Here is a 114,360-nt window from a genome sequence, read left to right on the forward strand (position 1 = left end):
AGGTCGGGTGTGTAAGCGCAGCGATGCGTTGAGCTAACCGATACTAATGAACCGTGAGGCTTAACCTTACAACGCCGAAGCTGTTTCGGCGAAGAGACGACACAATCAAATTTCAGCTTTGATACAGATTAACAGAATTTGCCTGGCGGCTTTAGCGCGGTGGTCCCACCTGACCCCATGCCGAACTCAGAAGTGAAACGCCGTAGCGCCGATGGTAGTGTGGGGTCTCCCCATGTGAGAGTAGGGAACTGCCAGGCATCAANCCTGACCCCATGCCGAACTCAGAAGTGAAACGCCGTAGCGCCGATGGTAGTGTGGGGTCTCCCCATGTGAGAGTAGGGAACTGCCAGGCATCAAATTAAGTAGTAAGCCGGTGCATAAATCCGGCGGTTACAGCAGTCTTCGGTGGAGCGGTAGTTCAGTCGGTTAGAATACCTGCCTGTCACGCAGGGGGTCGCGGGTTCGAGTCCCGTCCGTTCCGCCACTTATTAAAAGCCCTGAGCTCACGCTCAGGGCTTTTTTCTTGTCTGACGTTTAATTATTGCGAAATTAGCAAAAATCCTCTGCGTTTTGCGCTCTTTTTCTCTATAACAACGCCAGCGATAATCTTCCTCAGTTTACGAACATAATGATTGAGGAATAGTATGACTCTCCCTGCATTTGGTCTTGGCACTTTCCGCCTGAAAGACGACGTTGTTATCGCATCGGTTAAAACCGCACTCGAACTGGGTTATCGTGCAGTTGATACGGCACAGATCTATGAAAATGAAGCTGCCGTTGGACAAGCTCTCGAAGAGAGTGGTGTGCCGCGTAATGAACTGTATATCACCACGAAAATCTGGATTGAGAATCTCAGCAAAGATAAGCTGATCCCTAGCCTGAAAGAGAGCCTGAAAAAACTGCGTACTGACTACGTAGATCTGACGCTGATCCACTGGCCATCACCGAATGATGCCGTCTCAGTAGAAGAATTCATGCAGGCGCTGCTGGAAGCGAAAAAACAGGGCTTAACCCGCGAAATTGGGATCTCCAACTTCACCATTCCGCTGATGGAAAAAGCCATTGCCGCTGTTGGCGCAGAAAATATTGCGACCAACCAGATTGAGCTGTCTCCATACCTGCAAAACCGCAAAGTCGTGGACTGGGCAAAACAGCACGGGATCCACATCACTTCATACATGACGCTGGCCTACGGTAAAGCGCTGAAAGATGAAGTGATTAGACGTATCGCAGAGAAACATAACGCCACTGCTGCGCAGGTGATTCTGGCATGGGCAATGGGTGAAGGTTATACAGTGATCCCATCATCAACTAAGCGTGAAAACCTGGCCAGCAACCTGTTAGCAGCGAATCTTCATCTGGATGCTGACGATAAAAAAGCGATCGCAGCACTGGAGTGTAACGATCGCCTGGTAAGCCCGGAAGGTTTAGCTCCTGACTGGGATTAAGTTCGACCCACCCTCTGTAACCTGAACCCTCACACAGCTCCTCCTGGAGCTGTTTTTATATGTTCACTCAGGAAGTCAATAAAGGCGCGAATGCGCGTGCTTACCGCTCTGTCACTGTAATACACTGCGCTAAAGGGCATTTCGACCGGCAGACGTTTGTCGGCCATCAGCTCCACCAGTTCACCCCGCGCTATCTCCTTATCAATCATATAGTCTGATAAACAGGCGATCCCGTTCCCTTCCAGGCACAGCTGTTTGAGCGTCTCTCCGCTGTTAGACGATAATCCGCAGGTAATTTCATAAAGTTGACCATCATGGCAGGCAACAGGCCAGGTGTTCAGCGACACCGGCTCCGTAAAGCCCAGGCACAGGTGCTGCTTCAGTTCTTCAACCGTCTCCGGTTTACCATGTTCGGCAATATACTCTGGTGATGCGATAATTTTGCGGTAGCTGGCAAACAAAGGGCGGGCGCGCAAGCTTGAATCTGTCAGTGTTCCCGCCCGGATAGCCACATCCACTTTCCGCTCGATGAGGTTGATAAACGTCTCTGAGGAGACCAGAGAAAGCGTCATCTCCGGATAGCGTTCGCGGAAAGGTTTGATCAGCGGCATCAGAAAGTGAAGCACCACCGGCGTGGCCGCATCAATGCGCAGCAATCCACGCGGCGTGCTGCGGGTCTCCATAATCTCCGTCTCCGCTGCAGCCATCTCCTGCAACACCGACTGCACGCGGCGGAAGTAACGCTCTCCTTCTTCCGTCAGGCTCAGCTGCCGCGTCGTTCGGTTGAGCAGACTCACTCCAAGCTTCATCTCCAGTTTTTTTACCGAACGGCTGATGGCCGAATTAGCCTGTCCCAGCTGTTCGGCCGCGCGGCTAAAGCTGCCGCTTTCAACGACGGCGACAAAGATTGTCAGCTCTTCCGAAGTTGCTTTCATTTTTGCACCACCTGCAAAATTCTATTGAGATTTTGACCATTTTTGTTATTTAAGCACTGGCGCATACTGCCTGTCATCTTAATCCTGATGATACGGAGTATTTTATGCCACTGGCGCTACTTGCCCTGACGATCAGTGCCTTTGCAATTGGCACGACCGAATTTGTTATCGTGGGCCTGGTTCCCACTATTGCTAACCAGCTTGCGATCTCGTTGCCCTCTGCGGGGTTGCTGGTATCAATCTACGCCCTGGGCGTCGCCGTCGGTGCGCCAGTGCTGACGGCCCTGACCGGACGTTTTCCGCGTAAGCAGCTGCTAGTCGCGCTGATGGTGCTGTTCACCGCCGGCAACGTTCTGGCCTGGCAGGCGCCGGACTACACCACGCTGGTGATTGCCCGTCTGTTGACCGGCCTTGCACACGGCGTTTTCTTCTCGATTGGTTCCACCATAGCAACAAGCCTGGTGCCCAAAGAGAAAGCGGCTTCAGCTATTGCGATCATGTTTGGTGGGTTGACCGTCGCACTCGTTACGGGCGTACCTCTGGGAACGTTTATCGGACAACACTTCGGCTGGCGTGAAACGTTTCTGGCCGTCTCCTTGCTGGGCGTCATCGCCCTGGTGGCCAGCCTGCTGCTGGTACCGTCGAATATTCCAGGCCGGGCAAGCGCCAGCCTGCGCGATCAGCTGAAGGTGCTCACGCATCCGCGTTTGCTGATTATCTACGCGGTAACTGCGCTGGGCTATGGTGGCGTATTCACCGCCTTTACCTTCCTGGCGCCGATGATGCAGGACCTGGCGGGCTTCTCACCCAATGCCGTGAGCTGGATTTTGCTGGGATACGGTATTTCCGTTGCCATTGGCAATATCTGGGGCGGCAAGCTTGCGGATAAGCATGGTGCGGTACCGGCACTGAAATTCATCTTCGCCGCCCTGGTTGTTCTGCTGATGATTTTCCAGTTCACGGCTTCGCTACACTACGCCGCGCTGGTCACCGTGCTGGTCATGGGGATCTTTGCCTTTGGTAATGTCCCCGGGCTTCAGGTTTACGTGGTCCAGAAAGCCGAGCTCTATACGCCAAATGCGGTGGATGTGGCATCGGGTCTAAACATTGCCGCATTTAATATTGGCATTGCGCTGGGCTCCATCATTGGCGGACAAACCGTAGCGCATGTTGGGTTAACCCAGACTCCGTGGATTGGCGCGGTGATTGTCCTGGTGGCCTTCCTGCTGATTGGCCTGAGTGGGCGCCTTGATAAACCTGCTCGCGTCGCGCTGGGTTAACATCAGTAAGTGCTTGCTTACAAAACTGGAAAGCGGTTTCTCAGAAATTGCGTTGAAAGTATGACCTAAAGTCCCTATAACATTAGAACCAGTCCGTTTTCCGGGCTGGTTCATGTTACAGAGGCTGTTTCCAAAAGTGCGAAAAAATACCTATGCCATGCGTTATGTTGCCGGAATGCCCGCGGAGAGGATCTTGCCTCCGGGGTCATTTGCGAGCATAAGCCAGGCATTACCCGCCGGCACGCCGTTAAGCAGCGATGAAAAAATCCGTGTACTGGTGTGGAATATCTTTAAGCAGCAGCGTGCCGAATGGTTATCGGTACTCAAGAACTTTGGAAAAGATGCCCATCTGGTTCTGCTTCAGGAGGCACAAACCACCCCTGAACTGGTACGCTTTGCCACCACGAACTATCTTGCCGCCGACCAGGTGCCTGCGTTTGTCCTGCCGCAACACCCCTCAGGTGTGATGACGCTTTCAGCAGCACATCCGGTTTATTGCTGTCCACTGCGCGAACGTGAACCTATCCTGCGTCTGGCAAAATCGGCGCTGGTGACGGTCTATCCGCTGCCGGATACCCGAATGCTGATGGTCGTAAATATCCATGCGGTAAATTTCAGTCTGGGCGTGGATGTCTACAGTAAGCAGCTACTTCCGATCGGCGATCAGATTGCCCATCACAGCGGGCCCATCATTATGGCCGGCGATTTCAATGCCTGGAGCCGTCCGCGCATGAATGCGCTGTATCGCTTTGCGCGCGAAATGTCGCTGCGTGAAGTTCGTTTTAGCGATGACCAGCGCAAAAAAGCCTTTGGTCGCCCTCTCGATTTTGTCTTCTATCGTGGTTTGAGCGTGCACGATGCCTCGGTTCTGGTGACGCGCGCCTCGGATCATAACCCTCTACTAGTCGAATTCAGTCCCGGCAAACCTGATAAATAATGGTGTGTCAGGTCTGCCGTGGGGCAGGCCTGCGCGGGTGCTGCCCTTTATTTTTCACTCACAAAGGACAGTACGATGACAACAACACGCTCCCATCATGACAATGTAGAAAAACAGTTTGGTTCTCAGGCAAGTGCCTATCTGAGCAGCGCCGTGCATGCTTCTGGCCGCGATCTGGTGCGTCTCGGTGAACGTCTGGCGGCGTTCCCACAGGCGCACGTGCTGGATTTAGGCTGCGGGGCAGGGCATGCCAGCTTTACGGCTGCGCAGCAGGTCGCTCACGTGACCGCGTATGACTTATCCAGCCAGATGCTGGACGTTGTTGCCGGTGCGGCGAAAGCGAAGGGACTGGACAACATCGATACGCAACAGGGCTATGCCGAATCCTTACCGTTCGATGATGAGTCGTTTGAGGTGGTTATCAGCCGTTACTCCGCGCACCACTGGCACGATGTCGGCCAGGCATTGCGCGAGGTCAAACGTGTTCTGAAGCCGGGCGGCACCTTCATCATTATGGATGTGATGTCTCCCGGACACCCGGTGCGCAATATCTGGCTGCAGACGGTCGAAGCGCTGCGCGATACCTCGCATGTGCAAAACTACGCCAGCGGAGAGTGGTTGTCGCTTATCACTGAAGCGGGGCTGATCGCGCGCGCGTTGATTACAGACCGCTTACCGCTGGAGTTCAGCTCCTGGATCGCGCGTATGCGCACCCCGGAAGCATTAAGCCTGGCGATCAGGCTCTATCAGGAGAGTGCGTCCGCGGAGGTAAAAGCGTACTTTGAACTGCAGGAAGATGGATCGTTTACCAGCGATACCATCATGGCCGAAGCGCAAAAAGCGGGATAAACAAAAAAGGCACCGAGGGGAATCGGTGCCTTTTTATCTTTCGATCGTGTTATCAGGAGTCTGGCGTAGCGCTGTTCTTCACAAACAGCGTCAACTGGTCGCCTGGTTTCAGATTGTCAGTATCATTGTTCCAGCGCATCACATCCTTGATGTTTACGCCGTGTCGTTTTGCGATACTGGACAGTGAATCGCCCTTGCGCACGCGATAGGTAATGCTATCGCTGTTGCTGGCGAGACGCTGTGCGCTGCTACCTGCACCCACCGTCAGTGTCTGACCCACCTTCAGCCCAGAGCTGCGCAGATTATTCCACTGCTGCAGATCTTTCGCCGTCACGCCAAGACGTGAGGCAATGCCTGAAAGGGTATCCCCTGAACGCACCTTATAGCTGCGGCTGCTAACGGATGAAGCATCGGCGATCAGCGTTGACTGAACGGCGGCAATTTCACCCGATGCTAAAGACTCACGTAACTGCGCCGCATGTTTCTGCGGAACCATCACATACTGCGGGCCGCTTGCCCCCAGCGTCGAGCCTTTAACGCCTGCATTAAAGGTTTTCAATTTACTTACCGACATACCCGTCATATCAGCAACTTGTTGAATATCAACCGGATTGCTGAGGCGAACACGCGCCAGTGCACGACTTTCGTCTGGTGTTGGCAGTTGTACACCGTAACGCTTGCTGTTCTTGAGAATATCGCTCAATGCCAGCATTTTCGGTACGTAAATCTTTGTTTCCTGTGGCAGTGAGAGCGACCAAAAATCGGTGGATTTACCCCGTGCTTTATTCGCTTTCATTGCCTTCAGTACACGACCTTCGCCACTATTATACGCTGCGACCGTTAACAGCCAGTCGCCATCAAACATCTTGTTCAGACGTTGCATCATGTCGAGAGCGGCTGTCGTTGAAGCGACAACATCGCGACGCGCATCATAGTTGCGGGTCTGTTTCAGACCATAGTTTCGCCCGGTGCTCGGAATGATCTGCCAAATGCCTGCGGCATTGGCGCCAGACGTCGCGTGTGGGTCAAAAGCGCTCTCCACTATGGGTAGGAGTACCAGCTCCATAGGCATGTTACGTTTCTTAACTTGCCCGGCTATCCAGTACATATACGGCTCTGCCCGTAACGTTACATCGTGGAGATAGCTCTTATTACTTAAATACTTCTGTTTCTGTTCGCGAATCCGGGGATTTTCCGGAATTCCCATCTTTAGCTCGTCGCCAATAGAGGTCCACAAGTCTTGATCCTGCGCGTAAGATGTTCCATCGTCCATCCAGCGCGCCGAACTTGCAAACTTCCCTGCTTCCCCTTGACCAGCCGCAGAAAGGCTCTGTGCGTGCTGTTGTACGTTGCTGCCGTTTTGCGACTGGCAACCTACAAGCAGGACAGAGGCGAGTAATATCGCTTTTGCCTTCATGTGTGTGTCAATAGTTGCTTAAAAGACGAGCGATGATAACGGCGAAATTTTGAAAAGGCAACCCGCAATTATCTGAAGTTATCTTTCTTTGACCTTAACCATGCAAATCGTTGTTCTGGTTGTTGCAAATTTGTTTCTTGGTTAATTTTATTAATTAAATCAATATCATCTGTTCGTAAAAATAAATTAATTTGGCGCTCGTTTTTCAGAATTACGGGGAGTGTTTTTTGGTTTTTTGCACGTAACCCCTTCACTTTGTGATAATAATCCTGAATCGCTCGATCCTCGGGTAAGAGGCTCACGGCAAACTTCATATTTCCTAATGTATACTCATGGGCGCAACAAACGAACGTCTCATCGGGTAGCGCGTTAATCTTTTGTAAAGACTGATACATTTGAGCTGGCGTACCTTCAAATAGTCTTCCGCAGCCTCCGGAGAACAGCGTATCGCCGCAAAAAAGATAAGGCTTACTGTAGAAACACAGATGTCCCAAAGTGTGACCCGGTGTAGCAAATACGGAAAACTCCCACTCGCGTATGAGGATATTTTCGCCTTCTTCGACTACATGCGTGATTCCCTTATCTTGTGCTTCTGCCGGTCCGTAAACCACAAGATGCGGAAAATGGGCGCGCAGTTCAGGCACGCCGCCAGTGTGATCGTTATGATGATGCGTCAACAAAACGGCTTCTGGCTTCCAGCCGTTCTCTTTTATGGCGTGCAGTACAGGGGCGGATTCTCCGGGATCGACAATGACGCATCGGCGATCGTCGTCAACCAAAACCCAGATGTAATTGTCCTGAAACGCTGGAATACTGATAAGATTCATACATTACCTCTTAGAGCGTGGCGGGTGTTTTGATGAAACCGGCAAGGATACCTCAGACTGTCGCAGCACCGGAACGTTGGGCGGAATTGCCCTGGGGTGAATACTATCGCGAAGCGTTAGAACAGCAGCTGAAGCCCTGGCTCGCGAAAATGTATGGCTTTCACCTGCTTAAGATTGGCAATCTCAGCGCGGAAATCAATACCGAAAGCTGCGCTATCTCGCATCAGGTTAACGTCTCTCTCGGCGGATCGCCGGTTCAGGTGAAGGCAGACCCGCTGCATCTGCCGTTTGCGGAAAAATCCGTCGATGCGTGTTTGCTCGCACATACGCTACCCTGGTGCAGCGATCCGCATCGTCTGCTTCGCGAAGCCGATCGCGTGTTGATTGATGACGGCTGGCTGGTACTTAGCGGATTCAATCCGCTAAGCCTGATGGGCCTGCGTAAGCTAGTACCGGTGCTGCGCCGGACTCCACCTTACAACAGCCGGATGTTCACCATGATGCGCCAGCTCGACTGGCTTTCGCTGCTGAACTTTGAGGTGCTCTGCTACGGAGGTTTTCAGGTGCTGCCCTGGGCGCGGCAGGGGGGCGTGGTACTGAGCACCCATCTCCCCGCATTGGGCTGTTTGCAGTTTATCGTTGCGCGTAAGCGAACTATTCCCCTTACGCTTAACCCTATGAAGCAGAGCAAGTCGAAAACGCCCATTCGCCAGACCGTCGGCGCCACGCGGCAGTACAAAAAAACCGATTAGGCGTCGGGCTGATAGCCCGCATCTTCATGTGCGGGATTGGATGCCGCAGCACGCGCCAGTTCGTCGCAGCGTTCGTTTTCCGGGTGGCCAGCGTGGCCTTTAACCCACTCCCACTTAATCTGGTGCTGGCCCAGCGCAGCATCAAGACGTTTCCAGAGATCGACGTTCTTGACCGGCTTCTTATCGGCGGTTTTCCAGCCGCGTTTTTTCCAGTTATGGATCCACTGGGTGATCCCCTGACGCACGTACTGACTGTCGGTGCTTAACACCACGTCACAATGTTCTTTTAACGCCTCCAGCGCCACGATGGCCGCCATCAACTCCATCCGGTTGTTGGTGGTCAGAAAATAGCCTTCGCTAAAGGTTTTTTCGTGCTGGCGATAGCGCATAATCGCGCCGTAGCCGCCGGGCCCTGGGTTACCGAGACAAGATCCATCGGTGAAAATTTCTACCTGTTTACGCATCTCTGGTAGACTTCCTGTATTCGAAACGTTCAGTTAAACGATAAGTCTGACATAAATGACCGCTATGAGCACTGCAATTACTCGCCAGATTGTCCTCGATACCGAAACCACCGGTATGAACCAGATCGGCGCGCACTACGAAGGGCATAAGATCATCGAGATCGGCGCCGTTGAAGTGGTGAACCGTCGTCTTACGGGGAACAACTTCCACGTCTACCTCAAACCCGATCGGCTGGTGGATCCTGAAGCGTTCGGCGTTCACGGTATTGCCGATGAGTTCTTGCTGGATAAGCCGACTTTTGCGGATGTCGCTGACGAGTTCCTGGAATATATCAAGGGCGCCGAGCTTGTCATCCATAACGCATCGTTCGATATCGGCTTTATGGATTATGAATTCAGCAAGCTTAATCGTGATATTCCGAAGACGAACACCTTCTGTAAGGTGACGGACAGCCTGGCGCTGGCAAGGAAGATGTTCCCTGGCAAGCGTAACAGCCTGGATGCACTCTGCTCGCGCTACGAGATAGACAACACCAAGCGAACGCTCCACGGGGCGTTGCTCGATGCCCAGATCCTGGCCGATGTTTATCTGACGATGACCGGCGGGCAGACGTCAATGAAGTTCAGTATGGAAAATGAATCCCAGCAGACGCAAGGCGAAGCCGGCATCCAGCGTGTTGTTCGTCAGGCCAGTCGCTTGCGGGTTGTTTTAGCCAGTGATGAAGAGCTTCTTAACCACGAATCCCGGCTTGATCTGGTACAGAAGAAGGGCGGCAGCTGTATGTGGCGCGCCTGAAAAAACGCCTGAATGCCTGTAAAATCATCGTTTGGGCGATTTTTGCAGCAAACGATTCAAAACGTGAGAAAAAGCGTTGACGAGATCGGAGGCGCACCGTAATATGCGCCTCGTTCCCCAAACGGGAACAGTGGAGCGGTAGTTCAGTCGGTTAGAATACCTGCCTGTCACGCAGGGGGTCGCGGGTTCGAGTCCCGTCCGTTCCGCCACTATTCAGAAGGCCTGAATCAGAAATGATTCAGGCCTTCGTCGTTTCAGCCTTCTGTAATCTCATCCTCTCACTTATTGTTAACATAAAGTTAATATGAATGGTGCAATTTATTAACAATTGCACAGGTGTAGTGCATTATTTGCACTATGGTTGTGCGTTTCTCCATCGATCCTCTCCTCGCACCTCGTTCAGAATGTTTCTTTCTGTAAAAATAATTCACGCAGAATCATTTGGTTAACTCCTGCTTTCCAAAAATATGCCGAACCAATTAAGTATTGGTTTGGTTATTGCTTAATCATTAGCACGATAAGCTTCATTCCATATCAATAACTTATCGTTAATAAAAATAAAGCAATGATGAAAGCGAGCGAACCAATATGGAAAAACCGTCACGGTTTCTGGCAAATTCCAGCACCGCGCTTGAGCAGCTGCGCGGGCTTATCAACCAGCATGAGTCAACACCAGGCATACCGCTGCCCACGGAACGTGAGCTGTCGGACACTCTCGGCGTAGGACGACGCGAAGTGCGTCGTGCGCTGGACGTGCTGGAAGAAGAGGGGCGCATCTGGCGTAAGCAGGGCAAAGGGACCTTTATTGGCCCGGCGGCACCTGTTGAACCGCTGGCCCTTCAGGGATTGGTTCAGCAGACCAACCTTCTGGAAGTGATGGAAGCTCGTCTACAGCTCGAACCCGGCTTAGCCCGGCTTGCGGCACTGCGTGCCACCAGGGAAAACCTCGCGCTCATGCAGCGCATGCTGGAACGCATCGACAAGGTCAGCCCGGATGACCGCGATCTCAACGAACTCTGGGACAGCGCCTTTCACCGGGCAATTGCCGAGGCGGCGGGCAACCGTCTGATGCTCGGCCTGTTTGATGCCATTGATGCCGTTCGGCGCGAACCGGGCTGGCAGCATCTGCGCGAATTAGCCCGCACGCCCGAACGTGTCGACAGCTATAACGACCACCACCATAAGATCATGTCTGCGATTATCCATCGCCAGCCTAATGAAGCCGCGGCCGCCATGCGCGAACACCTGCTCAGCCTGCAAACCGCCCTGATTCAGGCGATCCACCTTGAGGACGACTTCACGCCATGACGACAATACCCTTTAAGGACGCCACGCCCGTATTGCGGGTGCAAAACCTCAACGTTACGTTTGCTGGCTCGCCGGCTAGCGTGCTTGATGGTATCTCGCTGACCGTCAGGGCGGGCGAAACGCTGGCGCTGGTGGGAGAGTCCGGCTGCGGGAAAAGTATCACCTCACTGGCGCTGATGGGGTTACTGCCCGCCAGCGCGCAGATTGTCAGCGGCGAGATGCAGTTTCGCCGCCACGATCTGCGAAAGCTCTCACCGCGGGAATATGCCGACCTGCGCGGCAGCGAGCTGGCGATGATTTTCCAGGAGCCGATGACCTCGCTCAATCCGGCGTTTACGCTGGGGGATCAGCTTAGCGAAGCGGTTATGCGGCACCAGAACGTCTCGCGCGCAGAGGCGATGAAGGTCGCGCTGCAGATCCTCGAGAAGGTACAGATCCCGGCGGCAGAGATGCGCCTGAAAGCATATCCCCACCAGCTTTCCGGCGGCATGCGCCAGCGGGTGATGATTGCGATGGCGCTGATTAACCATCCCAAACTGCTGATTGCCGACGAGCCCACCACTGCGCTCGACGTCACCATCCAGGCGCAAATCCTCGCCTTGCTCAACGCCTTAAAAGAGGAAACCGGCACGGCGGTGCTGATGATCACCCACGATTTAGGCGTCGTAGCAGAAGTCGCCCAGCAGGTAGCGGTGATGTATGCCGGACAGGTGGTGGAGCAGGGGAGCGTGGAGGCCATCTTTGCCGACCCGCAGCATCCGTACACCATCGGCCTGATGGGCTCGATTCCTTCACTTGGGGCACGCAAGGGCCAGCTCTCCACCATTCCCGGATCGGTCCCGCTCCCGGAATCCATGCCGAAAGGCTGCCGTTTTGCTACCCGCTGTCCGTTTGCGCAGTCGCGCTGCCATGCTGAAAAACCGCAGCTCACCGCGCTCGGCGCGGGCCATCAGGTCGCCTGCTTCCGCGTGCCGCTCGAACAGCACATTGCCCTGGGAGAAATCGCATGACCACGCCCATTCTTGAAGCCCGTGACCTCAGCAAGCTTTTCCCCGGCCCCAAAAAACTCTTTACCCCGGCACGGTTTGTCACCGCGGTCGATCGCGTTTCGCTTGCCGTGATGCCGGGCGAAACGCTGGCGATCGTCGGCGAGTCCGGCTCCGGGAAATCTACCCTCGGTCGTCTGCTGTTGCGCCTGCTGGCCGCCAGCGAAGGGCGCGTGTTTTACCAGGGGGAAGAGATCACCGACGCCTCCGGTGCCCGCCTGAACCAGCTCCGGCGCGAGCTGCAGATTATCTTCCAGGATCCCTTCGCCTCGCTCAACCCGCGCATGACGGTGGAGCAGATCGTCGGGGAGCCGCTGTGGCTGCATCAGAACATGAAAAAAGCGGATCGCCAGTACCGCGTTGCCGAGCTGCTCAAAACCGTTGGCCTGCCTGCCGCCTGGGCCGGGCGCTATCCGCACGAGTTTTCCGGCGGGCAGCGCCAGCGTATCGGCATTGCGCGCGCGCTGGCCTCGGGACCGAAGCTGCTGCTGGGCGATGAGCCGGTGTCCGCGCTGGACGTCTCCGTTCAGGCACAGGTGGTCAACCTGCTGGAAAGCCTGAAGCACCAGCTGGGGCTGACGATGGTGATTGTCGCCCACGGCCTGGCGGTGATCCGCCATATGAGCGACCGCGTGGCGGTCATGTATCTCGGGCAAATCGTCGAGCTTGCCACCGTCGACGAGATTTTTGACGCGCCGCTGCACCCCTATACGCAGGCATTGATCGCCTCGGCACCGCAGATGCAACCGGGCGTTGAACGCGACGCGCCGCTGCTGCAGGGGGATCTGCCCAACCCGGCCAGCCCGCCGTCCGGCTGCCGTTTCCACACCCGCTGCCCGTACGTTACCGATGAATGCCGCCAGGTTGAGCCGATCAATCAGGTGCTCGACGGTGGACGTCAGGTTGCCTGTCATCGCTGGCAGGAGATCAACCGCGATCGCAGCATTATTCAGATCGCACCGCCATCCGCCGCCTTTCTGCGCCGCCGCGCGCTGTTTGAACACGCGGCCACCCACTCGTCCCTTCCTTCAAGGAACTCATGATAATGACAATGCGTAATTCTCTTTTGACCGTACTGGGAAGTGTTATGTTGCTTGGCGCGGCGCTGCCCGCCCATTCTGAAAGCGTGCTGCGGATCGGCCTGGGCGCTGACCCGGACATGCTCGACCCGCATCTGGCGCGCACCTACTATGGCCGCTTCGTCTTTGCCTCCCTGTGCGACAGGCTGGTGGACGTGGATGAAAATCTGAAGGTCGTCCCCGGCCTGGCTAAAGACTGGGCGTGGAGTGACGACGGTAAAACCCTGACGCTCAATCTGCGCGAAGGCGTCACCTTCCACGACGGTGAGAAATTCGATGCCGCCGCCGCAAAATACAACCTCGACCGCGCCCTGACCTTAAAAGGCTCTCTGCGTAAAAGCGAGCTCTCTTCCGTTGAATCGGTCGAGGTCACCGGCCCGATGCAGATTGCGCTGCACCTGAAGACCCCCGATGCCGCGCTGCTGATGCAGCTCACCGACCGCGCGGGCGCGATGATGGCCCCCGAGGCGGCCAAAAAGCCTGATTTTGCCGCCCACCCGGTCTGCTCCGGCCCGTATAAATTCGACAGCCGCGTGTCCCAGGACCGCATCGTGCTGACCCGCTTCGACAACTACTGGAACAAAGGCGCCTACCACTTCGACAAAATCATCTATCTGCCGATCCCGGATGCCTCCGTGCGCCTCGCGAACCTGCGCGCGGGCGATCTTGACCTGACCGAAGGCATCGCCGCAAGCGACGTTAAAACCGTCGAAGCCGACAGCAAGCTGGCGCTGGCGAAGGTGACGGGCCTGGGCTATCAGGGCATCACCTTCAACATCAACAACGGCAAGGTGCCGGCCAACGATCCGTTCAAGGACGCCCGCGTGCGCGAGGCGTTTTCACAGGCCATCGACCGCGATGCGTTGAACCAGGTGGTCTTCGAAGGGCTTTACACCCCGGCAAACCAGGCGTTTTCCCCGGTCAGCCCGTATCACGTCAATCTGCCAGTCCCGCCGCGTGACGTCGACAAGGCTAAAGCGCTGCTGAAAGCGGCAGGCGTCACCGCGCCGCTCACCGTCAACCTGCTGGTGCCGAACAACCCAACCTCACAGCAGGTGGGCCAGGTGCTGCAGGCGATGGTCGCCGAGGCCGGATTTAACCTGAACCTGCAGATGACCGAATTCGCCACGCTGCTGGATCGACAGCAGAGCGGCGACTATCAGCTGAGCTTCTCCGGCTGGTCGGGACGCCCGGATCCGGACGGCAGCATCTACGGCTTTATCCACAGCAAAGGCACCCTTAACGACGGCCGCTACAGCAACGCGCAGGTCGATGAGTGGCTGACCCAGGCGCGCCAGAGCACCGATCAGGCCGCACGCCAGCCGCTGTACGACAAGGTGGTGAAGCAGCTGCAAACCGACATGCCGATTGCCTACCTCTACTTCGAGCCGCGCATTTTCGGTCTGAACAAAAGCGTGCAGGGCTTTAAGCCGTACCCGGACGGCATCGTGCGTCTAGCGGGTTTGACGCTGGCGAAATAAAGGTCCTGAGGAGAACCCATGCTGGAACTGATTTGCAAACGTCTGCTGCTGGCTATACCAACCCTGCTGCTGGTGAGCATGATGGTGTTCGGACTGCAAAAGCTGCTGCCCGGCGACCCGCTGATCGCCATGGCCGGGGAGGAGCGCGACCCGGCGGTCATCGCCCAGTTGCGTGCGGAGCTGAACCTCGATGCGCCGATCCCCGTGCAGTATTTCCACTGGCTGACGCGGGCGCTGCAGGGCGATCTGGGCGTCTCCTTACGCACGCACGAACCGGTGACGCAGCTGATCGCCAGCAAGCTGCCGGTCACGCTGGAGTTGTCCCTGCTGGCGATGATTATCGCGCTGGTGTTTGGCATCAGCATGGGGATCCTCGCGGCGGTGAACAAAAACAGCTGGGTCGATCACGGGGCGAACTTCGTGGCGATCTCGGGGATCTCGATCCCGCACTTCTGGCTGGGGATCCTGCTGATACTGGTCTTTTCGGTGAACCTGCAGTGGCTGCCCGCATCCGGCTACGTGCCGTTCAGTGAAGATCCGCTTCAGAACCTGCGAACGCTGCTGCTGCCCGCGTCCGTGCTCGGAACCGGCCTCGCGGCGACGCTGATGCGCCACACCCGCGCCTCGATGATTGCCGTGCTGAAAGCGGATTACATCCGCACCGCGCGGGCGAAAGGGCTGCTGCCGAAGGCGGTGATCCTAAAGCACGCGTTTCGCAACGCGCTGGTGCCGGTCATCACCCTCACTACGCTGCTGTTCGGCGAGCTGCTGGGCGGCGCGGTGCTGACCGAGCAGGTCTTCACCATTCCGGGCTTCGGCAAGATGATCGTCGACTCGGTATTTAACCGTGACTACGCGGTGGTGCAGGGCGTGGTGCTGATCGTGGCGATCGGCTTCCTGATGCTGAACCTGCTGGCCGACGTGCTTTACGTCCTTATCAACCCGAAAATGCGAGGTTAACCATGGCGGAACTGACGACGCAAACCGTTACGCCCGCGCTGCCGCGCGCGCAAAACCGGGCGCTGAAGAAATTCCTCGCCAACAAAAGCGCGGTGATTGGCGCGGTGGTGGTGGGATTCTTTGTGCTGGTGGCGCTGCTGGCGCCGTGGATCGCCCCGTTCGACCCGGTCAAAGCCAACTTCCTGGCAGTGCGCAAAGCGCCGTCGGCGATGTACTGGTTCGGCACCGACGAGCTGGGGCGCGACATTTTATCCCGCATAATCTGGGGTGCTCGCACCTCGCTGATGGCGGGCTGTATGTCGGTCGTTATCGCGGTGGTCATCGGCGTGCCGCTGGGTCTGGTGGCGGGTTACTTCCAGAAGATGTGGGACGGAGTGATCTCGCGGTTTATCGAGGCGCTGCTGGCCTGTCCATTCCTGATCATGGCGATCGCGCTGGGGGCATTTTTGGGCCCGAGCCTGACCAACGCGATGATTGCCATCGGTCTTTCGGCGATGCCGATCTTCGCCCGCCTGACGCGCGGTCAGGTGATCGCTATTCGCAACGAAGAGTATATCGACGGCGCGCGGGCGATTGGTCTGCCGGATCGCTGGATTATCGTCAAATACGTCCTGCCGAACGTGATGTCGCCGATCCTCGTGCAGGCCACGCTGGCGATTGCCTCAGCGATTATCGCCGAAGCCAGCCTGTCGTTTTTAGGGCTGGGGCAGCAGCCGCCCAATCCGTCATGGGGCTCCATGCTCAACACCGCGAAAGGGTTTCTGGAGCAGGCGCCGTGGATGTCCGTTTTCCCCGGCGTGGCGATTTTCCTCGCCGTGCAGGGCTTTAATTTACTCGGCGACGGGCTGCGCGATGCGCTCGATCCGCGCCACGACTAAGGAGTCATGATGACCAAAGCGCTTGATTTTACGTCCGGTTACGCTTCACGCCGCCCGCCAATGATGGGCCGTAACGCCGTCGCCACGTCGCAGCCGCTGGCGGCACAGGCGGGAATGAAAATGCTGCAGCTGGGCGGCAACGCCGTTGATGCGGCCATTGCCGCCGCGATGGCGCTGACGGTGGTTGAGCCGACCGGCAACGGGATCGGCAGCGACGCCTTTGCCATCGTCTGGGACGGTGAAAAGCTGCACGGCCTGAACGCGTCCGGTCGTTCGCCTGCGAGCTGGCATGCGGATCTGTTTGCCGGAAAAACCGCGGTGCCGGAAATTGGCTGGGACGCGGTGACCGTGCCGGGCGCGGTATCCGGCTGGGTGGCGCTGGCGGAACGCTTCGGCACGCTGCCGCTGACCACGCTGGCGCAGCCTGCTATTGACTACGCGCGCAACGGTTTCCCTGTCTCCCCGCTGATTGGCCATCTCTGGCAGCGCGGCTATAGCAAGCTGAAAGATCAGCCGGGTTTTAGCGCCTGTTTCGCGCCGGAAGGCCGCGCCCCGCGCGTGGGGGAAATCTTCCGTAACCCGGCGCAGGCGAACTCGCTGGAGCTGATTGCCCGCACCAGCGGTGAAGCCTTTTACCGCGGCGAGCTGGCGCAGAAAATTGCCGCTTTCGCCAAAGAACACGGCGCACACCTGACGGCTGAAGATCTGGCAAACCATCGCGTGGACTGGGTAGAGCTGCTGTCGCGCGACTTCGCGGGCGGTTCGGTGCAGGAATTGCCGCCAAATGGCCAGGGGATCGCCACGCTGATTGCGCTCGGCATTCTGGAGCAGTGCGGCATTGAGCAGCATCATCCGGATTCCGTGCAGTCCCTGCACCTGTCCATTGAGGCGATGAAGCTGGCGCTGGCGGATCTCGACCGCTACGTGGCGGATGAAGACCATATGGCGTTCGCGGCGAAAGAGCTGCTGAGCGACCATTATCTGAAGTCGCGCGCGGCGCTTATCAATCACGAGCACGCCTCTGATTTTGTCTATGGTTCCCCGACCCAGAGCGGCACGGTCTACATCAGCACCGCCGACGCCAGCGGGATGATGGTGTCGTTTATTCAGTCCAACTACATGGGCTTCGGTTCAGGCATTGTGGTGCCGGATACCGGGATCAGCCTGCAAAACCGGGGATGCGGGTTTGTGCTGGATCCCAATCACCCGAACGCGCTGGCGGGCAGCAAGCGACCGTTCCACACCATCATTCCGGGCTTTGCGATGGACGGCAACGGCCAGCCGCTGATGTCCTTCGGCGTGATGGGCGGGCCGATGCAGGCGCAGGGGCACATGCAGATGGCGCTGCGCATTATGCTGCACGGGCAAAACCCACAGGCGGCAATTGATGCCCCGCGCTGGCGCGTGGTGCAGGGCAGGGAGGTGATCGTTGAATCGACCTTCGATCGCAATACCATCGCCGCGCTGCGCGAGCGGGGGCATCAGATCGTGGTGGAAGATCCGCTTCAGGATTACAACTTCGGCGGTGCGCAGGTGATTTACCGCCTGCCGGAAGGCCACTACGTGGCCGCGACGGAAAGCCGCAAAGACGGGCAGGCGCTGGTGAGTTAAAAGAAGCGAGCAACATTGGTAGGCCGGGTAAGGCGTAGCCGCCACCCGGCTTTTTTTTCACTCAATGCTAAACGGATCCGCATCCTGCCACGCCGGAAACTTCTCGCGATACTCCTGCAGCGCCGTCAGCGACAGCTCCGCATCAATGCGCGTCGCCTGATGCGGCTCGGCGGTGGCAATGATCTCGCCCTGCGGATTCACCACCCGGCTGTCGCCGCGGTAGTGATGCCCGTTGCCGTCGGTTCCCACGCGGTTACAGCCCACCACGTACGCCTGGTTCTCAATCGCGCGCGCCACCAGCAGTGACTGCCAGTGCAGGGAGCGCGGTGCGGGCCAGTTGGCAACATAAAGTGCCAGGTCGTAATCATTGCGGTTGCGCGACCACACCGGGAAGCGCAGGTCGTAGCAGACCAGCGGCAGAATACGCCAGCCGCGCCACTCGAACACCACGCGCTCGTGACCCGCTTCATAGTGATGATGCTCATCCGCCATGCGGAACAGGTGGCGTTTATCGTAAAAATGCACTTTCCCTTCCGGCTCCACCAACAGGAAGCGGTTCACCGGCCCGCGATCCGTTTGCAGGGCGGCGCTCCCGGCGATCAGCGCGTTGGTCTGCTGCGCTTTGGCGTGCATCCAGGCGACCACCTCATCCTGCGGCATTGACTGCTGTGCCGCTTCCATGGCGAAGCCGGTTGTGAACATCTCCGGCAGGACAATCACATCACGCCCGGTAATGTCTTCCAGTTGACGATCGAAGTGGCGCAGGTTGGCGGGGCCATCCATCCACACTAAAGGTTGCTGCAAAATCGAAATCTTCAAACCAGGCACGATACAGACTCCTCAAAAGACCGCTTTTTGACACTGTAGCACGTCATTACGAGAAAATGTGGCAATAAAAAACCCCGCGCGGGGCGGGGTTTGTATAAGCGAAACGCGTTACGCCGCTTCAGGCTTGCGGTGCTTCTCCGGCAGCTTTACCGGCTGCGTCGCCAGCTCGTCCGGTTCGAAATCATCCACGTTAATGCTGCGCAGACGGCTCTCTTCGGCTTTCACCAGCAGAGCGGCTTCATCTTTATTGATAATGCCGCCGGCCAGCGCCTGTTTTGCCAGTTCGTCCAGACGGGTAAACGGCAGGTTTTTGCCCAGCTGTTTACAGATTTTCTGGTGAATCGGATCGGCAGCCATCACGTCCAGCAGCGCCTCTTCCAGCAGACCCACCGGGTTATGCGGCGTCGGCGTCAGATACTGACCACGACCGATACGGGAGCGGGTTGCGCTCGGTACCTGCAGGATCTTCGCCACCTTGTGGTCCAGCTTGTCGGACGGCGCCAGATGGTGACGACCGGTCGGGAAGATCACCGCGCGCAGAGCGCCCGCCACGAAGCGGTTCGGGAAGTTCGCCAGCAGGTCGTCAATCGCCTGTTCAGCCTGATACATCGCATCCTGAACGCCCCAGTGTACCAGCGGCAGATCCGCTTCCTGACGGCCTTCATCGTCGTAACGCTTCAGGACCGCAGAGGCCAGGAAGATCTGGCTCAGCACATCCCCCAGACGGGCAGAAATACGCTCGCGACGCTTCAGGCTACCGCCCAGCACCGCCATGGAGACGTCAGACAGCAGAGCCAGGTTGGCGCTAAGACGGTTCAGATGCTGGTAGTAACGTTTGGTCGCATCGCCGGTCGGCGTCGCGCTGGTAAGACCGCGCGTCAGGCCCAGCCAGAAGCTGCGCACCTTGTTGCTGCCCACGTGACCGATATGTTTGAAGAGCAGCTTATCGAAGGCATCCACGTCGTTGTTCTGCGCGGCAGCCATCTCTTCCAGCACGTACGGATGGCAGCGGATTGCGCCCTGACCGAAGATCATCATGCTGCGGGTCAGGATGTTTGCCCCTTCCACGGTGATGGCAATCGGTGCGCCCTGATAGCCGCGCGCCAGGAAGTTGCCTTCGCCGAGCATAATGCCTTTACCGCCCGCGATATCCATCGCGTCAATGATCGACTGCTGCGCGCGGTGGGTACAGTGATACTTCACAATCGCGGACAGCACGGCCGGTTTTTCGCCCAGCATAATACCATAGGTAATCAGAGAAGCCGCGGCATCCATCACGTAGGCGTTGCCCGCGATACGCGCCAGCGGCTCTTCGATACCTTCCATCTTGCCGATGGAGATTTTGAACTGACGGCGGATATGAGCGTAAGCGCCAATCCCCATCGCGACCGACTTCAGACCGCCGGTTGAGTTCGACGGCAGGGTAATGCCGCGGCCCACGGACAGACATTCCACCAGCATACGCCAGCCCTGACCGGCCATTTTCGGACCGCCGATGATGTAGTCAATCGGCACAAAGATGTCCTGACCGCGGGTCGGACCGTTCTGGAACGGCACGTTCAGCGGGAAGTGACGACGACCAATTTCAACGCCTGGGGTAGAAGTTGGGATCAGCGCGCAGGTAATGCCCAGATCTTCTTCACCGCCCAGCAGTTTTTCCGGGTCAGAGAGCTTAAAGGCCAGACCCAGCACGGTGGCGATTGGCGCCAGGGTGATATAACGCTTGTTCCAGGTCAGGCGCATGCCCAGCACCTGCTCGCCCTGCCACTCGCCCATGCAGACCACGCCGGTGTCCGGGATCGCGCCTGCATCGGAGCCCGCTTCCGGGCTGGTCAGCGCGAAGCATGGGATTTCCTGACCGCGTGCCAGACGCGGCAGGTAGTGATCTTTCTGCTCTTCGGTACCGTAATGCTGCAGCAGTTCGCCCGGGCCTAAGGAGTTAGGCACGCCAACGGTAATCGCCAGGATCCCGGAGACGCCTGCCAGCTTTTGCAGGACGCGAGCCTGAGCGTAAGCGGAGAATTCCAGACCGCCGTACTCTTTCTTGATGATCATCGCGAAGAAGCGATGTTCTTTCAGATACGCCCACAGCTCTGGCGGCAGATCGGCCATTTCATGGGTGATGGCAAAGTCGTTGGCCATACGGCACGCTTCTTCCACCGGGCCGTCAATAAAGGCCTGTTCTTCAGCGGTCAGGCGCGGCTGCGGATAGTTATGCAGCTTTTTCCAGTCCGGGTTGCCCTGGAACAGATCGCCTTCCCACCAGGTGGTGCCCGCATCAATCGCTTCTTTCTCGGTGCGCGACATTGGCGGCATCACTTTGCGGAAGCCTTTGAACACCGGCGCAGAGATCATTGATTTACGCATCGGGGCCAGGTTAAACGGCAGAAGAATGATGGCAAGAGGGACTAAAAGCCAGATATTCCAGAGGCCTGCGACGCCAAGCGCAGCCGTCCAGGCCAGAAGAATCAGGCTGCTCAGGAATAAACTCACGCGGTGATAGAACAACACACCGAGCAGAACAACGGTTGCGAGAATGCTCAAAATCATCATAAAGAAAAGCTCCCTTGCTTGTAGGAGGTCTGACCACTTGTGATGATATGGTTGTAGTTGATGTTATTTCCTTTAGCAATGTGTTTACAAAATAATTACAACCTGGTTCACATTGTTCGCGTTTTAGCCGGCACAAAAAATCAAAACGCCGGACGTTTCGCATGGCTTTAGCTTCTCGCTTTTCCCGCTATCCGGTACACTCCACTGTGTTATTTCATCAATACTGAAGGATTATCCTCATGTACCAGGATCTTATTCGTAACGAACTGAACGAAGCGGCGGAAACGCTGGCGAACTTTCTGAAAGATGATGCCAATATTCACGCTATTCAGCGCGCAGCGGTCCTGCTTGCCGACAGCTTCAAAGCCGGTGGCAAAGTGCTCTCCTGCGGTAACGGCGGTTCCCACTGTGACGCTATGCACTTCGCAGAAGAGCTGACCGGACGCTATCGCGAAAACCGTCCGGGCTACCCGGCGATTGCGATTTCCGACGTGAGCCACATCTCCTGCGTAGGCAACGACTTCGGTTACGACCACATCTTCTCCCGCTACGTTGAAGCCGTAGGCCGTGAAGGCGACGTGCTGCTGGGGATCTCTACTTCTGGCAACTCCGGCAACGTGATCAAAGCGATCGCCGCCGCGCGTGAAAAAGGGATGAAGGTCATCACCCTGACCGGTAAAGATGGCGGTAAGATGGACGGTACGGCGGATGTCGAAATTCGCGTTCCGCACTTCGGTTATGCTGACCGTATTCAGGAAATTCACATCAAAGTGATCCACATCCTGATTCAGCTGATCGAAAAAGAGATGGTTAAGTAAGAAGGCTATTTTATTTGCCATTTTGAATCCGGGCAGTGCTCGAAATCCTCACGTACTACGTGTACGCTCCGGTTTCTGCGCGCTGTCCGAATCCAAACTGGCTGCAACAATTACGCCTTCCCGCGTTAAGGCGTTTTGTGGAGGTGCTGTATGTGCGAACTGCTCGGGATGAGCGCCAATGTGCCAACCGATATCTGCTTTAGCTTCACCGGGCTGGTTCAGCGCGGTGGAGGAACCGGGCCGCATAAAGACGGCTGGGGCATCACCTTCTACGAAGGCAAAGGGTGTCGCACGTTCAAAGATCCACAGCCCAGCTTTAACTCACCGATTGCCAAACTGGTGCAGGACTACCCGATCAAGTCCCGCTCGGTAATCGCCCACATCCGTCAGGCTAACCGTGGCGAAGTAGCGCTGGAAAATACCCATCCGTTTACCCGCGAGCTGTGGGGCCGAAACTGGACCTACGCGCACAACGGGCAGCTCACGGGCTATAAGTCGCTGGAGACGGGCAATTTCCGCCCGGTCGGCGAAACGGACAGCGAAAAAGCCTTCTGCTGGCTGCTGCACAAGCTGACGGAGCGCTATCCCCGCACGCCCGGCAACATGACTGCCGTATTCAAATACATCGCGACGCTGGCGTCTGAACTGCGTGAAAAAGGCGTGTTCAACATGCTGCTCTCTGACGGCCGCTATGTGATGGCGTTCTGCTCGACGAATCTGTTCTGGATCACCCGCCGTGCGCCGTTTGGCGTTGCGACGCTGCTCGATCAGGATGTGGAGATAGACTTTCAGAAGGAGACCACACCGAACGATGTGGTCACTGTTATCGCAACGCAGCCGCTGACGGGCAACGAAACCTGGCAAAAGATTATGCCAGGCGAGTGGGTACTATTTTGTCTCGGTGACCGTGTAATTTGACGCCAGCTGCGGGTGGACGACTTCGTGGCTCAGCGGTTTGCTGACCACGTAACGGCCATCGACGATAGAGACCACCGGTGGCTTGTGGGTCTGCTCAAAGTAGTCGTAACCCGGCTTCAGCTGTTTCCAGAAATCCGCGTAGTATGAGTACTTGTGACGCGCCATGTTGGCGTCCGTCATGCGGAACGGATAGATGCTGACCTGTACGTTAGGCTGCCCAAAGACCAGCGCGCCCGTCACGAACTGGAAAATCTCATCAATGCCGGAGTCGGTCATCGCATAACAGCCGATAGACACGCAGGCACCGTGGATCATCAAATATTTACCTTCATAACCGTGTGCACGGTCATAGGCATTCGGGAAGCCGATGTTAATGGCTTTATAGAAGCGGCTGTCAGGCTTGAGCTGGCTGCGCTGAACGTTGTAGAACCCTTCCGGACTTTTGAAATCGCCCTGACGCTGTTTTGGCCCCAGTCCGCCGGAGTAGTTACAAATTTTGTAACTATCAAGCAGCTGATATGTCTCGCCCATTTTGACAAACAGATCGAGAGTGCGCTCTTCCTTGAAGATCTGAATATAAACCGGCGATCCCATTAACTGCTGTTTATATTCCTTGCTGACCGGCGTCGTTGAGCTATTACTGCTGAGCAGTCCGGCAAACGACATGCACGGCATCAGAAGCATCGCAATGAACAATGCGATTTTACGCATACTACTAGTTCCTTGATAAAACCATGACCAACTTGCCAGGACGGCAAAAGAGACCCGAAATCAGATTATTCTGTTAGGAGCGCTCACATTAGCACCGCTATAGATTTTCGCAAGAGCCGGGCGGTGAGTTTACAAATTAGTTTTACTTTATAAACCATCAAAATTGCGATGGCTCCAGGAACTTTGCGCATTAGCTCGCAATTTGGCGCGCGCGACGGCGGATTCCCTGCCCGCGGGAAGGGGAAAATGTTACACTTTGCGCCCACTGGATTGTTGTTCATGGAAACCTGCTAACCACATGTTTAAAATTAAAAAAGGACTTGATCTGCCGATTGCAGGCGTGCCAGCGCAGCACGTTTCGACAGGCGCAAGTGTCCGTCATGTCGCCATTTTGGGCGAAGACTACCTGGGTATGCGTCCTTCAATGCTGGTACAGGAGGGCGATCGCGTTATCAAAGGACAGGCGCTCTTTGAGGACAAAAAAAATCCCGGCGTGATGTTCACAGCCCCCGCGAGCGGCACCGTTGTGGCCATCAACCGTGGCGAGCGGCGCGTTCTGCAGTCGGTGGTTATCCGCATTGAGGGCGATGACAAGCGTGAATTTGCCCATTACGACGCCGCAGAGCTCGCGTCGCTGAACCGTAACGCCGTTCAGGATCAGCTCCTGGCGTCCGGTTTATGGACCGCGCTTCGTACGCGCCCCTTCAGCAAATCCCCTGTTCCGGGCACGGAGCCGGCCGCGATTTTCGTCACGGCCATCGACACCAACCCGCTCAGCGTGGACCCGGAACCGGTTATCCTGGCGCAGCGAAAAGCTTTTGATGCAGGACTCACAATTCTAACCCGCCTCACGCCCGGAAAAGTGCACGTTTGCCAGGCCGGCGGCGGCAAGCTTGGCGGCCATCCTCTGGGGCTGGTCACGTTTAATGAATTTTCTGGCCCGCATCCGGCGGGGCTGGCCGGGACGCACATCCATTTCCTTGAGCCAGTCAGCCTGACGAAACAGGTCTGGCACCTTAACTATCAGGACGTCATCGCCATCGGTAAGCTCTTTACTACGGGTGAACTCTGCGCTGAACGGATAATCGCCATCGGCGGACCGCAGGCTGCAAATCCGCGCCTGGTGAAGACGCTGCTGGGCGCTGACATCAACGAACTGCTGGTGGGGGAAACGAAAGAGGGCGAAAATCGCCTGATTTCCGGATCGGTCCTCAGCGGTCGCCATGCTGCCAATGCGCACGCGTACCTGGGACGTTTCCATTTGCAGGTCAGCATTGTGCAGGAAGGGCGGGAGAAAGAGCTGTTTGGCTGGGTTCTGCCAGGCGCAGAAAAATACTCCGTCACCCGAACCACGCTGGGCCACTTCCTGCGTAATAAGCTGTTTAACTTCTCAACCAGCACGCACGGTGGCGAGCGCGCCATGGTCCCGATTGGCAACTACGAGCGCGTCATGCCGCTGGATATTCTTCCCACCGTGCTGCTGCGCGATCTTCTGGCCGGCGATACCGACGGCGCGCAGGCGCTGGGCTGTCTGGAGCTGGACGAAGAAGATCTGGCGCTCTGTACCTATGTCTGTCCGGGCAAATACGAATATGGACCGGTATTGCGCGAGGTGTTAACCCGCATTGAGCAGGAAGGATAACCGATGGGCTTAAAACACCTCTTTGAAAAAATTGAGCCGCACTTTACCGAAGGGAAGCTCAAAAAGTACTACCCGTTATATGAAGCAACGACGACCATTTTCTACACGCCGGGCCTGGTGACGAAAGGGGCGGCGCACGTTCGCGATGCCATCGACCTGAAACGCATGATGATTCTGGTGTGGTTTGCCGTCTTCCCGGCGATGTTCTGGGGCATGTACAACGTTGGCCTGCAGACCATTCCGGCGCTGCACCACATGTACGATGCACAGCAGCTGGCGCAGGTGATCCAGTCCGACTGGCACTACCGTCTGGCCCAGTCGTTAGGGGTGAACTTTGCGCCAGACGCGGGCTGGATCAGCATGATGACGCTGGGCGCGGTGTTCTTCCTGCCGATTTACATCACGGTATTCGTCGTGGGCGGCTTTTGGGAAGTGCTGTTTGCCATTATCCGTAAACATGAGATCAACGAAGGCTTCTTCGTTACCTCTATCCTGTTTGCCCTGATTGTTCCCCCGACGCTTCCGCTCTGGCAGGCGGCGCTTGGCATCAGCTTCGGCGTGGTGATAGCCAAAGAGATCTTCGGCGGCACCGGGCGGAACTTCCTCAACCCGGCGCTGGCGGGACGCGCGTTTCTGTTCTTTGCTTATCCGGCGCAAATCTCGGGCGACCTCGTGTGGACGGCGGCAGACGGTTTTTCCGGCGCGACGCCGCTTTCACAGTGGGCGGCACACGGCGGCGAAACGCTGGTTAACAACGCAACGGGTCAGCCAGTCACCTGGTTTGATGCCTTTATTGGCAATATTCCGGGCTCTATCGGAGAAGTCTCTACGCTGATGATTTTGCTTGGCGGCGCGATCATTCTTTTTGGTCGCGTGGCCTCCTGGCGGATCGTTGCGGGCGTGATGATCGGCATGGTGCTGACCGCCACCCTGTTCAACGTTATCGGTTCGACCACCAATCCGATGTTCTCCATGCCGTGGTACTGGCATCTGGTGCTGGGTGGCTTCGCGTTCGGCATGATGTTCATGGCGACGGACCCCGTCTCTGCCTCGTTTACTGACAAAGGTAAATGGAGCTATGGCGTGCTCATTGGCGCGATGTGCGTTCTGATCCGCGTGGTCAACCCGGCGTATCCGGAAGGGATGATGCTGGCCATTCTGTTTGCCAACCTGTTTGCGCCGCTCTTCGATTACCTGGTGGTGCGGGCCAACATTAAGCGGAGGAAGGCGCGTGGCTGAGGTTAAAAATAACGACAGCATCAGCAAAACGCTGCTGGTGGTGCTGGTGCTCTGTCTGGTCTGTTCTATTGTCGTGGCCGGTTCCGCCGTGGGGTTAAAACCCCTGCAGCAGGAGCAACGTGCGCTGGATAAACAGCGCAACATTCTTGCCGTTGCCGGGCTGATGCAGGAAGGAATGAGCGCAGATGACGTTTCGGCCGTCTTTGCTGAACGTATTTCGGCGCGTCTGGTGGATTTAAAAACGGGTGAACTGCTGGATAAAGACCCGGCAAAATTCAACCAGGCGCTGGCGCTTAAAGATCCGCAGATGAGCCTGACGCTGGAGGCATCGCAAGATCCCGCCGGGATTAAGCGTCGCAGCAACCTGGCCGAAATCTATCTGGTTCGCGACCCCCAAAAACGTATTCAGGAAGTGGTACTGCCTATTTACGGTAACGGTCTGTGGTCAATGATGTACGCGTTTGTGGCCCTTGATACCGATGGGCGCACCGTAAAAGGCATTACGTATTACGACCAGGGCGAAACGCCGGGGCTGGGTGGCGAAGTTGAGAACCCTAACTGGCGGGCACAGTTTGTCGGCAAGAAAGTGCTCGACGATAACGGTCTGCCTGCGCTGAAGGTGATGAAAGGGGCGGCACGTCCCGGTGACGACTACGCCGTTGACGGGCTTTCCGGCGCTACGCTCACATCAAAAGGCGTGCAGCACAGTTTTGATTTCTGGATGGGCGAGCTGGGCTTTGGTCCTTTCCTGAAAAACGTTCGTGAAGGAGCGCTGAACAATGGCTGATACCGGTGAACTGAAAGAAGTTAAAAAGGTGCTCATTGGCCCACTGTTAGCCAATAACCCGATCACGCTCCAGGTGCTGGGCGTCTGTTCCGCTCTGGCGGTAACGACCAAGCTGGAAACGGCGGTGGTGATGACGCTGGCGGTCACACTGGTCACGGCATTCTCCAGCATGTTTATCTCAATGATCCGCCACCACATTCCCAACAGCGTGAGGATCATCGTACAGATGGCGATCATCGCCTCGCTGGTGATCGTGGTCGATCAGCTGCTGCGCGCCTTCGCCTATGAAACCTCAAAGCAGCTCTCGGTGTTTGTCGGGCTGATCATTACCAACTGTATCGTCATGGGGCGTGCGGAAGCCTACGCCATGAAAATGCCGCCGCTGGCGAGCTTTATGGACGGCATCGGCAACGGCCTTGGCTACGGCGTGATCCTCCTGACCGTTGGGTTCCTGCGCGAGCTGATTGGCAGCGGCAAGCTGTTTGGCATCACGGTGCTGGACACGGTGCAGAACGGCGGCTGGTATCTGCCAAACGGCCTGTTCCTGCTGGCTCCTAGCGCATTTTTCATTATCGGTTTGTTGATCTGGCTGATTCGTACGCTGAAGCCAGAACAGCAGGAAAAGGAGTAACCGACAATGGCTCATTACCTGAGTTTGTTTGTGCGGGCGGTGTTTGTTGAAAACATGGCGCTCGCGTTTTTCCTCGGCATGTGTACATTCCTTGCGGTTTCCAAAAAAGTGTCGACGGCATTTGGTCTCGGTATCGCGGTCACCGTGGTGCTCGGCTTATCTGTACCGATCAACAATCTGGTGTACAACTTTGTGCTGCGGGACGGCGCGCTGGTGGAAGGAGTTGATCTCAGCTTCCTGAACTTCATCACCTTTATCGGAGTGATCGCGGCGCTGGTGCAAATCCTCGAGATGATCCTCGATAAGTATTTCCCGTCGCTCTACAACGCGCTGGGGATCTTCCTGCCACTGATCGCGGTGAACTGCGCCATCTTTGGCGGCGTCTCGTTTATGGTGCAGCGTGATTACAACTTCAGCGAATCCGTAGTGTACGGTTTTGGTTCCGGCATCGGCTGGATGCTGGCGATTGTCACCATGGCGGGGATCCGCGAGAAAATGAAGTATGCCAACGTGCCTGCGGGTCTGCGTGGCTTGGGGATCACCTTTATCACCACCGGGCTGATGGCGCTGGGCTTTATGTCCTTCTCCGGTGTGCAGCTATAAGGGCAAACAGATGGAAATTATCCTTGGCGTGGTGATGTTCACGCTGATTGTACTGGTGCTGTCAGGGCTTATTCTGGCGGCGCGCGCGAAGCTGGTGAATTCCGGCGACGTGGTCATTGATATTAACGACGAGCCGCAGAATCAGATCCGCACGCCGGCGGGAGACAAGCTGCTCAACACGCTCTCCGGTAACGGCATTTTTGTCTCCTCAGCCTGCGGCGGCGGCGGTTCCTGCGGGCAGTGCCGCGTGACGGTAAAAGAGGGCGGTGGCGATATTCTGCCAACCGAGCTGGCGCATATCACAAAGCGTGAGGCAAAAGAGGGCTGTCGTCTGGCCTGCCAGGTCGCGGTGCGTCAGAACATGAAGATAGAGCTGCCGGAAGAGATCTTCGGCGTCAAAAAATGGGAGTGCGAGGTTATCTCTAATGATAACAAAGCCACCTTTATTAAAGAGCTGAAGCTGCGGGTGCCGGAAGGCGAGCATGTCCCGTTCCGCGCCGGAGGATACATTCAGATTGAGTGCCCGGAGCACGCTGTGGCCTATGCGGACTTTGACGTGCCGCATGAGTACCGCGCCGACTGGGACAAATTCAATCTCTTCCGCTTTGTATCTGAGGTGAAAGAGCCGACGCTGCGCGCCTACTCGATGGCCAACTACCCGGAAGAGAAGGGCATCATCATGCTCAACGTGCGTATCGCCACGCCGCCACCGAATGTGCCGGATGCACCGCCGGGCGTCATGTCGTCATACATCTGGTCCCTGAAGCCTGGCGATAAGGTGACGATCTCCGGCCCGTTCGGGGAGTTCTTCGCGAAAGATACCGACGCGGAAATGGTGTTTATCGGCGGCGGTGCCGGTATGGCCCCGATGCGCTCGCACATCTTTGACCAGCTCAAGCGGTTGGGTAGCCAGCGTAAGATCAGCTTCTGGTACGGAGCGCGCTCGCTGCGCGAGATGTTCTATGAAGATGAGTTTGAACAGCTGTCGCGTGAAAACCCGAACTTTACCTTCCACGTGGCGCTTTCCGATCCGCAGCCGGAAGATAACTGGACGGGCTATACGGGGTTCATCCACAACGTGCTGTATGAAAACTACCTCAAACAGCACCCGGCGCCTGAGGACTGCGAGTTCTATATGTGTGGTCCGCCGATGATGAACGCCGCCGTGATTAAGATGCTGAAAGATCTCGGTGTCGAAGATGAGAACATCTTGCTCGATGACTTTGGAGGCTGATGATGCTGACGTTTCTGGCAACCTTTGTGGTGTTTGTGCTTGTCATCTTCGGCATGTCGTTAGGCTGGATCGTTAAGCGGAAAAGCATTCAGGGCAGCTGCGGCGGTATTTCCTCTATTGGGATGGAAAAGGTTTGCGACTGCCCGGAACCGTGCGATGCGCGGAAGAAAAGGATGGCCCGCGAACAGCAGCGCATTATTTAATTTTTTTGTAGGCCGGGTAAGGCAAAGCCGCCACCCGGCGTTCTCACATCTGCTTCTCAACCCTCATTTGTTTACTGTATACTTATCCAGTGATGAGTGAGGGCTTACTATGCGCAAAATAATCCATGTCGATATGGACTGCTTTTTTGCCGCAGTGGAGATGCGTGACAACCCGGCGCTGCGGGATATTCCCATCGCCATTGGCGGCAGCCGCGTTCAGCGTGGTGTCATCAGCACCGCCAACTATCCTGCGCGCAAATTTGGCGTGCGCAGCGCGATGCCGACAGCGATGGCCTTAAAGCTTTGCCCTCATCTCACGCTTCTGCCCGGCCGTTTTGAAGCCTATAAAGAGGCTTCCCTCCATATTCGGGAAATCTTCTCCCGCTATACTTCTTTGATCGAGCCGCTGTCGCTGGACGAAGCCTATCTGGATGTGACCGACAGCTTGCACTGCCACGGCTCCGCCACGCTGATGGCGCAGGAGATCCGCCAGACGATTTTCAACGAGCTGAATCTGACGGCTTCGGCGGGCGTCGCGCCCGTGAAATTTCTCGCCAAAATTGCCTCCGATTTAAATAAGCCCAACGGTCAATACGTCATTACGCCTGACGAGGTGCCGGCGTTTTTGAAAACGCTGCCGCTTGGCAAAATACCTGGGGTAGGAAAAGTCTCCGCCGCAAAGCTGGAAAGCATGGGGCTACGGACCTGCGAAGATGTGCAGCGAAGCGATCTCGCCATGCTGCTCAAGCGCTTTGGAAAGTTTGGCCGCGTGCTGTGGGAGCGCAGCCAGGGGATTGACGATCGCGATGTGAACAGCGAACGGCTACGAAAATCCGTCGGCGTTGAGCGCACCCTCAGTGAAGATATTCATGACTGGTCCGAATGCGAAACCATTATCACGGAACAGCTTTACCCGGAGCTGGAACGACGCTTAAGCAAGGTGAAGCCGGACCTGCTGATTGCCCGTCAGGGTATCAAATTAAAATTCAACGACTTCCAGCAGACCACGCAGGAACACGTCTGGCCGCGTCTGAATAAGGACGATCTCATTGCGACGGCGAAAAAGGCATGGGAAGAGCGCCGGGGCGGGCGAGGGGTGAGGCTGGTGGGATTGCACGTCACGCTGCTGGATCCGCAGTTAGAGCGACAGCTGGTTTTGGGATTGTAAAAAAGCCCGGTGCGCTAAGCTTACCGGGCCTACGTTTTTCACCCTCTCCCTTTGGGAGAGGGCTGGGGTGAGGATATTACTTAACAGGGATCGCTTTCAGCAGCTCAGTCAGCAGCGTCCAGTAGTGACCAACGCTTTCGATATGAACCTGCTCATCCGGCGAGTGCGGGCCGGTAATGGTTGGCCCGATGGACACCATGTCCATGTCCGGATACGGTTTCTTGAACAGGCCACATTCCAGACCGGCGTGGATCACCTGAATGTTCGGCGTGCTGTTGAACAGACGCTGATAGGTTTCACGCACCAGCGCCATCACCGGAGAACTTGCATCCGGCTGCCAGCCCGGGTAGCTGCCTTTTGCAGACGTTTTCGCGCCCGCCAGCGTGCCCAGAGATTCCAGCATGCTCACCACATACTCTTTACCGCTGTCGATCAGAGAGCGGATCAGGCAGATGATTTCCGCGCTGTCGTTGCTCATGGTCACCACGCCCACGTTCAGTGAGGTTTCCACCACGCCTTTCGCCACGTCAGAGTTGCGGATCACGCCGTTTGGCGTCGCGTTCAGCAGCTGAACGAAGGTGTCACGAGACTGCGCGGTCAGCGCGGCTTTATCTGTAGATACAGATTCCAGCACTACGGTCAGGTTTTTCTCTTTCGCCGACAGTTCGTTTTTCAGAATATCCAGGTATACGCTGGAGAGTTTTTTCAGCTCGTCCGCTTTTGCCGCGGGAACCGCCACGGTGGCAAACGCTTCGCGCGGAATCGCGTTACGCAGGGTACCGCCGTTGAAGTCCACCAGACGCAAATCCAGCTCGGCCGCATGGCCTGCCAGGAAGCGCGCCAGCAGCTTGTTGGCGTTACCCAGCCCCAGGTGAATATCACCGCCGGAGTGGCCGCCCTTCAGCCCTTTCAGCGTCAGCTTGAAAGTCTGGAAGCCCGCAGGAATCGCTTCGCGCGACAGCGGCAGGGTAGAGATGAAATCAATCCCGCCCGCGCAGCCCATGTAGATCTCACCTTCTTCTTCAGAGTCGGTGTTGATCAGGATGTCCGCCTGCAGCCAGTTCGCCTGCAGACCGAACGCGCCGTCCATGCCCGCTTCTTCGGTCATGGTCAGCAGCACTTCCAGCGGACCGTGCTCAACGCTGTCGTCGGCCAGCACGGCCAGCGCAGAGGCCATACCGATGCCGTTATCCGCGCCCAGCGTGGTGCCGCGTGCTTTCACCCAGTCGCCGTCGATGTACGGTTGAATCGGGTCTTTGGTGAAGTCGTGAACGGTGTCGTTGTTCTTCTGTGGCACCATGTCCAGGTGCGCCTGCAGCACAACCGGTTTACGGTTTTCCATCCCTGCGGTAGCAGGTTTGCGGATCAGAATGTTGCCAACCTGGTCACGTTCAGCATGCAGACCTTTTTCCTTCGCCCAGCCCATAATATGTTCGGCAAGCTGTTCTTCATGGTAAGAAGGGTGTGGAATGGAGCAGATTTTCGCAAAAATATCCCACAGCGGCTGCGGAGATAATTGAGACAGTTCAGACACGATAAGTCTCCTTGTCGAGGCGCTGCAAACAGGGTTGCAGGTCACAGGGTTAGCAGGTTAATAGTTACCACAAGTCAGGCTTGCGAGATGAAACTGAGAATACCACTTTCTCTGCTGGCTGGTAGCATAAAGCATGTAAAAACTCAGGCAGAGGGCGCTAAACACTGGTTTTTAGTGCGTCAGATCTCTATAATCTCGCGCAACCTATTTCCCCCTCGAACACTTTTTAAGCCGTATAAAAACAGGCTGGGACACTTCACATGAGCGAAAAATACGTCGTCACCTGGGACATGTTGCAGATTCACGCACGCAAACTGGCTGCGCGTCTGATGCCTTCCGAACAGTGGAAAGGCATTATTGCCGTCAGCCGTGGCGGTCTGGTACCGGGGGCGCTGCTGGCACGTGAGCTGGGTATTCGTCATGTCGATACCGTTTGCATCTCCAGCTATGACCATGACAACCAGCGCGAGCTGACTGTGCTGAAACGTGCGGAAGGCGACGGTGAAGGCTTCATCGTTATTGATGACCTGGTAGATACCGGTGGTACTGCGGTTGCTATCCGCGAAATGTATCCGAAAGCACATTTCGTCACTATCTTCGCGAAGCCTGCTGGCCGCCCGCTGGTTGACGATTACGTGATTGACATCCCGCAGGACACCTGGATTGAACAGCCATGGGATATGGGCGTGGTCTTCGTACCGCCTATTTCAGGCCGTTAATACCAGTACGTAACTTTACACGCCCGGCTATGTCGGGCGTTGTTCTTTTTGGCCTGCCACGCGTTACAATAGTCTCTATACGACGTATTCATGGAGGCAACGCAATGACGCAGGCGAATCTCACCGAGACTCTCTTCAAACCCCGTTTCAAACACCCTGAAACGTCGACGCTGGTGCGTCGCTTCAATCCGGGTACCCAGCCTGCCGTCCAGTCCGCGTTAGACGGTAAAAATGTGCCTCACTGGTATCGCATGATTAACCGCCTTATGTGGATCTGGCGCGGTATTGACCCCCGTGAAATCCTTGATGTGCAGGCACGTATCGTGATGAGTGAAGCCGAACGTACCGACAGCGAACTCTACGACACCGTGGTGGGCTACCGTGGCGGAAACTGGATCTACGAGTGGTCTAAGCAGGCGATGCTTTGGCAGCAAAAAGCCAGCCAGGAAGAGGACGCCACGCGTAGCGGCAAGCACTGGCTGCATGCGGCCAATCTCTACGCCATCGCCGCGTATCCGCATCTAAAAGGTGATGAGCTGGCAGAGCAGGCCCAGGCGCTGGCGAACCGTGCTTATGAAGAGGCGGCGCAGCGTTTGCCGGGCCAAATGCGCGAGCTTGAGTTCAGCATTCCAGGTGGCGCACCCGTCACCGGGTTCCTGCATATGCCGGAAGGCGACGGCCCGTTCCCGACCGTCCTCATGTGCGGCGGGCTGGATTCGCTGCAAATTGATTATTACAGCCTGTATGAGCGCTACTTCGCACCAAAGGGGATCGCGATGCTGACGCTTGATATGCCTTCAATTGGTTTCTCATCTAAATGGAAACTGACTCAGGATTCCAGCCTGCTGCACCAGCATGCGCTCAAAGCGCTGGAAAACATTCCGTGGGTTGACCACACCCGCGTGGCGGCTTTCGGCTTCCGTTTCGGCGCGAACGTCGCGGTGCGTCTGGCTTACCTTGAATCTTCTCGTCTGAAAGCCGTCGCCTGCCTCGGCCCGGTCGTACACGCTCTGCTCAGCGATCCTGCACGCCAGGGGAGCGTACCTGAAATGTACCTTGATGTGCTGGCCAGCCGCCTTGGCATGCATGATGCATCAGACGAAGCGCTGCGCGTTGAGCTCAATCGTTACTCGTTAAAAACGCAGGGGCTGCTGGGACGTCGCTGCCCAACGCCGATGCTGTCTGGGTTCTGGAAAAACGACCCGTTCAGCCCGGAAGAAGAGTCGCGATTAATCACTTCGTCATCTGCGGATGGCAAATTGCTTGAAGTACCGTTCAGCCCGGTCTATCAGAATTTCGACAAATCACTGAAAGAGATTACGCGCTGGATCGCTCAGAGATTGTGTTAATAGATTGCTAAATTTCGCTGGTTTGGTAAAACAGTGGCTTCACAAAAGGAGATCGCAATGACGTTACCGAGTGGACACCCGAAAAGTAGACTGATTAAGAAGTTTATGGCTCTCGGCCCGTATATTCGAGAAGAGCAGTGTGAAGAGAATCGCTTTTTTTTCGACTGCCTGGCTGTATGCGTCAACGTGAAGCCTGCACCCGAAAAACGTGAATTCTGGGGCTGGTGGATGGAAATGGAAGCAGAGGAAAAACGCTTTACGTATAGCTACCAGTTTGGCCTGTTTAATAAAGACGGCAACTGGCAGGCGACCACGATTAAAGATCAGGAAGTGATTGACCGCCTGGAATATACGCTAAAAGAGTTTCACGATAAGGCACGCGCGCTGCTGGCTACCCTGGATCTCAAGTTCGAACCCGCGGATGACTTTTCCAGCGAAGCGGTGAAGCTGACTGCCTGATGGTGTCACAGCGCCGGGTGGCGGCTTCGCCTTACCCGGCCTACAAATTCTCCCTCTCCCGTTGGTAGAGGGCCGGGGTGAGGGCACCAGACAGCATGAATCCCCGACAATAAAAAAACCGGCATCAAGCCGGTTTTTTTATTTCACATCATCAGAACTGGTAGGTCATACCCAGGGCAACGATGTCATCGCTGCTCACGCCCAGTTTATTTTTGTCGTCAATCTGGTTGATTTTATAATCAACAAACGCGGACATATTTTTGTTGAAGTAATAGGTCGCGCCAACGTCAATATATTTCACCAGATCTTCGTCGCCAATACCTTCAATATCTTTGCCTTTAGACTGGACATAGCCCAGGGACGGGCGCAGACCAAAGTCGAACTGATATTGTGCGACCACTTCAAAGTTCTGCGCCTTATTAGCAAACCCACCGGAAATTGGCGTCATATTGCGGGTTTCAGAATACATCGCAGCCAGATAAATATCGTTCGCATCATATTTCAGACCGGTTGCCCAGGCTTCTGCTTTCTGGCCCTGGCCACGTGCCAGCAGGTTCTGAGCGTTGGTGCGGTCAGAGTTGGTGTAGGCGCCGCTGACGGCGAAATCGCTGCCACCGAAGTCATAGGTCAGAGAGGTACCAAAACCGTCGCCGTTCTGTTTCCTGGCGTCACGGTTTTCGTTTTTGCCCTGGTACTGCAGCGTCATATCCAGACCGTCAACCGCGCCGAAGAAGTCGGTATTGCGGTAGGTCGCCAGGCCGGTAGCACGCTTGGTCATGAAGTTATCGGTTTGTGCGGAAGAGTCACCGCCGAATTCAGGGAACATATCGGTCCATGCTTCGACGTCATACAGGGCACCCAGGTTACGACCGTAATCCAGTGAACCAAAGTTTTTCAGCTTAAGACCAGCAAACGCCAGACGCGTCTTCTGAGAGGAGTCGCTCTCAGCTTTGTTACCTGCAAATTCAGATTCCCAACGGCCATAGCCCGTCAGCTGATCGTTAATCTGCGTTTCGCCTTTAAAACCGAAACGAACGTAAGTCTGATCGCCATCTTTGGTGGCATCATCGCTGATGTAGTGCATGGCTTTCACTTTGCCGTACACGTCCAGCTTATTACCATTTTTATTATAAACTTCAGCTGCGTGAACGGATGCAGAAGCCACTACGCCCATAACCATTAATGCCAGAGTGCTCTTTTTCATTTTCGATCCTGTCTTATAAACGCGCTAAAAAATTCGCTGGACGATAAGCTCATGCCTAAGTCCCGTGAAAAAACAGGAAGGGTTTTATCGTTCTGGAATGAAACTTTTATGACAAACTAAGAATAATTTTAAAAAACTGTGATTTATTATTTCGGTAATAAAAGTGTCAAATTCCCCCGCTACGCTTCCTGATCCCGCGCAACAAAGTGTTTCGCGATGTGCTAAGGCAGTTGGCAACGGGGCTGACTCCTGCTAAAACGTTCGTTCGACATTACTTTCCCTTATCGTTGAACGGCAGAGAATCATGAGTGACAGCCAGACGCTGGTGGTAAAACTCGGTACCAGTGTTTTAACAGGCGGATCGCGCCGCCTAAATCGCGCCCACATTGTTGAGCTTGTACGTCAGTGCGCTCAGCTACATGCCGCAGGGCATCGTATTGTGATTGTGACCTCCGGGGCGATTGCCGCCGGGCGTGAACACCTGGGTTACCCCGAGCTCCCCGCGACGATCGCCTCCAAACAGCTGCTGGCCGCCGTGGGGCAAAGCCGACTCATTCAACTCTGGGAACAGCTGTTCTCTATCTATGGCATCCACGTCGGGCAGATGCTGCTGACGCGTGCGGATATGGAAGACAGAGAGCGCTTCCTGAACGCCCGCGATACCCTGCGTGCGCTGCTGGACAACAATATTGTTCCGGTCATTAACGAGAACGATGCCGTTGCTACCGCTGAAATCAAAGTGGGTGATAACGATAACCTCTCGGCGCTGGCCGCGATTCTGGCCGGTGCCGATAAATTACTGCTTCTGACCGATCAGCAGGGGCTGTTCACCGCCGACCCGCGCTCGAATCCGGAAGCCGAGCTGATTACCGACGTTCAAGGCATCGACGATGCGCTGCGCGCCATCGCCGGTGACAGCGTTTCAGGCCTCGGAACGGGCGGTATGGGGACCAAGCTGCAGGCCGCTGACGTCGCGTGCCGCGCCGGTATCGACACCATCATTGCAGCGGGCAGCCGCCCCGGCGTGATTGGCGACGTAATGGAAGGTATCTCCGTCGGCACCCGCTTCCACGCCCAGGAGTCCCCGCTGGAAAACCGCAAGCGCTGGATATTTGGCGCGCCTCCTGCTGGCGAACTCGTCGTCGATGAAGGGGCAACCGCCGCGATTCTGGAACGAGGAAGTTCATTACTTCCTAAAGGAATTAAAAGCGTGACAGGCAACTTCTCCCGTGGTGAAGTGATCCGTATCCGTAACCTCGAAGGCCGCGACATCGCCCACGGCGTAAGCCGTTACAACAGCGATGCTCTGCGCCGCATCGCGGGTCACCACTCGCAGCAGATCGACGCCATTCTGGGCTATGAATATGGTCCGGTTGCCGTGCATCGCGATGACATGATTATTCGTTAAGGAGCCAGAACATGCTGGAACAAATGGGCGCTGCCGCGAAGGCTGCCTCTTATAAACTGGCGCTCCTTTCCAGCCGCGAGAAAAACCGCGTGCTGGAAAAAATCGCTGATTATCTGGAATCACAGTCCCAAGAGATTTTGCTCGCCAACGAGCAGGATTTACTGGAAGCGCGTCGTAACGGTTTGAGCGAAGCGATGCTCGACCGTCTGGCGCTGACGCCGGCACGCCTGAAAGGCATCGCCGACGATGTGCGTCAGGTCTGCAATCTGGCCGATCCGGTAGGGCAGGTGATCGACGGTGGGCTGCTCGACAGCGGTTTACGCCTGGAGCGCCGCCGCGTGCCGCTCGGCGTTATCGGCGTTATTTATGAAGCTCGTCCAAACGTGACGGTGGATGTTGCGTCCCTGTGCCTGAAAACCGGTAACGCCGCTATTCTGCGCGGTGGGAAAGAGACATGGCGCACCAACGCCGCGACGGTGAAAGTCATTCAGCAGGCGCTGGAAGAGTGTGGCTTACCGGCGGGGGCCGTACAGGCGATCGAGAGCCCGGACCGCGCTCTGGTCAACGAAATGCTGCGCATGGACAAATACATCGACATGCTGATCCCACGCGGCGGCGCGGGCCTGCACAAGCTGTGCCGCGAGCAGTCGACGATTCCGGTGATCACCGGCGGTATCGGCGTGTGTCATATCGTTGTCGACGACAGCGCTGAGATTGAACCGGCGCTGAAGATTATCGTGAATGCGAAAACCCAGCGTCCAAGCACCTGTAACACCGTAGAAACGCTGCTGGTGCATCAGGATATTGCGAACACCTTCCTGCCGGCTCTGAGCAAACAGATGGCAGAGAGCGGCGTGACGCTGCACGCTGACGCCAGCACGCTCGCGCTGCTTCAGGATGGCCCGGCTAACGTTGTTCCCGTAAATGCGGAGCAGTACGACGATGAGTTTCTGTCACTGGATCTGAACGTGAAAATCGTTGCCGATCTCGACGACGCCATTGCGCACATCCGTGAACACGGCACGCAGCATTCTGACGCGATCCTGACGCGCACCCTGCGCAATGCCGATCGCTTCGTGAACGAAGTGGATTCTTCAGCGGTATATGTGAATGCCTCCACCCGCTTCACCGACGGCGGCCAGTTCGGCCTCGGCGCAGAGGTGGCGGTCAGCACGCAGAAACTGCACGCGCGCGGCCCGATGGGGCTGGAAGCGCTGACCACGTACAAGTGGATCGGCTTCGGCGACGATACGATTCGTGCGTAAATAATCACGGGTGATGCAAAAATAGCCGTTTGATTCAAAAGGGCATTGACGCATCACCCGGATAGATCTAACCTTTTGCCCCGTGGTTACGCTCGTAACCGGCCTCTCAGGGCCGATATAGCTCAGTTGGTAGAGCAGCGCATTCGTAATGCGAAGGTCGTAGGTTCGACTCCTATTATCGGCACCATTTCAAACTCTTCGAAAACCTACCGAAATCAACTTTGTGCTTTAGCTTCCGACAGGAAGGACTCTCCGTCGTCATTAGTGTTCACTGTTTCTGCCGAGTATAAATGAGGCCCCTCCTTGTTCTATGTCTCAAGCCTTTGTAAGAAAAGAGGAAAGGTTTACGCTGGCGACAAGGGAACTTTAATAATGTTGTTTCGTTCGGCTCCGTCTTAGCACCAGGGAAGTACAAAATGATCTAAGTTGTTTTAATAATTCTCCGGAAGGTGATGAACTTCTTTTAGGATTCCTTTAACAATAACGATATATCCGCCATCCTTTAAATCAGAGAGGATGCGCATAATACCGCTGCGGGAGAGGCGGGTTTTACTGCGAATGTAATTTTCCGCAAGAATGGTTTCTCGAACGTCCTCCGGAAGGTTGATCAGTTCATAGAGTTGATGGCGGACAACATTATAGGTCGTCGGGGATATTAATTTAAACATCCTCTCGACAACCATGCTGCTTGCTTCCAGTAGATGGTCAGCCAAAAGTTCCCAAAGATTGTGCTCGGTAAGAAGCGCGAACAGTTTTTCACGATCGATAATCGCTATTTCAGAGGGTACGATAGTTTTGATGACGTATACCGAAAGAGTTTCCGGCGGTAAGGCAATCACGCCGCGCAGTGTGGGGGCATCAAACAGATCGATGAGAATGTCATCCGGCTGCCGGTACATGGAAACTGCACCCGTGCGGATAAAATAGCAGGGGGACTGCCGCTGAGCCGTTATGGTGTAACGGGTGTTTACTTCGACGCGCTTATACTGTAGATAAGGCGCCAGCTTGTCCATCAACGCCATCAAATATTTCGGATTTGTGCGTGTTGACTTGAGATTAACAGTTACCATAGATTCTAAGTTATTAGGTATTATGTAATAAAAATATAGACGCAACCGTCAAATTAGTCAAATTTGAAATATATGCAATAAAATTTTTTTAATTTTTATTGGTTCAATTCTGATTTTAAATAAACGATATGAATAGTGATGCTTTCTATGTTTAAGTAAAAAATACCGTGGTACGCATCAATTATTAATGGTGAGTACGGGTAATATTCTTGTCTTTCCTCATAAAGCAGGGTATTGACATTTTCTTCGGTAAACATGCTGAAATCGTGAAGGCGCAGATACCACTCACAAAATTACTCAAAGCAGATAATAATGACTGACTTGTTATCTTCCATTACTAGTTACATGTTTTTACGTGTTAATTCTTCCATGTGAAGTGAACACTTCTTCCAGGAAAAAACATAAGTCTAGCACCCATGGTTATCAGCTCTGAATTTTAATTGATCCAAATTTAGAATGGCATTTTAATAATGGAAGCTCTAATTTTGGTAATATGGCTTAATAAGTGTCCCTGTCTAAATTGGGATCGGTTTTGAATTGTAAGAAGATACATCTGTCGCAATAATTGAAAGCGAACAAACGAACGCCACATTGGAATGTAGCGTTAATTATTTGTTAAGGATGGGTCGATTAAATCAGCCCGAAAAATATATCGTAGTGGAATATAAGTTATGAATACGAAAAAGATTGCTTTTATTGCTGCAATGCTCAGTGGTGCTTTGATGGCGAATGCAAATGCGGCTGACCAGGGGCACGGCAAAGTAACATTCACTGGCTCTATTATTGATGCTCCATGTTCAATTAGCCCAGACAGTATCGATCAGACTGTAAGTCTTGGACAAATTTCAAATGCTGCGCTGGCAAACAGTGGCACATCCACACCGCGTAACTTTGAAATCAAGCTGGAAAACTGCACCGATGTAACCGCTAAAACTGTTACTACAACCTTCACCGGTGCGGAAGGTGCGACTGCGGGCTCTCTGGGCATCACCGGTACCGCTAAAGGTGCGAGCATCATCCTGACTAACGGGGATGGTAAACAGATTGAGCTGGGTAAAGCTTCTGACGGTCATTCTCTGCAGGATGGTAACAACACCCTGCTGTTCTCCGCTTATCTGCAGGGTGATAGTGGTGTGACTGCAACCACGGGTGATTTCACCGCGATTGCTGATTTTACTCTCGCTTACCAGTAAACCCAGCGGCTGAGCTGGAAACGCCTGTACCCCGCAGGCGTTTTTTTAATATCAGAACCGGAAACTATGAGTAAATTAATGTACGCCGTACTGACGTTTTTACTTACCGCAATGGCTTTCGCGGCGCAGGCCTCGCACCGGGACGTTAACCCTCCTTCAGAGTTTGATCCGGCGTTATCCGGACGCGTCAGTATGAATGGTGCAATTATTTCCAGTGCTTGTGATATTGATATGGGAGACGGTTATCAGGAAATTACTATGCCCGGAGAAACCCGTGGGCATATTAAACGCACCGGTGAGGGTGTACCTGAAGACTTTTCCATCCATTTAACCAAGTGCGCAATTGACTCTTCATCGGAGCCCTCCGCCTGGCAGTATTTGAACATAATTTTTGACGGTGATGAAGAGGATGGCCTTTTCCGGGTCAGCGGTAATACGGGCGGTGTAGCGCTACAGCTGCAGGACAGCCATGGTGCAGTTATCCACCCAGGTCGGCCTGTATCCTTACAGCAGATAACAGTGTCAGATAACCGGCTGGATTATCAGTTTAGACTCAGAAATACAATGCGCGATATAGTTGTTGGTGATTATAGTGCCATTATTCGGTACCGAATTGAATATTTCTAAATTCAGTTCTGCAAGCTTTTTTCTTTTTATTTGACTGTCAGGTTACTGGTGTGGCGGATATGATTTACAGAAAGATAAATAATAATCTTGTTAAAAGGTCGGCAAAGTGGACAGTATTGACCGCATGTGTCTTTATAAATTTTCACGGGAACGTAAAAGCTGCGGGTGATATTCAGTTTAATACTGATGTGCTAGATATTAAAGATAAAGAAAATATCGATCTAAGCCACTTCGCAAAACGTGGTTATATCATGCCTGGGGATTATATATTTAAAATTAAAATTAATGAGAACGAACTGGAAGAGCAGTCGATATCGGTTTATCCCGATGGCGAGGATGGCAAGGATTCGAAAGCGTGTTTTAAACCTGAAGTGGTAAAGAAACTTGGCTTTAAAGAAGACAGCGCAAAAGCATTTACCTCCTGGCACAACAGTCAGTGCGTGGACATTACGGCCCTGAAAGGTGTGGAGGTGAACCCAGATCTGAGTTCCGGGGTACTGACCATCAGCGTCCCGCAGGCTTATCTGGAATACACCGATGATAACTGGGTGCCGAGCAGCATGTGGGATGAGGGGGTACCCGGCCTGTTGGCCGACTATAACCTCAATGCTCAGACCCGTCAGAACTCGCACGGCAGTGACGAGAACAGTGTCTCCGGTAACGGTACCTTCGGTGCCAATATGGGAGCATGGCGTGCGCGTGCGGACTGGCAAACTAATTATGACGATCACTCCGGTGAAGATAACGGTTCTGGTCAGAAACAGTGGACTTGGAGTCGGGTATATCTCTACCGAGCACTGACCGCCTTGAAAGCAAAGCTGACGTTGGGTGAGGACTACCTCAATTCGGATCTGTTCGATAGCTTCCGCTTTACCGGGGCCAGCGTGATTTCTGATGACAACATGCTGCCACCAAACCTGCGTGGTTATGCGCCAGAGGTGACCGGCGTCGCGAAAACCAATGCCAAAGTGACTATTTCCCAGCAGGGACGAGTGATTTATGAAACTCAGGTGGCGGCTGGGCCGTTTGCCATACAGGATCTGAATAATGCGGTTTCTGGCATGCTTGACGTGCGGGTACAGGAGCAGGATGGTTCAGTGCAGGAATTTAAGGTTAGCACAGCCAGCATTCCCTATCTGACCCGTCCGGGCAGCGTGCGCTACAAGGTGTTTGCCGGAAAACCGACGAGTTACGATCACAGCACTGAAGGCGAAACCTTTGGTTCGGGCGAATTCTCTTGGGGGGTCAGCAACGGCTGGTCCTTATATGGAGGGATGGTAAGCAGCAGCGATTACCTTTCCGTGGCGGCGGGTATTGGCCGTGATTTGCTGATACTGGGTGCTCTCTCATTTGATGTAACGCGCTCAGACACAAAGCTGGAAGACCAAGATCGACATGGACAGTCATACCGGGTCAGTTATTCGAAACGCTTTGATGATACCGGTAGCCAGGTGACTTTCGCGGGTTATCGCTTCTCCGAGAAAGATTACATGAGCTTCAATGACTATCTGAATTACACGACGAGTCACGATGACTTTATGCAGAGTCGAGAGATGTACACAATGACCTTCAGCCAGCAGTTTAAGTCATTGGGGCTTTCCGCATACCTGAACTATTCGCATCAGACTTACTGGAATAACCCAGCAGAAGATCGCTATAACCTATCGCTCTCGCGTTACTTCGACATCGGTAAATGGAAAAACATTAACGGTTCACTGACGGCTTATCGCAATAAATTTAACGGTGAAAATGATGATGGTATGTACCTGTCTCTTTCCGTGCCATGGGGAGACTCCGGTTCGATCAGTTATAACGGCTCAGTAAACGGCGACAGCAATACCCATAATCTGGCGTATTTTGACCACCTTAAAAATGGTGATAACTACCGTATTGCCGCAGGTGGCAGTAATGATGGCGGCACGCTTAGTGGTTACTACGATCATTCTGGGGATGTGGCCGATGTTACCGCCAACGTCGATTACCAGCAGAACCAGTACACTTCTGCCGGTCTATCTCTGCGTGGAGGGGTGACGGCAACATCGCATGGTGCGGCACTGCACCGAGCGAACAACCTGGGGGGGACTCGCGTGATGGTGGATACCGGTGACGCCACAGACATTCCGGTACAGGGTTACAGTGACAGCACTCGTACTAACCGCTTCGGCAAGGCGGTAATCACTGAAGTCAGCGATTATAACAAAAATAACCTGAGCATCGATATTAATGACTTGCCGGATAACGCCGAAGTTTCTTCCTCGGTGGTGCAGGCCACGCTGACCGAGGGGGCGATTGGCTACCGTAAATTCAACGTGATCTCCGGAGAAAAGGCAATGGGAGTTATTCGTCTGGCCGATGGCAGTTTCCCGCCGTTTGGTGCCAGCGTACAGAACTCTGATAAACAGGAAATTGGGATCGTCAACGACGAAGGTCAGACGTATCTCTCCGGCCTTAAGCCGGGCGCAAAACTGGATGTGAGCTGGGATGGAAAAGTACAGTGCACCGTTACCGTCCCGGAGAAATTAACAGGACTGAACCAGAACGGAAATCTGTTACTGCCGTGCCAATGAGTGACGGCGCTGAAATCATTAAATGAGTGAACAAAATGAAAATGTTAAACCGTAAAAATGCACTTTCCGTTCTTGCTATCACCCTGACTGGCCTGATGACCGCACAACAGGCCAGTGCTGCTATCGCGCTTGACCGCACCCGCGTAATTGTAAACGGCGGCGAGAAATCGGTCAGTCTCAACATCAGCAACGAGAACAAAAATCTGCCATACCTTGCTCAGGGTTGGATTGAGGATTCTAAGGGTAACAAGGTCACCTCACCGCTGACCGTACTGCCACCTGTGCAGCGCGTGGAAGCGGGCGAAAAAAGTCAGGTTAAAGTGCAAACCACTCCTGCGCTAAGCTCGTTGCCGCAGGACAGGGAATCCCTGTTTTATTTCAACCTGCGAGAAATCCCTCCGCGCAGCAACAAGCCGAACACTCTGCAGATTGCACTGCAGACCCGCATCAAGTTGTTCTATCGCCCGTCGGGCATTGCGCTGGATAAAACTCAGGCCGCAAAGGGGGACTGGGTAGAGAAAGTGACCCTGACCCGCAAGGGGGATCGGTATGTGCTGAACAACCCCACCCCGTACTACCTGACGATTGTTGAAGGGCGCCCGTCTGCAAAAGGAAATCCGGTCAGTTTCCAGCCGGTCATGGTAGCTCCAAAAACAGAGAGCGCTATTGAGGCAGCTGCCAGTGCGCTGGGTAACACGCCAGTGCTGACCTATGTGAATGACTACGGTGGACGACCGCAAATTCAGTTTACCTGCAATGGTGCTAGTTGCACTGCTAGTCTGCTGAAAGACAAGTAACCACCGGCTAAAGGAAGAACATAATGAATGGAATGACTAAAACTATGCTGCTCACTAGCCTGTTACTGGCCGTAGCCTGTACTGCAAGTGCAGAAAACGAAAAACCTCTGGTGGATACGGGAACGTTGTTTGTCCATGGTGACCTACTGGAGAACACCTGCAGGATGGTGATGGACTCGGCCTGGCAGGATGTGGATCTCGGCAGCATCAGTCACGCGGACGTAAACCAGGTCGGTAAAGCTGCTGCGCCGGTAAAAGTGAACATCTATCTGCATGATTGCCCTGAATTGGCGAACTGGAGCACCAATATAACGCCTATGACAACCACCATCAGCGCTTTACAGCCACCTTATAAGGCGCGTTTTATGGCGGTGCAGGATGATGACAATCCGGCGCTGATTAAAGTAATGGGGGCATCCGGTATCGGCCTCCGCCTGCGCGATAGCCAGGGGAAATCGGTAATGCTATCACGCAATAGTGACAGCATACTTTTGAACCCGGGCCAGAACCAGGTGACCTTCACCCTGCAGCCTGAACGCACCGCAGCTCCGTTCGTTGCCGGTCCGTATCATGCGCTGGTTAATTTCAGCATGATTTATCAGTAGGGAGGGGCTATGAAACTGCATAGACTGGCAATAGCTATTCTGGTGGGGGGGGTGATATGCAATACCGCACTTGCTGATGATACTTCCATCAATGTCACTGTAAAAGTTACTGTTATGGCGGGACCTTGCACGATCAATGATAACCAGACTATCGATGTAGACTTCGGCGATGGAATTATTACCACCGATGTGTCGAGAGGAGTGATAGAAAAGGATGTTAACTATACATTGAATTGTGCGAATGCTGATGAGAGCAAAACTCTTGTGATGCGAATCAATGGTTCTGGCACAACTTTCGACGATAAGTTGCTTAAAACAAGTATTCCGGAACTGGGCATAAAAATAAAAGCTGACGGGATTGACTATCCAGTAAACACGGACCTGGTGATGACAACCTCTTCCACTAAACCAGCACTAAAAGCGCTGCTCGTGCAGCAATCTGGCACGCATCTGCCGACTGGCGACTTCACTGCGGCTGCAACCATGACGGTAGATTATCAGTGAAACAATTAATGAAAATACTTTCCCTGGCTGCAGTGCTGCCAATCGTGGCCCAAGCCACTGACAACATGACATTCCACGGGACCCTGGTAGCACCACCATGCACTATTAACAACGGTCAGACGATTGAGGTTGCGTTTGGTAATAATCTTGGTATTACCAAGATTGATGGCAACAACTATAAGCAGCCGATTAATTACAGCGTGGATTGCGATGCTGATTACAGCATCAACAATCTTGCGATTATAGTCGATACTACAGCTCCTGCAGCCTTTGATACTGCTGCTGTGATGACAAACAAAACTGGTCTGGGGCTCCGTATTCTGATTGATGGTAATGCGGTAACTTTCGCAGAGCGAATCGCAGTTAGTACTCCTGCATCTCTGCCGAAAATAGAGGCAGTACCGGTTCGCGATCCTGCGGTGACTTTAACCGAAGGGGCCTTTGAGGCAACGATGACGCTTAAAGCTGACTATTTATGAGGAGCTGTAAGATGAAGCGAGTAAGGATTATTCACTTTATGATAGCAGCTATGCTGTTAGTTAACACAGCTCAGGCGGCGGACAATGTACACTTCTCTGGAGCATTAGTGTCCGAACCCTGTTCTATCCCAGACTCCGACACCGATATACATGTCGATTTTGGTTCGGTAATTATCAAATACCTTTATCAATATCAACATACTAAGAGTGAGTTGTTTACTATTCATCTTGAGAATTGCGACCCTTCAGTTATGAAAACAGTAAGTGTGACATTTGAAGGTATAGCTGATGATGAGCTAACAGATATGCTGGCGTTAGACGCTTCCGCAAGTGCACGGGGCGTTGCGATTGGTTTAGAAACAAGTAACGGGACGTCACTTGTCATTAATAAATCTAGCCCATTTACACAGTTAACTAATGGAAATAATGAATTAACATTTTCTGCATATATACAAGCAAAACCTACGGAGATTGCTAATAGTAGTCTAACACCTGGTAATATTTCAGCAGTTAGTACATTTATGCTAAACTATCAATAAATCTCAGAGATGTTTTTAATGAAACGAGCACTATATTTATTAATCAATCTGATTGTTTTTTCAGTAAGCGCAAGTGAGTATCCTGTAGTTATTCCGACTAAGTCCGTTGATGAACCTTATGGGGTTAAGGATATCTATTTCAAAACTATTACAACAAATATTGGTCCTGCTTCTGAACAAATAGTTCCTTCCGGATACATGGTGACGTTATGGGCTCGCGAAGAAGTAAATTATAAAGATGTAGTAAGTTTTTTGGCTAATGGTATTATTGCTGACGGCTCACATACAATTGGAGAATTGGCTATGCAGGCATATAATGATGCCCCGGCTGAATATCGTTCTGGAAATAAAACAGTGCATACGTCTCCTAATAACTGTATGGCATGGGGGGCAGCCCCCCGTGAGGATCATGTAGATTATAAATTACTAATTGCTCCCGGTGGATGTATAACAGCTCCGCCGTCAAATGCAAATTGTAAGTTTATCACGCAAGAAGTACTATTGGATCATGGTTCGCTGAGACTTACGGACGGAAATATTAGTAGCAAACAAATTTCTATTGAATGTAGCGAAACTACTGATGTGCAATTTAGTCTGCCTGGAAGTGATGAAAAATATATTTATTTAGAAGGGCAGAAAGCAGAAATAAGTATAAATGAACAACCATTAGGTTCTAAAATCACATTACCTGCTGGTGTTTCGTCTGTTAAAATACAAGATAAGTTAATTGGAAACTTTCCTGTGGGAGCATACTCGGGATCTAATGTCATAATAATGAATTTTGTATAGATAAAGCCGGGAGGCTCGCTTCCCGATTACATCAAAGGATCCGAACCATGAAGTAAATTTGTCAGTATAGTGAAATATATCTAAATATTCCTGATTATTTTATGAGTTTGGGGCGAAAGAATGCCTAAAGGAACTTCTTGTAAAATAGAAGTTCCAGTATCATTTTTTTCATGAAAATACAGTGGGCGTTGGTTAGTGTTTGATTTTTATATACGTTGCCTTTCTAAAGGCGAGATTCATTACTGTCCGTATGCTAATAAATTTCACAATATCAGCATCATTTTAGGGAGGGCAGGCATTTGATGAGAGGAATCCACTTGGTTGTTTAAGATAATGGTTATTATAGGCTATGGTCCAACTTTAAAGAGATTACACAATAAAATGAGAGGTGTTTTTTTTTGAAATAAATCATGAGGTAATAATAAACATCATTTTATTAACCAGGCTAGATGCTCTCGCTGTGAGCATGTTAAGCTCTAAGTTCAATAGGGGAATATTATAAAGAATGTCTTATAACAGTAAGCATCGGCATGGTTCGAGCGATTAGATGTCTTCGAAATAATATTAAAATTAATACGTTCAACGAGTTGGTATTGTCGGGATTATTCGTGGTGATTCACACATCTCCTGCAACTCATTGAATATTCTTGCTACATGGAAACCATCGCACACGGAGTGATGAACCTGAACGGCGAGAGGTAACAAAACTTTTCCATCCTGTTCGTAGTATTTTCCAAACGTGAACATAGGGGCAAAGAAGTTCTTCATGTGAGCAATATTAATATTAAAGTTAGTAAACGTTACCCAGGGAATCGACGATACGAAAAAGATATTTTCCCGGGATTCTTCCTTAGGCCAGTATGAAAGGTTATTGCCATAGCGTGCAATATCTTCTGCGTACGTTTCCTGGAAGTTATTTATATTGCCGTCGAAGTGGCTCCATAATGACGAAAAGGTCTCCGTTTCAGGATGGAAAATGGTATAGCTTGGATGAATTTCATTCCATATGACAAGCTCATTATCCTTCATAGCCATACGGAATTCCGGATGTCGGTTCATGATTTTAGAAAGGAGAAATATAATCGTCGGGTAAAACTTCCAGCCGACCTCTTTGATATGTTTTCGCAGTGCGGTAATGTCGATCAAAACCGTTTGGTTAATAGTACACTCAGCAAATGACTGGAAGACTTCAAAATGCTCCTTTCTGGCCCAACGAGATAAATCAACAGGCGTATATTTTGGGGCTGTTTTTTTCATTTTTTAACCTTTTATTATCAATCACCTGAAGGGTTTTGGGCCAGAAACAACCGGAGAACCATTTCAACCGTATCTAATCTTCCTGTCAATCTCAGCCTGTGGTTTTCCGAACAGGTATCCCTGCACGAGATCGCAGCCAAGAGCCTGAAGACGCTCAAGCTGCGCTTCGGTTTCAACACCTTCCGCAATGACCCGCATATTGAGGCTCTTTGCCATGCCGGTTATCAATTTAACGATATTAAGGGCGTCATCCTGCGTGGATATCGGGTTCACAAAGGATTTGTCGATTTTAATTTTATCAAAATTCAGTTCACTCAGCCGTGAGAGCGACGAATAACCCGTCCCGAAATCATCGATTGAAATTTTTACACCCAGCGTTCTTAGCTTTTTGAGAATAGTGATCGGCGTATTGCTGTCACTGAAGAGCGAAGACTCCGTAACCTCTAATTCAAGACGGTTTGCCGGAAGTCCTGTCTCCTTCAGGATGGACTGTACCATCGCCGTAAAGGATTTCGTGCCCAGCTGAACGGGTGAGACGTTAACAGAGATCCTTGCCGGAACCGTCCAGGAGACCGCTTCCCGGCAGGCAAGCTCAAGCACATTTTTGCCAATCTGATTGATCATCCCCGTTTTTTCAGCGACAGAGATAAAGTAATCAGGTGAAAGTATCCCCTTAACCGGGTGTATCCAGCGAATAAGCGCTTCGTAGCCGTAAATTTCATTGCTGAATGAATCGACAATAGGCTGGTAATAAACAACGAATTCATGGTTATCGATCGCCAGTGCCATATCATGTTCAAGGGTTCTGCTTTCCTGTAACTTTTGCAGCATCCACTGACGGAAAACTTTTATCTGCTGTGAACCCTCTTTTTTGGCTTCGTAGAGCGCCAGATCGGCAAATTTATAAAGATAATCAGAGCGCCGTTCATTATCAGATAAAACAATACCCACACAGGTGGCGATTTTTATCAGCTGGTTATTAATCGTATAGGGCTGGCTGATATGTTCGCTGATTTCTTTGGCACGCGAAACGGCTGCTGCTTCAGTGAGGCCGCTGGAAAGCAGTGCAAACTCGTCTCCGCCCAAACGGTAAAACGTATCAGTGGCGCTGCTCATTGAGGTGAGGCGTCTGGATACCTGATTCAACAGCAAATCTCCGGCATCATGGCCATAGGTATCGTTGACCTCCTTGAACCGGTCTAAATCAAATAGCATTACCGTGACAGGGGTGTGGTTTTTATCGGCCTGAAGATTAATTTTGTTAAGATCGTCCCAGAAGAAAAGACGGTTTTTCATGCCGGTGAGGGAGTCATGATAAACATCATACTCCAGCTTTGAGTTCTGAATTTGCAGCGTTTCTTTTGATATCTGAAGCTCGTCAGCAAGGCTTTTAACCTGCATGTGCGCTTTGAGAATGTTTTTATTCTGGTAGATCATTAAGAAACCCAGAATAAAGCTTAATATCACTAGTAATAATGAAAGTACCGAATAAATATAGTAAAGGATCTGTATTTTATGGTTGGATTCATTAACCGTGTTAATATCTTTCGTAAGTGCCGTTGCAGAAAGTTGGCTCAGCGGCGCGTCGAGATCGTGCATATTTGTCAGGTATGCCTGTAACTCTGGATGGCTCATTTTTTCAAGATGACTATCCAGATAGCTCAGTATTTTCTCTAAGCGAAAAGCGAGTTCCTGATGCGCTTTATCGCTGTCAATATAGCGACCTAAATCTCCCCCTTTCATTAAATCGCTCTGGCTTAGCATAATTTCAAGACGCATGCGGACCTGGTCTATCGTAACGTCATCGGTATCGGTTGCGTATAGACCAAGCCATGATTCAAAACGGTAATACTCTGATACCAGTTGTGCCACGGACCAGGACTCAGTGTATTGAGTCAGTTTTTGCAATTCCTGCTGTCGATCGTAAACAAGAAATGCAATATATCCTGTCGTGATAAAAAGAGAAAAAATGATACCAACCAGTATCCTGTTCATTATGTTCTCCTGAACGACTACTCAATCTTCATTTTGCTAACCTGCCATGCTGAACGCGAGTAATAAATTTGATTATTCAACTCAGGAAGACTGTCATAGGGGTATACAATGAATGATGGGCCTTTATCGCGAATGCGCATATATTCGCCATTGATCTTTAAGGCAAGTATGGCATTGTATTTTTTAAAGTCGCTGAGAGGGATCACGGTAGAGTAATCATTGAGCGCAATAACATTAACATTAGTTCCCTTCGCACCCACATAATCCATGAGTTTATTCATGGGAACACCCTCAAACTTCGTGCGACCGTTATACCAGGGAGATGTCGTCTCAAAACTCACCACACCCAGTTTTTCAAGGCTGGCGAGATCAAACACTGCTTTTCCATTTTCATTGGTATTTTCTATATTACCGTAAATCGTTAAAATGGGTTTACCAACTGGTTTTGGCAGTTCGCCAGCCCAGGTTACACTTTGTACGAGACAGCATAACAGCAGTAGGGTTAATCGCATTTTGACCTCCACCTTTTTAACATAAGTATAAGAATTATAATTTAGATATCACACGAGTTGATATATTTTGTTGGGGAGTAAGGGGTTTTATCGTTTTTGTTGAGGTAAACTCATTTTAATCAATGAGTTAGGCGTTGCGGATGACAGAGAGTTTGATACTCGAGCGACGCTTAACTTTTTGATAAAAGCTAAAATTATGGGCACAAATGCTCTTCTGTTTAAAAAATAATCGCTTTAATTGATTGATATTAACTTCCACGACAATTTTTGGATGTCCGTGGCTTTTTGGGGCGCGAATCTGGAGACTAAATACGCGTCCCGGTTGTGTCTGTAGCTTCAGGATGACGATGATATGTGAGGACTCGAACATTCCGATTGTGCTTGTCCCGCATCGCTTTACTTACTTCAGGTCATCCTGGATGGTTGACGCCGACTTACCCCCTCTCGCCATGCTGGAAAACACTTCGTCCCGGTAGATCCACGCATGAACGAGTGCGGCAGAGAGATGGACCAGCACCACAGCAAAAAGCAACTTTGCCAGAAGGCTATGGGCGTCGTGACACCAGGCATACAGCGCTGGGCTGGTCGGGACAATCGCCGGCAGGTTGACGCCATCAAACATCACAATCGGCAGGCCCGCTGCCGACAGTTGCGCCCAGCCCAGCAGTGGCATTGCCAGCATTAACCCATACAACATCCAATGTGATGCCTTTGCGGCAAGCACCTGCCAGACGGGCAAATCGGGAGGTAGTGGAGGCGTCCGGCTAAGGAGCCGGTTGACCAGACGCACCACTGCCAGCAGTAAAATGGCGATACCCAGCGGCCGGTGCAGGTCGATTAACCAAATCCGGTGATGTAACGACGTCATCATCGCGGCACCGATGAAAAGCATCGCCAGGATCATCCCCGCCATCAGCCAGTGCAGGCTTCGCGCCAGGATATTGAAATGCTGCGGCGCGTGCTCTCGTATATTTTTATTCGGGCTCATTTTACCTCCTGCTTTTGCACGGCTTCAGTGGCCTTGCCGTAGCCGATTTCCCGCTCGCGGCGACTGAAAGAGTGGGAGTAGGCTGCGGAGCGGGCGTTTAAGATGGGATCATCAGACACCGCAACGCCTGCAGGAACGACAGAAGGATCAAAGTTAACGTCGCGGCACGCGCCTGTGGATTGTGCTTCGACCCGCGTCACTTCCAGCGTGCCGGCCACCACCTGCTTGCGATCCTCCGGCCATGGCTGGGAAGGATCATCCACCGGATCGCCCGGCTGTGCGAGCTGCAAAACGTAATCCCAGTAGAGTGGCTTCTGCGCCAGACGCTGACGCAGGTTTTCAAACAGGAAGTTGTCATCGGCTTTCTGTCGTTGTTCAGCGCTCATCGAAAGGAAAGGCTCGTGCGGACGCATCATCCAGCGAACGGCTTGACGATCCCCCTGCGCGTTCACAAGGTAAAAGGCGTTAATGCTGTAAAACGTCGCGCCCGCGAAGCTGCCGGGCGCGGGTTTTTGTGTCGCCCATTTAAGGTATTTCTCCGCCTCCGGGTACGCTTTTAAAAAGTCTTTGAGACGCTGCGGGTCCGGTTTTCCGGTGGCCGCATCAACAGCCGTGGCTTTTCGCAAGGCCAGAAAACCTTCCGGGCTGTGGGTGGCGAAGAAAGGCTCGTTGTTCATCGCCATTCGCCATTGTTGCTTGTCATCTGTCTTCAGCAGCAGCGCCATACTCAGGGTTTTGGTCGTACTATCCGGGGCATGCGGATCGCCGGTACCAATAGAGAATCGGCCCACCACGGGCACTTCCTGCTGTGAGAAGAGGCGGGAGGTTGAAAGAGAATCCGCCGAGCCGTTTGGCGTAAAGGTGCCGGTAAAGCAGATGCCTTTTCCATGCGCGCGACGAAAACCTGGCGGGAAGGGTTTCGGTGTTTCACCCACCAGTGCCTGGCTGACCGTGCGTGACCCAAACCAGCCCGCCGTCCATGCAAAAGCAGAAGCCAGCGTACTGGCGACAACGGCGATAGCTGCCAGCGCCCCCCAGGTTTTTTTGGACCTCAAATCCAGTTTCGACATAGACGTTTTTCCGGAACAAAATATCTTCACCTGTCATGCGCAACGTATTGCGCGTGACAGGTGTTAATACAGTGGCGAATATGGATCGAGTATAAGAACTAAGGGGCGTAAAGAAAGAATATCACGAAAAGTTTAAACCTTTCCGCAGTCAAAAAGACCGGGTTACTCATCGTGTCGGAAATTTTGACCGAGTCGATTACCCAGCGTGAAATAGTGGCGAAACAGGTAATAGAGGGGACTCCATTTCTCCACGTTAAATTTCACCCCTCTCTGAGTACGAATTAATAATGCCTCAGAAACGTGGACGCAGGTTATCGCGGCATCAACGGACACCAGGTTCCCCTGTGAACCTGTCAGGGGCGCTATACCGCAAACCCGAGCCTCTATTTGTACAGGACACTCTTTAATTCTCAATGAGTTAATCGTTACTGCCTTTTCTTTATGGAAATTTCCGCAGCTAAACTTATCCGGTTCAAAAACATATCCCATCTTTTTCTTCCATTCCGGTGGGGATGCTTTTCCCGTTTTATTTGCGATAGCTTCAATATTCGGCCAGAGCCTGCTGTCCGGAATGTTCAGAACAATATCGGGGTTGCCCGTGATATTTTCATAACACTTTCCGGAGGCGCCAAGCCCGAATACGATATTCCGGTCAAGGATCCACCACGAGGAGACCGGGCTCAGGTTGGTTGAACCGTCAGGATTTTGGCTGGAGATAATGGCGACCGGTGTACCAAAATATAAAGAAGCAAAATCGACCTGCTGGGTTTTCATTTTATCATCCTCTGATTAACGAAGGCCCAGTCTACGTTGTGCAAACGTGCGTTACTTCGGTGAAGCGTGAAGTAAAATGCGGCTCACGGAATATCCAGGAGCGCAATGTTAACCGCTTCTTCCTGAGCAGGGGGAAGACACCACGTTCAGCCTTTAAGGAAATAAGATCGTGTAAAATCAGGAGCCCCATATGCTGGGCTCCTGGTTTATTTGCCCTTATTTTTGTAAAGCATCGAGACGCAAGCGCCACAAATCATAGCGTTCCTCTCCCGGTTTAACGGCTCCCGCGAAGTGGTCACTGAGGCGACTCGAGGTAAATACAAGGTCTCCGTTCGGACGGATTGCCGGCGTGTCTGGCCAGCGCACCTCTTCGCTTGCCGCAATCAGCGGCATGGAAAGGGTCTTAGGGTCGTATCTGACGATACCATTGCGTGTGACATCGGTAATGTAGAGGTTACCTTTTTCATCTGTCACCATACCGTCGGTGTTGCCTCCCACTCTGCCCAGATCGCGGATCTGTTCGGCGATTTGCACATCGGTTGAAGCTGGCTGTCTGAGTATTGCGGTCGGTACCGCATACGCACGCGTGCCGGTTGTCACTGTCCAGTACAGCGTGTTCGCATCGGGAGAAAGTGCAATGCCATTGATGCCAATCAGCAATGGTTTACCCGGCCATACTTCAGCCCCGTGCGAGACAACGTTAACGCCAGGTTCAATCTGCAGCGCAGGGTGACGATCGAGTACGCGTCGTGCCCTACCGGTGGCGAAGTCCACGACAATCACGCCCACACGGTTTTCCGGCGCACTCCGCGAGCCGCTGTCGGAGATATAGGCGACACGGCGGTTCTCATCGACCACCACATCATTAAGGAAGCTGGCCTTGCGGTCCGCTACGCCATCCAGGGCGATACGTTTGATGGTGCGGCCAGAGTGGAGATCCAGTACAAGCAGTTTCTGCGCCCCCACGGGGGATTCTGTTTCGCCTGCAACAAACCCCATGTCCAGCGCCCATAGCCAGCCGTTTTTACGGTCAACATAAAAACCGAGCACGTTGCGCAGGCTCTTAGCAGGATCGGTGTTTACCGCATTCCCCTCGCGGGAGGGAAACGCCGTCAGGCGGGCAGGGCCAGACTGCGCAGTGGTATCAAGAATGCTTAATGTCGCGGGAGCCGCAGCTGAAACCAGCCGGGGCGTGCTGACAAAGGCCCGGTCCATTGCATCAAAGTGGATACCCGCAATAGGGGCATTGACCGAACCGGAAAACGTCGCCGGTATCTTTCCGTCTTGAGCGGAATCCCAGCTCACGCCGGCGTAGCTTCGCCAGCGCTCCAGAGGCGGGTTATTCGCCGCGTTGACTACACTCGGGAAAGTAAACAATGCCGCCAATGCGATGGCGGGCAGAATAAGGGGGCGGTTGAACATTGAAAGTCTCCAGTGGCACGTTCAGGTGATGAATGTAGGCCACTTTACTCATCGCCCAACGGGAGATAAATTAGCCAAATTGAAAAAGATTTGTTCCTGAGAGAGCAAAATGAGCCGAAAATTCGATTACCTCGGAGACGTTGAAGTCTTCATTGCTGTTGTTGAACATGGCTCTTTTACTGCCGCAGCGGTTGCCCTTTCAACCACTCCTTCGGTACTGAGTCGCGCGGTCACCCGCCTGGAAGCGCGTCTTGGAAGGCAGCTGTTACAGCGCACGACCCGCCGGGTGGGGCCGACTGAAGCAGGGCGCGTCTATCTTGAGCAGGCGCGCTCCGCGTTTTCTCTGCTTGATGACGCCGAACGCGATGGACGCGGTCAGGAGGGGGATCTGACCGGTCGCGTGAAAATGAGTGTCCCGACGACCTATGCCCACTACCGCCTGCCGCCGCTGCTGGCACGCTTTACCCAACACTACCCGCGCGTTCAGGTTGAATTGAACATCACCAATCGCAACGTTGACCTGATCGCGGAGGGGTTCGATCTGACGATCCGTCTGGGACAGTTGCCTGACAGCGGGCTTGTGGGGCGAAAGCTGGAAGACGCGGCATTGCTTCTGGTCGCCTCCCCGGACTACCTGCATCGAAGAGGGAAACCTCAGACGCTGGAGGAGTTGCAGCGCCATCAGTGCCTGCCGTTTATCATGCCGCGTACCGGTCGCATTGCCCCCTGGGTATTTCGGGATGAAGGGCGCGATATTGACTGGTTGCCGGGGTCAACCATCGAAATATCAGACGATGTACTCGGCGTGGTTTCGCTCGCGGAGCAGGGGATGGGGATCTGCCAGAGCTATGAATTTATCGTCCAGGACAGAATACAGCGTGGCCAGTTAGTTGAGGTGTTGCCACAACTCCGGGGACGGTCGCGACCTTTCTCCGTGCTGTTCGCACCGCACCGACGTCAGTCGGCAGCCACCCGGGCAATGATTGACCTTCTGACCCGGCAAGAATGAGAAGGACGAGTCCCCCATGAAAAAAGCGCATTTTTCCTTTTGGATCCCTCTTATCGCGGGCGGGATAGCACTGATATCGGGTTTTGTGGTCTGGTCAGTCAACATTTACCGCGTGACATACCTTTCGATCCGCGGGGAGCAGTACCTTGTCTGTGGGGCGTTGCTGCTGGCGCTGGTGCCGATGGTCTATTTCATCAGAAAGGGGAGACTGAAAGGTAAGCGCCTTGCTGACGCGGTGAAAATCTACCTCGGCTTCATTATTTGCAGCCTGCCGGGTGCCATGTTCGTGGTCTTTACAGCGGCCTGGCTGCTGGAGGGGGACTATTCGGCCTGGAGCAAACCTTACCGGTATGAGTCCAGTACCCGCCACAGCTGCTCGGGTGCGGAAGTCTACGAGCCGGAATTAAAGAAGGAGATCCGCATCTGTAACCCGCAGGGTAACGTTTATTCCGATACCATCCTGTATGTGGAAAAGCGGAGCAATGCCCTGGGGATTGTGGTGCTCTGGGCTATCACGCGCGCCTGAACCGGGGAAAGTCAGGGCGCGAGAATAAGCGTCAGCCCGCCTCCAGCATCCCAAAGCTCACAATCCGCGCGCGGCCCAGCTCTTTCGCCCGGTACAAGGCCACATCCGCGGCGCGCAGCAGGTTGTCAGTCTGGGCATGTTGCGGGTAGCTGGCAATGCCAATCGACACGTCCACCGGCCCAATCTCGGTCAGCCCGTAGCGAATCGACAGCTCATGTACGCCGGTGTAAATCTTCTGCGCGCAGGCGTGCGCCTCTGGTTCATCGGCACCGGGAAGCAGCACCAGAAACTCCTCGCCCCCGTAGCGGAATGCGAGTCCGTTGTCATGGGCAGCCCGCTGGACAATTGACGCCACGCTTTTAATCACCTGATCGCCCGCTTCATGGCCGAAGCGGTCGTTGATGCTCTTGAAGTGATCGATGTCGATCATCATGCAGCTTAACGGCTCGCCGGTGCGCAACGCCTGTGCCGTTTGGGTTTGCAGGGTATCTTCCAGATGATGACGATTACGCAGGCCGGTGAGCGGGTCGAACAAGGCTTTTTCCAGCAACGCGTCGCGCAGACGCTGGTTGGCCAGCGCCAGACCGAGCGCTTCGGCCATAAGTTCCAGATAGGCGCGGGAAGGGGCGTTATCCGCCGTAATATTCTGGAAGGAGAGCAGGCCAATGGCCTCGCCCTGGGCGATAAGCGGCACGCACAGCGAACTATCCGCCTGGGGGGCCGGAAGATGATAGCAGGCGATATCCGGCTCACCGTTTACCGGCGGGTGGCTCTGCCCGCGACGCACGGCCCAGCACTCGTCAGGGTGGAAGCTCGTCTCTTCCCCAACCGGTGAAAGCCATTGCGCGACGCAGCGCATCTGCCACGGCTCCCGGTCAAGGACGTAAAGTCGGCCCGCGATCCCCGGTGCGATATTAGGCGCAAACAGCTCCGCCACGTTAATCACATCGTTAAAGTTCTCACACCCCTGCAGCCGCTGGGTCATGCGCGCCAGCAGCTCGCGGATGGCCCAGTCGGCATCGCGTTCTCTTTCCAGACGCTGTCGCGCCAGGCCGTTTTCGCGGAAGATGCGGATGGCCTGGGCCATATCGCCAATCTCATCAATCTGGTTGAAATTGGGCGTTTCAACCGCGTAATCCTGGGACGCCAGGCGGTGCACCACGTCGCTCAGGCGCACCACGGGACGCAGCACGCGGCGCTTCAATATAAAGCCGAGAACAAACAAGAACAGCAGGGCGGTCAGGCCGACCATCAGCTCAGACGCGGTACGCAGCGCTTTCGATTTTTTTGTCGCGTCCTGAACGGAGGCGATGACGCGTTTGTCGAGTATCTGGCGGAAGTGATCGATCTGGTTCTGCGCGCGCTCCAGCTCCTGCTCATAGGGCGCACCGTAGAGCAGCGCAACGGCCTGCGCGTCTTCTCCCTGCGCCGCGCTCGTTAGTGCCGTCTGCTGTTCGTCCTGCAGTTCATCGATTATTTTTATGCCTTCGCGCAGCAGGGACAGCTCATCATCCGATGCGCCGTTGTCCCGCAGCTTTTCAATCCCGAGTTCAACGCTCTTCAGGTTGTTTTCTGACTGGCCATATTCCTTTAGCGTTTGCGGATCTTTTTTGATGACGTAGAGGCGCGCTAAATCGGACTGTGCCCAGACATCGGTTTCGATATCTTCCGTAAGCTCATCAAAACGCTGGCGTTGTTCAACGGCCTGACGCTCGAGGGTATCAGCACTGGACGCCATCAGCATGATAATGCCGGAGGCGATGGTCAGGCAGACCGTGGCCCCATAGGCCCAGTTTGTTATCGTCGCGATTCGCACCTGATGATCCTTTTACGACATGAGTAGGATGGCGTTCTTCAAATTATAGAAATCGTCTGATTTAAGGCGAAAAAAAAGGCGGCACAGCGCCGCCTGGTGTGGTCTATATCGTCACATCCTCACAATTCTGGAGGATTTTTTCCTTCTTCGATGAAGTCGGGGTCCAGCTCTTCGGCGTTACCTTCGTGATCGCGCCCTGAGAAGAGGTTCCAGCAGGCGATAAACAGCGCGGCAATGAGCGGCCCAATCACAAAGCCGTTAATGCCGTACAGCTCCATGCCGCCGAGGGTGGAGATCAGAATCAGGTAGTCCGGCATTTTGGTGTCTTTCCCCACCAGCAGCGGGCGCAGAATATTGTCCACCAACCCGACGATAATCACGAAAAAGCCGACAATAAACAGCCCTTGCCAAAGCTGATGGGTGGCGAACAGGAAGATGGCGGCGGGAACCCAGACAATCGCCGAGCCGATGGCGGGCACCAGCGAGAGGAAGGCCATCAGCGCGCCCCAGAGCACGCTGCCGTCAATACCGGCAATCGCAAACGCAATCCCACCGAGGATGCCCTGAACCACCGCCACCGCCGCCGTACCTTTTACCGTGGCACGCGACACGCCGACGAATTTGGCGAACAGGTGTTGCTTGGCGAAATCAGACAGCGGCAGGGAGTCGAGGATCTGGCGTACCAGATACGGGCCGTCTTTCAGCAGGAAGAACAGCAGATAAAGCATGATGCCGAAGCTAATCGCAAAGCCAAACGTCCCCTTGCCAATCAGGAACGCGCTGCCGGCAAGATATTGCCCGCCCTGCAGGGCGACATCGGAGAGTTTTTTCTGGATCTGCGCGGCGTTGGTCAGGTTGTGATCCGCCAGGAAGCCGCTGGCCCAGTCAGGCAGATGGTTGAAGATGCTTGCCACCACTTCCGGGAACTGGGTGTTGTTCTCCTGAAGCTTCGTATAAACCACGTTCAGCTCAATGGCGAGCGAGGAGAGGATCACCATCAGCGGTATAAAGACGATCAGGCAGATAATACCGAGGGTCAACAGCGAGGCAAGCCCGTTGCGATCCCCCAGCGCGGTGCGCAGCCTGTTTTTTACCGGGTTGAAGATGACGGTCAGAATGGCGGCCCAGAGTATCGCGGAGAAGTAGGGCGACAGCACGTCGAAGAAGGCCCAGGTCACAAGGGCAAGAATAAAGATAAAGAAACCTTTGGTCAGTCCGTTAAAGCGCATCAGTCAGTCCTGGTTACTAAGAAACTGTGTCGACTATAGAACTGATTGTGAGAATTACCAACCTTGCGCCGGGTAGCGACTGCGCCTTAACCGTCCTGCGGGCAGTGTTGCGGTATGAATCCGCTCTTCGCGGATACCACTTTCGACTGACCGAAGATCGCCTTTTCCCGCACCATGCTGTAAGTATCTGCTTGCGGAGGTGCTTATGGCCTGGCGTCCGATTCTCTATGTGATCCTCACGACCCACCCCAGACTCAGCGCGAGGCGTGCCCGTTTGCGTCTGGTCATCTAGCTTTTTATTAACAATCGCGGTATAACACACCTTCTTTGGATGTTTAGATGTCCATACGTATAGAAGGTAATATGCAAACACAACAAGAAAATGGGCAGCTTAAACGCACCATGAAAACACGCCACCTGATTATGCTCTCGCTGGGTGGCGTGATTGGGACAGGGTTATTCTTCAATACCGGATACATCATTTCAACCACCGGGGCGGCGGGCACGCTGCTGGCGTACCTGATAGGCGCGCTGGTGGTCTGGCTGGTGATGCAGTGTCTGGGCGAGCTTTCCGTGGCGATGCCGGAAACCGGCGCGTTCCACGTCTATGCCGCCCGCTATCTTGGCCCGGCGACGGGCTACACCGTGGCGTGGCTCTACTGGCTCACCTGGACGGTGGCGCTCGGCTCCAGCTTTACCGCCGCCGGGTTCTGCATGCAGTACTGGTTCCCGCAGGTGCCCGTCTGGGCCTGGTGCGTGGTCTTCTGCGTGGTGATTTTTGGCCTGAACGTCATCTCTACGCGCTTCTTTGCGGAAGGCGAATTCTGGTTCTCTCTGGTCAAAGTCATCACCATTATCGCCTTTATTATTCTTGGCGGCGCGGCGGTCTTTGGCTTTATCCCTATGCAGGACGGTTCACCCGCGCCGGGCTTAAGCAACATCACCGCCGAGGGCTGGTTCCCGCATGGCGGCCTGCCGATCCTGATGACCATGGTGGCGGTGAACTTTGCCTTCTCCGGTACCGAGCTCATCGGCATCGCGGCGGGGGAAACGGAAAATCCGCACAAGGTGATTCCGGTTGCGATCCGCACCACCATTGCGCGCCTGATTATCTTCTTTATCGGCACCGTGTTTGTGCTGGCGGCGCTGATCCCGATGCAGCAGGCGGGCGTGGAAAAGAGCCCGTTCGTGCTGGTGTTTGAAAAGGTCGGTATTCCTTACGCGGCGGATATTTTTAACTTTGTGATCCTGACGGCGATCCTCTCGGCGGCGAACTCGGGCCTGTACGCTTCCGGGCGCATGCTGTGGTCGCTGTCGAATGAGAAAACGCTGCCGCGCTGCTTTGCCCGCGTGAACAAAAACGGCGTGCCGCTGACGGCGCTCTCGGTCTCTATGCTCGGCGGCGTGCTGGCGCTGTTCTCCAGCGTCGTGGCCCCGGACACGGTGTTTGTCGCGCTCTCGGCGATTTCTGGCTTTGCGGTGGTGGCGGTGTGGATCAGCATCTGCGCGTCGCACTTCGTTTTCCGCCGCCGTCATCTGCAGTCCGGTCAGCCGCTCTCTGCGCTGCAGTATCGTGCGCCGTGGTATCCGCTGGTGCCGGTGCTTGGTTTTATCCTCTGCGTGGTGGCCTGTGTCGGCCTGTGGTTTGACCCGAGCCAGCGCATTGCCCTTTATTGCGGGCTTCCGTTTGTCGCCCTGTGTTATGGTGCGTACTACCTGACCCGAAATATGACATCGCAGGAGCCTGAACATGTCGCAGAATAACCCGCTTACCGCCATCCTTGAAAAACAGCCGTTTGTGGTGCTGGATGGCGCGATGGCGACGGAGCTGGAAGCGCGCGGCTGTAACCTGGCAGACAGCCTCTGGTCAGCCAAAGTGCTGGTGGAAAACCCGGAACTCATTCGCGAAGTGCATCTCGATTACTACCGCGCGGGCGCGCAGGTGGCGATCACCGCCAGCTATCAGGCCACGCCTGCGGGGTTTGCGGCGCGCGGCCTGGACGAAGCGCAGTCCCGCGCGCTAATCGGTAAAAGCGTGGAGCTGGCGCGCAAGGCGCGCGAAGCGTATCTGGCTGAAAATCCGCACGCGGGCACGCTGCTGGTGGCGGGCTCCGTTGGGCCGTACGGCGCCTATCTGGCGGATGGCTCAGAGTATCGCGGCGACTACGTGCGTAGCGCCGGGGAGTTTACGGCCTTCCATCGCCCGCGCGTGGAAGCGCTGCTGGATGCGGGCGCTGACCTGCTGGCCTGCGAAACGCTTCCCTCGTTTACCGAGATTAAGGCGCTGGCGGCGCTTCTGGCCGAGTACCCCCGCGCCCGGGCGTGGTTCTCCTTTACCCTGCGGGACAGTGAACACCTGAGCGACGGTACGCCGCTGCGTGAGGTGGTCAGCGCGCTGGCAAACTCTCCGCAGATTGTCGCGCTGGGCATTAACTGCATCGCACTGGAAAACACTACGGCGGCGCTGAAGCATCTGCAAAGCCTGACGTCGCTGCCGCTGGTGGTCTATCCGAACTCGGGCGAGCATTATGATGCGGTCACCAAAACCTGGCACCACCACGGCGAAGCGTGCGAGACGCTGGCGGGGTATCTACCGCAGTGGCTGGAGGCTGGGGCCAAATTAATCGGTGGATGCTGTCGCACCACGCCGAAAGATATTGCTGAGCTGAACGCGCAGCGCTGAGTGCTTTGCCGGGTGGCGGCTACGCCTTACCCGGCCTACATCTAAGGTTTCGTGCGCCTGATGCCCTCACCCTGACCCTCTCCCACGGGGCTGAGGGACCCCCACATAATAATACCTCCACGGACGGCTCCCTCTCCCTCAAGGGAGAGGGAGAGGGGGAACATACGGCTGTGGTGGTCATTCCGTTCACTTCATGTTCCTTGCTACTTTGTAACGACATTGCCTGTGAACGTGCCAGGGTGGCTCAGTCGCCACCACCCTGGCGACCCGGGCTCCCGGCGGTAAATCGCCGCTTCGCGGTGCCCTCAGCTTATTCCTTCAGGCTATCGGGTCGGGCATGAGCCTGCATTCATGCAGGCCACGCCCTCTCGGCGCATCCCTGCGCCTCGCCCCGGCCTTACGGAAACGCTTCGGCGATTTACAGCCGGACCAGGGCATCGCTGTAAGCCATTCACTTTCCTGAAACCACATGCATCACTTCAGGTGAAAAAATTACTGGGTAACCCCCCGCCCACGGGGAGAGGGAAAAAACGAACCGCACAAAATTCGCTATCCTTTCCCGCTTTTTATCTAAAAACGAATCGTTATGAGCGATTCATTTTTATTCCTTTATCAAAATTCCCGCGCCGGAAATACTGCCCTCATAACAACAAGGGGAGCAGGCACTATGGCAATTTCATCGCGAATCACACTTCTCGGCGCACTGGCGCTGTGGGCATTTCAGGCGCAGGCGGTGGACGTCACCGTCGCGTATCAAACCTCTGCGGAACCGGCGAAAGTCGCGCAGTCGGACAACACCTTTGCGAAAGAGAGCGGCGCGAAAGTCGACTGGCGCAAGTTCGACAGCGGCGCATCCGTGGTGCGTGCGTTAGCCTCCGGCGACGTGCAGATCGGCAATATCGGATCCAGCCCGCTGGCGGTGGCGGCCAGCCAGCAGGTGCCGATCGAGGTTTTCCTGCTCGCCTCGCAGCTCGGTAACTCAGAAGCGCTGGTAGTGAAGAAAAACATCACTAAACCGGAAGATCTGATCGGCAAACGCATCGCCGTGCCGTTTATCTCCACAACCCACTACAGCCTGCTGGCGGCGCTCAAACACTGGGGCATCAAGCCGGGTCAGGTACAAATCATCAACCTGCAGCCGCCGGCGATTATCGCGGCCTGGCAGCGCGGGGATATTGACGGGGCTTACGTCTGGGCACCGGCAGTGAACGAACTCGAAAAAGACGGCACCGTGCTGACCGACTCAGAAAAAGTGGGCCAGTGGGGCGCGCCAACCCTCGACGTGTGGGTCGTGCGCAAAGACTTCGCCGAGAAACATCCTGAGGTGGTGAAAGCCTTCGCCAAAAGCGCGATTGATGCCCAGCAGCCGTACATCTCTAACCCGGATGAATGGCTGAAGCAGCCCGCCAACCTGGAAAAACTTTCCCGCCTGAGCGGCGTGCCGGAAGCGGACGTGCCGGGGCTGGTGAAAGGCAATACCTATCTGACCCCCGCGCAGCAGGTGCAGCAGCTGAACGGGCCGGTGAGCAAAGCGATTGTGGATACCGCCACCTTCCTGAAAGAGCAGGGCAAAGTGCCTGCGGTGGCGGCGGATTACAGCCAGTACGTGACCGATCGTTTTGTGAAATAAGGAGTCCGCCATGCTGAATATTACGAACCTGTACGCCGATTACGGCGGGAAACCCGCGCTGGAAGATATCAACCTGACGCTGGACAGCGGTGAGCTGCTGGTGGTGCTGGGCCCGTCCGGGTGCGGAAAAACCACGCTGCTGAATCTGATCGCCGGGTTTGTCCCTTATCAGCATGGCTGCATCCAACTGGAAGGCAAAAAGGTGGAAGGCCCGGGCGCCGAGCGCGGCGTGGTCTTCCAGAACGAAGGATTGCTTCCCTGGCGCAACGTGCAGGAAAACGTGGCGTTTGGGCTACAGCTTGCGGGCGTCAATCGCGAACAGCGGCTGGAAACGGCACGGACGATGCTGAAAAAAGTGGGGCTGGAAGGGGCGGAAAAACGCTTTATCTGGCAGCTTTCCGGCGGCCAGCGGCAGCGCGTGGGTATTGCCCGCGCGCTGGCCGCGAATCCGCAGCTGTTGCTGCTGGACGAGCCGTTCGGAGCGCTCGACGCCTTCACCCGCGAGCAGATGCAAACCCTGCTGCTGCGCCTGTGGCACGATACAGGCAAGCAGGTGCTGTTGATTACCCACGATATCGAAGAGGCGGTGTTTATGGCGACGGAGCTGGTGCTGCTCTCGCCGGGGCCGGGCCGCGTGCTGGAGCGTTTGCCGCTGGATTTCGCCCGCCGCTTCGTCGCGGGAGAACCCGTGCGCAGCATCAAATCCGATCCGCTGTTTATCGAACAGCGTGAATACGTCTTAAGCCGCGTGTTTGAACAACGGGAGGCTTTCTCATGAGTATCGTCTTCAGTGAAAAAACGCGCCGCACGCGTCAGGCGCTGCGCTGGCCTTTCTCGCGCCAAATCACGTTGAGCGTCGGTACTCTGCTGGTGCTGCTGGCGGTGTGGTGGGCGGTTGCTGCCCAGCAGTGGGTCAGCCCGCTGTTTCTGCCGCCGCCGGGCCAGGTGCTGGCCAAACTCATTACCATCGCCGGGCCGCAGGGCTTTATGGATGCCACGCTCTGGCAGCATATCTTGGAGCCAGTCTGGCGCGTATTCTGGTGGCGCTGCTGGCAGCGGTAATTATCGGGATACCGGTCGGGATCGCGATGGGCTTAAGCCCGACGGTGCGCGGTATTCTCGATCCGCTGATTGAGCTTTACCGTCCGGTGCCGCCGCTGGCCTGGCTGCCGCTGGTGGTTATCTGGTTCGGCATAGGTGAAACGCCCAAAGTTTTACTCATCTATCTGGCGATCTTTGCGCCGGTTGCAATGTCAACGCTGGAAGGCGTGAAGAGCGCCCAGCAGGTGCGGATCCGCGCGGCGCAGTCGCTGGGAGCCAGCCGCACGCAGGTGCTGCTGTTCGTGATTTTACCGGGCGCGCTGCCGGAAATTTTAACCGGGCTGCGCATCGGCCTCGGCGTGGGCTGGTCCACGCTGGTGGCGGCAGAGCTGATTGCGGCCACGCGCGGCCTTGGGTTTATGGTGCAGTCGGCGGGAGAGTTCCTGGCGACTGACGTGGTGCTGGCAGGGATCGCGGCGATCGCCGCGATCGCCTTCGGATTAGAACTGGGGCTGCGCGCGTTACAGCGCCGCCTGACGCCCTGGCATGGAGAAATACAATGAGTGAACGTCTGACCATTACCCCGCTGGGGCCGTACATTGGCGCGCAGGTGTCGGGCCTGGATGTGACCCGTCCGCTGAGCGATAACCAGTTCGAGCAGCTGTACCACGCGGTGCTGCGTCATCAGGTCGTTTTCCTGCGCGAACAGGCGATCACCCCGCAGCAGCAGCGCGCGCTGGCCCTGCGCTTTGGCGATCTGCATATCCACCCCGTCTATCCGCATGCGGAAGGCGTGGAGGAGATTATCGTTCTGGACACCCACAACGATAACCCGCCGGACAACGACAACTGGCACACCGACGTGACCTTTATCGAGACGCCGCCCGCCGGGGCGATTCTGGCGGCGAAGCTGCTGCCGGAAACCGGCGGCGATACGCTGTGGACCAGCGGGATTGCGGCGTATGAGGCGCTCTCTGCGCCGTTCCGGACGCTGCTGAGCGGGTTGCGGGCGGAGCACGACTTCAAAAAATCGTTCCAGGAGTACAAGTACCGTAAAACGGAAGAGGAACATCAGCGCTGGCAGGAGGCGGTTGCGAAGCATCCTCCGCTGCTGCACCCGGTGGTGCGGACCCATCCTGTCACGGGCAAGCAGGCGCTGTTCGTGAATGAAGGGTTCACGACGCGCATCGTGGACGTGTCCGAGAAAGAGAGTGAGGCGCTGCTGGGATTCCTGTTCGCGCATATCACCAGGCCGGAGTTTCAGGTCCGCTGGCGCTGGCAGGAGAACGACCTGGCGATCTGGGATAACCGCGTAACGCAGCACTATGCCAATGCGGACTATCTGCCGCAGCGCCGGATTATGCAGCGGGCGACGATTTTGGGGGATAAGCCGTTTTATCGTGCGCCTTGATCCCCTCACCCTAACCCTCTCCCCAAAGGGGCGAGGGGACTGCCCGGTGCGGTTTTCACCCTCTCCCTTTTAGGGAGAGGGCTGGGGTGAGGGTATTAAATGCGCCTCAATATACCGCTGATAGCGGTTCGCCTTCAGGTAACACAAATCCACCAGCACCAGTCCGTCGACGCAGTCGTTAAACGCCGGGTCGCTGCCAAAATCAATAAACTGCACGCCGCCGGGTTCACACAGCTCGGAATACTGCTTGTAGAGCGGCGGAATGCCGCAGCCCAGATTGCCGAGCAGGGATTTCAGCTTTGTCAGGTCATCCACGTAATCCACGCCGCCAAACTGCGCGAGCACGTCCGGCAGCGATGCGGGATACGGCTGACGTGACGCGGCCAGCGGATGCGTTGCCGGGAACCACAGGCGGTAAAAGGCCACCAGCAGATCCCGTGCGGCAGGCGGTAAGCCACCGGAAATCGAGACCGGGCCAAACAGGTAGCGGTAGTTCGGATAACGCGCCAGGTAGGCTCCAATGCCGGACCATAAATAGTCCAGGCCGCGGCGTCCCCAGTAGCGCGGCTGAATAAAGCTGCGCCCCAGCTCAATGCCGTGCTCCAGCACGTCCTGCATTTTGTCGTCGTAGTGGAACAGGCTATAGCTGTACAACCCCTCAACGCCGCGCTTTTCGATCTGCATGGCCGTCGGCATAAAGCGATACGCCCCGACGATCTCCAGATCGTCCTCATCCCACAGGATCAGGTGCAGATAATCATCGTCGTAGCTGTCGGTGTCCCGACGTTTGCCGCTCCCTTCCTCGACCGCGCGAAAGGCAATCTCGCGCAGGCGGCCCAGCTCGCGCAGCAGCGGGGCGTCTTCCTGCCCGTTGCGCTGCCAAAGATAGATGGTTTTACCGTCGCTGGTATTGCCCAGACATTCGGCCTGCGCCAGCGCGCGTTTCAGGGTGGCGCGGTCTTCCGGGCGGGCAATGGCGCACTGGGTTTTAAAGACGCCAGGCAATCCCTTGCCAAGACGCATCACGTGCTGACGGCACTGTTCGGCCATCTCACGCGACGAAAGGGTGGCGCTGTGCCAGTGATGCCAGGCAATCTGCTGGCCGATCTTAATCGGCAGCTGGCTGTGGCGGCGGCGGAACATCTGCTGCATGAGTAACAGCATTGACAGCGTCGGGGAGACCAGCGTGCTGGCATAGAAGAGCAGGCTGTTATGCGCCTGAATATGCACCGGCAGCAGCGGGGCGCGCAGCTTGCTGGCGAGTTTGATAAAGCCAGAGTGCCACTTTTTGTCGCGAATGCCTTTGCGCGTGGGGCGGGAAACTTCTCCGGCCGGGAAGAAGATCAGCACGCCCGCGTTTTGCAGATGCTGTTCCATCTGCACCAGGGACGATTTCGCTGTCCTGCCGCCCATATTATCCACCGGAATAAACAGCGAGCTGAGGGGCTCAAGGTGGGTCAGCATCCGGTTGGTCACGACTTTAACATCGCGTCGCACGCGAGAAACGGCGTACATCAGCGCCAGACCGTCCAGCGTACCCGTCGGGTGGTTGGCAATAATGACCAGAGGGCCATGTTCGGGGATTTGTTCAAGATCGCGGGCGGAAACGGTGCAGAGAATATCAAGGTGTTCCAGAACTTGCTCCACCATATCCAGTCCTTTCAGGTGGCGGTGTGCTGCGGCAAATTGCTGAAATTCGTCTTCGTAAAACAGTCTTTTTAACAGACTTTTTTGCCAGGGGGTGGGCCTCGCCTGAGGCCAAAGATCGTCGAGAACGCTATCGAGGCTAAACATGGTTACTCCTCCTGCCGTCTTGCGAAGACAGTAGAAGGCGCAGATGTCGGTTGTATTGCAGTTTGGTGAAGATTAGCGCAGAGAGCAGGCCGGGTAAGGCGAAGCCGCCACCCGGCGCTAAAGCGGATTAACGCAGAATTTTCTTCTCGGCCAGATCCAGCGCGAAGTAGCTGAAGATCAGATCCGCGCCTGCGCGTTTGATGGCGCCGAGGCTTTCGAGGACCACTTTCTCTTCGTCAATCGCACCGGCCAGCGCGGCGAATTTGATCATCGCGTACTCGCCGCTGACCTGGTAAGCGCCCAGCGGCAACTCGGTGCGCTCGCGGATGTCGCGCAGGATATCAAGGTACGCGCCCGCAGGTTTCACCATCAGGCAGTCTGCGCCCTGGGCTTCATCAAGCAGGGATTCGCGAATCGCTTCCCGACGGTTAAGCGGGTTCATCTGATAGGTTTTACGATCTCCCTTCAGCGCCGTGCCCGCAGCTTCACGGAACGGGCCGTAGAAGGAGGAGGCAAATTTGGTGGAGTAAGACATGATGGCGGTGTCGGTAAAGCCCGCCGCGTCCAGCGCCTGACGGATCGCCTGAACCTGTCCGTCCATTGCGGCAGAGGGCGCGATGAAGTCCGCACCCGCAGCGGCAGCCACGACCGCCTGTTTGCCGAGGTTCAGCAGGGTGGCATCGTTATCGACACCGTGATCGCACAGCACGCCGCAGTGGCCGTGAGAGGTATATTCGCAGAAGCAGGTGTCTGACATAACCACCATTTCCGGCACGGTCTCTTTGCAGATGCGAGACATGCGGGCGACGAGGCCATCTTCCTTCCACGCGTCGCTGCCGGTGGCATCGGTATGGTGAGAGATGCCGAAGGTCATCACCGAGCGGATCCCCGCGTTGGCGATGCGTTCAATCTCACGTGCCAGATATTTCTCCGGAATGCGCATTACGCCCGGCATGGCTTCGATGGCTTTGTAGTCATCGATCTCTTCTTCGACAAAAATCGGCAACACCAGATCGTTTAAGGTCAGGGTTGTCTCTTCAAACATAGCGCGCAGTGCAGGTGACTTGCGCAGGCGGCGGGGACGTGCAATTAAATCGGTCATGGTATGCCTGATGTTTGTGGAACAAAGAAGGCTAGTGTACCTCAAAGTGAAGACAGGTGTTTTGGTAAAAGTGGGCATTTTATTTTGTAAAATGCGATGAGACTGGTTTTTTGGCATCAATATATAATGCAGGACAGTATAACGCCGAAATGGAGATGAGTTATTCATATTGTTTTTATATTAAATGGAAAACATCATTGAAAATGATTCATTATTTATTTTTATATGTACATTATTGTTTCGTCTCTATTTTAATGCTTTGTTTTTATAATATTTATCTGTAGTGACAGAGGCTTTCTCGGTTTTGATGTGTTATTAGTCTGGATACGGACTTAATGGAAACATTCATTGAACCTTTTCGAAATGAAAATGCATAATTCCCTCCGCAATTAAACTAAACATTGCAAAATCATTGATGGACAAACTTGCTTACGTCCCTGAGGAGGGATGACCCAATGCAAACATGGAAAAAGAAACTCGTTGTATCTCAACTTGCATTAGCCTGCACCCTGGCTATCGCTTCTCAGGCCAATGCGAAGAATATTTCCGGTACGACATATAATACATTCGGATACGATAATACCGCTTCCGCTCCCTGGTATTATGGCTATGCCGACTGGGATTACTCAGACGCGACCCACGACGGCGATATTTATCCGGTGATTAATAAAAGCACCGTGAATGGTGTTATTTCAACATACTATCTGGATGATGGCATCAATGGGCGGGCGAATGCGTTAAGCATTTCCAACAGCACCATTAATGGCATGATTACCTCTAGGTGTATGACCTCCTCGTGTGCTGACGGCCTGGATACTGATGGCACCAACCATTCTCAATACGATCGTTTTAGCCTGACCGTAGATAATTCCACCATTAACGATACCTATGAGCATTATGCGTATGACGTCGTGAACGGGGAAAATACGGAAAGACACAATCTGGACACGTATAATCTGGGTAATGCGATTACCCTGGATGTGGAGTCCGATATTGTTATCCAGAATAATTCCCACATTGCCGGTATTACCCTGACACAGGGTTATCAGGAGCCGGATAATACCCCTTACGACGGTGTGGAAGGCGTAGCCAACAGCAGCAAAGTATTTACCGACACGCTGGTGGTGAAAGACTCTGTTCTGACCTCAGGCGCGTACCGCGATCTGGGGACCAACGGGTTCTACGGTCAAACCGCGAAGCCGAGCGACTATGGTGAAACGAATGCCACGGCGGCGGATGATGCGGCGCTGATCGTTGCCGCTAGCGCGTCTGATAACGCGATGCAGACCACTGCCAAGTTCGATCACTCCACCGTTACTGGCGATATTCTGTTCTCCAGCACCTTCGACAACAACTTCTATCCGAACGGCGATCCGGCTACGGATACCACTGCAGACGGTGTCTATAACCCAACCACTAACGGCTGGGATGGTACCGATAAGCTGGATGTCACCCTGACCAACGGCAGCAAATGGGTCGGTGCAGCACAGTCCAGCGTCGAGGCTATCGGCCCAGCGCAGATGTATGGCCTGGGCTACAGCAACGTAGACTGGAGTAGCTTATCCCCTAACAGCATTTGGCCGGATTCCGTTTATGACAGTAACGGACACGTTGCGGGTGAAGCGGTGTATCAGAGCGGGCTGTTTAATATCGCGCTGGATAACGGCTCTGAGTGGGATACCCGCAAGCTTTCTAATATCGACACGCTGACGGTAAAAAACCAGTCTCAGGTTAACGTCGAAGACTCTGGTCTGCTGGCGGACTCCATCACCCTGACCAATGCTTCATCAATGAATATTGGAGACAGCGGTGCCGTGGCGACCGACCGTCTGTATCTGGACAGCTATAGCCGTGCGGCACTGACGGAAGAAACGGCCCAACTGTATGCCAACACCATCACCGTGGATAACGGTGCTGAGCTGGCGCTGGGGCTAGGTCAGGTTGATACGCACAATATGGAACTGACCGATGGCGGGGTGCTTAACGTTGCCAGCCGAGATTACGTCCTGAACAGCGATTTGAACAACACACGCTATATCACTAACGATAAGTACAATGCCGATTACGACTACGGTGTTGTGGCGATTAACTCTAATGGCCATCTGTCAGTAAACGGTGACGTTGCAGGTAACTACCAGGTGCGCATCGACGATGCGACCGGTGCCGGTTCCGTTGCTGATTACAAAAACAAAGAGATTATTCGCGTCTATGACAATAATGCGGATACCACAGCCAGCTTTACTGCCGCAAACAAAGCCGATTTAGGCGCTTACACCTATCAGGCGCAGCAGCAGGGTGACGCCGTTGTCCTTCAGCAGAAAGAGCTGACCGACTCTGCCAATATGGCGCTGAGCATCCCATCTGCCAATACCAATATCTGGAATCTGCAGCAGGATACCGTTGGCACGCGTCTGACCAACAGCCGTCACGGCCTGGCGGATAACGGCGGGGCGTGGGTGAGCTACTTCGGTGGCAACTTCGACGGTGACAATGGCGTTATCAGCTACGATCAGGACGTGAGCGGCATTATGGTGGGTGTGGACACCCAGATTGACGGTAATAACGCGAAGTGGATCGTCGGTGGTGCGGCAGGTTTCGCGAAGGGTGATACCAGCGATCGTACCGGTCAGGTCGATCAGGATAGCCAGACTGCGATGATCTATGCGTCAGCGAAGTTCATGAACGATCTGTTCCTCGACAGCTCCCTGAGCTACACCCGCTTCAACAGCGATCTCTCCGCCAACATGAGCAACGGTCAGTACGTTGACGGCAATACCACGAATGATGCTGTTGGTTTTGGGCTGAAGCTGGGCTATGACTGGAAGCCAAACCTCTCTGGCTACTTTACGCCATATGCCGCCGTCTCTGGCCTGTTCCAGTCTGGCGATGATTATCGTCTGAGTAATGACATGCGCGCTGATGGACAATCTTACGATAGCCTGCGTTATGAACTCGGCGTTGATACGGGTTATACCTTCAACTACGGCGGCGAACAGGCTCTGACGCCTTACTTCAAACTGGCCTACGTCTATGACGACGCCGATAACAATGCCGATATTAACGGTGACAGCATTGATAACGGCGTGAAAGGCTCCGCTGTGCGGGTAGGGCTGGGCACCCAGTTCAGCTTCACGAAGAACTTCAGTGCGTACACCGATGCTACTTATCTGGGCGGCGGCGACGTTGATCAGAACTGGGGCGCAAATCTGGGCGTGAAATATACCTGGAAATGAATAAAAGCGGGGGGAGTGGTTATCTCCCCCGCTTTTTATACAAGTAATAAAAATAATATTGGACCGACAAATACGGATGACTTGAGGTCTGCATGAACGTTAATGCGAAACCGCTTTCTGAATTACGCCGGCTCGAACAGTATTTAACAGCGGCCAGTACTCCTTTTACATGTGCGCCCCAGCAATTAATTACGTCAGACGAATGGAATGAGCCTTGTACGATCGTATTACAAACCGGCGTTATTGAGGTTTATCGAACTTCTGATGAACTGCTGGTGGGGATTGCGACTGCCCCTTTTATATTCGGGCTGTCTACGGTGGTGATTAATCACTCTCACGAATACAGGGTAATTGCTAAAACGGCCTGTACCGGTTTTTATTTGCCCACGGAAACCACCCGTCAACTTATCCAGCAGTATTCACTCTGGAAAGAGGCCTTCTGCTGGTTATCCTGGATAACTTACATTCTTGAGAAACGCGATAAGCAGCTGGTGGGAAATAACTCCTATCACCAGATCCGCTCAATGCTGCTGAATATGGCGGAATGGGATGAAACGCTGCGTTCAAAAATCGGTGTGATGAATCATATTCAACAGAGCACAAGAATTTCACGCTCCGTTGTTGCCGAGGTGCTTGCCGCCCTGAGGCAGGGAAACTATATCAATATGAGCCGGGGCAAGCTGGTCAGCATCAACCGCTTGCCCACGGAATATTAAGATCAGTTTGACGCGGTGAGCACCTGGGCCTTATTGGCGCTCAGTTCTGCCACCAGGTTATTAATCCCGTCACTCATATTGACGAAACGCGTATGCGGGGAGCGGGTGACCACCACAAATGCGCCCACGTTTGACTGCGGGATCATGGCCATATAGGTGATGAATCCGCCGCCGCCGCCGGTTTTCTGAATAATACCCGGACGGCCATTTTTCGGTGCCATATAGACCCAGCCCATGCCGAGCGCATCGGCTTTACCCGGCACGTCCATACCGATGACGCGTTGCAGCTGAGTGCGCTGATAAATCAGGGTCTGCATGCGATCGGCCTGGCTGCTGCGGGCGTAGAAATCTGAGGAAAGGAACTGCTGCATCCAGCGCATCATGTCGCCAGGCGTGGAATAGACCCCGCCGCTGCCCACGGCCGCGAGCGTGTTATTACAGGGGCTAGCGCCTTTCTCCGCCACCATCAGGCGACGGCACTGATCCGGGGACGGGGTAAAGGTGGTGTCTTTCATACCCAGCGGACGGGTTATCTGCTCTTCAAACAGCTGCGTGTAGGGTTTGCCAGCCGCCGTTGAAAGGGCGTCCGCCAGCAGGTCAAAGGCCAGGTTTGAATAAGAGGCCTGCGAACCCGGCGCCGCCTTCAGCGTGGCGGTGCTCAGGTAGCTCCAGCGCTGGTCGCGCGTTGGCCAGACAAATACGTCACGGTGCGCCGCCCCGCCTGGCTGCTCGCGCGGCAGGGCGCTGGTGTGGGTGGCAAGGTTCACAAGCCGGATTGGCGTCCCCTGATACGTGGGTACCCGGGCGCCTGGCGGCGCGTATTTGCTGAGCGGGTCGTCGAGCTTCACCACGCCCTGGTCGAGCAGTTTCACCAGCATTTCGCTGGTCATCAGCTTGGTTAAGGACGCGATGCGGATAACGGAATCCAGCTGCGGGTGAACGTTATTTCCTGGGCGCGTTTCGCCAAAGCTGCGGAACACACGCTGGTTGCCGTCGATGACGACCATCGCCATCCCGGTCGCGCCGCTGCCGTAATAGATAAGGTTCGCGTAGCGATCGGCAATATCTGAAGCTAAAACGGGCGCCGTCAGCGGTTGGGCTGCCTGGGCGGTAGAAAAGCTCACCGCACACAGCGCGGCAAAAGAGAGCAGACAACGTTTCAACGAAAAGCATCCATGAAGTGAATGAGGAAAGTAATGGGTATTTATACTACTAAACGGTACCGCGCAATGCCCCGAATTGCATAACGATAGCGAGAAAAACGTAACCATGGGTAAATATGAACAATTTACTGACGAGCCATCTCCCATTTTGTGACATCGGGCTTATGATAGGCACCAGTGTCCCTCAATCTTACGGAGAACGGTATGTCTGAGAAGCGTGTGGTTATGGTTGTCGATATGCAGAACGGGGTATTTGAAACCCCTCGTCATCAGCGCGAAAAGTGTGTCTCTCTGATCAACCAGCTTACGCAGGCAGCCGACAAGGTGATTTTTATTCAGCATATCGAGGCCGGGGGCCTGGAAGAGGGAAGCGAAGGGTTTGCGCTACTGCCTGAACTCCATCAGCCTGCTGACGCGCTTTACGTCACTAAAACCGCCTGTGATGCCTTCTATAACACCGCGCTAGAGACGCTGCTGCGTGAGCAGGGCATTCGCGAGTTTGTCATCTGCGGCTGCGCCACCGACTACTGCGTCGATGCGACGATTAAGAACGGCGTCAGCCGGGGTTATCACATTATCGTGGCGGAAGATGCCCACACTACCGCCAATCGCCCGGCGGCAGATGCGCAGATCCTGATTAACCACCACAACGACGTCTGGCGTAACTTCATCGCGCCGGCGAATCCTCTCGCGGTGAAACGCACCGAAACAATTCTTGAAAACTGGAAAGCGAACTAATAATTAACGCTCGGGTCTGACCTTTTTGCCGGAGCCGGGAGGCTGGCTCGGGCAGGTTTTTCGTGTGGTAACGTGTTGTGCGCAGCAACAGCCATAACAACAAGAAGGAAGCATTATGTTTAAGTCTTTTTTCCCAAAGCCGGGGCCTTTTTTCCTGTCGGCATTTATTTGGGCACTCATCGCTGTCATTTTCTGGCAGGCGGGCGGCGGCGCATGGCTGACGCGTATCACGGGAGCAACGGGCGAGGTGCCGATTAGCGCGGCGCGCTTCTGGTCGCTGAGCTATCTGCTGTTTTACGCCTACTATATGGTGTGCGTTGGGCTGTTTGCGCTGTTCTGGTTTATGTATTCTCCGCACCGCTGGCAGTACTGGTCGATCCTCGGCACATCGCTGATTATCTTTGTCACCTGGTTTCTTGTCGAAGTGGGCGTGGCGGTTAACGCCTGGTATGCGCCGTTCTACGATTTGATCCAGACCGCGCTGAGCTCGCCGCACAAGGTGACTATCAACCAGTTCTACCATGAAGTCGGGATCTTCCTCGGTATCGCCCTGATTGCGGTTATCATCGGCGTGATGAACAACTTCTTCGTCAGCCACTACGTTTTCCGCTGGCGTACCGCGATGAATGAACATTACATGGCGCACTGGCAGCACCTGCGCCATATCGAAGGCGCCGCGCAGCGCGTGCAGGAAGACACCATGCGTTTTGCCTCCACCCTTGAAGACATGGGCGTCAGCTTTATCAACGCCATCATGACGCTGATCGCCTTCCTGCCCGTGCTGGTAACGCTCTCTGCGCACGTGCCGGATCTGCCTATTGTCGGTCATATTCCGTATGGTCTGGTGATTGCCGCGATCGTCTGGTCGCTGATGGGGACGGGCCTGCTGGCGGTAGTGGGGATCAAGCTGCCGGGTCTGGAGTTTAAAAATCAACGCGTGGAAGCCGCTTACCGTAAAGAGCTGGTTTACGGTGAAGATGATCCCAACCGCGCCTCGCCGCCGACCGTCCGCGAGCTGTTTGGCGCCGTGCGTCGTAACTACTTCCGACTCTACTTCCACTATATGTATTTCAACATCGCGCGTATTTTGTATCTGCAGGTGGATAACGTTTTCGGTTTGTTCCTGCTGTTCCCGTCGATTGTTGCGGGTACGATTACGCTCGGTCTGATGACGCAGATTACCAACGTTTTCGGTCAGGTTCGAGGCTCGTTCCAGTACCTGATCAGCTCCTGGACCACCCTGGTAGAACTGATGTCCATCTACAAACGTCTGCGCAGTTTTGAACGTGAGCTGGACGATCGTGACCTGCAGGAAGTCACCAACACATTTAGCTAATACAGGAAGTTGCTATGTCTTTTGCCGTACCGCGCGCGTTACCGTTGTCCTTGCTGGCCGCTCTTGTGCTGGCAGGCTGTGCCGAAAAAGGGGCCGCTCCGCTCAAAAAGGGGGAGAAGCCCGTCGATGTGGCGAGCGTTGTGCGGCAGAAAATGCCCGCCAGCGTGAAGGATCGCAATGCGTGGGCAGATGCGCTGGCAAAAACCTTTGAAAGCCAAAAGATTGCGCCGACCGAGGAGAATATCTGCTCTGTGCTAGCGGTGGCGCAGCAGGAGTCAATGTACCAGTCAGACCCGGTGGTGCCGGGCCTAAACAAAATTGCCTGGAAAGAGATCGACCGCCGCGCGGAGTCCATGCATATCCCGGTTTTCCTGGTGCATACCGCGCTTAAAATCACCTCGCCGAATGGCAAAAGCTACAGCGAACGGCTGGATGCGGTGAAAACCGAAAAACAGCTTAGCGCCATCTTTGATGATTTCATCAGTATGGTCCCGATGGGGCAGAAGCTGTTCGGCTCGCTGAACCCGGTACATACCGGTGGCCCGATGCAGGTGAGCATTGCGTTCGCGGAGAAGCATACCGACGGCTACCCGTGGAAAATCGACGGTACGGTGCGTCAGGAGGTCTTTTCCCTGCGCGGTGGGCTGTGGTTCGGCACGTATCATCTGCTGAACTATCCGGCGAACTACAATGAGCCGCTGTACCGCTTTGCCGACTTTAACGCGGGCTGGTATGCCAGCCGTAATGCGGCATTCCAGAGTGCGGTCAGCCGCGCAAGCGGCGTCAAGCTGGCGCTGGACGGCGATCTCATCGCTTACGGCAGCAGCGAGGCGGGAAGCACCGAGCTGGCAGTACGGAAATTATCGACAACGCTTGGCTTGAGCAACAGCGACATTCGCCGTCAGCTTGAGAAAGGCGATAGCCTGGCCTTTGAGAAAACGGATCTGTACAAGAAGGTGTTTGCGCTTGCGGAGCAGAAAAGTGGGAAAACGTTACCGAGGGCGATCCTGCCGGGGATCCAGCTGGAAAGCCCGAAGATCACGCGTAACCTGACAACCGCATGGTTCGCAAAACGCGTGGACGATCGCCGGGCGCGCTGTATGGGGCTTTAACGGCGACGGCGAAAGCGCAGAACTAACGCTACAACGCCCAGAATCATACATCCCGCGAGGAAGGGGATCAGGCCGAACAGGGTGCTTACGCCAAACCCAATCTCAACTCGCGGGCGTCCGTTATCCTGCACCTGCATCAGGTGTTCATAAACGCCGGGGGCATGGACCAGCATGTTGAGCAGCTGTGAGCCGGCCCAGAAGCAGAACAGGACAAACAGGGCATAAGCAATATTACCCGCCGTGGAGGTTTTTGGTTTGCCGCCAAAAATCGGTTTCGACAATGTAAAGTCAGCCATGTTGACCTCCCGTGGTATCACTCTGTTTTAATACGCGTCTTACGGGGTGAGTTTGACAGGTCATCGCATTTGTCAATATCAGAATCGTGGTAATTTGCGCTCAGGAATTCTCCTGGATTGTCGATTTCTGCAGCACATCACAATTTCATCACTTAAGTGAAATTGCGTCGCGTTTCAGAATTTCCGTATTTGCCACAGACCTGGCCGTAAAACTGTGAGAGGATGTCTTTTTTTCCTGCCGGAGTTGTTATGAAGCTCACGTCCAAACTACGCCGTGACTGGCACTACTACGCCTTTGCCATCGGGCTGATCTTTATTCTTAACGGTGTCGTGGGCCTGTTGGGGTTTGAAGCAAAAGGGTGGCAAACCTATGCCGTCGGGCTGGTGACCTGGGTGATAAGTTTCTGGCTGGCGGGGCTGATTATCCGCCGTCGTCCTGAAGAGACGACAGCGGATGAGGCGAAGAGCGCCGATTAACCGTTTACGGAACTTTTAAGCGCGCTGTCGGCGGCGTGACGCTCCAGCGCCAGTTCGATCAGGCGGGTGATCAGTTCCGGGTAGCTCAGGCCGCTGGCCTGCCACAGTTTTGGATACATGCTGATGTTAGTGAACCCCGGCAGCGTGTTAATTTCATTGATCACCACTTCGTTTTCCGGCGTCAGGAACACATCCACGCGCGCCATGCCGCAGCAGCCGAGCGTCTGATAAGCGCGAATGGCGATCGCCCGGATCTTATCGTTAATCGCCGGATCGATATCCGCAGGAACGACAACCTGCGCGCCTTTGTCATCAATGTATTTGGTGTCGTACGAGTAGAAGTCGCTGTTTAACACCACTTCGCCGCAGGTGCTCGCCTGTGGAAAATCGTTGCCCAGCACGGCGCACTCAATTTCACGGCCTTTGATGCTCTGCTCAACCACCACTTTATGGTCGAACTCAAACGCCAGACGGACAGCCTGCGTGAACTCTGCTTCGCTGGTGACTTTGCTGACGCCCACGGAGGAGCCCTGGTTTGCCGGCTTCACAAACAGCGGCAGACCCAGCTCTCCGCTGATTTGCGCGAAGCTGTGTTTGTCGCGGTTTGCGCGGGTGAGGGTCACGAATGGCGCAATATTCAGCCCGGCATCGCGCAGCAGGCGTTTGGTGACGTCTTTGTCCATGCACGCTGCAGAGCCGAGGACGTCCGAGCCGACGAACGGCAGGTTGGCCATGCGCAGCATCCCCTGCAGGGAACCATCTTCGCCCAGGGTGCCGTGAACAATAGGGAAGACAACGTCGATCTGGGCGAGAGCCTGAGCGTTGCCGGCGTCGATGAGCTGCCCCTTCACGACGCCGGGTACGGTGGCGACGCTTACTTCCGAAGGATTAAGGGCGATATGGGCCGGATCGTGAGCATTCAGCAGATACTGGCTGGCATCGTTCACGTGCCACTGGCCCTGTTTATCAATGCCCAGCAGCACCACGTCGAAACGGCTTTTATCGATCGCATCAACGATATTTTTAGCCGATTGCAATGACACTTCGTGCTCCGCTGATTTTCCCCCAAAGACAATACCTACGCGCTGCTTAGCCATCTCACTCTCTTCCAGTCTGACGAAAAGCCAATAACATACCACGATGCCCGGCGGGTTTCGCGGCCTTCTGCCATAATGTTTTGGGGAATGTTGAGGGGGGAGAGTGAAAGGAAAAACGCTGCTGACCGTATTCATCATTGTGGCCGTTGCAACGGTGGGTTACCGCTGGTTGCCGTCTTACTACAACCCTTTCATGCCGATGACGCTGGACGACCCGCCGGGCCGAATCACCCAGTATAAGCTTCGGCGTTTAAACCCCGAGGAGTGCGAGAGCCTGCTCGCGCAGGCTAACCAAAGAGATCTCATCCACACCCAGCCGGTGGCGGGCAGCGGCGGCGCGTGTCCGCTTAACAACGTCGTGCGCGTGCGTGACTTCGGTCCGGTCGGCCTGAACAGCAGTTTTCTTGCTAGCTGTCCGCTGGCGCTCAGCTCTGCGCTGTTTATCAGCCAGCAGGCCCGACCGCTGACAAAGCGCTATACGGGCAGCGACCTTGCGCGTATCGACCACCTCGGCAGTTTTGCCTGCCGCAATATCTATCACCGCCCTGACGCGCGACGCAGTGAGCATGCCACGGCGGAGGCGCTGGATATCGCCGCCTTTCGGCTGGCGAACGGGGAGCGCGTCACGGTGCTGAACGGCTGGAAGGCGGCAACAACGCAGCCATGGCTAAAGGCCATGCTGGCGGCAAGCTGCGGCTACTACGGAAACGGCCTCGGGCCGGAGTATAACGCGGCGCATGCCAACCATTTTCATCTGGGAATGCACGGTTTCGGACTCTGCCGGTGAAGCATAATATTCCGCCAGAAAATGGATGAATTGTGACTTGTTTCACAAATATGATGACTGGGAAGATAAAACACCAAAGTCAGTCGGGCCGCATCTCTGGTGCGACGTCAAAACGCGTAACTTGCTAATCTGTCGGCGAATTCGCCTAAAAATGAAGACTATTTCGTTATGGAATCCTGGAAAGTTAATCTTATCTCGGTCTGGTTTGGCTGCTTCTTTACCGGGCTGGCCATTAGCCAGATCCTGCCATTCCTGCCGCTGTACGTCTCGCAGCTGGGGGTGACCTCGCATGAAGCGCTCTCCATGTGGTCCGGCCTGACGTTCAGCGTCACGTTTCTGGTGTCCGCCATTGTGTCACCGATGTGGGGCAGCCTGGCGGATCGGAAAGGCCGTAAACTGATGCTGCTGCGCGCCTCGCTCGGGATGGCGATCGCCATTCTGCTCCAGGCCTTCGCCACCAACGTCTGGCAGCTGTTTTTCCTGCGCGCGGTGATGGGGCTGACGTCCGGGTACATTCCAAACGCCATGGCGCTGGTCGCCTCTCAGGTGCCGCGCGAGCGTAGCGGCTGGGCGCTGAGCACGCTCTCCACGGCGCAGATCAGCGGCGTCATCGGCGGTCCGCTGCTGGGGGGCTTTCTGGCGGACCACGTCGGGCTGCGCGCGGTATTTATCATCACCGCGATCCTGCTGGTGGTCAGTTTTCTGGTCACGCTCTTTCTTATCAAAGAGGGAGGACGCCCGGTTATCAGTAAATCTGAACGCCTGAGCGGCAAGGCCGTCTTCGCCTCGCTGCCCTATCCGGGACTGATGATCAGCCTGTTTGTGACCACTATGGTTATCCAGCTCTGTAACGGTTCGGTCGGTCCGATTCTGGCGCTGTTTATCAAGTCGATGGAGCCGGATAGCACAAATATCGCTTTTCTGAGCGGCATGATTGCGGCCGTGCCGGGCGTATCCGCCCTGATTTCCGCGCCGCGTCTGGGAAAACTGGGTGACAGGATCGGCACCGCGCGCATCCTGATGGCGACGCTGATCTTTGCGGTTGTGCTCTTCTTCGCGATGTCTTTTGTCACCTCTCCGCTTCAGCTAGGCGTATTGCGATTCCTGCTCGGGTTTGCTGATGGTGCAATGTTGCCTGCGGTACAGACCCTGCTGGTTAAATATTCCAGCGACCAGGTGACGGGGCGTATCTTTGGATATAACCAGTCATTTATGTATCTGGGGAATGTTGCCGGTCCGCTTATTGGCGCATCCGTTTCCGCGATGGCCGGTTTTCGTTGGGTATTTGCCGCCACGGCGATTGTCGTTTTAATCAATATTATCCAGCTGGCTATTGCACTGCGTCGCCGCAGACAAATGGCGGAAGCGAAATCGTCGAGATAATCGTTTCGTTGATGTATTATATATTCTTATGGTAGTCGCATTTTTATATAACAAAATGCGGCGTTTTTTTATAGAAAAACGTTTCGCTCACCGCGCGGTTCTTTATTTTTATTCCTGCATCACTTTTGCATACCATAATAAATTTCTTCTCTTTGCATTATGGATTCAGAATGCTAACTTCAGACAAAACTGAAAAAGGAACTGGCACGATGAAAAATCTCATTGCTGAATTGCTGGTCAAACTGGCACAAAAGGAAGAGGAGTCAAAAGAGCTGGTTGCTCAGGTCGAAGCACTGGAAATTGTGGTCACCGCGCTGCTGCGACAAATGGCGAAAACCGATCAACAGGCGTTGATTGAGAGCGTGGAAGGCGCACTGGACAGCGTCAGGCCTGAATCGCAGGTTCCGGTTGAGGATGCCGAGATGCTCCACCAGTACGTAAAGAAGCTGTTAAGGCATCCTCGCACCTAAACCGTCACAGGACGTAACGACGTGTCATAGAATTGTCATGCAGGATGCCTATAGTCGCTCTGTTTTTATTTTTATGTATTTGTACATGGAGAAAATAAATTGAAACAGAGCGCACTTTTCATCGCATTACTTCCCCTGTTAATTACCCCTGCCATTTATGCCGATACTGCCCAAACCCGCGTGCTGGATAATCGCGCGGCAAAAGGGGATATCACCCAGCCTGGCGGCGCACGCCGTTTATCAGAAGATCAAACTGCCGCTATTCGGGCTTCGCTGAATGATAAGCCGGCGAAAAATATTATTCTGCTTATTGGCGATGGAATGGGGGATTCCGAAATTACGGCGGCGCGAAATTATGCCGAGGGTGCGGGCGGCTTTTTTAAAGGTATCGACGCATTACCGTTGACCGGACAATATACCCATTACGCCCTGGATAAAAAAACCGGTAAACCGGATTACGTCACGGACTCGGCGGCCTCTGCTACGGCGTGGTCCACCGGCGTGAAAACCTATAATGGCGCGCTGGGTGTGGATATTCACGAAAAAGATCACCAAACCCTTCTGGAGATGGCAAAAGCGGCGGGCCTTGCGACCGGCAACGTCTCCACCGCTGAACTTCAGGATGCAACGCCCGCGGCGCTGGTGGCGCATGTAACCTCGCGTAAATGCTACGGTCCGTCAGTGACCAGCGAAAAATGTCCGACGAACGCGCTGGAAAAAGGCGGCAAAGGCTCGATTACGGAACAGCTGCTGAACGCGCGTCCTGACGTGACCCTGGGCGGCGGCGCGAAAACCTTCGCAGAAACCGCGACGGCGGGCGAGTGGCAGGGCAAAACGCTGCGCGAGCAGGCGCAGGCCCGCGGCTATCAGCTGGTGAGTGACGCCAGTTCGCTGGCAGCCATCACCGAGGCGAACCAGGACAAGCCGCTGCTGGGGCTATTCTCTGACGGCAACATGCCCGTGCGCTGGGAAGGACCAAAAGCCTCTTATCACGGCAATATCGATAAACCTGCCGTAACCTGTACGCCTAACCCGAAACGCACGGACAGCGTACCGACGCTGGCGGCGATGACTGATAAAGCCATCTCTCTGCTGAGCAAGGGCGAAAAAGGGTTCTTCCTGCAGGTGGAAGGCGCGTCGATTGATAAGCAGGATCATGCGGCGAACCCGTGCGGCCAGATTGGCGAAACCGTCGATCTGGACGAAGCGGTGCAGAAGGCGCTTGAGTTCGCGAAAAAAGACGGTAACACCCTGGTGGTGGTCACCGCGGACCATGCGCACGCCAGCCAGATTATTCCGGCAGATACCAAGGCCCCGGGCCTGACGCAGGCGCTGAATACCGAAGATGGCGCCGTTATGGTGTTGAGCTACGGCAACTCTGAAGAAGAGTCCATGGAGCACACCGGCACCCAGCTGCGCATTGCAGCCTATGGGCCGCACGCGGCAAACGTGGTAGGCCTGACCGATCAAACGGATCTGTTCTACACCATGAAGGCGGCGCTGGGTCTTAAATGATAAAATCCCGGCGGAAATCACATCTGCCGGGTGGTTTTTTTCCTGTCACGAACCAGACTTACAGGGAATGTTCACAAAAGGATGGTGCAATGAAAACAACATTACTGATTACTCTGCTCTCTGGCCTGTTCCTGATCGCATCGGCGAACGCGGAAGAGAAAACGTTAACGCCGCAACAGCAGCGTATGACCACCTGTAATCAACAGGCGACGTCTCAGAGTCTGAAGGGAGATGCTCGCAAGACATACATGAGCGACTGCCTTAAAAACGGCGCCGCGAAGCCGGCTGAAAAAAGTCTGACGCCGCAGCAGCAAAAAATGCGCGAGTGTAATGCGAAAGCAACCGAACAGTCCCTTAAAGGGGACGACCGCAGCAAGTTCATGAGCGCGTGCCTGAAGAAAAAAGTGTAGTTCAAACGGGTGAGCGGCTCTGGCGGCTCACCCGAAATTTCATACTTTCCCCGCAGACCCCCTCTCTATAATTTGGGAAAATGTTTCAGAATATTCCCAAAAATGATGAATGATGAAACGTATTACAACAAAAAGCGCATTCGTGAAGAGTGGAGTTTAACCCTTTCTCAGGATGACCCTCACCGCGCCGGCATTCAGTTTGCCCGGCGAGTCAGGCTGGCGCGCGCCGTCGGCCTGGCGGCAATGTTTTTCCCCGTTGCGGGGATGCTGGTCACCCATTTTTTACCCGGCGGCTGGTGGCTTTTACTGGTGGGGTGGTCGTTCGTCTGGCCCCATTTTGCCTGGCAGCTGTCCTGCCGCGCCGCTTCACCCCATCAGCAGGAAATTTTCAATCTTAAAATCGATGCCATTATTGCCGGGCTCTGGATCGGCGTGATGGGGATGAATGCGTTACCCACGGCAGCGCTGGTGATGATGGTAGGGATGAATATGATGGGCTCCGGGGGCTGTCGTCTGTTTCTCCCGGGGATCGCGTTGACCCTGCTCTCCGCGCTGGTGACCCTGCCACTCGTCGGGAAGGTTGTCGTCTTCAACCCCGACCTTGTGGAGTGGGGCTTAACGTTACCCGTACTCGTTCTTTATCCCATGCTGTTTGCCTGGCTCAGCCACCGAACCGCCGTCAGGCTTGCGGAACATAAGCAGCGGCTGGAAATGATGAGCACACGAGACGGGATGACCGGGGTCTTCAACCGCCGACACTGGGAAATGCTGCTGCGAAATGAATTTGAGCATTGTCGGCGCGACCACAGCACCGCCACGATATTGCTGATTGATATCGACCACTTTAAAAATATCAACGACACATGGGGGCACGACGTGGGCGACGAGGCGATCGTTGCCATTACGCGTCAGCTCCAGCGGTCGGTACGGTCAGGCGATGCGATCGGCCGGTTTGGCGGGGATGAGTTTGCGGTGATCATGTCGCAGACAGCGGCGGAGAGCGCCATCGCCGTGATGTCGCGACTGCATGAGCGGCTGGAAAAGCTGACGTTACCGTGCGCGCCAAAAGAAGCGCTGCGCATCAGCGTCGGCGTTGCCCCCTGGGGACCGCAGTTTGGACACTATCGGGAATGGCTAAAGGCGGCTGACGTGGCGCTCTATAAGGCGAAAAATGCCGGGCGCGGCCGCACCGAAGTGGCCGCCTGACGCCCGGTCAGAAATCAGGATTTACTCAGCTTCTCTGATTTTTCCATGCATTTTGCCATCGCTTCAATGACGGCCGAGCGGAACCCGCGCTCTTCCAGCACCCGCACCGCTTCGATGGTGGTACCGCCCGGAGAGCAGACCATATCTTTCAGTTCACCCGGATGTTTGCCGGTTTCCAGCACCATTTTGGCGGAGCCCATGACGGCCTGCGCGGCGAACTTATACGCCTGCGCGCGCGGCATTCCGCCAAGCACGGCGGCGTCGGCCATCGCTTCTAAAAACATGAACACATAGGCAGGGGCTGAGCCACTCACGCCGACCACCGGATGGATCATCGATTCGGCAATCACTTCTGCTTCACCGAAGCAGCGGAAAATATTCAGCACGTCGGCTACTTCTTCCGTGGTCACCAGCGCGTTAGGCGTGACGGAGGTCATGCCGGCATTGACCAGCGAGGGGGTATTGGGCATCGCGCGGACGATTTTACGATCGTGACCCAGCGCGCGCGCCAGCTGATCGAGCGTGACGCCCGCGGCAATCGACACGACCAGCGTCTCTTTATTCAGGCTGGAGGTGATATCGCTTAGCACTTTGATCATGATGTTTGGCTTGACGGCGCCAAAGACGATATCGGCGACCTGGGCGACTTCCTGCGCGCTTTCGGCGGCGTTGATCCCGTATTGATCGCGCAACTCGGCGACTTTGTCCGGTGACGGGGTATAGACCCAAATCTGACCCGGCAGCACCTGCCCGCTGGCGATCAGACCGCCCAGGATGGCTTTGCCCATGTTACCGCAGCCGATAAACCCGATTTTCTTGTCCATCACGATTCTCCGTCATTATGCGTTGTTATCTCTGATTGATAGCTTAACAACGAAATGCAGGCGACAATAGTCGGCAGACTCATTATGGGGAGACAATATGGCGATTTGGGTTGATGCGGACGCGTGTCCGAATGTGATTAAAGAGATTTTATTTCGTGCCGCCGAGCGCGTTCAGATGCCGCTGACGCTGGTGGCTAACCAGAATATTCGCGTACCGCCTTCGCGGTTCATCCGCTCTTTGCGCGTGCCGGCCGGATTCGACGTGGCGGATAACGAAATTGTTCGCCTGTGCAGCGCGGAGGATCTGGTGATCACGGCGGATATTCCGCTGGCTGCCGAAGTGCTGGAGAAAGGGGCGGCGGCGCTCAATCCGCGCGGGGAGCGTTACTCGCCTTCGACCATTCGTGAAAAGCTTACCATGCGCGATTTTATGGATACGATGCGGGCCAGCGGCGTGCAGACCGGTGGACCGGACAGCCTGTCCCAGCGCGACCGTCAGCTGTTCGCTGCCGAGCTGGATAAATGGCTGCTGGAAGTGAAGCGCCGCACAGCGTAATGATAATTATTGTCAATTTGTGGTACAGTGTGGCCTCCACAGGGTTGTCATCCCGTACCGCTTTGCAGTAAAGTAATCGCAACATCTTCTGCAATTATTTCTTTACACTCTTCAGCCATTCGGCATCAAGGGGAACACCTGGCATGACCCAACCCATCTTTTTAGTTGGCCCCCGCGGCTGTGGGAAAACCACCGTTGGCCTGGAGCTGGCACGCGTGTGTCATCGCCAGTTTGTTGATACCGACCACTGGCTTCAAACTGAGGCCGGAAAAACCATCGCTGAGATCGTTGAGCAAGAGGGATGGGAGAGCTTTCGCGCGCGCGAAACGGCCGCGCTGAAAGCGGTCACTACCCCGTCTGCCGTGATCGCGACCGGCGGCGGCATCGTTCTGGCGGAGTGCAATCGTCACTTTATGCGCGAAAAGGGGATTGTGATTTATCTCAGCGCGCCGGTGTCGGCTCTGGTAGGGCGGCTGGAAGCCTTTCCGGAAGAGGGGCAACGCCCCGCGCTGACCTCCAGGCCGCTCAGCGAAGAGGTGAGCGAAGTGCTGGCCGAACGCGATGCGCTATACCGCGAAGCGGCTCACCACGTGGTGGATGCGTCAGCCTCTCCCGAAGAGGTTGTGATTCAGATTATTACCGCCCTGCGTTTGGCTTGTGCCAGCTAACCGGCGTCTATACTTATAGCTCAGACATAAAAAAAGGATGAGCTATGCCAACCAGACCTCCCTATCCGCGTGAAGCGCGCATTGTTACCGTTGAAAAAGGCCAGACGGGTCATACCGTGACCTGGTACCAACTGCGTGCCGATCACCCCAAGCCGGACTCGCTGATCAGTGAACACGAGACTGAACAGGAAGCGCTGGATGCGAAACGGCGCTATGAAGATCCCGACATAACCTGAATGTTTTCCTAAACGTTCCAGTATCGTGCCTGAATCACACTTTTTACTCATCGGGAAAGTTAAGCAGGAGTTAATATTTAGTTATTACAAGTAACTCCGGTATCGGCAGGCGATCTTTACATTTCGATGTCGGGATCACCTGCTACGCTTGGTGCTGTTTTGTTGAAAAAATGAACTGTGCAGCGTAGTGAGCCTGTACCTGTGTGCACGATGTTGAAGTAATGGAAGGCGATCAAGATGAAGGCAACGTTGGCGATCCTCACCATTGGTGTGGTCCCTGTAAGCGAAGTGTTACCGCTCTTAACCGAGCATGTATCTGAACAACAGATAACGCATCTTAGCCTGCTGGGGAAGATGAGTCGGGAAGAGGTCATGGAAGACTACGCTGTCGAGGCGGGGGAGGATCCCTTGGCGACGTTATTAAGCGACGGTAAACTGGCGAATGTTTCACGCCAGAAAATCGAGCGCTCGCTGCAGGGCGTAATAGAAGTGCTCGATAATCAAGGTTATGACGTTATTTTACTGATGAGTACCGCGCCCATTAAGGGCCTCACGGCGCGTAATGCGATTTTGCTGGAGCCGATGCGGATCATTCCACCGCTGGTGGCCTCCATCGTGGATGGTCATCAGGTGGGGGTGATTGTGCCCATTGAGGAGCTTATGGATAACCAGGAAGCAAAGTGGCACGTGCTGGAAAAAGTGCCCTTGTATGCGCTGGCAAATCCGTTCTGGGACAGTGAGGCCAAGCTCATTGCTGCCGGGAAGGAACTGCTTGAGAGAGGGGCAGATGTCCTGATTCTGGACTGCCTCGGTTTCCATCAGCATCATCGTGATCTGCTGCAAAAAGCGCTGGATGTTCCCGTGCTGTTATCCAACGTTCTGATGGCTCGCCTGGCCTCGGAACTCCTTATGTAATGATTTTGCGTGACAGGTGATGAGCGTGGCCCCTATAGTGAATTTTTATCTAAAAATATAAGGGCCAGTTCATGCTTCAAAGTAACGAATACTTTTCCGGTAAAGTGAAATCCATTGGTTTTACCAGCAGCAGCACTGGCCGCGCCAGTGTCGGCGTTATGGCGGAAGGGGAATACACCTTTGGCACGGCGGAAGCTGAAGAAATGACGGTCGTCAGCGGGGCGCTGAACGTCTTACTGCCGGGTGAAACGGAATGGAAAGTTTACGCTGCCGGGCAAGTTTTCAACGTCCCTGGCCACAGCGAGTTCCATTTGCAGGTCGCTGAACCTACCTCTTATCTGTGCCGCTACCTGAAATAAAAAATAAGCCGGGTGGCGCTAACGCTTACCCGGCCTGCGTTTTGCCTGTTATCTCTGCGCTTCGCCGCCGAGACCTTCCACCAGATTCTGAATCAACGCGGCCAGCTCGCCGGTCATCAGGATAAAGTCCGCGTCAAAGCGCTGGGCGTAATCTTCCCTGTCGATATCTTCGTTCTGATCGCGCAACTCGTCGCAGAACTTAAGACGCTTCACGGAGCCGTCGTCGCACATCACGAACTGGATGCGCTGCTGCCAGTCGAGCGCCAGTTTAGTGACCACTTTACCCGCTTCGATGTGTACAGCGATCTCGTCGCTCACCAGATCCTGCTTCTTCGCGCGGATCACGCCGCCATCTTCCAGCAGGGCTTTCAGCTCGGCTTCATCAAGGATCTGGAAACCCTGAGCCGCAGCGCCACTGCGTACCCATTCGGTCAACGTCAGCTCGATCGGCGTTTCCAGCGCCAGCGGAACGACCGGTAAAGATCCGATGCTTTTACGCAGCAGGGCCAGAGTATCTTCTGCTTTCTTGGCGCTGGCGCAGTCCACCATGATCAGCCCGTTGACGGTGTCGATCCACATCATGGTCTGGCTAAAGCGGCTGAAGGCGCGCGGCAGCAGGGAGTGCAGCACTTCGTCTTTCAGCGAATCTTTTTCGGTCTTTTTCAGCTTGCGGCCCTGTTCGGCTTCCAGCTTGAAAATTTTCGCTTCGAGCGCCTGCTTAACCACCGGCGTCGGCAGGATTTTCTCTTCTTTACGGGCGCAGACGATGATTTGACCCGTGCTGCTGGCGTGGGTCAGTGCATCGCTTTGTGAACCCATTGGCGGAACCCAGCCGGTTTTTGCCATATCCTGGCTACCGCAAGGGGAAAAGGTATAAGCGGCTAACTGTTTTTCCATCTCTTCTGCACGCAGCGAAACGTCGCGGCTGAGACGGTAAACCATCAAATTTTTGAACCACAGCATGATAATTTCCACGGCCTTGTCGTTAAATCAGCGGGCATGATAACGAATTGTCGCATCGCTTGCATTGCTAATCGGGATGCGTGCTTCTACTCTGTTGATAATCAAAATAATGAGGAGAATCTTGTGCGTATTGGCATTGATTTGGGCGGCACCAAAACAGAAGTTATCGCACTGAGCGAGCAGGGGGAACAGCTGTTCCGCCACCGTCTGCCTACGCCGCGCGATGATTATCACCAGACTATCGAGACCATTGCCAGGCTGGTTGAGATGGCCGAGCAGGCCACAGGACAAACCGGCAGCGTCGGGATGGGGATCCCGGGGTCGATCTCGCCGTATACCGGGGTGGTTAAAAATGCCAACTCCACCTGGCTCAACGGTCAGCCGTTTGACAAAGATTTGAGCCAACGTCTGAACCGGGAAGTGCGTCTGGCCAACGACGCCAACTGTCTGGCGGTCTCTGAGGCCATCGACGGCGCGGCGGCCGGTGCCCAGACCGTGTTTGCCGTGATCGTCGGTACCGGCTGCGGCGCGGGCGTGGCGTTCGGCGGACGCGTCCATATCGGCGGTAACGGCACCGCGGGCGAGTGGGGACACAACCCGCTGCCGTGGATGGATGAAGACGAGCTTAAATACCGCGCTGAAGTGCCGTGCTACTGCGGAAAGCAGGGCTGTATTGAGACGTTTATCTCCGGCACCGGTTTTGCTACCGACTACCACCGCTTAAGCGGCCAGCCGTTAAAGGGCAACGAAATCATGCGTCTGGTCGAAGAACAGGATCCGGTCGCCGAGCTGGCCCTTAGCCGCTACGAAATGCGGCTGGCGAAATCCCTGGCGCACGTGGTGAATATTCTCGATCCGGACGTGATTGTGCTCGGCGGCGGCATGAGCAACGTTGACCGGCTGTACGCCACGGTTCCGAACCTTGTCAAACAGTGGGTCTTCGGCGGCGAGTGTGAAACCCCGATCCGCAAAGCTGTCCACGGTGACTCCAGCGGCGTGCGCGGCGCGGCGTGGCTGTGGCCGGAATAAAAGCAAATAATGTTTATTCCCTCTCCCTGTGGGAGAGGGCCAGGGTGAGGCAAGGTAAAAGCAAAACAGCAACGAAAGTTGCTGTTTTTGATGTTTGTACCCTCTCCCCGTGGGAGAGGGCCAGGGTGAGGGCACCAGACCGCACCGATCCCCATTTATTCCACCGCAAACACCTTATCCAGCCTGCTGTATCCCAGCCCGTTGATCTTCTTCACCTTGATCTGCACCGGAATGCGCTCTTTCATCGCCTCAACGTGGCTGATCACGCCGATGGTTTTCCCGGTGGCGTTCAGCGCGTCGAGCGCATCCAGCGCGGTATCCAGCGTTTCACTGTCGAGCGTGCCGAACCCTTCATCCAGGAAAAGGGAATCGATCCGCGTTTTATGACTCACCAGATCGGAAAGGGCCAGCGCCAGCGCCAGGCTGACCAGGAAGCTCTCACCGCCGGAGAGCGTGCGGGTATCGCGAACCGCATCCGCCTGCCAGGTATCGACCACTTCCAGCTCCAGCGCGTCGCTGGCCTTGCGCTGCAGCAGATAACGCCCGTGCAGGCGGTTAAGCTGCTGGTTAGCAAGCCAGACGAGATTGTCCAGCGTCAGCCCCTGCGCGAACTTACGGAACTTGTCGCCGGTGCTGGAGCCGATCAGCGCGTTCAGATAACCCCAGTCGTCCGCCTCGCGCGCGGCCTCTTCAATTTGCTGCATCAACGCCAGCTGGTGCTGACGGTTATCGCTGTCCTGCTTAAGCTGCTGGCGGATCTCGCCCTGATGCGTGGTGTTCTCGCGAAGCCGTTGCGCCAGCTGCTGCAGCTGGCTTTGCAGCGTGGGGGCATCGGCATTGAGCCCTTCCGGCCGCAGCGCCAGATGAGCCTGCAGCTGCTGGTTAGCCTGGCCGGAAAGGGCCGCGGCCTGCTGTATCTGGCTTTCCAGCGACTGCTTCAGCTGTTCGAGGCGACGAATAGCGTCGTCATCCAGCAGGGCGGCAAGGAACGCGTCCCGATCGGCAAAGCAGCTCGCTGAGAGCGCCGCGGTGAACTGTGCCTGCGACTGAAGCAGGCGCTCTTGCTCCAGCTTTTCCTGCTGCTGATGTGCGGTGAGCTGGCTTTGTAGCGACACGCATTCGTCGTGAACGTCTCGCCAGCCGTCCGGAATGGCCGGTTCGGCCTCTTCGCCGTTCGTTTCCGGAAGCGTGTCGAGCAGCTGCTTCAGCGCGTTTATGCGTTCCAGAAGTGCGCCGTGCTGCGTTTGTTTCTCCTGCCACTGCGCGAATTCCGCTTCGCGGGCGTGCAGCCAGGCGGCTTCATTCCCGTCTTCAGGTACGTTAAGCGATAGCGAAAGCAGGGTGTTTTCCAGCGCCTGGCGCGCGGCCGTCAGCTGCTGCTGATACTGTCGCTCCTGCACTTCCTGCTCGTTTAACTGGTTTTGCAGGGTCAGACGCTGGCTGAGCTGATAGAGCTGGCGCTCGTACTGTTCCTGCTCGTTCATCCATGGCGAGATATCTTCCTGAATATTTAACGCTATGTTCAGGGAAGTGCAGGCTTCCATCCACTCTTTAGTGAGTGCTTGCTCTTCCTGAGAGAGCATCTGCGCTTCGTCTGTCTCGCGCTGAATCTGCTGCGTCAGGGCATTAACCTGTCCCAGCACCAGCAGGCCTTCCTCTTTAAGGGCGGCGACCTCTTTTTCCAGGTCATCACGGCGGCGCTGGTTATCCGTCAGCTCAAGCGACTGGTATTGCGCAACGGCGGGATGCTCGCTGGAGCCGCACAGCGGACAGGGTTTGCCGGCCTCAAGCTGCGAACGATAATGTTCCAGCTTTTTGATCGTCGCTTCGGTTTCGCACAGGGCCTTGAGGTCCAGATAGTGCTGGTGTTTCTCTTTGTACTGCTGGCGACGCAGCGTCAGCGTTTCATTGAGTTTGTTTTGTTCGGCCTGGGCCTTCAGCACGCTTTCACCGCTCTGGCGCAGGCGCTTTTGCAGCGGCTGATAGCGGGCATGCAGCGACGTCAGCCACTGACGCAGCGTGCGTGACCGGGACTGCTGCTCCATAGCCGCACTGACCTCATCTGCCGTCAGCGTCAGCGAATTTTCCGGCATCTCAGCCAGCCTGTTGCGTAATTCCCCCATCCGCGCAGCAAGCGAGGCTAACTGCGTTTTGTCGCGGTTAAGCTGAGAGAACTGGGCACGCCAGCCGGCAATCTCCTGCCCCAGCAGGCGATAGCGTTCGTGCTCCGCCAGCCACTGCGCCAGCGCCGTCTGCTCGGTTTGAAGCTGCTCATGATTACGTTGGGCGGTATGACGGATCCGCGCGCGCAGCGCGGTTTTGGCTTGTAAGCGAGTATTTACTTCAATAATTCGCTGCTGGGTTTGCCTCAGGCGCGCGGTTTGCTCCTGCTGGTGCTCCCAAAGCGGTCGAAGCTGGGCGGCGGGCAGAGCAAGCTGGAGCTTTGCCAGTTCTGGCGCAGCGTTCGTCAGCGCCTGTTGCGCCTGCTGCTGCATCGCGGTGACGCGCTGTTGCTCAAGCACGAGCTCATCATGGCGCGTAAGCCACTGAAAATCTTTCTGTTGGCTTTGCTGCTGAACCAGCAGGGTTTTCTCTTCGTCAGTAAGCGCCTGCAAACTTTGCTGCAACTGCTGCTGTTGCTCTTCGCTCAACAGCACGACGCCCGCCGCCTGCGCCTCGCACTTTTCAAGCACGCTGCGGGCGGCTTTGTGTTTCTCAAACACCATGGCGGAAATCTGGCCGTAGATCTCGGTGCCGGTCAGTTCTTCCAGCAGCTCGGCGCGATCGCTCGGCCTGGCATTAAGGAAGGCGGCAAACTGCCCCTGTGAGAGCAGCATGGAGCGGGTGAAGCGGCCATAGTCCAGCCCGGTGAGCGCGGCGGTTTGCTCCAGTTTATCCGTCACTTTGTCGGCCAGGATTTTGCCATCTTCGCAGCGCGCCAGCTCCACGCGCGGCGCCTGCAGGTTTCCGTCCGGCTGGTTGCGCGCGCGGTTCTGGCTCCAGAATGCGCGATAGGCGGTGCCTTTTACCTCGAACTCCACTTCCGCCAGGCACTCGGCGGTGTCGCGCGTCATCAGGTCGTTTTGCGCCTGAGAAACCTTCTGCAGGCGTGGCGTTTCGTGATAAAGCGCCAGACAGATGGCGTCAAGCAGGGTGGTTTTACCTGCCCCGGTTGCGCCGGTGATGGCAAACAGACCGTTGCTGGCAAACGGTTCCGCGGTAAAGTCAATTTTCCACTCGCCCTTGAGGGAGTTGAGATTTTTCAGACGCAGGCTCAAAATTTTCATGCGTTTTCTTCCTCATCATTGAGCGCATGCAGGGTATGGCTGAACAGTTCGCTGAGTCTTGCGCGCTTCGCGTCGTCAATTTCCTCCTGCGAGAGCCTGCGTTCAAACACCTCTTCAACCCGCAGTTCACTGAGCGTTTCGCGTTGAGCGCTTAACAGAATTTTCTCGCGCTGCTCGCGGCTGCGGCGTACCAGTAAGACTTCGACGGGTAAATCTTCCGTCAGCGCCTGAATTTTTCGCTGCATATCGTGCAGGTAGTCGTCGGTGGTGATTTCGATATCCAGCCAGATGGGCGGGTTAAGCGCTGTTCCGCGCCACTGCTCAAGCTGGGCGGTAATGGCGTCAAGATCGCCCTTCAGCACCGCCAGAGGCTGGGTGACGGGCACCTCCAGCGTCTCGACGGCGTGAAGTTTTCCTTCGGAGAAGCTCACCATATGGACGGATTTGGCCTTGCCCGTTTCGTCAAAGCTGAGCGAAATTGGCGAGCCGCAGTAGCGGATGTGCTCGCTGCCGCCGACGATCTGAGCCCGGTGTATGTGCCCGAGCGCAATGTAGTCGGCTGGCGGGAAGTTCTGCGCCGGAAAGGCATCCAGCGTGCCGATATAGATGTCACGTACCGCGTCACTTTTACTGGCCCCGACGGTGGTTAGATGCCCCGTCGCAATCACCGGAATCGGCTGGTCGCCGCGCAGGGCGCAGGCATCGGCGTGCTGCTGGTGATAATAGTCGGTGATGGCCTGTAATAGATGCTGCTGCTTTTCCGCACCCGACAGCCCCGCCTGGCTTTGCACGATGTCGCGCGGCCGTAAAAAGGGAATGGGGCACAGCACCGCCCCCGACGTGCCGTCGCGTTTTTTCAGGATCTGCGGGGCGTGCCCGGCGCTGGCGACGACAGTGGTATTGAGAAATGCCAGGATGTCGCGGGATTCATTGAGCGTCGCGACGGAATCATGGTTGCCGGCGACAATCACCAGATGACAGCCGGTTTGCTGCAAATTCACCACGAAGCGGTTGTACAGTTCACGCGCATAGCTGGGGGGCGAGCCGGTATCAAAGATGTCACCCGCCACAATAATCGCGTCCACCTCGTGCGTCCGGGCCGTTTCCAGCAGCCAGTTCAGGAAGGCTTCATGTTCAGCCGCACGGCTTTTGCTGTAAAAATTTTGACCCAGATGCCAGTCCGAGGTGTGAAGTATGCGCATAGCTGATCCGTGGCAAAAAAGAGAAAGCAGGATTATAAACGTTCAGAGACGGGAAAATAACCGCTGTAATAAAACAACGGTTTGCCCCTTATCGTGGTACTGTTTTTCATAAATCTGTCATAAATCTGACGCATAATGGCGCCGAATTACAAACTTGTAACTTAAATAAGATAAGACAGGGCAAAGTATGGCGAGACGTATTCTGGTCGTAGAAGATGAAGCTCCAATTCGTGAAATGGTGTGCTTCGTGCTCGAGCAAAACGGCTTCCAGCCGGTTGAAGCGGAAGATTATGACAGCGCAGTGAACCAGCTGAATGAACCCTGGCCCGATCTGATTCTGCTGGACTGGATGTTGCCCGGCGGCTCCGGACTGCAGTTTATCAAACACCTGAAGCGTGAAGCGCTGACCCGCGACATCCCGGTTGTGATGCTCACGGCGCGCGGAGAAGAAGAGGATCGCGTGCGCGGTCTGGAGACCGGCGCGGACGATTACATTACAAAACCGTTCTCCCCAAAAGAGCTGGTTGCCCGCATTAAAGCCGTGATGCGCCGTATTTCGCCGATGGCGGTGGAAGAGGTGATCGAAATGCAGGGGCTGAGCCTTGATCCCACCTCACACCGCGTAATGACCGGTGAAAATCCCCTCGACATGGGGCCTACCGAATTTAAACTCCTGCACTTCTTTATGACCCATCCGGAACGCGTTTACAGCCGCGAGCAGTTGCTGAATAACGTCTGGGGAACTAACGTGTATGTCGAAGACCGGACGGTTGACGTACATATTCGCCGCCTGCGAAAAGCACTGGAACTGAGCGGCCACGATCGCATGGTGCAGACGGTCCGCGGCACGGGTTATCGTTTTTCTACCCGTTTCTGAACAATGACAGGAGTGTGACGCGTGCTGGAACGTCTGTCATGGAAAAGGCTCGTCTTTGAACTGATCTTATGCTGTATTCCGGCCTTCATTCTGGGGGCCTTTCTTGGACACCTGCCGTGGTTTCTGCTGGCGTCGGTCACCGGGCTGCTCATCTGGCATTTCTGGAACCTGCTGCGCCTCTCCTGGTGGCTGTGGGTTGACCGAAGTATGACGCCGCCGCCGGGAAGCGGCAGCTGGGAGCCGCTGCTGTACGGTCTGCATCAGATGCAGATGCGTAATAAAAAGCGTCGCCGCGAGCTGGGAAGCCTGATTAAGCGTTTTCGCAGCGGTGCAGAGTCGCTGCCGGATGCCGTTATTCTGACGACCGAAGAAGGGACAATCTTCTGGTGTAACGGCCTTGCGCAACAGCTGCTGGGCCTGCGCTGGCCCGACGACAATGGCCAGAATATCCTCAACCTTCTGCGTTATCCCGAGTTCACGCTGTATCTGAAAAAGCGTGATTTTACCCGCCCGCACAATCTGAAGCTCAATAATGGTCGCCATCTGGAAATCCGCGTGATGCCCTACAGCGATAAGCAGTGGCTAATGGTGGCGCGCGATGTCACCCAGATGCACCAGCTGGAAGGGGCGCGTCGCAACTTCTTCGCCAACGTCAGTCACGAACTGCGTACCCCGCTGACCGTGCTTCAGGGATACCTGGAGATGATGCAGGAGCAAACGCTTGAAGGCGCGCCGCGTGAAAAAGCGCTGCACACCATGCGCGAGCAAACGCACCGGATGGAAGGGCTGGTGAAGCAGCTGCTGACGCTCTCGAAGATTGAAGCGGCGCCGACGCTCGCGCTAAATGACACCATTGATGTGCCGATGATGCTGCGGGTCGTTGAGCGTGAAGCGCAGACGCTAAGCCACAAAAAGCATCACCTGACCTTTGAGGTCGACAATACGCTGAAGGTGCTGGGCAGCGAAGATGAACTGCGTAGCGCCATTTCCAACCTGGTGTATAACGCGGTGAATCATACGCCGGAGGGGACGAATATCGTGGTGCGCTGGCATCATGCCCCAACGGGGGCTGAGTTTAGCGTGGAAGACAACGGGCCGGGAATTGCGCCTGAGCATATTCCGCGCCTGACCGAGCGCTTTTACCGTGTGGATAAAGCGCGATCCCGGCAGACTGGCGGAAGCGGTCTGGGGCTGGCAATTGTGAAACACGCGGTGAATCACCATGAAAGCCGTCTCGATATTCAGAGTACGCTGGGTAAAGGAACCCGCTTCAGTTTCGTTATTCCGGAACGATTAATTGCCAAAAAGATCGCCTGACGGCAGGCGTGTCATTTTACCTTTCCACGGGTCAGCGTCTGCTGGCCCGTTTGCTTTGCAGTCAAGCGAAACGCGGATGAATTTTATACGGCTGACTGTTTTTTGTTCGCATGATTAGCCATGGGTTTTTCTTATAAATAGCGTATTGTTCTGAGGTGTGTCTCCATGCTGGCATATTGTTCTGGTTTTGCGATCCCACCTTGCCTTTAAACGTTATAAGCGTTTAAATTGCGCCCCAGATACTGTCAGACCGACTGTATTTGCGTGGTAAATCGAAAAACTATTCTTCTCCACGCCAGGACGGGAGCATTTCCCGCTGAAATTGAGCAAATTTTCGGCTGCATCGTCCCGTCAGGGATATCGAAAATCTCAATGTTTTCAACACCACATCCACAGGCAGTAAGGTTTTATGACCCATCACTTAAAATCGCGTGACATCATCGCGCTGGGCTTTATGACATTTGCGCTGTTCGTTGGCGCAGGCAACATCATTTTCCCTCCAATGGTTGGCTTACAGGCGGGTGAACACGTCTGGACCGCCGCGTTTGGTTTCCTGATTACTGCCGTGGGTCTGCCGGTTCTGACCGTCGTTGCGCTGGCGAAAGTCGGCGGCGGTGTGGATAGCCTCAGCACCCCGATTGGCAAAGTGGCGGGCGTTCTGCTGGCAACCGTCTGCTATCTCGCCGTTGGCCCGCTGTTTGCGACCCCGCGTACGGCAACCGTTTCCTTCGAAGTGGGTATTGCTCCCCTGACCGGTGACGGTGCGATGCCGCTGTTTATCTACAGCCTGATCTACTTCGCGATCGTGATTCTGGTTTCCCTCTATCCGGGAAAACTGCTGGATACCGTGGGTAACTTCCTGGCTCCGCTGAAAATTGTTGCCCTGATCGTGCTGGCGGTAGCCGCTATCGTCTGGCCTGCAGGCCCAATTAGCGATGCGATGGACGCCTATAAAAACGCCGCGTTCTCTAACGGCTTTGTGAACGGCTACCTGACGATGGATACGCTGGGCGCCATGGTGTTTGGTATCGTTATCGTTAACGCCGCGCGTTCCCGCGGTGTGACCGAAGCGCGCCTGCTGACCCGCTATACCATCTGGGCTGGCCTGATGGCCGGTGTGGGTCTGACGCTGCTGTATCTGGCACTGTTCCGTCTGGGTTCCGACAGCGCCATGCTGGTCGATCAGAACGCCAACGGTGCGGCTATCCTGCACGCCTACGTTCAGCACACCTTCGGCGGTGCGGGCAGTATGCTGCTGGCGGCGCTCATCTTCCTGGCCTGTCTGGTCACCGCGGTTGGCCTGACCTGCGCCTGCGCAGAGTTCTTTGCACAGTATCTGCCGCTCTCTTACCGCACCCTGGTGTTTATCCTCGGCATCTTCTCTATGGCGGTGTCCAACCTCGGTCTGAGCCACCTGATTCAGGTCTCGATTCCGGTGCTGACGGCGATTTATCCGCCGTGCATCGTGCTGGTGGTGTTGAGCTTTACTCGCCCGTGGTGGAACAACTCTTCACGAATTATTGCGCCAGCCATGTTTATCAGCCTGATTTTTGGTATCCTTGACGGGATTAAAGCATCAGCTTTCGCGCACATACTGCCGGCATGGACACAGCGTCTGCCGCTGTCCGAGCAGGGTCTGGCCTGGCTGATGCCTACCGTTGTTGCACTGGTTCTGGCCATTATCTGGGACCGTGCTGCAGGGCGTCAGGTCGCATCGAACGCCCATTAATCAACGGCAACAAACTGTTTAACCACGGGGCTTAAGGCCCCGTGGTTTTTTGTTTTTTTCGTGTTGAATGGCAAGATTTAAATGGAAAGCACTAACAAACTTAAACGTGGATTGAGCACGCGCCACATCCGCTTTATGGCGCTGGGCTCTGCTATCGGCACCGGTCTTTTTTATGGCTCGGCAGATGCCATCAAAATGGCCGGTCCCAGCGTTCTGCTGGCGTACATCATCGGCGGCGTGGCGGCGTATATCATCATGCGCGCCCTCGGCGAAATGTCGGTTCACAACCCGTCCGCCAGCTCCTTCTCCCGCTACGCGCAGGAAAACCTCGGCCCGCTGGCCGGGTTTATCACCGGCTGGACCTACTGTTTTGAAATCCTGATTGTGGCAATTGCCGACGTGACGGCATTTGGCATCTATATGGGCGTCTGGTTCCCGGCGGTGCCGCACTGGATTTGGGTGCTGAGCGTGGTGCTGATCATTTGCGCCGTTAACCTGATGAGCGTGAAGGTGTTCGGCGAGCTGGAGTTCTGGTTCTCCTTCTTCAAGGTCGCCACCATTATCATCATGATCGTGGCCGGTTTCGGCATCATCATCTGGGGAATCGGCAACGGCGGGCAGCCGACCGGCATCCATAACCTCTGGAGCAACGGGGGCTTCTTCAGCAACGGCTGGCTCGGCATGGTGATGTCGCTGCAGATGGTGATGTTTGCCTACGGCGGTATCGAGATTATCGGTATTACCGCCGGGGAAGCGAAAGATCCGGAGAAGTCCATTCCGCGCGCCATCAACTCGGTGCCGATGCGTATTCTGGTGTTCTACGTGGGTACGCTGTTCGTGATTATGTCCATCTACCCTTGGAATCAGGTAGGCACCAACGGTAGCCCGTTTGTTCTGACCTTCCAGCATATGGGGATTGCCTTTGCGGCCAGCATTCTGAACTTTGTGGTGCTCACCGCGTCGCTCTCCGCGATTAACAGTGACGTCTTTGGCGTGGGCCGTATGCTGCACGGCATGGCGGAGCAGGGTAGTGCGCCGAAGGTGTTCGCCAAAACCTCACGCCGCGGCACGCCGTGGGTGACCGTCGTGGTGATGACCGTGGCGCTGCTGTTCTCGGTTTACCTGAACTACATCATGCCGGAGAACGTCTTCCTGGTGATCGCATCGCTGGCGACCTTCGCGACGGTGTGGGTGTGGATTATGATCCTGCTGTCGCAGATCGCATTCCGTCGTCGTCTGTCGCCGGATGAGGCGAAAGCGCTGAAGTTCAAAGTTCCTGGCGGCGTTGCGACGACCGTGGTCGGGCTGATCTTCCTGGTGTTTATCATTGCCCTGATTGGCTACCATCCGGATACCCGCATTTCCCTGTACGTGGGCTGCGCGTGGATCGTCCTGCTGCTGGTGGGCTGGGTGTTTAAATGCCGCCGCGACCGTCAGCTGGCGGAAGCGCAGTAATATTTGTATTACTTGTTCCGTGGAAGGGGATTGCCAGGCAATTTTTAACCTGAAGCGATGCATGTGGTTTCAGGAAAGTGAATGGCTTACAGCGATGCCCTGGTCCGGCTGTAAATCGCCGAAGCGTTTCCGTTAGGCCGGGGCGAGGCGCAGGGATGCGCCGAGAGGGCGGGGCCTGCATGGATGCAGGCTCATGCCCGACCCGATAGCCTGAAGGAATAAGCTGAGGGCACCGCGAAGCGGCGATTTACCGCCGGGAGCCCGGGTCGCCAGGGTGGTGGCGACTGAGCCGCCCTGGCACGTTCACAGGCCATGGCATTACAGAGTAGCAAGGAACATGAAGTGAACGGAATTACCCCAATAGCCGCATGTTTCCCCCTCACCCCAGCCCTCTCCCTCAAGGGAGAGGGAGCCGTCCGTGCGGGCATTATTACCTCCTCCCCCGTCCTCCTCCCCCAATAAATCACGTCATGGTGAGCTATCCTTAACCACCCTGTGGCAAGGTGACGTCAATTTCATCAAAGGGGATTCGTGATGTTAAACGCCTGGCACCTTCCGGTTGCCCCATTTGTTAAGCAAAACAAAGACAACCTTGTGATTACGCTCTGGCTGGCGGGGGAAAATCAGCCTGAACGCGTGACGCTCCGCGCCGAAATAGATAACGAAGAGACCGGGTTGAAAATGCACAAGCTGCGCAGCCAGCCGCAGCCGGGGATAACGGCGTGGCGAGCAAATATCGACCTGAGCAGCGGGCAGCCGCGTCGCCGCTACAGCTTCAAACTGCTGTGGAATAACCGCCAGCTGTGGTTTACCCCGCAGGGGTTTAGCCGTTTCCCGCCCGCACGGCTGGAGCAGTTCGCGGTCGATTACCCGGATAACGGCCCGCAGTGGGTTAACGATCAGGTGTTTTACCAGATTTTCCCGGACCGTTTTGCGCGCAGCGAAAAACGCACTGCCGACCAGGATAAGATCTATCACCACCATGCGGCGGGCCACGACATTATCCTGAAAGCGTGGAATGAGCCCTTAACCGCGCAGGCGGGCGGATCCACTTTTTACGGCGGCGATCTCGACGGCATCAGCGAAAAGCTGCCGTACCTGAAAAAGCTCGGCGTGACGGCGCTGTATCTCAACCCGGTGTTTAAAGCCCCGAGCGTGCACAAATACGATACCGAAGATTATCGCCACGTTGACGCGCAGTTTGGCGGTGACGAGGCGCTGCTGCGCCTGCGTAAGAACACCCAAAACGAAGGCATGCGCCTGATTCTGGACGGCGTGTTCAACCACAGCGGAGATTCGCACGCCTGGTTTGACCGTCATAACCAGTCGATGGGCGGGGCATGTCATAACCCGGAGTCGCCGCAGCGCGACTGGTACAGCTTTAACGAGGAGGGCCGCGCGCTGGACTGGCTGGGTTACGCCAGCCTGCCGAAGCTGGATTTCCAGTCGCCAACGCTCGTGAATGAAATCTACGGCGGTGAAGACAGCATCGTCCGTCACTGGCTGAAGGCGCCGTGGAATATGGACGGCTGGCGTCTGGACGTAGTGCATATGCTCGGCGAAGCGGGCGGGGCGCGGAATAACCTTCAGCACGTCGCCGGGATTACGCGCTCGGCAAAAGCGGCCCAGCCAGAGGCGTTCGTCTTTGGCGAGCACTTTGGCGACGCGCGCCAGTGGCTGCAGAACGATGCGGAAGATGCGGCGATGAACTATCGCGGCTTTACCTTCCCGCTGTGGGGATTCCTCGCTAACACCGACATCTCCTACGATCCGAATCATATCGACGCTGAAACCTGCATGGCGTGGATGGAGAACTATCGCGCCGGTCTGTCTCATCAGCAGCAGCTGCGGATGTTCAACCAGCTCGATAGCCACGATACCGCCCGCTTTAAATCCCTGCTCGGCAAGGATGTGGCGCGTCTGCCGCTGGCGGTGACCTGGCTCTTCACCTGGCCGGGCGTGCCGTGCATCTATTATGGAGATGAAGTGGGGCTGGACGGCAACAACGATCCGTTCTGCCGGAAAACCTTCCCGTGGGAGCCAGAGAAGCAGGACAAGGTGCTGTTCAGCCTGTATCAGCGGCTGGCGAAGCTGCGTAAGCAGAGTCTCGCCCTTCGCTACGGCGGCTGTCAGGTGGTGTATGCCCACGATAACGTGGTGGTGTTTGCTCGCGTCTACAATCAGCAGCGCGTGCTGGTGGCCATTAACCGGGGCGAAGCCTGCGAAGTGGTGCTGGATGATTCACCGCTGCTGAAGGTGGCGGCGTGGAAGAATAAAGAGGGCAAGGCAACGATACAGGACGGCGTGCTGGCGCTGCCTGCGGTATCCGCGACGATCTGGTTTGGCAGCTAAGACCTGCTAATGTTTCCACCTTTTAAGATGGCGCAAATGCAACTATTTGTGTCAATCTTAACGGATCGTTTACGGTGAAGGTGGAAACATGGACGAGCTTTACATCCTTGGCTGTTTGTTCCTGGTATTTGCGCTGGTGGTGGCACCCGTGCTTGCGGTTATCGGCTTTAACCGAAGTACGGCGGCTCGACAGGAGATCGCCCGGCTACGCCAGCGCATTGAGGCGCTTGAGCAGCGCGGCGCGAATGAGATAGCGCCAGAGCCGGTGCAGTCTGCCACTCCGGCGGTCGTGACCGCGCCGGTGGTTGAAGATGCTCCCGCGCCTGTCGACCCCTGGCGTTCCGATACTCCCGCTGCCGTGGCAGAACCCGCTCCGGCCCCGACGCCTGCGGCAAAACAGCCTTCTGCCTTTGGCGGTATACTGACGTCGCTGGTGCGCTGGTTTATGCAGGGTAATCCGCTGGCGAAGCTTGGGATCCTGCTGCTCTTCCTCGGTCTTTCATTCCTGCTGCGCTATACCGTGGAACATTCCCTGTTCCCGCTTGAGCTGCGCCTCGTGGCAACGGCGCTGTTTGCCATCGTTCTGCTGGCGGTCGGGTGGCGGCTGCGGCACAGGCAGCGCGTCTATGCGCTGATCCTCCAGGGCGGGGCGACCGGCGTGCTCTACCTGACGGTGTTTGGTGCCTTTCGGCTCTGGCAAATGCTGCCGATGACGCTGGCCTTTGCGCTGCTGGTGGTGATTTGCGCGGCGAGCGTCGGGCTGGCGGTGCTGCAGAAGGCGCTGAGCCTGGCCATGCTGGCGAGCCTCGGCGGGTATCTTGCGCCGCTGCTCTTATCTACCGGGGGCGGCAGCTTTGTGGCGCTGTTCTCTTTCTATCTCCTGCTTTCCATCGGCATTCTCGCTATCAGTATCTGGCAGCACTGGCGCGAGCTGAATCTGCTCGGGCTACTGTTTACGTTCGGCGTGGGCGGCCTGTGGGGGCTGAATGACTACCAGCCTGAAGACTATTGGGTCTGCCAGCTGTTCCTGATTGCCAATACGCTGATATTCGGCGTCCTGAGCGTGGCGCTGTCGCTGCGGGCGCAGGAGAAAGGGAAGCAAATTATTGACGGCGTGCTGCTGTTTGCTCCGCCGCTGATCGGTTTCGGGATGCAGTACGGCATGACCCGGCACTGGGAATATGGACCGGCCCTGAGCGCGCTGGGCTACGGCGCATTTTATCTTACCCTCGCGTTCCTTGCGCTGCGGCGCTATCCCTCTATCGGGCGACCTCTGGTCATGGCGGCGCTGGCAATCGGCGGCGGATTTGCCACGCTCGCCATTCCGCTGGCGCTGTCGGCGCGCTGGACGGCGATGGCCTGGGCGCTGGAAGGGCTGGGTATCCTATGGCTGGGCGTACAGCAGAACCAGCGTCGCATGAGCTATAGCGGGACGGCGCTGCTGGTGCTGGCGCTCGGCAGCGCGCTGTGGGCGCAAACGAACGGCGTTACGTCCCTGAGCCTGCTGCTGATCTTCACCATCCTCAGTCTTTGCTGGCTGGCTGCGGCCTGGCTGTGGCGGACTCTCTTTCTGCCGGTCAGCTGGGCGCTGCTGGCAGGCGGGCTGCTGTTCTGGCTCGTGGCGCTATTGGGTGCATCGCGGCTGGCACTGACGAAGGAATTACCGATTCTGGCGGGCGTGCTGGCGCTGACGGCGGCATCGGTCTGGGGCTGGCGGCAGGCGGCTGCTCGCCTGGCGTGGCGGGAGCTGGATGCCAGCAAATGGCTGCTGTGGCCGGTTATGCTGCTGATGGTGGGTTATCAGCTCTGGCACCAGCAGATCGTTGCCGCCGGCTGGTCAAATCTCGCCTGGTGCGTTGCGCTTCCTGCCGCGCTGATGCTGCTGCGGCGCGACGGTGAAAGACTCCTGCCGCGCATCGCGATGGGGCTGCATCTGTCGCTGTTCTGGATGATTTTGCTGGCGCTGGCCGCGGAGCTTTACTGGTTTGCCCGGTCGTTGCCGTGGGGCATGGCGGCATGGTGCAGCGGATTAGCGATGGCCGCAGGCGGCGGGGTGATTATGGCGCTTTCTGCAGCCGTACGGCGTCGCGTGTGGCCGTTCCGGGAGTGGCCTGCGCTCTACGCCTGCCTGGCGCCGATCCCTGCCGTCGTGGCGCTGCTGGTACTGCTGGTGGTGACCAATTTCCAGGACGGCGTGGTCTATCGTCAGACCTGGCTGCCGCTGGTAAACCCGCTTGAGGAAGGCGCGGCGTTCGCGCTGCTGGGGCTGGTCGTCTTTTATCGGGCGGTAGAACGCTACTATCCGGCATGGCTTGCGCAAGCGCGTCCGTGGCCCGCCGTCGCGATTATGGCGTTTGGCTTCTGGTGGCTAAACGGTGCGTTGATGCGCGCCCTGGCCTGGTACGGCGACGTGGCCTGGAATATGGCATCGCTGTGGGATTCGCGGCTTATCCAGACCAGTTTTGCCCTGTTCTGGATGCTGAGCGCGCTGGTGGTCATGATCCATGCCACCCGTCGGGCTTCCCGGCAGGAGTGGCTCTGCGGTGCCGCACTGCTGGGCGTGGTGATGGTTAAACTGATGCTGGTGGACAGCGCGGGCGGAGGCGGTTTGTCGCGCGCGGTGGCGTTTATCGGCGTGGCGATACTGGTTCTGATCGTGGGGTATTTCTCACCGCTACCGCCCAAAACAGGAGATGAAAAATGAAATGGATGAAAGCGGTAGCCTGTACCGCGCTGCTGGCGCTTTCCGGCCCGGCGTTCTGCGACGAGGGACAAACGGAATCGCCCCGGGACTATGCCTTTGGTCTTTCACTGGATACGTCGGTTCCCTCCCAGTGGTATCGGGTGCTGCTGCCGCTCGCCGTCTATGAGCAAAGTACGTCGCCGGATCTGCATGATGTCCGCGTCTTTAACCAGTCGGGCGAGCCGGTTCCCTTCAGCCTGGTCAGCGCGACGCGTCCGCAGACGCCAGCGCAATCCACTTCGCTGCGCCTCTTCCCGCTGGACGCCTCGCCGCTTGCGGCTTCGCAAGGATCCGGTGACAGCGATAAGATCCTGCTTCGTTCGGGAAACGGCGTTGAAATTGTGCTGGAGGGGCAAAAAGCCGCCGCAGCCGGGCAACATTATCTGCTGACCCTGCCGGAAAAGGCGACGGGCGAGATCGCCATATCCCAGCTGCAGCTGCTCTGGAATACTCCGCAGACGCCGTGGCAGGGAACGGCGTCGGTCTATTACAGCGAGGATCTTAAGCGCTGGTATACCCTGCGCGAGGATATGCCCTTGCTGGACGTCGTCAGCGGCCAGGATCGTCTTAAGCTCGATCGGATCGATACCGATGCGGTTTTATCTCCCGATGCGAATCGCTATCTCATGGTGGTGCTGAACGCGCAGAGCCAGGGGATAACCCTGACCGGCGTAAACGCAATCAGCGCACCTGCCCAGGCGGCCCCGGAAGCGGTCGACCTTGAGGGCGAAGGGGAACAGCTATCGACAAGCGAAGCGCAGTGGCACTGGGCGCGACCGCAGCCGCTGAGTGCTGTCAGCATTTCACTGAACGGCGATGGCGTCCTTCCCGTGGAGATAGCGTGGCGGAGTACGGAGAAAGACGCATGGCACCCCCTGAAGAAAGAGGTCCTTTACCGTCTTGAGGGAAAAACGTCGCCACCGGTTTCGCTTCACGGGGGGCTGGTGCAGGCCGTGAAAATCACGACGCTGAATGCGCGTCTGCCGGAATACCTGCCGAGCGTCACGGGACATCGCGACCGCTATGACCTGGTGTTCAACACGCAGGGGAAAGCGCCGTACGTGCTCGCCTGGGGCAACGGCGCCGCGAAGCCTGCCAGCCTGGAGCCCGATATGCTGATCCCGGCCGACCTGCGCAAGACCTATGATATGGCGAACCTGCCGCAGGCCGATATTCAGGATAATGTCGCATTAGGCGGCGAGGGGCGTCTGACCGCTACCTCCGCGGCCGAGCGGGAGAGCAGGATGAACACGCTGCTGGTATGGGGCGTGCTGATTGCGGGGGTGATTCTGCTGGCGGGCATGGCCTGGCGCATCTGGCGAGAGACGCAGCGTAAGGCATAAAAAAAGGCCCGCATAAGCGGGCCTTTTTCGTAAACCGTGCCGATTACAGGCTGGATACGTTCTCAGACAGGTATTTAGCAACGCCGTCTGGAGACGCGTTCATGCCTTCTTTACCTTTCTCCCACTGAGCCGGGCACACTTCACCGTGCTCTTCGTGGAACTGCAGCGCGTCAACCATGCGCAGCATTTCGTCGATGTTACGACCCAGCGGCAGATCGTTCACAACCTGGTGACGAACGATGCCGTTAGCGTCGATCAGGAAGGAACCACGCAGCGCAACGCCAGCGTCCGGATGTTCGATACCGTAAGCCTGCTGGATTTCGCGTTTGATGTCCGCAACCATTGCGTATTTCACCGCACCGATGCCGCCTTTGTCGACAGGGGTGTTACGCCATGCGTTGTGTACAAATTCAGAGTCGAAGGAGACGCCAACAACTTCCACGCCACGCTTCTGGAATTCTTCATAACGTTTGTCGAAGGCAATCAGCTCAGACGGGCAAACGAAAGTGAAGTCCATTGGCCAGAAGAACAGAACGGTCGCTTTACCGTTGGTGTGCTGTTTGAAGTTGAAGTTTTCAACGATTTCACCGTTGCCCAGAACTGCTGCAGCTGTAAAATCCGGAGCCGGACGAGTTACCAGAACCATATGATTCTCCTGTAGATACTAAGGTTATTTGGAACGCAACGCGAGCCAGTATAGAGAGTGTTCATGGATAAGACAAAGAGGTGGTGACAATCGTTCCGCCAGCTTTTACCTATCAATACGAATTCTGTCAGAGCTGTTTGTTTTTCGCCTGCGCCATCATGCGCGGGTAAAACTGCCAGAAACGCGCTTCCAGCGCATCGTAATGTTCATCCAGGTCATACCAGGAGTCCCGCAGCGCATCCAGTCGCGGTCGGCGGCTCGCCATCCCGTTCAGCACATTCTGGATGAAATCCATCTCGCGATAGCGCTCCAGCCAGCGTTCCGACCATAAATAGTTATTCAGATTCACAAAGCGCGGCGGCGAGTCGGGCAGAATGATCGACACCTGCTGGTGGGCATAGCGCACAAACGCCGGCAAGGGCATCTCCGGCGACAGCTGTTCCCAGTGGCGCGACAGAAAGTGGTCCCACATCACGTCGAGCGTGATCGGCGCAACGCGGCGCGTTTCAGGGCGAAACCACGCTTTGGCTTCCGTCACTTCCGGCAGCTTATCTGTCAGCACGTCGATGCGGCGGTGCATAAAAATCCCGTCGACAACCTCAGGGGAATAGTCCTCAGCGGGGTTGCCGCGTACGAAATCGGCCAGCAAATTGCCGGAAAGGGAGCTGTCAGCGAGGTGTGCGAGATGCAGGTGAGCGAGAAAATTCATGCGTTTTTTTGTCCGGGGGCGGCTAGTTGTTGCAGCAAAAGGGTGTGAGCACTAGACTATGCCGCCTGTTTTTAAGTCACGAGTATACGTCATGCGCGTCGCCGATTTCTCCTTTGAACTACCTGAATCCCTGATTGCTCACTATCCCATGCCTGAGCGCAGCAGCTGTCGCTTACTGTCACTGGATGGGCCAACGGGCGAGCTGACGCACGGTACTTTCACCGATTTGCTCGACAAGCTCAACCCTGGCGATCTGCTGGTCTTTAACAATACCCGCGTGATCCCGGCGCGCCTGTTCGGCCGTAAAGCCAGCGGCGGCAAGATTGAAGTGCTGGTCGAACGTATGCTCGATGATAAACGTATTCTGGCACATATTCGCGCATCTAAGGCGCCAAAGCCGGGCGCGGAGCTGCTGCTGGGCGATGATGAGAGCATCAAAGCGACCATGACCGCGCGCCACGACGCGCTGTTCGAGGTGGAGTTCAATGACGAACGCACGGTGCTCGATATCCTGAACGCCATCGGCCACATGCCGCTGCCGCCGTATATTGAGCGTCCGGACGAAGAGGCCGACCGCGAGCTGTACCAGACCGTCTACAGCCAGAAGCCAGGCGCCGTCGCTGCGCCGACCGCGGGCCTGCATTTTGATGAGCCGCTGCTGGAGAAACTGCGCGCGAAGGGCGTGGAGATGGCGTTCGTGACGCTGCACGTCGGGGCGGGAACCTTCCAGCCGGTGCGCGTGGACAGCATTGAAGATCACATCATGCACTCTGAGTATGCTGAAGTGCCTCAGGATGTGGTGGACGCGGTCCTGGCGGCGAAAGCGCGCGGCAGCCGCGTCGTGGCGGTCGGTACAACGTCCGTGCGCTCACTCGAGAGCGCCGCGCAGGCCGCAAAGAGCGATCTTATCGAGCCGTTCTTTGGCGATACGCAGATCTTTATCTACCCGGGCTATCAGTACAAAGTGATTGACGCGCTGGTGACCAACTTCCATCTGCCTGAATCGACGCTGATTATGCTGGTTTCCGCGTTTGCCGGTTATCAGCATACGATGGCGGCCTACAAGTCTGCGGTAGAACAAAAATATCGCTTTTTTAGCTACGGGGACGCGATGTTTATCACGTACAATCCGCTGGCTTTGAATGAGCGTGTCGGGGAATAAGTCCGCGGCACCGTTTTACAACGTTGGACTGTTTTTCTGACGTCGGAGAAAAAATGAAATTTGAACTCGATACCACCGATGGCCGCGCGCGTCGCGGTCGCCTGGTGTTTGATCGCGGCGTGGTGGAAACCCCCGCGTTTATGCCTGTGGGCACCTACGGCACCGTAAAAGGGATGACGCCGGAAGAAGTTGAAGCCACGGGCGCACAGATTATCCTCGGCAACACCTTCCACCTGTGGCTGCGTCCGGGTCAGGAGATCATGAAGCTCCACGGCGACCTGCACGATTTCATGCAGTGGAAAGGCCCAATCCTGACCGACTCCGGCGGCTTCCAGGTCTTCAGCCTGGGCGATATCCGCAAGATCACCGAGCAGGGCGTACACTTCCGTAACCCGATCAACGGCGATCCGATTTTCCTCGATCCCGAAAAATCGATGGAGATTCAGTACGATCTCGGCTCTGACATCGTGATGATCTTCGACGAATGTACGCCGTATCCTGCTGACTGGGACTACGCAAAACGCTCCATGGAGATGTCTCTGCGCTGGGCGAAGCGTAGCCGTGATCGTTTTGACTCCCTGCAGAACAAAAATGCGCTGTTCGGCATTATCCAGGGCAGCGTTTACGAAGATTTACGCGATATCTCTGTTAAAGGTCTGGTAGAGATAGGTTTTGATGGCTACGCTGTCGGCGGTTTGGCTGTGGGTGAGCCGAAGGAAGACATGCACCGCATTCTGGAGCATGTCTGCCCGCAAATCCCGGCGGATAAGCCACGATACCTGATGGGCGTGGGTAAACCAGAAGATCTGGTTGAAGGCGTACGCCGCGGCATTGATATGTTCGACTGCGTCATGCCAACCCGCAACGCGCGTAACGGCCATTTGTTCGTTACCGATGGCGTGGTGAAAATCCGTAACGCGAAGCATAAGAGTGACACCAGCCCGCTCGATTCCGAGTGCGATTGCTATACCTGTCGCAATTATTCTCGCGCGTATCTGCATCATCTCGATCGTTGCAACGAGATTTTGGGCGCGCGTCTCAATACCATTCATAATCTTCGTTATTATCAGCGCTTAATGGCTGGTTTACGTAAGGCTATCGAAGAGGGTAAATTAGAGAGCTTCGTGACCGATTTCTACCAACGTCAGGGGCGGGATGTTCCACCGTTGAACGTTGATTAATTTTAATAATGAGGGAATTTGAATGAGCTTTTTTATTTCTGATGCGGTAGCGGCAACAGGTGCTCCAGCGCAGGGCAGCCCGATGTCTCTGATTCTGATGCTGGTTGTGTTCGGTCTGATCTTCTACTTCATGATCCTGCGTCCACAGCAGAAGCGCACCAAAGAGCACAAAAACCTGATGAACTCCATTGCGAAAGGCGATGAAGTACTGACTAACGGTGGTCTGGTGGGTCGCGTAACCAAAGTGGCTGAAAATGGCTACATTGCTATCGCCCTGAACGACACCACTGAAGTGGTCATCAAACGTGACTTCGTAGCTGCCGTTCTGCCGAAAGGCACCATGAAGGCGCTGTAATCCCAACTTTTCCCAAAGGGAACTGCCGTGTTAAACCGTTATCCTTTGTGGAAGTACATCATGCTGGTCGTCGTGATTCTCGTCGGCCTGCTGTACGCGCTTCCCAACCTGTATGGTGAGGATCCGGCTGTTCAAATCACTGGCGCGCGCGGTGTCGCCGCCAGTGAGCAAACGCTGATCCAGGTCCAGAAAACGTTACAAGAAGAAAAAATTACCGCTAAGTCTGTGGCTCTGGAAGAGGGTGCAATTCTTGCTCGCTTCGACACCACCGACACGCAGCTCCGCGCTCGCGAAGCGCTGATGGGCGTGCTGGGTGACAAATACGTCGTGGCGCTTAACCTTGCCCCTGCAACCCCGCGTTGGCTGGCTGCGATGAAAGCAGAGCCAATGAAACTAGGCCTTGACCTGCGTGGCGGCGTTCACTTCCTGATGGAAGTGGATATGGATACCGCGCTTGGCAAGCTGCAGGAACAGAATATCGACAGCCTGCGCAGCGATCTGCGTGATAAAGGCATCGCTTACACCACCGTGCGTAAAGAAGATAACTACGGCATGAGCATCACGTTCCGCGACAGCGCGGCGCGCGATCAGGCTGTAGATTATCTGACTCAACGTCACCGTGACCTGGTGATCTCCTCGCAGGGCAGCAACCAGCTGCGTGCGGTGATGACCGATGCGCGCCTGAAAGAAGCGCGTGAATATGCCGTTCAGCAGAACATCAACATTCTGCGTAACCGTGTAAACCAGCTGGGTGTGGCCGAGCCGCTGGTACAGCGTCAGGGTGCTGACCGTATCGTGGTTGAACTGCCGGGTATTCAGGACACCGCGCGTGCGAAAGAGATTCTGGGTGCGACAGCAACCCTGGAATTCCGTCTGGTGAATACCAATGTTGACCAGTCTGCTGCCGCTTCTGGCCGTATTCCGGGTGACTCCGAAGTGAAACAGACCCGCGAAGGTCAGCCAGTTGTGCTGTACAAACGCGTGATTCTGACCGGTGATCATATCACCGACTCCACGTCGAGCCAGGACGAATACAACCAGCCGCAGGTTAACATCTCGCTCGATAGCGCGGGTGGTAACATCATGTCTAACTTCACCAAGGACAACATCGGTAAACCGATGGCAACCCTGTTCGTGGAGTACAAAGACAGCGGTAAGAAAGATGCAAACGGTCGTGCTGTGCTGGTGAAAGAGGAAGAGGTGATTAACATCGCCAATATCCAGTCTCGTCTGGGTAACAGCTTCCGTATTACCGGCATCAACAACCCGAACGAAGCGCGTCAGCTCTCCCTGCTGCTGCGTGCCGGTGCGCTGATTGCGCCAATTCAGATTGTTGAAGAACGTACCATTGGTCCAACTCTGGGTATGCAAAACATCCAGCAGGGCCTGGAAGCGTGTCTGGCCGGTCTGGTGGTCTCTATTCTGTTCATGATCTTCTTCTATAAGAAGTTTGGTCTGATTGCGACCTCTGCGCTGATTGCGAACCTGGTGCTGATTATCGGCATCATGTCCCTGCTGCCGGGGGCGACGCTGACCATGCCGGGTATTGCGGGTATCGTTCTGACCCTTGCGGTGGCGGTCGACGCCAACGTACTGATTAACGAACGTATCAAAGAAGAGTTGAGCAACGGTCGTTCTGTTCAGCAGGCGATTGACGAAGGTTATAAAGGCGCGTTCAGCTCTATCTTCGATGCGAACGTAACAACACTGATCAAGGTTCTTATCCTGTATGCAGTGGGTACC

The 114,360-nt window shown here is 55.3% G+C and carries 103 protein-coding genes, 3 tRNA genes, 1 rRNA gene and 1 pseudogene (1 of these 108 only partly in view); 78 read left to right on the forward strand and 30 right to left on the reverse strand.

Going from position 1 to position 114,360, the window contains the following annotated elements:
- The first annotated feature begins 141 nt into the window (after positions 1 to 141).
- The 3 genes from rrf (at position 142) to dkgB (ending at position 1,448) form a co-directional block, all read left to right on the forward strand.
- Positions 142 to 257 (forward strand): 5S ribosomal RNA (gene rrf / locus SPG90_RS00005).
- Between the two features lie 150 nt (positions 258 to 407).
- Positions 408 to 484: transfer RNA gene (locus SPG90_RS00010), tRNA-Asp, on the forward strand.
- A 160-nt stretch (positions 485 to 644) separates the two neighbouring features.
- Positions 645 to 1,448, forward strand: coding sequence for a 2,5-didehydrogluconate reductase DkgB (gene dkgB / locus SPG90_RS00015; RefSeq protein WP_045400507.1), 804 nt, complete (start codon positions 645 to 647; stop codon positions 1,446 to 1,448).
- Positions 1,449 to 1,477: 29 nt separating this feature from the next.
- Here dkgB and yafC read toward each other — a convergent pair whose 3' ends face one another.
- Positions 1,478 to 2,383 carry a DNA-binding transcriptional regulator YafC gene (gene yafC, locus SPG90_RS00020; protein ID WP_029739684.1) on the reverse strand — a complete coding sequence of 302 codons (906 nt, stop codon included), beginning with the start codon at positions 2,381 to 2,383 and terminating at the stop codon, positions 1,478 to 1,480.
- Between the two features lie 104 nt (positions 2,384 to 2,487).
- Between yafC and SPG90_RS00025 the strand changes: the two genes are divergently transcribed.
- The 3 genes from SPG90_RS00025 to SPG90_RS00035 all read left to right on the forward strand — a co-directional run bounded on the left by SPG90_RS00025 (position 2,488) and on the right by SPG90_RS00035 (position 5,449).
- The gene (locus tag SPG90_RS00025) at positions 2,488 to 3,663 is read left to right on the forward strand and encodes an MFS transporter (protein WP_045400511.1); all 1,176 of its coding nucleotides are present in this window, start codon (positions 2,488 to 2,490) and stop codon (positions 3,661 to 3,663) included.
- A 136-nt stretch (positions 3,664 to 3,799) separates the two neighbouring features.
- Entirely contained in the window at positions 3,800 to 4,600 is an 801-nt protein-coding gene (locus SPG90_RS00030; RefSeq protein ID WP_024909448.1) for an endonuclease/exonuclease/phosphatase family protein, read from the forward strand.
- A 75-nt stretch (positions 4,601 to 4,675) separates the two neighbouring features.
- Positions 4,676 to 5,449 (forward strand): class I SAM-dependent methyltransferase, encoded by a 774-nt coding sequence (locus tag SPG90_RS00035; protein ID WP_126302982.1) that lies wholly within the window; start codon positions 4,676 to 4,678, stop codon positions 5,447 to 5,449.
- Positions 5,450 to 5,501: 52 nt separating this feature from the next.
- On the opposite strand, the gene mltD is transcribed toward SPG90_RS00035, so the two are convergent.
- Both mltD and gloB read right to left on the reverse strand, forming a co-directional pair.
- On the reverse strand, positions 5,502 to 6,866 hold the full coding sequence (gene mltD, locus SPG90_RS00040; RefSeq protein WP_045400516.1) for a murein transglycosylase D: 1,365 nt from the start codon (positions 6,864 to 6,866) through the stop codon (positions 5,502 to 5,504).
- Positions 6,867 to 6,934: 68 nt separating this feature from the next.
- A complete protein-coding gene (gene gloB / locus SPG90_RS00045) occupies positions 6,935 to 7,693 on the reverse strand; it encodes a hydroxyacylglutathione hydrolase (RefSeq protein ID WP_126302981.1) in 759 nt (252 codons plus the stop codon).
- A 32-nt stretch (positions 7,694 to 7,725) separates the two neighbouring features.
- Between gloB and SPG90_RS00050 the strand changes: the two genes are divergently transcribed.
- Positions 7,726 to 8,445, forward strand: coding sequence for a class I SAM-dependent methyltransferase (locus SPG90_RS00050; protein WP_023310484.1), 720 nt, complete (start codon positions 7,726 to 7,728; stop codon positions 8,443 to 8,445).
- Here SPG90_RS00050 and rnhA read toward each other — a convergent pair.
- Positions 8,442 to 8,909 carry a ribonuclease HI gene (gene rnhA, locus SPG90_RS00055; protein WP_023310485.1) on the reverse strand — a complete coding sequence of 156 codons (468 nt, stop codon included), beginning with the start codon at positions 8,907 to 8,909 and terminating at the stop codon, positions 8,442 to 8,444. The genes SPG90_RS00050 and rnhA overlap by 4 nt on opposite strands.
- 64 nt (positions 8,910 to 8,973) lie before the next feature.
- On the opposite strand from rnhA, the gene dnaQ reads away from it, so the two are divergent.
- The 9 genes from dnaQ to SPG90_RS00100 all read left to right on the forward strand — a co-directional run bounded on the left by dnaQ (position 8,974) and on the right by SPG90_RS00100 (position 18,068).
- A complete protein-coding gene (gene dnaQ / locus SPG90_RS00060) occupies positions 8,974 to 9,705 on the forward strand; it encodes a DNA polymerase III subunit epsilon (RefSeq protein WP_029739690.1) in 732 nt (243 codons plus the stop codon).
- A 132-nt stretch (positions 9,706 to 9,837) separates the two neighbouring features.
- Positions 9,838 to 9,914 (forward strand) — tRNA-Asp (locus SPG90_RS00065).
- 379 nt (positions 9,915 to 10,293) lie between these two features.
- The gene (locus SPG90_RS00070; RefSeq protein WP_023334601.1) at positions 10,294 to 11,013 is read left to right on the forward strand and encodes a FadR/GntR family transcriptional regulator; all 720 of its coding nucleotides are present in this window, start codon (positions 10,294 to 10,296) and stop codon (positions 11,011 to 11,013) included.
- A complete protein-coding gene (locus SPG90_RS00075; RefSeq protein ID WP_023310488.1) occupies positions 11,010 to 12,023 on the forward strand; it encodes an ABC transporter ATP-binding protein in 1,014 nt (337 codons plus the stop codon). Before SPG90_RS00070 ends, SPG90_RS00075 begins: the two co-directional genes overlap by 4 nt.
- Positions 12,020 to 13,102 (forward strand): ABC transporter ATP-binding protein, encoded by a 1,083-nt coding sequence (locus SPG90_RS00080; RefSeq protein WP_045356212.1) that lies wholly within the window; start codon positions 12,020 to 12,022, stop codon positions 13,100 to 13,102. The genes SPG90_RS00075 and SPG90_RS00080 overlap by 4 nt, the downstream gene beginning before the upstream one ends.
- A 2-nt stretch (positions 13,103 to 13,104) precedes the next feature.
- Positions 13,105 to 14,619, forward strand: a complete 1,515-nt coding sequence (locus tag SPG90_RS00085; protein ID WP_174259815.1) for an ABC transporter substrate-binding protein — start codon at positions 13,105 to 13,107, stop codon at positions 14,617 to 14,619.
- Between the two features lie 18 nt (positions 14,620 to 14,637).
- Positions 14,638 to 15,579, forward strand: coding sequence for an ABC transporter permease (locus SPG90_RS00090; RefSeq protein ID WP_023310491.1), 942 nt, complete (start codon positions 14,638 to 14,640; stop codon positions 15,577 to 15,579).
- A 2-nt stretch (positions 15,580 to 15,581) separates the two neighbouring features.
- Positions 15,582 to 16,457: an ABC transporter permease gene (locus SPG90_RS00095; protein WP_322407809.1), complete on the forward strand. Its 876-nt coding sequence runs from the start codon at positions 15,582 to 15,584 to the stop codon at positions 16,455 to 16,457.
- Positions 16,458 to 16,466: 9 nt separating this feature from the next.
- Positions 16,467 to 18,068 carry a gamma-glutamyltransferase family protein gene (locus SPG90_RS00100; RefSeq protein ID WP_322408151.1) on the forward strand — a complete coding sequence of 534 codons (1,602 nt, stop codon included), beginning with the start codon at positions 16,467 to 16,469 and terminating at the stop codon, positions 18,066 to 18,068.
- A 57-nt stretch (positions 18,069 to 18,125) separates the two neighbouring features.
- Here the strand turns inward: SPG90_RS00100 and SPG90_RS00105 are convergent, their stop codons facing one another.
- Positions 18,126 to 18,896 (reverse strand): amidohydrolase, encoded by a 771-nt coding sequence (locus SPG90_RS00105; RefSeq protein ID WP_213750903.1) that lies wholly within the window; start codon positions 18,894 to 18,896, stop codon positions 18,126 to 18,128.
- Between the two features lie 108 nt (positions 18,897 to 19,004).
- The gene (gene fadE / locus SPG90_RS00110) at positions 19,005 to 21,449 is read right to left on the reverse strand and encodes an acyl-CoA dehydrogenase FadE (protein WP_029739697.1); all 2,445 of its coding nucleotides are present in this window, start codon (positions 21,447 to 21,449) and stop codon (positions 19,005 to 19,007) included.
- Between the two features lie 239 nt (positions 21,450 to 21,688).
- On the opposite strand from fadE, the gene lpcA reads away from it, so the two are divergent.
- Together lpcA and SPG90_RS00120 are read left to right on the forward strand one after the other, a co-directional pair.
- Positions 21,689 to 22,267 carry a D-sedoheptulose 7-phosphate isomerase gene (gene lpcA / locus SPG90_RS00115; protein WP_010427884.1) on the forward strand — a complete coding sequence of 193 codons (579 nt, stop codon included), beginning with the start codon at positions 21,689 to 21,691 and terminating at the stop codon, positions 22,265 to 22,267.
- Positions 22,268 to 22,417: 150 nt separating this feature from the next.
- Positions 22,418 to 23,185 carry a class II glutamine amidotransferase gene (locus SPG90_RS00120; protein WP_023310496.1) on the forward strand — a complete coding sequence of 256 codons (768 nt, stop codon included), beginning with the start codon at positions 22,418 to 22,420 and terminating at the stop codon, positions 23,183 to 23,185.
- Here the strand turns inward: SPG90_RS00120 and dpaA are convergent.
- Positions 23,156 to 23,896, reverse strand: a complete 741-nt coding sequence (gene dpaA, locus SPG90_RS00125; protein WP_248169910.1) for a peptidoglycan meso-diaminopimelic acid protein amidase — start codon at positions 23,894 to 23,896, stop codon at positions 23,156 to 23,158. The genes SPG90_RS00120 and dpaA overlap by 30 nt on opposite strands.
- Positions 23,897 to 24,194: 298 nt before the next feature.
- Between dpaA and SPG90_RS00130 the strand changes: the two genes are divergently transcribed.
- From SPG90_RS00130 to dinB, 8 genes are all read left to right on the forward strand, one after another.
- Positions 24,195 to 25,538 (forward strand): Na(+)-translocating NADH-quinone reductase subunit A, encoded by a 1,344-nt coding sequence (locus tag SPG90_RS00130; RefSeq protein ID WP_322407810.1) that lies wholly within the window; start codon positions 24,195 to 24,197, stop codon positions 25,536 to 25,538.
- 3 nt (positions 25,539 to 25,541) lie between these two features.
- Positions 25,542 to 26,777, forward strand: a complete 1,236-nt coding sequence (locus SPG90_RS00135) for an NADH:ubiquinone reductase (Na(+)-transporting) subunit B (protein ID WP_045356216.1) — start codon at positions 25,542 to 25,544, stop codon at positions 26,775 to 26,777.
- Positions 26,770 to 27,564, forward strand: a complete 795-nt coding sequence (locus SPG90_RS00140) for a Na(+)-translocating NADH-quinone reductase subunit C (RefSeq protein WP_023310500.1) — start codon at positions 26,770 to 26,772, stop codon at positions 27,562 to 27,564. Before SPG90_RS00135 ends, SPG90_RS00140 begins: the two co-directional genes overlap by 8 nt.
- On the forward strand, positions 27,557 to 28,195 hold the full coding sequence (locus SPG90_RS00145; protein ID WP_014882676.1) for an NADH:ubiquinone reductase (Na(+)-transporting) subunit D: 639 nt from the start codon (positions 27,557 to 27,559) through the stop codon (positions 28,193 to 28,195). The genes SPG90_RS00140 and SPG90_RS00145 overlap by 8 nt, the downstream gene beginning before the upstream one ends.
- A 6-nt stretch (positions 28,196 to 28,201) precedes the next feature.
- Positions 28,202 to 28,798, forward strand: a complete 597-nt coding sequence (nqrE, locus tag SPG90_RS00150) for an NADH:ubiquinone reductase (Na(+)-transporting) subunit E (RefSeq protein WP_008500255.1) — start codon at positions 28,202 to 28,204, stop codon at positions 28,796 to 28,798.
- 10 nt (positions 28,799 to 28,808) lie between these two features.
- On the forward strand, positions 28,809 to 30,032 hold the full coding sequence (nqrF, locus tag SPG90_RS00155) for an NADH:ubiquinone reductase (Na(+)-transporting) subunit F (RefSeq protein WP_047174671.1): 1,224 nt from the start codon (positions 28,809 to 28,811) through the stop codon (positions 30,030 to 30,032).
- Entirely contained in the window at positions 30,032 to 30,235 is a 204-nt protein-coding gene (gene nqrM / locus SPG90_RS00160) for a (Na+)-NQR maturation NqrM (RefSeq protein WP_023615899.1), read from the forward strand. The genes nqrF and nqrM overlap by 1 nt, the downstream gene beginning before the upstream one ends.
- Before the next feature lie 109 nt (positions 30,236 to 30,344).
- On the forward strand, positions 30,345 to 31,403 hold the full coding sequence (gene dinB, locus SPG90_RS00165) for a DNA polymerase IV (RefSeq protein WP_045400538.1): 1,059 nt from the start codon (positions 30,345 to 30,347) through the stop codon (positions 31,401 to 31,403).
- Positions 31,404 to 31,479: 76 nt separating this feature from the next.
- Here dinB and pepD read toward each other — a convergent pair whose 3' ends face one another.
- The gene (pepD, locus tag SPG90_RS00170; RefSeq protein ID WP_045400541.1) at positions 31,480 to 32,937 is read right to left on the reverse strand and encodes a cytosol nonspecific dipeptidase; all 1,458 of its coding nucleotides are present in this window, start codon (positions 32,935 to 32,937) and stop codon (positions 31,480 to 31,482) included.
- Positions 32,938 to 33,197: 260 nt separating this feature from the next.
- Between pepD and gpt the strand changes: the two genes are divergently transcribed.
- From gpt to crl, 3 genes are all read left to right on the forward strand, one after another.
- Positions 33,198 to 33,656, forward strand: a complete 459-nt coding sequence (gpt, locus tag SPG90_RS00175; protein WP_010427903.1) for a xanthine phosphoribosyltransferase — start codon at positions 33,198 to 33,200, stop codon at positions 33,654 to 33,656.
- A 104-nt stretch (positions 33,657 to 33,760) separates the two neighbouring features.
- A complete protein-coding gene (frsA, locus tag SPG90_RS00180; protein WP_023310505.1) occupies positions 33,761 to 35,005 on the forward strand; it encodes an esterase FrsA in 1,245 nt (414 codons plus the stop codon).
- Between the two features lie 57 nt (positions 35,006 to 35,062).
- The gene (gene crl / locus SPG90_RS00185; RefSeq protein WP_023310506.1) at positions 35,063 to 35,464 is read left to right on the forward strand and encodes a sigma factor-binding protein Crl; all 402 of its coding nucleotides are present in this window, start codon (positions 35,063 to 35,065) and stop codon (positions 35,462 to 35,464) included.
- Positions 35,465 to 35,615: 151 nt separating this feature from the next.
- Here crl and phoE read toward each other — a convergent pair whose 3' ends face one another.
- Positions 35,616 to 36,668: a phosphoporin PhoE gene (gene phoE / locus SPG90_RS00190; protein ID WP_045400542.1), complete on the reverse strand. Its 1,053-nt coding sequence runs from the start codon at positions 36,666 to 36,668 to the stop codon at positions 35,616 to 35,618.
- 304 nt (positions 36,669 to 36,972) lie between these two features.
- Between phoE and proB the strand changes: the two genes are divergently transcribed.
- The 3 genes from proB (at position 36,973) to SPG90_RS00205 (ending at position 39,528) form a co-directional block, all read left to right on the forward strand.
- The gene (proB, locus tag SPG90_RS00195) at positions 36,973 to 38,076 is read left to right on the forward strand and encodes a glutamate 5-kinase (RefSeq protein WP_023310508.1); all 1,104 of its coding nucleotides are present in this window, start codon (positions 36,973 to 36,975) and stop codon (positions 38,074 to 38,076) included.
- An 11-nt stretch (positions 38,077 to 38,087) separates the two neighbouring features.
- Positions 38,088 to 39,341: a glutamate-5-semialdehyde dehydrogenase gene (gene proA / locus SPG90_RS00200; protein ID WP_163353487.1), complete on the forward strand. Its 1,254-nt coding sequence runs from the start codon at positions 38,088 to 38,090 to the stop codon at positions 39,339 to 39,341.
- A gap of 111 nt (positions 39,342 to 39,452) precedes the next feature.
- Positions 39,453 to 39,528 (forward strand) — tRNA-Thr (locus SPG90_RS00205).
- A gap of 244 nt (positions 39,529 to 39,772) precedes the next feature.
- Here SPG90_RS00205 and SPG90_RS00210 read toward each other — a convergent pair.
- On the reverse strand, positions 39,773 to 40,363 hold the full coding sequence (locus SPG90_RS00210) for a winged helix-turn-helix transcriptional regulator (RefSeq protein ID WP_045400548.1): 591 nt from the start codon (positions 40,361 to 40,363) through the stop codon (positions 39,773 to 39,775).
- A 719-nt stretch (positions 40,364 to 41,082) separates the two neighbouring features.
- On the opposite strand from SPG90_RS00210, the gene SPG90_RS00215 reads away from it, so the two are divergent.
- From SPG90_RS00215 to SPG90_RS00255, 9 genes are all read left to right on the forward strand, one after another.
- A complete protein-coding gene (locus SPG90_RS00215; RefSeq protein ID WP_047174791.1) occupies positions 41,083 to 41,604 on the forward strand; it encodes a fimbrial protein in 522 nt (173 codons plus the stop codon).
- Positions 41,605 to 41,670: 66 nt separating this feature from the next.
- Positions 41,671 to 42,231: a fimbrial protein gene (locus tag SPG90_RS00220; RefSeq protein WP_157843295.1), complete on the forward strand. Its 561-nt coding sequence runs from the start codon at positions 41,671 to 41,673 to the stop codon at positions 42,229 to 42,231.
- A gap of 59 nt (positions 42,232 to 42,290) precedes the next feature.
- Positions 42,291 to 44,798, forward strand: a complete 2,508-nt coding sequence (locus tag SPG90_RS00225; protein WP_080337285.1) for an outer membrane usher protein — start codon at positions 42,291 to 42,293, stop codon at positions 44,796 to 44,798.
- Positions 44,799 to 44,839: 41 nt separating this feature from the next.
- On the forward strand, positions 44,840 to 45,595 hold the full coding sequence (locus tag SPG90_RS00230) for a fimbria/pilus periplasmic chaperone (RefSeq protein WP_126302991.1): 756 nt from the start codon (positions 44,840 to 44,842) through the stop codon (positions 45,593 to 45,595).
- Positions 45,596 to 45,618: 23 nt separating this feature from the next.
- Positions 45,619 to 46,200 (forward strand): fimbrial protein, encoded by a 582-nt coding sequence (locus SPG90_RS00235; RefSeq protein ID WP_126302975.1) that lies wholly within the window; start codon positions 45,619 to 45,621, stop codon positions 46,198 to 46,200.
- A gap of 9 nt (positions 46,201 to 46,209) precedes the next feature.
- A complete protein-coding gene (locus SPG90_RS00240) occupies positions 46,210 to 46,704 on the forward strand; it encodes a fimbrial protein (protein WP_047174793.1) in 495 nt (164 codons plus the stop codon).
- Entirely contained in the window at positions 46,701 to 47,183 is a 483-nt protein-coding gene (locus tag SPG90_RS00245) for a fimbrial protein (RefSeq protein ID WP_052686485.1), read from the forward strand. Before SPG90_RS00240 ends, SPG90_RS00245 begins: the two co-directional genes overlap by 4 nt.
- 11 nt (positions 47,184 to 47,194) lie before the next feature.
- A complete protein-coding gene (locus tag SPG90_RS00250; protein ID WP_080337283.1) occupies positions 47,195 to 47,722 on the forward strand; it encodes a fimbrial protein in 528 nt (175 codons plus the stop codon).
- An 18-nt stretch (positions 47,723 to 47,740) separates the two neighbouring features.
- The gene (locus SPG90_RS00255) at positions 47,741 to 48,511 is read left to right on the forward strand and encodes a hypothetical protein (protein ID WP_239631969.1); all 771 of its coding nucleotides are present in this window, start codon (positions 47,741 to 47,743) and stop codon (positions 48,509 to 48,511) included.
- 579 nt (positions 48,512 to 49,090) lie between these two features.
- Here SPG90_RS00255 and catA read toward each other — a convergent pair.
- The 7 genes from catA to SPG90_RS00290 form a co-directional block, all read right to left on the reverse strand.
- Positions 49,091 to 49,768: a type A chloramphenicol O-acetyltransferase gene (gene catA, locus SPG90_RS00260; protein ID WP_047174790.1), complete on the reverse strand. Its 678-nt coding sequence runs from the start codon at positions 49,766 to 49,768 to the stop codon at positions 49,091 to 49,093.
- A gap of 63 nt (positions 49,769 to 49,831) precedes the next feature.
- On the reverse strand, positions 49,832 to 51,763 hold the full coding sequence (locus tag SPG90_RS00265; RefSeq protein ID WP_045400568.1) for a putative bifunctional diguanylate cyclase/phosphodiesterase: 1,932 nt from the start codon (positions 51,761 to 51,763) through the stop codon (positions 49,832 to 49,834).
- Between the two features lie 17 nt (positions 51,764 to 51,780).
- Positions 51,781 to 52,275, reverse strand: coding sequence for a molybdopterin-dependent oxidoreductase (locus tag SPG90_RS00270; RefSeq protein ID WP_045356353.1), 495 nt, complete (start codon positions 52,273 to 52,275; stop codon positions 51,781 to 51,783).
- 400 nt (positions 52,276 to 52,675) lie between these two features.
- Complete coding sequence (locus SPG90_RS00275) at positions 52,676 to 53,263, reverse strand: cytochrome b (RefSeq protein WP_045400572.1); 588 nt, start codon at positions 53,261 to 53,263, stop codon at positions 52,676 to 52,678.
- The gene (locus tag SPG90_RS00280; protein WP_322407815.1) at positions 53,260 to 54,333 is read right to left on the reverse strand and encodes a catalase family peroxidase; all 1,074 of its coding nucleotides are present in this window, start codon (positions 54,331 to 54,333) and stop codon (positions 53,260 to 53,262) included. The genes SPG90_RS00275 and SPG90_RS00280 overlap by 4 nt, the downstream gene beginning before the upstream one ends.
- A 162-nt stretch (positions 54,334 to 54,495) precedes the next feature.
- Positions 54,496 to 55,107: a flavin reductase family protein gene (locus SPG90_RS00285; protein WP_322407817.1), complete on the reverse strand. Its 612-nt coding sequence runs from the start codon at positions 55,105 to 55,107 to the stop codon at positions 54,496 to 54,498.
- 216 nt (positions 55,108 to 55,323) lie between these two features.
- Positions 55,324 to 56,529, reverse strand: a complete 1,206-nt coding sequence (locus SPG90_RS00290) for an L-dopachrome tautomerase-related protein (protein ID WP_163353490.1) — start codon at positions 56,527 to 56,529, stop codon at positions 55,324 to 55,326.
- 109 nt (positions 56,530 to 56,638) lie between these two features.
- On the opposite strand from SPG90_RS00290, the gene SPG90_RS00295 reads away from it, so the two are divergent.
- Together SPG90_RS00295 and SPG90_RS00300 are read left to right on the forward strand one after the other, a co-directional pair.
- Complete coding sequence (locus SPG90_RS00295) at positions 56,639 to 57,538, forward strand: LysR family transcriptional regulator (protein ID WP_174259806.1); 900 nt, start codon at positions 56,639 to 56,641, stop codon at positions 57,536 to 57,538.
- 16 nt (positions 57,539 to 57,554) lie between these two features.
- Positions 57,555 to 58,064, forward strand: a complete 510-nt coding sequence (locus tag SPG90_RS00300; RefSeq protein WP_322407818.1) for a hypothetical protein — start codon at positions 57,555 to 57,557, stop codon at positions 58,062 to 58,064.
- A gap of 31 nt (positions 58,065 to 58,095) precedes the next feature.
- Here SPG90_RS00300 and SPG90_RS00305 read toward each other — a convergent pair whose 3' ends face one another.
- Both SPG90_RS00305 and SPG90_RS00310 read right to left on the reverse strand, forming a co-directional pair.
- Positions 58,096 to 59,880 carry a sensor domain-containing diguanylate cyclase gene (locus tag SPG90_RS00305; RefSeq protein ID WP_047174785.1) on the reverse strand — a complete coding sequence of 595 codons (1,785 nt, stop codon included), beginning with the start codon at positions 59,878 to 59,880 and terminating at the stop codon, positions 58,096 to 58,098.
- Between the two features lie 119 nt (positions 59,881 to 59,999).
- Complete coding sequence (locus tag SPG90_RS00310) at positions 60,000 to 61,109, reverse strand: AI-2E family transporter (RefSeq protein ID WP_047174784.1); 1,110 nt, start codon at positions 61,107 to 61,109, stop codon at positions 60,000 to 60,002.
- Between the two features lie 363 nt (positions 61,110 to 61,472).
- Between SPG90_RS00310 and mmuP the strand changes: the two genes are divergently transcribed.
- The 6 genes and pseudogenes from mmuP to tauD all read left to right on the forward strand — a co-directional run bounded on the left by mmuP (position 61,473) and on the right by tauD (position 67,874).
- Positions 61,473 to 62,873 (forward strand): S-methylmethionine permease, encoded by a 1,401-nt coding sequence (gene mmuP, locus SPG90_RS00315; protein WP_001194698.1) that lies wholly within the window; start codon positions 61,473 to 61,475, stop codon positions 62,871 to 62,873.
- Positions 62,860 to 63,792 carry a homocysteine S-methyltransferase gene (gene mmuM / locus SPG90_RS00320; RefSeq protein WP_045356365.1) on the forward strand — a complete coding sequence of 311 codons (933 nt, stop codon included), beginning with the start codon at positions 62,860 to 62,862 and terminating at the stop codon, positions 63,790 to 63,792. Before mmuP ends, mmuM begins: the two co-directional genes overlap by 14 nt.
- A 667-nt stretch (positions 63,793 to 64,459) precedes the next feature.
- Positions 64,460 to 65,422 (forward strand): taurine ABC transporter substrate-binding protein, encoded by a 963-nt coding sequence (tauA, locus tag SPG90_RS00325; RefSeq protein WP_126302967.1) that lies wholly within the window; start codon positions 64,460 to 64,462, stop codon positions 65,420 to 65,422.
- A 10-nt stretch (positions 65,423 to 65,432) separates the two neighbouring features.
- The gene (gene tauB, locus SPG90_RS00330; protein WP_126302966.1) at positions 65,433 to 66,200 is read left to right on the forward strand and encodes a taurine ABC transporter ATP-binding subunit; all 768 of its coding nucleotides are present in this window, start codon (positions 65,433 to 65,435) and stop codon (positions 66,198 to 66,200) included.
- Positions 66,197 to 67,026 (forward strand): annotated as a pseudogene (gene tauC / locus SPG90_RS00335) (taurine ABC transporter permease TauC). The gene tauB and the pseudogene tauC overlap by 4 nt, the downstream one beginning before the upstream one ends.
- A complete protein-coding gene (gene tauD / locus SPG90_RS00340) occupies positions 67,023 to 67,874 on the forward strand; it encodes a taurine dioxygenase (protein ID WP_001547743.1) in 852 nt (283 codons plus the stop codon). The pseudogene tauC and the gene tauD overlap by 4 nt, the downstream one beginning before the upstream one ends.
- A 69-nt stretch (positions 67,875 to 67,943) precedes the next feature.
- Here the strand turns inward: tauD and SPG90_RS00345 are convergent, their stop codons facing one another.
- Positions 67,944 to 69,668 carry a lysophospholipid acyltransferase family protein gene (locus SPG90_RS00345; RefSeq protein ID WP_045400597.1) on the reverse strand — a complete coding sequence of 575 codons (1,725 nt, stop codon included), beginning with the start codon at positions 69,666 to 69,668 and terminating at the stop codon, positions 67,944 to 67,946.
- Positions 69,669 to 69,795: 127 nt separating this feature from the next.
- On the reverse strand, positions 69,796 to 70,770 hold the full coding sequence (gene hemB, locus SPG90_RS00350; RefSeq protein ID WP_028017695.1) for a porphobilinogen synthase: 975 nt from the start codon (positions 70,768 to 70,770) through the stop codon (positions 69,796 to 69,798).
- A 455-nt stretch (positions 70,771 to 71,225) separates the two neighbouring features.
- Here hemB and SPG90_RS00355 point away from each other — a divergent pair, with 455 nt between their 5' ends.
- Both SPG90_RS00355 and SPG90_RS00360 read left to right on the forward strand, forming a co-directional pair.
- A complete protein-coding gene (locus SPG90_RS00355; protein WP_322407819.1) occupies positions 71,226 to 74,003 on the forward strand; it encodes an autotransporter outer membrane beta-barrel domain-containing protein in 2,778 nt (925 codons plus the stop codon).
- Between the two features lie 92 nt (positions 74,004 to 74,095).
- Positions 74,096 to 74,719, forward strand: a complete 624-nt coding sequence (locus tag SPG90_RS00360; RefSeq protein ID WP_023310523.1) for a helix-turn-helix domain-containing protein — start codon at positions 74,096 to 74,098, stop codon at positions 74,717 to 74,719.
- 2 nt (positions 74,720 to 74,721) lie between these two features.
- Here the strand turns inward: SPG90_RS00360 and ampH are convergent, their stop codons facing one another.
- Positions 74,722 to 75,882, reverse strand: coding sequence for a D-alanyl-D-alanine-carboxypeptidase/endopeptidase AmpH (gene ampH / locus SPG90_RS00365; protein WP_023310524.1), 1,161 nt, complete (start codon positions 75,880 to 75,882; stop codon positions 74,722 to 74,724).
- 204 nt (positions 75,883 to 76,086) lie between these two features.
- Here ampH and SPG90_RS00370 point away from each other — a divergent pair, with 204 nt between their 5' ends.
- The 3 genes from SPG90_RS00370 (at position 76,087) to SPG90_RS00380 (ending at position 79,068) form a co-directional block, all read left to right on the forward strand.
- Entirely contained in the window at positions 76,087 to 76,620 is a 534-nt protein-coding gene (locus tag SPG90_RS00370) for an isochorismatase family protein (protein ID WP_126302965.1), read from the forward strand.
- A 115-nt stretch (positions 76,621 to 76,735) separates the two neighbouring features.
- Positions 76,736 to 77,956 carry a peptide antibiotic transporter SbmA gene (gene sbmA, locus SPG90_RS00375; protein ID WP_047173792.1) on the forward strand — a complete coding sequence of 407 codons (1,221 nt, stop codon included), beginning with the start codon at positions 76,736 to 76,738 and terminating at the stop codon, positions 77,954 to 77,956.
- 14 nt (positions 77,957 to 77,970) lie between these two features.
- Entirely contained in the window at positions 77,971 to 79,068 is a 1,098-nt protein-coding gene (locus SPG90_RS00380) for a DUF1615 domain-containing protein (RefSeq protein ID WP_023310527.1), read from the forward strand.
- Here SPG90_RS00380 and SPG90_RS00385 read toward each other — a convergent pair.
- Positions 79,065 to 79,364: a DUF2755 family protein gene (locus tag SPG90_RS00385; protein ID WP_008503287.1), complete on the reverse strand. Its 300-nt coding sequence runs from the start codon at positions 79,362 to 79,364 to the stop codon at positions 79,065 to 79,067. The genes SPG90_RS00380 and SPG90_RS00385 overlap by 4 nt on opposite strands.
- 249 nt (positions 79,365 to 79,613) lie before the next feature.
- Between SPG90_RS00385 and SPG90_RS00390 the strand changes: the two genes are divergently transcribed.
- Positions 79,614 to 79,841 (forward strand): DUF2754 domain-containing protein, encoded by a 228-nt coding sequence (locus SPG90_RS00390; protein WP_023310528.1) that lies wholly within the window; start codon positions 79,614 to 79,616, stop codon positions 79,839 to 79,841.
- On the opposite strand, the gene ddlA is transcribed toward SPG90_RS00390, so the two are convergent.
- Complete coding sequence (ddlA, locus tag SPG90_RS00395) at positions 79,838 to 80,938, reverse strand: D-alanine--D-alanine ligase (RefSeq protein ID WP_047173793.1); 1,101 nt, start codon at positions 80,936 to 80,938, stop codon at positions 79,838 to 79,840. The two genes, SPG90_RS00390 and ddlA, sit on opposite strands and share 4 nt — an antisense overlap.
- A gap of 103 nt (positions 80,939 to 81,041) precedes the next feature.
- Here ddlA and SPG90_RS00400 point away from each other — a divergent pair, with 103 nt between their 5' ends.
- The 6 genes from SPG90_RS00400 to adrA all read left to right on the forward strand — a co-directional run bounded on the left by SPG90_RS00400 (position 81,042) and on the right by adrA (position 86,709).
- Positions 81,042 to 81,725, forward strand: a complete 684-nt coding sequence (locus SPG90_RS00400) for an extensin family protein (protein WP_322407821.1) — start codon at positions 81,042 to 81,044, stop codon at positions 81,723 to 81,725.
- Between the two features lie 168 nt (positions 81,726 to 81,893).
- Complete coding sequence (locus SPG90_RS00405) at positions 81,894 to 83,108, forward strand: multidrug efflux MFS transporter (protein ID WP_023310531.1); 1,215 nt, start codon at positions 81,894 to 81,896, stop codon at positions 83,106 to 83,108.
- A gap of 209 nt (positions 83,109 to 83,317) precedes the next feature.
- Positions 83,318 to 83,578 (forward strand): anti-adapter protein IraP, encoded by a 261-nt coding sequence (iraP, locus tag SPG90_RS00410; RefSeq protein WP_023310532.1) that lies wholly within the window; start codon positions 83,318 to 83,320, stop codon positions 83,576 to 83,578.
- 99 nt (positions 83,579 to 83,677) lie between these two features.
- Positions 83,678 to 85,093: an alkaline phosphatase gene (phoA, locus tag SPG90_RS00415; protein WP_322407822.1), complete on the forward strand. Its 1,416-nt coding sequence runs from the start codon at positions 83,678 to 83,680 to the stop codon at positions 85,091 to 85,093.
- A gap of 89 nt (positions 85,094 to 85,182) precedes the next feature.
- The gene (psiF, locus tag SPG90_RS00420; RefSeq protein ID WP_045400620.1) at positions 85,183 to 85,503 is read left to right on the forward strand and encodes a phosphate starvation-inducible protein PsiF; all 321 of its coding nucleotides are present in this window, start codon (positions 85,183 to 85,185) and stop codon (positions 85,501 to 85,503) included.
- A gap of 102 nt (positions 85,504 to 85,605) precedes the next feature.
- Positions 85,606 to 86,709: a diguanylate cyclase AdrA gene (gene adrA / locus SPG90_RS00425; RefSeq protein ID WP_045400623.1), complete on the forward strand. Its 1,104-nt coding sequence runs from the start codon at positions 85,606 to 85,608 to the stop codon at positions 86,707 to 86,709.
- Between the two features lie 14 nt (positions 86,710 to 86,723).
- Here adrA and proC read toward each other — a convergent pair whose 3' ends face one another.
- Entirely contained in the window at positions 86,724 to 87,533 is an 810-nt protein-coding gene (gene proC / locus SPG90_RS00430) for a pyrroline-5-carboxylate reductase (RefSeq protein WP_023310536.1), read from the reverse strand.
- A gap of 97 nt (positions 87,534 to 87,630) precedes the next feature.
- Between proC and SPG90_RS00435 the strand changes: the two genes are divergently transcribed.
- From SPG90_RS00435 to ppnP, 5 genes are all read left to right on the forward strand, one after another.
- Entirely contained in the window at positions 87,631 to 88,089 is a 459-nt protein-coding gene (locus SPG90_RS00435) for a YaiI/YqxD family protein (protein ID WP_045400626.1), read from the forward strand.
- Between the two features lie 143 nt (positions 88,090 to 88,232).
- Positions 88,233 to 88,757 (forward strand): shikimate kinase AroL, encoded by a 525-nt coding sequence (aroL, locus tag SPG90_RS00440; protein WP_023310537.1) that lies wholly within the window; start codon positions 88,233 to 88,235, stop codon positions 88,755 to 88,757.
- Between the two features lie 44 nt (positions 88,758 to 88,801).
- A complete protein-coding gene (yaiA, locus tag SPG90_RS00445; protein WP_008503272.1) occupies positions 88,802 to 88,993 on the forward strand; it encodes a protein YaiA in 192 nt (63 codons plus the stop codon).
- A gap of 237 nt (positions 88,994 to 89,230) precedes the next feature.
- Positions 89,231 to 89,908, forward strand: coding sequence for an AroM family protein (locus SPG90_RS00450; protein ID WP_126302964.1), 678 nt, complete (start codon positions 89,231 to 89,233; stop codon positions 89,906 to 89,908).
- Positions 89,909 to 89,979: 71 nt separating this feature from the next.
- On the forward strand, positions 89,980 to 90,267 hold the full coding sequence (gene ppnP, locus SPG90_RS00455; protein WP_008503270.1) for a pyrimidine/purine nucleoside phosphorylase: 288 nt from the start codon (positions 89,980 to 89,982) through the stop codon (positions 90,265 to 90,267).
- A 48-nt stretch (positions 90,268 to 90,315) separates the two neighbouring features.
- On the opposite strand, the gene rdgC is transcribed toward ppnP, so the two are convergent.
- The gene (rdgC, locus tag SPG90_RS00460; protein WP_023310540.1) at positions 90,316 to 91,230 is read right to left on the reverse strand and encodes a recombination-associated protein RdgC; all 915 of its coding nucleotides are present in this window, start codon (positions 91,228 to 91,230) and stop codon (positions 90,316 to 90,318) included.
- A 123-nt stretch (positions 91,231 to 91,353) separates the two neighbouring features.
- Between rdgC and mak the strand changes: the two genes are divergently transcribed.
- Positions 91,354 to 92,259, forward strand: a complete 906-nt coding sequence (gene mak, locus SPG90_RS00465; protein WP_126302963.1) for a fructokinase — start codon at positions 91,354 to 91,356, stop codon at positions 92,257 to 92,259.
- Between the two features lie 155 nt (positions 92,260 to 92,414).
- On the opposite strand, the gene sbcC is transcribed toward mak, so the two are convergent.
- Both sbcC and sbcD read right to left on the reverse strand, forming a co-directional pair.
- The gene (sbcC, locus tag SPG90_RS00470; protein WP_322407823.1) at positions 92,415 to 95,546 is read right to left on the reverse strand and encodes an exonuclease subunit SbcC; all 3,132 of its coding nucleotides are present in this window, start codon (positions 95,544 to 95,546) and stop codon (positions 92,415 to 92,417) included.
- Positions 95,543 to 96,748, reverse strand: coding sequence for an exonuclease subunit SbcD (gene sbcD / locus SPG90_RS00475; protein ID WP_163353499.1), 1,206 nt, complete (start codon positions 96,746 to 96,748; stop codon positions 95,543 to 95,545). The genes sbcC and sbcD overlap by 4 nt, the downstream gene beginning before the upstream one ends.
- Positions 96,749 to 96,935: 187 nt before the next feature.
- On the opposite strand from sbcD, the gene phoB reads away from it, so the two are divergent.
- From phoB to SPG90_RS00510, 7 genes are all read left to right on the forward strand, one after another.
- Positions 96,936 to 97,625, forward strand: a complete 690-nt coding sequence (gene phoB / locus SPG90_RS00480) for a phosphate response regulator transcription factor PhoB (protein ID WP_008503265.1) — start codon at positions 96,936 to 96,938, stop codon at positions 97,623 to 97,625.
- 21 nt (positions 97,626 to 97,646) lie between these two features.
- Positions 97,647 to 98,942 carry a phosphate regulon sensor histidine kinase PhoR gene (gene phoR, locus SPG90_RS00485; RefSeq protein WP_045400639.1) on the forward strand — a complete coding sequence of 432 codons (1,296 nt, stop codon included), beginning with the start codon at positions 97,647 to 97,649 and terminating at the stop codon, positions 98,940 to 98,942.
- A 409-nt stretch (positions 98,943 to 99,351) separates the two neighbouring features.
- Entirely contained in the window at positions 99,352 to 100,671 is a 1,320-nt protein-coding gene (brnQ, locus tag SPG90_RS00490; protein WP_024906795.1) for a branched-chain amino acid transporter carrier protein BrnQ, read from the forward strand.
- Between the two features lie 81 nt (positions 100,672 to 100,752).
- Complete coding sequence (gene proY, locus SPG90_RS00495) at positions 100,753 to 102,126, forward strand: proline-specific permease ProY (RefSeq protein WP_029739758.1); 1,374 nt, start codon at positions 100,753 to 100,755, stop codon at positions 102,124 to 102,126.
- A gap of 534 nt (positions 102,127 to 102,660) precedes the next feature.
- Positions 102,661 to 104,478, forward strand: coding sequence for a maltodextrin glucosidase (gene malZ, locus SPG90_RS00500; protein WP_163353500.1), 1,818 nt, complete (start codon positions 102,661 to 102,663; stop codon positions 104,476 to 104,478).
- An 88-nt stretch (positions 104,479 to 104,566) separates the two neighbouring features.
- Positions 104,567 to 107,182 (forward strand): DUF2339 domain-containing protein, encoded by a 2,616-nt coding sequence (locus SPG90_RS00505; RefSeq protein ID WP_322407825.1) that lies wholly within the window; start codon positions 104,567 to 104,569, stop codon positions 107,180 to 107,182.
- A complete protein-coding gene (locus SPG90_RS00510) occupies positions 107,179 to 108,564 on the forward strand; it encodes a DUF3999 domain-containing protein (RefSeq protein ID WP_213750929.1) in 1,386 nt (461 codons plus the stop codon). The genes SPG90_RS00505 and SPG90_RS00510 overlap by 4 nt, the downstream gene beginning before the upstream one ends.
- A 43-nt stretch (positions 108,565 to 108,607) precedes the next feature.
- Here SPG90_RS00510 and SPG90_RS00515 read toward each other — a convergent pair whose 3' ends face one another.
- Both SPG90_RS00515 and acpH read right to left on the reverse strand, forming a co-directional pair.
- Positions 108,608 to 109,210, reverse strand: coding sequence for a peroxiredoxin (locus SPG90_RS00515; protein WP_014168840.1), 603 nt, complete (start codon positions 109,208 to 109,210; stop codon positions 108,608 to 108,610).
- Between the two features lie 127 nt (positions 109,211 to 109,337).
- Positions 109,338 to 109,919: an ACP phosphodiesterase gene (gene acpH, locus SPG90_RS00520; protein ID WP_023310549.1), complete on the reverse strand. Its 582-nt coding sequence runs from the start codon at positions 109,917 to 109,919 to the stop codon at positions 109,338 to 109,340.
- Between the two features lie 91 nt (positions 109,920 to 110,010).
- Between acpH and queA the strand changes: the two genes are divergently transcribed.
- The 4 genes in view from queA to secD are tightly spaced (at most 53 nt apart) and all read left to right on the forward strand, a layout consistent with a single transcriptional unit that may run on beyond the window.
- Positions 110,011 to 111,081, forward strand: a complete 1,071-nt coding sequence (gene queA / locus SPG90_RS00525; RefSeq protein WP_047173805.1) for a tRNA preQ1(34) S-adenosylmethionine ribosyltransferase-isomerase QueA — start codon at positions 110,011 to 110,013, stop codon at positions 111,079 to 111,081.
- 53 nt (positions 111,082 to 111,134) lie between these two features.
- On the forward strand, positions 111,135 to 112,262 hold the full coding sequence (gene tgt / locus SPG90_RS00530; protein WP_003859110.1) for a tRNA guanosine(34) transglycosylase Tgt: 1,128 nt from the start codon (positions 111,135 to 111,137) through the stop codon (positions 112,260 to 112,262).
- A gap of 22 nt (positions 112,263 to 112,284) precedes the next feature.
- Entirely contained in the window at positions 112,285 to 112,617 is a 333-nt protein-coding gene (yajC, locus tag SPG90_RS00535) for a preprotein translocase subunit YajC (RefSeq protein ID WP_003859109.1), read from the forward strand.
- Positions 112,618 to 112,644: 27 nt separating this feature from the next.
- On the forward strand, positions 112,645 to 114,360 hold the 5' portion of the coding sequence (gene secD, locus SPG90_RS00540; protein ID WP_071957349.1) for a protein translocase subunit SecD. Its footprint extends 132 nt past the window's final position; only the first 1,716 of its 1,848 coding nucleotides appear in the window; its start codon is at positions 112,645 to 112,647; its stop codon lies off the right edge, out of view.

This window comes from Enterobacter sp. D2 (assembly GCF_034427575.1).
Lineage (GTDB): Bacteria > Pseudomonadota > Gammaproteobacteria > Enterobacterales > Enterobacteriaceae > Enterobacter > Enterobacter cloacae_M.

What these genes read in the sequence shown, in the direction of transcription:
- SPG90_RS00380 (WP_023310527.1), top strand. Translation starts at nt 77,971, where the DNA reads ATGTCTTTTGCCGTACCGCGCGCGTTACCGTTGTCCTTGCTGGCCGCT.
- SPG90_RS00250 (WP_080337283.1), top strand. Translation starts at nt 47,195, where the DNA reads ATGAAGCGAGTAAGGATTATTCACTTTATGATAGCAGCTATGCTGTTA.
- SPG90_RS00265 (WP_045400568.1), bottom strand. Translation starts at nt 51,763, where the DNA reads ATGAACAGGATACTGGTTGGTATCATTTTTTCTCTTTTTATCACGACA.
- SPG90_RS00310 (WP_047174784.1), bottom strand. Translation starts at nt 61,109, where the DNA reads ATGCGCTTTAACGGACTGACCAAAGGTTTCTTTATCTTTATTCTTGCC.
- mltD (WP_045400516.1), bottom strand. Translation starts at nt 6,866, where the DNA reads ATGAAGGCAAAAGCGATATTACTCGCCTCTGTCCTGCTTGTAGGTTGC.
- gpt (WP_010427903.1), top strand. Translation starts at nt 33,198, where the DNA reads ATGAGCGAAAAATACGTCGTCACCTGGGACATGTTGCAGATTCACGCA.
- sbcC (WP_322407823.1), bottom strand. Translation starts at nt 95,546, where the DNA reads ATGAAAATTTTGAGCCTGCGTCTGAAAAATCTCAACTCCCTCAAGGGC.
- SPG90_RS00210 (WP_045400548.1), bottom strand. Translation starts at nt 40,363, where the DNA reads ATGGCGTTGATGGACAAGCTGGCGCCTTATCTACAGTATAAGCGCGTC.
- proB (WP_023310508.1), top strand. Translation starts at nt 36,973, where the DNA reads ATGAGTGACAGCCAGACGCTGGTGGTAAAACTCGGTACCAGTGTTTTA.
- tgt (WP_003859110.1), top strand. Translation starts at nt 111,135, where the DNA reads ATGAAATTTGAACTCGATACCACCGATGGCCGCGCGCGTCGCGGTCGC.
- iraP (WP_023310532.1), top strand. Translation starts at nt 83,318, where the DNA reads ATGAAAAATCTCATTGCTGAATTGCTGGTCAAACTGGCACAAAAGGAA.
- SPG90_RS00295 (WP_174259806.1), top strand. Translation starts at nt 56,639, where the DNA reads ATGAGCCGAAAATTCGATTACCTCGGAGACGTTGAAGTCTTCATTGCT.
- crl (WP_023310506.1), top strand. Translation starts at nt 35,063, where the DNA reads ATGACGTTACCGAGTGGACACCCGAAAAGTAGACTGATTAAGAAGTTT.
- SPG90_RS00120 (WP_023310496.1), top strand. Translation starts at nt 22,418, where the DNA reads ATGTGCGAACTGCTCGGGATGAGCGCCAATGTGCCAACCGATATCTGC.
- proY (WP_029739758.1), top strand. Translation starts at nt 100,753, where the DNA reads ATGGAAAGCACTAACAAACTTAAACGTGGATTGAGCACGCGCCACATC.
- SPG90_RS00405 (WP_023310531.1), top strand. Translation starts at nt 81,894, where the DNA reads ATGGAATCCTGGAAAGTTAATCTTATCTCGGTCTGGTTTGGCTGCTTC.
- SPG90_RS00215 (WP_047174791.1), top strand. Translation starts at nt 41,083, where the DNA reads ATGAATACGAAAAAGATTGCTTTTATTGCTGCAATGCTCAGTGGTGCT.
- SPG90_RS00130 (WP_322407810.1), top strand. Translation starts at nt 24,195, where the DNA reads ATGTTTAAAATTAAAAAAGGACTTGATCTGCCGATTGCAGGCGTGCCA.
- SPG90_RS00450 (WP_126302964.1), top strand. Translation starts at nt 89,231, where the DNA reads ATGAAGGCAACGTTGGCGATCCTCACCATTGGTGTGGTCCCTGTAAGC.
- nqrM (WP_023615899.1), top strand. Translation starts at nt 30,032, where the DNA reads ATGATGCTGACGTTTCTGGCAACCTTTGTGGTGTTTGTGCTTGTCATC.
- gloB (WP_126302981.1), bottom strand. Translation starts at nt 7,693, where the DNA reads ATGAATCTTATCAGTATTCCAGCGTTTCAGGACAATTACATCTGGGTT.
- nqrE (WP_008500255.1), top strand. Translation starts at nt 28,202, where the DNA reads ATGGCTCATTACCTGAGTTTGTTTGTGCGGGCGGTGTTTGTTGAAAAC.
- proC (WP_023310536.1), bottom strand. Translation starts at nt 87,533, where the DNA reads ATGGACAAGAAAATCGGGTTTATCGGCTGCGGTAACATGGGCAAAGCC.
- tauA (WP_126302967.1), top strand. Translation starts at nt 64,460, where the DNA reads ATGGCAATTTCATCGCGAATCACACTTCTCGGCGCACTGGCGCTGTGG.
- SPG90_RS00505 (WP_322407825.1), top strand. Translation starts at nt 104,567, where the DNA reads ATGGACGAGCTTTACATCCTTGGCTGTTTGTTCCTGGTATTTGCGCTG.
- acpH (WP_023310549.1), bottom strand. Translation starts at nt 109,919, where the DNA reads ATGAATTTTCTCGCTCACCTGCATCTCGCACACCTCGCTGACAGCTCC.
- SPG90_RS00385 (WP_008503287.1), bottom strand. Translation starts at nt 79,364, where the DNA reads ATGGCTGACTTTACATTGTCGAAACCGATTTTTGGCGGCAAACCAAAA.
- yaiA (WP_008503272.1), top strand. Translation starts at nt 88,802, where the DNA reads ATGCCAACCAGACCTCCCTATCCGCGTGAAGCGCGCATTGTTACCGTT.
- SPG90_RS00290 (WP_163353490.1), bottom strand. Translation starts at nt 56,529, where the DNA reads ATGTTCAACCGCCCCCTTATTCTGCCCGCCATCGCATTGGCGGCATTG.
- dnaQ (WP_029739690.1), top strand. Translation starts at nt 8,974, where the DNA reads ATGAGCACTGCAATTACTCGCCAGATTGTCCTCGATACCGAAACCACC.
- SPG90_RS00080 (WP_045356212.1), top strand. Translation starts at nt 12,020, where the DNA reads ATGACCACGCCCATTCTTGAAGCCCGTGACCTCAGCAAGCTTTTCCCC.
- dkgB (WP_045400507.1), top strand. Translation starts at nt 645, where the DNA reads ATGACTCTCCCTGCATTTGGTCTTGGCACTTTCCGCCTGAAAGACGAC.
- SPG90_RS00355 (WP_322407819.1), top strand. Translation starts at nt 71,226, where the DNA reads ATGCAAACATGGAAAAAGAAACTCGTTGTATCTCAACTTGCATTAGCC.
- SPG90_RS00435 (WP_045400626.1), top strand. Translation starts at nt 87,631, where the DNA reads ATGGCGATTTGGGTTGATGCGGACGCGTGTCCGAATGTGATTAAAGAG.
- proA (WP_163353487.1), top strand. Translation starts at nt 38,088, where the DNA reads ATGCTGGAACAAATGGGCGCTGCCGCGAAGGCTGCCTCTTATAAACTG.
- tauD (WP_001547743.1), top strand. Translation starts at nt 67,023, where the DNA reads ATGAGTGAACGTCTGACCATTACCCCGCTGGGGCCGTACATTGGCGCG.
- SPG90_RS00510 (WP_213750929.1), top strand. Translation starts at nt 107,179, where the DNA reads ATGAAATGGATGAAAGCGGTAGCCTGTACCGCGCTGCTGGCGCTTTCC.
- rnhA (WP_023310485.1), bottom strand. Translation starts at nt 8,909, where the DNA reads ATGCGTAAACAGGTAGAAATTTTCACCGATGGATCTTGTCTCGGTAAC.
- queA (WP_047173805.1), top strand. Translation starts at nt 110,011, where the DNA reads ATGCGCGTCGCCGATTTCTCCTTTGAACTACCTGAATCCCTGATTGCT.
- SPG90_RS00225 (WP_080337285.1), top strand. Translation starts at nt 42,291, where the DNA reads ATGATTTACAGAAAGATAAATAATAATCTTGTTAAAAGGTCGGCAAAG.
- SPG90_RS00235 (WP_126302975.1), top strand. Translation starts at nt 45,619, where the DNA reads ATGAATGGAATGACTAAAACTATGCTGCTCACTAGCCTGTTACTGGCC.
- tauB (WP_126302966.1), top strand. Translation starts at nt 65,433, where the DNA reads ATGCTGAATATTACGAACCTGTACGCCGATTACGGCGGGAAACCCGCG.
- SPG90_RS00280 (WP_322407815.1), bottom strand. Translation starts at nt 54,333, where the DNA reads ATGTCGAAACTGGATTTGAGGTCCAAAAAAACCTGGGGGGCGCTGGCA.
- SPG90_RS00275 (WP_045400572.1), bottom strand. Translation starts at nt 53,263, where the DNA reads ATGAGCCCGAATAAAAATATACGAGAGCACGCGCCGCAGCATTTCAAT.
- SPG90_RS00345 (WP_045400597.1), bottom strand. Translation starts at nt 69,668, where the DNA reads ATGTTTAGCCTCGATAGCGTTCTCGACGATCTTTGGCCTCAGGCGAGG.
- rdgC (WP_023310540.1), bottom strand. Translation starts at nt 91,230, where the DNA reads ATGCTGTGGTTCAAAAATTTGATGGTTTACCGTCTCAGCCGCGACGTT.
- sbmA (WP_047173792.1), top strand. Translation starts at nt 76,736, where the DNA reads ATGTTTAAGTCTTTTTTCCCAAAGCCGGGGCCTTTTTTCCTGTCGGCA.
- SPG90_RS00085 (WP_174259815.1), top strand. Translation starts at nt 13,105, where the DNA reads ATGACAATGCGTAATTCTCTTTTGACCGTACTGGGAAGTGTTATGTTG.
- nqrF (WP_047174671.1), top strand. Translation starts at nt 28,809, where the DNA reads ATGGAAATTATCCTTGGCGTGGTGATGTTCACGCTGATTGTACTGGTG.
- hemB (WP_028017695.1), bottom strand. Translation starts at nt 70,770, where the DNA reads ATGACCGATTTAATTGCACGTCCCCGCCGCCTGCGCAAGTCACCTGCA.
- SPG90_RS00240 (WP_047174793.1), top strand. Translation starts at nt 46,210, where the DNA reads ATGAAACTGCATAGACTGGCAATAGCTATTCTGGTGGGGGGGGTGATA.
- brnQ (WP_024906795.1), top strand. Translation starts at nt 99,352, where the DNA reads ATGACCCATCACTTAAAATCGCGTGACATCATCGCGCTGGGCTTTATG.
- frsA (WP_023310505.1), top strand. Translation starts at nt 33,761, where the DNA reads ATGACGCAGGCGAATCTCACCGAGACTCTCTTCAAACCCCGTTTCAAA.
- SPG90_RS00090 (WP_023310491.1), top strand. Translation starts at nt 14,638, where the DNA reads ATGCTGGAACTGATTTGCAAACGTCTGCTGCTGGCTATACCAACCCTG.
- ddlA (WP_047173793.1), bottom strand. Translation starts at nt 80,938, where the DNA reads ATGGCTAAGCAGCGCGTAGGTATTGTCTTTGGGGGAAAATCAGCGGAG.
- adrA (WP_045400623.1), top strand. Translation starts at nt 85,606, where the DNA reads ATGATGAATGATGAAACGTATTACAACAAAAAGCGCATTCGTGAAGAG.
- SPG90_RS00070 (WP_023334601.1), top strand. Translation starts at nt 10,294, where the DNA reads ATGGAAAAACCGTCACGGTTTCTGGCAAATTCCAGCACCGCGCTTGAG.
- SPG90_RS00270 (WP_045356353.1), bottom strand. Translation starts at nt 52,275, where the DNA reads ATGCGATTAACCCTACTGCTGTTATGCTGTCTCGTACAAAGTGTAACC.
- SPG90_RS00135 (WP_045356216.1), top strand. Translation starts at nt 25,542, where the DNA reads ATGGGCTTAAAACACCTCTTTGAAAAAATTGAGCCGCACTTTACCGAA.
- phoE (WP_045400542.1), bottom strand. Translation starts at nt 36,668, where the DNA reads ATGAAAAAGAGCACTCTGGCATTAATGGTTATGGGCGTAGTGGCTTCT.
- SPG90_RS00370 (WP_126302965.1), top strand. Translation starts at nt 76,087, where the DNA reads ATGTCTGAGAAGCGTGTGGTTATGGTTGTCGATATGCAGAACGGGGTA.
- SPG90_RS00035 (WP_126302982.1), top strand. Translation starts at nt 4,676, where the DNA reads ATGACAACAACACGCTCCCATCATGACAATGTAGAAAAACAGTTTGGT.
- dpaA (WP_248169910.1), bottom strand. Translation starts at nt 23,896, where the DNA reads ATGCGTAAAATCGCATTGTTCATTGCGATGCTTCTGATGCCGTGCATG.
- aroL (WP_023310537.1), top strand. Translation starts at nt 88,233, where the DNA reads ATGACCCAACCCATCTTTTTAGTTGGCCCCCGCGGCTGTGGGAAAACC.
- SPG90_RS00360 (WP_023310523.1), top strand. Translation starts at nt 74,096, where the DNA reads ATGAACGTTAATGCGAAACCGCTTTCTGAATTACGCCGGCTCGAACAG.
- mmuM (WP_045356365.1), top strand. Translation starts at nt 62,860, where the DNA reads ATGTCGCAGAATAACCCGCTTACCGCCATCCTTGAAAAACAGCCGTTT.
- psiF (WP_045400620.1), top strand. Translation starts at nt 85,183, where the DNA reads ATGAAAACAACATTACTGATTACTCTGCTCTCTGGCCTGTTCCTGATC.
- SPG90_RS00285 (WP_322407817.1), bottom strand. Translation starts at nt 55,107, where the DNA reads ATGAAAACCCAGCAGGTCGATTTTGCTTCTTTATATTTTGGTACACCG.
- SPG90_RS00100 (WP_322408151.1), top strand. Translation starts at nt 16,467, where the DNA reads ATGACCAAAGCGCTTGATTTTACGTCCGGTTACGCTTCACGCCGCCCG.
- catA (WP_047174790.1), bottom strand. Translation starts at nt 49,768, where the DNA reads ATGAAAAAAACAGCCCCAAAATATACGCCTGTTGATTTATCTCGTTGG.
- fadE (WP_029739697.1), bottom strand. Translation starts at nt 21,449, where the DNA reads ATGATGATTTTGAGCATTCTCGCAACCGTTGTTCTGCTCGGTGTGTTG.
- yajC (WP_003859109.1), top strand. Translation starts at nt 112,285, where the DNA reads ATGAGCTTTTTTATTTCTGATGCGGTAGCGGCAACAGGTGCTCCAGCG.
- mmuP (WP_001194698.1), top strand. Translation starts at nt 61,473, where the DNA reads ATGCAAACACAACAAGAAAATGGGCAGCTTAAACGCACCATGAAAACA.
- lpcA (WP_010427884.1), top strand. Translation starts at nt 21,689, where the DNA reads ATGTACCAGGATCTTATTCGTAACGAACTGAACGAAGCGGCGGAAACG.
- SPG90_RS00095 (WP_322407809.1), top strand. Translation starts at nt 15,582, where the DNA reads ATGGCGGAACTGACGACGCAAACCGTTACGCCCGCGCTGCCGCGCGCG.
- SPG90_RS00300 (WP_322407818.1), top strand. Translation starts at nt 57,555, where the DNA reads ATGAAAAAAGCGCATTTTTCCTTTTGGATCCCTCTTATCGCGGGCGGG.
- SPG90_RS00255 (WP_239631969.1), top strand. Translation starts at nt 47,741, where the DNA reads ATGAAACGAGCACTATATTTATTAATCAATCTGATTGTTTTTTCAGTA.
- SPG90_RS00390 (WP_023310528.1), top strand. Translation starts at nt 79,614, where the DNA reads ATGAAGCTCACGTCCAAACTACGCCGTGACTGGCACTACTACGCCTTT.
- dinB (WP_045400538.1), top strand. Translation starts at nt 30,345, where the DNA reads ATGCGCAAAATAATCCATGTCGATATGGACTGCTTTTTTGCCGCAGTG.
- SPG90_RS00075 (WP_023310488.1), top strand. Translation starts at nt 11,010, where the DNA reads ATGACGACAATACCCTTTAAGGACGCCACGCCCGTATTGCGGGTGCAA.
- SPG90_RS00025 (WP_045400511.1), top strand. Translation starts at nt 2,488, where the DNA reads ATGCCACTGGCGCTACTTGCCCTGACGATCAGTGCCTTTGCAATTGGC.
- phoB (WP_008503265.1), top strand. Translation starts at nt 96,936, where the DNA reads ATGGCGAGACGTATTCTGGTCGTAGAAGATGAAGCTCCAATTCGTGAA.
- SPG90_RS00050 (WP_023310484.1), top strand. Translation starts at nt 7,726, where the DNA reads ATGAAACCGGCAAGGATACCTCAGACTGTCGCAGCACCGGAACGTTGG.
- SPG90_RS00145 (WP_014882676.1), top strand. Translation starts at nt 27,557, where the DNA reads ATGGCTGATACCGGTGAACTGAAAGAAGTTAAAAAGGTGCTCATTGGC.
- SPG90_RS00230 (WP_126302991.1), top strand. Translation starts at nt 44,840, where the DNA reads ATGTTAAACCGTAAAAATGCACTTTCCGTTCTTGCTATCACCCTGACT.
- SPG90_RS00220 (WP_157843295.1), top strand. Translation starts at nt 41,671, where the DNA reads ATGAGTAAATTAATGTACGCCGTACTGACGTTTTTACTTACCGCAATG.
- malZ (WP_163353500.1), top strand. Translation starts at nt 102,661, where the DNA reads ATGTTAAACGCCTGGCACCTTCCGGTTGCCCCATTTGTTAAGCAAAAC.
- ppnP (WP_008503270.1), top strand. Translation starts at nt 89,980, where the DNA reads ATGCTTCAAAGTAACGAATACTTTTCCGGTAAAGTGAAATCCATTGGT.
- yafC (WP_029739684.1), bottom strand. Translation starts at nt 2,383, where the DNA reads ATGAAAGCAACTTCGGAAGAGCTGACAATCTTTGTCGCCGTCGTTGAA.
- SPG90_RS00515 (WP_014168840.1), bottom strand. Translation starts at nt 109,210, where the DNA reads ATGGTTCTGGTAACTCGTCCGGCTCCGGATTTTACAGCTGCAGCAGTT.
- sbcD (WP_163353499.1), bottom strand. Translation starts at nt 96,748, where the DNA reads ATGCGCATACTTCACACCTCGGACTGGCATCTGGGTCAAAATTTTTAC.